The sequence below is a fragment of the Streptomyces sp. NPDC031554 genome (assembly GCF_055580685.1).
Map to the genome: position 1 here is coordinate 1 of NZ_JBVIKX010000012.1, position 113,989 is coordinate 113,989.

Sequence of the window (113,989 nt, forward strand, 5' to 3'; positions counted from 1 at the left end):
GCATCAGCGTCCTGTTCGCCATGCTCCGCGACGGAACCTTCTACCAGCCGAGAAGCCCCCGACTCGCTTGACGAAAGACATAGAGGCACCCCCCCAGTCACCCGTCCCCGGCCCCGCAACGAGGCCACCCCTCCTGACCGGCCAGACCGCACACCCGCACCACCCCGCCCAGAACCCTGCCCAGGACCCCACCCCGGGCCTGCCCCACCCGGTCCACCCCGGCTCGACCAAAACTATCGGCACCCCTCCGACACTGTGGGCGACAGCCGTATCCCACGAAGGAGCAGGCCCGCATGGCGGACAACACCACAGCCCACACCACCACACCCCCCCACGTGGTCATCATCGGCGGCGGCATCTCCGGCCTGGCAGCCGCCTTCTTCCTGCGCAACGCCCCCGTACGCATCACCGTCCTCGAGGCCTCCTCCCGCCTCGGCGGACAACTCTCCACCGCAGAACTCGCCGGCATCCCCATCGACGACGGCGCCGAATCCACCTACGCCCGCCGCCCCAAAACCGCCCGCCTCCTCCAAGAAGCCGGCCTCACCGACCACATCGTGGCCGCCGCCACCAAATCCATGGCCATCTACACCCGCGGCCAGATCCGCCCCCAACCCCACCGCCAATTCATGGGCATCCCCTGCGACCTCGACGAACTCGCCAAAACCGGCATCGTCTCCGACACCGCCATCACCCGCGCCCGCCAAGACCTCACCCTCCCCCCCACCCCCCACGACACCGACACCACCGTCGCCGACTACATCAGCACCCGCCTCGGCCGCGAAATCGTCGACCGCCTCGTCGACCCCTTCCTCTCCGACGCCTACTTCGGCACCGCCGACAACCTCTCCTTCGACGCCACCCTCACCCCCCTCGCCACAGCCGCCCGCCGCCACACCTCCCTCACCACAGCCGCCAACACCCTCCTCCCCCCACCCCCACCCACCAACCAACAACCCACCACCGGCATCTCCACCCTCACCACCGGCCTCGGCTCCCTCCCCCACACCCTCGCCAACCACATCCTCACCACCTCACCCCACGCCACCATCCACACCAACACCCCCGCCCACACCCTCACCCGCCACACCCACGGCTGGCGCATCACCACCGGCACCCCCACCCACCCCCAACACCTCGACGCCGACGCCGTCATCCTCGCCGTCCCCGCCGACCAGACCCGCCGCCTCATCACCACCCTCCCCCACACCACCACCGCCCGCACCGCCCTCGCCGACATCCCCCACAACGACTCCCTCATCATCACCCTCGCCTACCCCCCCGGCACCCTCACCCCCCAACACACCCACGGCCACAGCGGCTACCGCATCCCCACCACCGACGGCCACACCCTCCAAGTCGTCACCTTCACCACCCACAAATGGCCCCACCTCAAAGGCGGCCCCGACATCATCCGCTGCCAAGCCACCCCCACCCCCACCCACCCCAACCTCCTCACCCACACCGACCAAGAACTCACCACCCTCACCACCCACGAACTCACCCAAGCCACCCACCTCACCACACCCCCCATCGCCACCCACATCACCCGCTGGCCCACCACCATCCCCCAATACACCCCCGGCCACCACCACCGCACCCAACACATCCACACCACCCTCCACCAACACCCCCGCATCACCACCTGCGGAGCCACCTACCACGGCATCGGCATCGGCCAATGCATCACCAGCGCCCTCAAAGCCACCCAACACATCCTCAACCAACTCCCCCCCACCCACACCCCTCAATAAACACCCAAACCGTACACCCACAACCACTCGACCACCGGCTGGTAGTAAGTGAAGCCGCCTGAGCCGCAGTTACCACTGCTGCCGACGATGATGCCGAGAGCCGTACCGCCCGAGAAAGCCGGACCGCCGACATCTCCGGGCTCGGAGCAGACGTTTGACCGGAACAGCCCGTACACGGTTCCCCCGCCGTGGTTGACGGTGACGTTCACGGACTGGACGGTCCCGCAGCGGTGTCCGGTGGTCCGTCCGACGTGGCAGACCGGCTGTCCGACGACGGGAGTCGCCGCGGCGGTGATGTCGCGGATACCGGCGCCGGCGCCCAGCGAGACCTCGCCCGGGTAGGCGACCGCCGTATTGGTGTACCGGACGCTCGCGTAGTCGTCGCCCGGAAAACTCACCCCTGCCGTGACGCCGACGACGACGGTCAGGGCCGCGTCGGCGTACCAGGTGCGGGCGGCCTGGGCGCACCGGCCCGAAACGAGTGCGTACGGCGTGGAGCCGGAACGGGCGTGGAAACCCACGGTGCAGCGGGTGCCGGTGCTGTAGAGGGTGTCGCCCCCGCGCACCACGACGGCCGCCTGTCGCCCTGTCCGCTCGTCGGCACGGGCGGCCGGTCCGACGGCGGCGGACCAGCCGAAGAGCAGCGCCAGCACGACGACGGACCGGGCGACGGTTCGAAGGGGTCTCTGGGAACGCATGGGACTCACGGCGGCCTCCTGCGGTGTGGGACCTGCCATCATGTGTCTCCCGGGCCCGGATGGTCAGGCCGAAAGCCGCCAACCACAGGGCACGCGGCCGGGGTTGCCGGCCGTCCTCGCCGACGGTGGGAAATCGTTCCGGCGGATCCGGCGAAACCTGACGTCGCTCCGGGTCCGCGCTCCGCCGTTCCGCATCCTTCTGCGCGTCCGTCCGACTCCCGGATCCCGGGGCGGTCGACGTGGGTACTGCTACTCATGCACCGCGTGCTGCCGACGTCCACCGTCGCATGCGTGTCCAAGACCCCTCTTCGCAGAGCCCGAGCCTCCAGGAGACCCGTCCTGTACGCGGTCGCAGGACTTGCGCTGGCCGCACTGTCGGTTGCCGCCACGGAGGCGGTGAGCTTCTTGTGGAACGGCTCGCCGTACCCCTCGGCCGACCCCGACGCGGTCGCACAACGGCTGATGGTCAGACCGAGGAACCACCGGTGCTCCGGCAACTGGCAGGTCGTCAAGTGACGTCCGTACACGGCTCGTCCGCGGGTGCGCGGAACGTCAAGGGGCCCCACCGGAATGCCGGCGGGGCCCCTTGTGCGGAGACGGTGGCGGAAGCCGAGCGCCGTGTGGCGGCGTCAGAAGCCGAGCGCCTTGATCAGCAGGATCTCCAGAGTGACGGTGCCCCCGAAGGCGGCCGCCCCGCGGAGCACGGCGTTGGCCCAGTGGGCGCCCGCCTGCCAGGAGAGGACGGCGGCGGTCACTCCGGCGAGAAGAGCCACGAGTCCGATGAACGCGAAGCCGAGCACGGTGGTGGGCGCGAGAGCCGCAGCGGAGAGGTGGACGCCGGAGGCGAAGAGGCTGAGCATGAGGCCGAGTCCTTCGGTTGTGGAGGGGTGTTCGGGCGGGTCGTGAGCGGGCGAAGTGCCGCAAGCGACCCGACGGCAGAACTCTGACACCACGAACCGGACAAAGTCCGTCCCGGATTTGTACGCGATCGATCGGCCGAGGCGCGCTCCCGCTCAATACGACTCCGTACATAAGCAAGGGGGAATTTGTACGGGGAAGTCCGGAGACTGGTCGCGTGATGCGTTGGAGAGGCATGTCTCATGACGTTCCGGAACTGCTGGGTTCCTGGGTACCGAGCCCCGAGATCGCTCGTTTGCGTCCCCATGTACACCTTCTGGTGCGTGGCGCGGTACTGAGCTGGTCGGTTCTGCATCCTGACGGTCCTCTGCGGAGCCGTCGCGGAAGGCGGCTCGCCGCAGCGCTCTCCGTGACGGCGTCGGCCCAGGGAATGCTGCTCGCGCGCTCTCCCCTGCCCGGCAACCTGACGGACGTGTGCCATCTGGTGATGGACACCGTCGAGGCGGCCGCGGCCGTGGCGGTGTACGGGGACCGGCCGGAGGATCCCGGTATCGCCGCGGCACTGCTGCCGGCGGTGGGTTCAGCGGTGGAGCGGATGTACGTCCGGGGTCCGACGGTCGGTGCGTTGTCGCTCCTGCTGCCGATCACGGCGGCCTGCCTCACCCGGCGCGCCAAGGGCGGCACGGTCTCCGTGGCCGATGTGCTCACCTATCCGGCGGCGGCGATGGCGCTGGGGGCCGCTCTGCGCGGACGCGAGCAGTGGGCGAAGTTCGGGCTGATCCGCAAGGAGAGGGTACGTCGTCGGGCGGCATGCGCGGGCAGCCGGTTCTTCGGGCGCATGCAGCATGCCGCGGACGGCGGCCGGGAGGCGCTCGACCTGCTGGTGAACGAGCTGCGGGAACTCACCGCCGTCGTCCACCCCGACAAGGTGAGGCAGGAGCTCCTGGCCGCCGAGGACCGGCGTCAGGACCTCAGCTCACGGGGCCCGACGGCGAGTTCGCTGGCGGAACGGGGGCCGCTGCCGGCGCAGTTGTCGGTCGTCCTCCGGCAGTACGAGATGCAGCGCGGTGAGGAGCCCGACATCCGGCGCAGGGTCTTCCTCGTCGGTGACTCCCCCGCGCACGAGCCCGGGACGCGGCTGGGCGGGCTGCTCCTCGACGAGCACCAGGTGCAGGACCTGGTCGCGGTGCTGGACCGGCACGACGTGACGGGTGACACCACGGTCCGTGTGGAGAACGTGCAGCGCCAGGGCTCCGGCCACGCGGTCGGGTTGCTGATCGCCACCGGTGGCGCGGAGGCCGACGGCGGGAGGCGTTTCACCGTCACCCTGGCACCGCGTCGCAGGCCGTGGCGGCTGGACCTGGTGACCGCGGGCCTGCTGGCGGAGGTGGGCTGGAGCGCGAGCATCGCTTCCCCCGCCCACGCGCACGTCCCCTTTCGCGCCATGGCGCCGGGGCTGTCGGCACTGGCCGCGGGTGCCGCGATCGCCGGCGTCCGGCAGCGCTACCGGCCGCTGCGGCACAGCTCCGACCTGTGTCTCCTCGTCTGGCCCGGGTCCGTGTGGCTTGCGGTGGCGGGCGGCAGGACCATGCGGCGCGAGACGTACGTGCCCGGCGGTACCTCGTTCTTCCCCGGACTCCACGTGCTGTGCGGCAACATGTACCTCCTCGGTTCCCAGTACCGGGAGATGAGCCGGGCGGGCCGGGCCTGTGTCATAGCCGGAACGGCGGTGCAGATGGGCGCCACGTGGTGCGCCGGGTCGCGCCGGCCCGGCGACCGGAGCGGCTTCGCCGCCGAGCTGGTGTGGTCGACGCTGGCCGCGGTGGGGGGCGCGCTGCTCGGCAGTGCGTTGCGGAAGCTGAGCTCACGTGTCGTCTCGGAGCAGCAGAAGATCACGGAAACCGCGGTGAACGACGCCTGGCGCGGCGGGTGGGACGACGCGCACGCTCACGCGGAGTTCCTGCACTCCTTCGCCCACGGCCTTCTCCGGCAGGCGGAGGAGGCACCGGTACCCGACGTGCACGACGACCTCGAGATCCACCGGCTGAGGCTCGCGGAACTGCGCAGCATGCACGAGCAGGCCGCGGCGGTGCTGCGCGGTGCGCGTTCGCGGCGCCGTACGCCGGCAGGCCGCGATCGAGCGTCCGACCCGGTCGGCCCCGCTCCCTCCACACCGGAGCTCACCGCTCGGAAAGGGACACCGTGAAGTACCTGATCGTCGACGACCTGCCCATGAACCAGTTCAGCCTCCGGAGATGGTTACTGGACAGCGAGGCGGCGGACGCCGAGTTCTCCTCGCCCGTCGAGCGCTGTGACGCCATGGGCTTCGAGGAGGCCCTCGCGCTGGGGCCGCGCTGGCGGGAGTACGACCGGGCGATCGTGGACGCGTTCGACATCCGCGGTGACGAGCGCCGGGCCGAGGACGCGGCCAAGCACGGTGTGCCGGGAAACCTGCACGACCGGTTCCGTGGCCGCGACGTCGTCCTGGAGGCCAAGAAGCACCATCCGGGGATCTCCGTGATCGTGACGAGCACGTACGCCGCGTCGACGCCCTACCTGGCACGCCAGTTCGCGGGAGCGGGGGCCGACTACCTGTTCCGCCGCGACCAGATCTTCGACCAGGAGCTCTTCGTGGCGGCGGTGCGGGCTCCCGAGAGGTACCGGTCGGCCCGTCAGCGGTCCCGCCGCGAGGACAGGAATCTCAACCAGGTGGCCGCCCTCCTGGCCGCCGCGTCCGAGCCGGAACGCAACGCCGTACTGGGCAGACCCCAGCAGCCGGGCGCCAAGCCCGCCCGCCGGAAGGTCGACTCGATCGTCAGGTCGGTGATCGACGCCTTCTCTCTTCCTCCGCAGGGTGGCAGCCGCAGGCCGTACATGCCGAGGATCCGGCCGCTCCTGAGGGAGTACTTCGGACAGCACCTGCCCAATGACGACCGTCCTCTCGGCCATCGCGACCGGGAGTGATCACGGATTTCGAGGATCACACCGTTTTCCTCCACGCCGTCACCTCTCCTTCATCCCGTTGATACTCTCCGTCACCCATACGGTGGTGAGAGGCGGGCATGGACGGACGGATCACCCTCGCCGGTGTGCGCATGTGGGGATGGCTGGCCCTCGACGCCCTGCGCCGCGAACAGGACTACCTCAACGCCCACAACGCCTTCCCCACCCCGGACCGGGACACGGGGGACAACCTCGCCCTGTTCTGGGAGGGCTTCGCCTCCTCGTTGGCGGCGCTCCCCGGCCACATGTCCGCGCGAGCGGCCGTCAGACAGGCGGTCGTGGGCAATACCGGCGTGGTGGGCAACAGCGCGTACATCATGCGGGCGTGGCTCCTGGGCTTCGCCGGCTCCCTCACCGATCCACACGGCCCCACGACTCCCACCACTCCCATGACTCGCACGGCTCCCGCCCTCTCCCACGCCCTACGGGCCGGGGCGGAGGCAGCGGTGCAGGCGGTGAGCCGGCCCGCGGCCGGGACGATGCTCACCGTCTTCTCCACGACGGCCGAACTGTCCCGCGCGCCGGGCGGGTTCACTCCCGCCGCGCTGGGCGGGCCGATGCGGCACCTGCTCGCCGGCTCACCGGCTCCGGGTCCGGACGGCACACCGGTGGACGCCGGGGCCTACGGTGCGCAACTGGTCCTGCACGCCCTCGCGGCCGCCCTGGCGCCGGCGCCGGCATGTCCGCACGTGGCTCGTCCCCACCACGAGGCTCCCTCGTCCCCGACGGGCGTGCCGCGTCAGCCGCCCGAGTACGAACTGCAGCTCACCCTGCGGACCCCCGACTCGACGCTCCCCGCCTTGCGCAGCGCACTGGACGACCATCCGGCCCTGTCCAGCGTCGTGGTCGTGTCCGAGCCGGGAAGTCCCCAGGTGCACAGCGTCCACCTGCACTCCCCGACGCCTGAACTGCCCCCGGACGCCCTGCCGTCCCGGGTGGAGGTCCTCCGCAGCTCCAGCTCGCCCGTCGCTCCCTCCTGGATCCCCGGTCAGCGCCGGGAACGCGAACCCCACTGCGCGGCTCTGGTGGTCACCGGGTCCCCGGAGGCGCCGTACCTTCCGGCGGAGACGGACCGCTGCACAGGCGGTGAGCTGCCCGATGCGATCCGGTCCGCGGCGGCCTCGAGCACCTGCCTCCTCGTCATCGACTGCACGGAGGGGAACCCGCAGGCATCGGCCACGACGGTCACGGCCGCGCGCAGACGGCACCCCTCGCTGCCGTTGCCGCTCCTGCGCGGCCCGGCCGACAGCCGTACGGCAGAAGCACTGCGGGCGCTGCGGCCCGCCGCCGGCCTGCTGGAGAACGTCCGCGCGGTGGCCGAACGGCTCCGGTGCGACCGCTGACCGGCCGAGGCGGCCTGCTTGCGGGCGATCGCCGCGTCGACCGAGGACAGCGGTGTCGACCGCCTGGCGGTACGTGAGCCGGGGATCGCCGGCGTCGCCCGCTTCGGCCTGGGGCCGGCCGGAGGACATGGGGGCCCGAGGGCGTGACCGGAGCAGGAGAACCCTTCACCGTGAGGATCGTGGACGCCGGCCTTCCGCGGTGCCGGATCGCCCTCTCCCCCTGCGGGCCCTCGCATCCGAAGCGTCCTGACACCGCGGAGTCCTGACACCGCCGTCACGCCTCCGGCGAGAGGCCGCCCCCTCTCCTTCGACGACGCACTGCTACCGGGCGCCCGTTACGGACCCAGGGCCATGGCCGGCGGCCGGCGGCGCTTCGTGTGACGGGCGGCACGCGGGCCGAGGCCGGCGGGCAGGCGCGGGACGGGCCGGCGGGGCACCATCACGAGGGGGCGTCCCTTGCCACCCCAGAACTCCTTCGTTAATATGTGCTTACTAAATGCAAATGGAATTCCGATTAGCAAATAGAAGGTGTCGCGCGCATCGCTCGGAGCATTTCTCGGAGCACCTGGGGGATTAATTGGGGGACCTGCCCGAAGCCGACCGCGGTCGCGCCGTCTGCATCACCGGAATGGGCTGGACCACCGCCCTCGGAGACGGTCTCGACCAGGTCTGGCAACAGCTGACGAGCGGCCGTACCGGTGTCCGGGAGTTCCCGGGCGACGGCGGCGCGCCCGTAGTCGCCGCGGCCCTGCCGGCCGACGGCACCGCGGACCGGCCCCCGTCCGAGCGCCAGGTCTCCCTCGCGGTGGCCACCGCCTCCGCCGCCCTGCGCGACGCCGGCTGCGCCGCCGACGACGTCGGCACCCTCGTCCTCGGCAGCAGCCTCGGCCCGCACCTCGACGACGCCGCCGGTGTCCCGCCGCACACCCTCACCGCCGCCGTCGCCGACCGGCTCGGCATCGCCCGCTCGGCGTCGGTGAGCACCGCCTGCTCGTCCGGGGCCGACGCCCTGGTCGCCGGTGCCGCCCTGCTCACCCGGGGCGAGGCCGAGCGCTGTCTGTGCGGCGGGATCGACCTGCTCACCGAGGGCAAGCTGCTGGGCCACCGGGCGCTCGGCACCCTGTCCCCCTCCGGCACCGTCCGCCCCTTCGACACCGACCGCGACGGCACCCTCTTCGGCGAGGGCGCCGGTTTCCTGCTGCTGGAGACCCGGGCCGCGGCGGCCGCACGCGGCGCCCGCGTCCTGGGCGAACTGCGCGGCTGGGGCGCCTCCAACGACGGCACCGGCCCCACCGCCCCCGACGAGAGCGGTGCCGGCGCGGTCCTCGCGGTGCGCCGCGCCCTGGCCAGGGCCGGGGCCGAGCCCGGCGACATCGCGGTGATCAACGCCCACGGCACCGGCACCCGGGCCAACGACAAGGCCGAGGCGTCCTGCTACCGCACGGTGTTCGGCACCGGCTCCCACACGCTCGTCTTCGCCACCAAGCCCGCCCTCGGCCACACGCTGGGCGCCACCGGCGCGCTGGAGGCCATCGCCCTGGTCCTCGCCCTGCGGCACCGCACCGCGCCTCCGGTACCGGGCACCCGCTCGGTCATGCCGGAGCTGTCCCTGCCCCTGGCCACCGGCCGCGCCCGGGAGTTCACCGGTTCCCTCGGCGTCAGCCTCACGCTCGGCTTCGGCGGCTTCAACACCTGCCTGCTCGTGGCGGGCGCGGACGGAGCGGTCGCGTGAACGGGGACCTGTGGTGCCCCGCGGGAGCCACGGTCGCCGGAGCGGCCCGCGTCGAGACCGACGACCCGGCCACCGCGCGCCGCAGACTGTCCGGCCTGTACGCCGATCCCGTGGCCTGGCTGATGGCCGAGGTCGTGGCGGCCGCGCTGGAGGACTGCGCTGCCGCCGCCCCGGACCGTACCGAGGACGTCGGGGTGGTCGCCGTGGCCGAGGGCGCCACGGCCCGCACCCTGCGGGCTCTGGCGGCGGCCGTGCCGAGCGGCCGGATGTCCCCCATGCGGTTCGCGGGCGCCGGGCCTGGCTCCCCGGTCGGCGTCCTGTGCGCGGTGTTCGGCTTCCACGGGCCGGTGTCGATGCTGCCCATGCCCCCGGCGCCGGCCGCGCCGCTCACCAGAGCCCTGTGCGGCGACTGGCTGCTCGGCGCCCCACCCAGCGCCGCGCACGTCCTGGTCGTCACGCACACCACGACCGACGAAGGCAAGCACCAGGCGGAGTGCCTGGTCGTCAGTGGGCCGGCGCCCACGCGGAGGCCCCGGAGAACATGACCGCGCAGAACCCGACCGACCGGCACCCCGCCCCCACTCCCCCGCTTCCCGACCCCCCGCCCGGCACGCCGGGCGGCCGGCTCGGCACGTTCACGAGCCCCCTAGACACGTTCACGAGCCCCCTCGGCCCGTCAGCGAGCCCGCCCGTGCCGGCCGCGAGCCCGCTCGACCCGGCCGCCGTCGGCGACTTCCTCGCCCGGACCGAGGAGGCCTCCGGCTCCGCCGACACCGGCCCCGGCCCGCTGCCCGCCCTCGTGGAGCGGTTCGCGGCGCTGCCCGCCCCGCCGGGAGCGGTCGTCGTCATCGCCCTGCCCAACGGCGTCCGCGCGCTGCGCTTCTTCTTCGCCGTCTCCCTGGCCGGGCACACCCCCGTCCTGCTCTCCCCGTCCACCCCGGTCGGCCGGGTCCGTGAAGTGGCCCGGGAGCTGGGCGCCTGCGCGCTGGTGCGGGCCGCGATCCGCGCCGAGGGCGTCACCGGCGTCACCCGTACCGGCGGCGCCGACCTGGGCCTGTTCACCGACTGGCCGTACCGCGGCCACGGACCCGGCCAGGTCGTGCTGATGAGTTCCGGCACCTCGGGCATGGCCACCGGCTGCCTGCACTCCATGGACGCGCTGCTGCGCAACGCCCGCCGCCACGGCGGGTCCGTCGGCCAGCAGGCCGCCGACACCGTGCTGGTGAGCCTGCCCGTCTACTACTCCTTCGCCCTGGTGGCCCAGGTCCTCGGCGGTCTCGTGCACGGCTCGCGCCTGGTGATGGCCGGCCCGCCGTTCTCGGTCGCGGGCTATCTCGACACCGTCGCCGGCCGGGGCGTCACCCTCTCCTCCCTGACCCCGAGCCTGGTGAAGTCCGTGGTCACCGCCGGCGGCGAACTCCCCGGCGCGCTGCGCACCCTGACCGTCGGCGGACAGGCACTCGACCCGTCGTACGTCTCGCGGGTGCTGAAGCTCAACCCCGGACTGGCGCTCTTCGTCACCTACGGGCTGACCGAGGCCGGGCCGCGGGTGTCGACCCTGGCCGCGCACCGCGAGCCGCCGCACCGGCACGGTTCGGTGGGCCTGCCGCTGGAGGGCGTCGAGGTGCTCACCCGGCCCACCGGCACCGGAGAGCGGGAACTGCTCGTGCGTTCCGACACCGTCTACCGGTGCCGGGTCGGCGAGGCCGCGCCGTCCAAGCGGGGCGACCTGATCGAGCCCGGACTGCTGGCCACCGGCGACATCGGGCACGTGGACGACGACGGGTACGTCCACGTCACCGGCCGCTCCTCGGACTTCGCGACGGTGCGCGGCGAGAAGGTCTCCACGGCGACCGTGCGCCGGGCGGCCGAGTCGCTGCCCGGCGTGGTGCGCGCCGCGACCCGGATCACCGGCGTGGACGACGACTCCACCGCGCTCACGCTCGACGTCTACGTCGACTCCGCGGTGCCGCCCTCGGAGGCGGAGCTGCGGCGCCACCTGCGTTCCCTGCTCACCCGCAACGAGCTGCCGCTGACCGTGCGGATCCGGCCGCTGGCCGCGGGCGAGCACCACAAGTGAGCGCGCCGGGGCCCCTGACCCTGTACTGCGTGCCGCACGCGGGCGGTTCCGCGCGCAGCTTCGTGCGCTGGCGGCGCGAGCTGCCGCCGGCGGTGGTGGTGCGCCCCCTGGAGATCGCGGGCAAGGGCCTGCGCTCCCGGGAGCCCCGTGCGGCCACCCTGCGCGAGGCCGCCGCCGACCTGGCCGCACGCGTCGACCCGGGTGGCCGCTACGCGCTGTTCGGGCACAGCATGGGCGGCCTCCTCGCCCACGAGACGGCGCTGGCCCTGGCCCGGCTGGGCCGGCCGGCCCCCGCGTTCGTGGTGGTCGCCGCGGTCCGGCCCCCGCACCTCCTCGAGGACTCCGCCTACGGCCCGCTGCTCGGCCTCGGCGACGACGCCCTGCTGGACGCGCTCGCCGCCCACGGCCGGATCCCCCGGGAGGTGCGCACCTCACCGATGCGGCACCAGTTCGTGCCGGTGATCCGCGGTGACCTGGCACTCCTCGCGGGCCACCGCCCCGGCCCCCGACCGCGGCCGCTGACCTGCGACCTCCTCACCTGGTACGGCACCGACGACCCCGACACGCCGCCCGGGACGGCGGCCGGGTGGCGCCCGTACACCCGTGCCGCCCACCGGACGGAGGCCTTCGCCGGCGGCCACTTCTTCCCCCACGAACGGTTCCCGGAGGTGGCGCGGCGGCTGGTGGAACTGGCGGAGGCCGAGGGGACGCCGGGGCGGGACGGGAGACGGGAAGAGGCGCGGGAGCCGACGCCGGGGCGGCGCCCCGGTCCCGCGTCCGGGCCCCGGCAGGCGTCCGGGCGCTGACCGGGGGTGGCGGGCCCGTCGGTCGGTGGGACGCGGCGACGCCGGACCGCCCCGCCGACCGCCGGGCGGGCCGCCGGACCGGGGCGCGCGGACCGGGACCGCGGCAGCCGCCCCGCGGAGGAACCCTTCCGGACCGGTGGCCGACAGCCGGGGAAGCGAGGAGCCGAGGGCCGGGCAGCCGGCCGGGGCAACGGCGGGAGCGGGGCGCCGGCACCGGGCCGGGCGCCCCGCTCCACCGGTTCGCGGGCAGGTCAGTGCTGGACCGGGCAGCCCCCGCCGCTCCCGCTGCCGCGGACCGGTGCGTCGGTGTCGTGGCGGGTGCCCAGCAGCCAGTACGCCTCTTCCGCGGCGCGCCACAGCTCCGGGAACAGCGCCAGCTGCGAGCGGGCCTCCAGTGTGGCCAGGGACCGGCCGCCCAGGCTCTGCGGGAGCTCCGCCGGGCCGGCGGCCTCCCCGTCCGGCGCGGTCCCGGCCTGCGCGGCGGTCTCCTTGCGCAGGCCCGGCTGACCGCCCAGCTGCGACCACACCATGATCAGGTGGTGCTGCTTCCAGCCGAGGACACCGGCGTCGAAGCGGAGCATCGCCTCCCGGACGAGGGCCAGGGACTGGGAGGCGGCCGTGCGCGGGCCGTCGTAGCCGTCGTCCTGCTGGGCGATCACGTCCTGGAGGGACAGGCCGGCGCGTGCGACGGCCTGCTCGTACGCCTTCCACACCGGGCGGGCCACGCGCCGCAGGTTGCGGTAGCCGGGCGAGTCGAGGCCGGTGGCGTCCTCGGGCAGCGCGTTGCGCATCATGAGCAGGCTGTGCTGGGGCAGGTGGTCGGTGAGCAGCCGCACCGCCTGCACGGTCACCTCGCTGAGGCCGGTGGCCCGGTCGAACAGGCGCACCGCCGGCGCGAACCGGTCGTGGTCGAGGTGGCCGATCGCCCGGCGCAGCTCGTAGTGGACCTGCACCCAGGCGTACTCGGTGATCAGGTGCGTGACCTGGAAGAACCGCTGGTCGGGGTGGTCGGTCTCGCTCTCCGGGACCAGCGCGCCGAGGGCGTCGGTGAGGTGGAGGACGTTCTCGTAGTTGCTGCCCCGGTCGAAGTCGTACGACAGCAGGGCGTTGGGTTCGTCCGGATTCAGCGAGCGCTTCACCTGGTCTCCTCCGCGGTCTCCTGCTTGGTGAACTCGACCAGCCAGTGGCCGGGCAGCTCGAACCTCTTCGAGTCGGTGAGGGCCAGGCCGACGCCCGCGCCGAGGTCGCGCAGGTCGGCCATGCTGCGTTCGCGGCCGCCGAGCAGGACCAGCATCAGCAGGTCGGCGTAGCTCGCCATGACGGGGTCCTTGCCGCTGTCGAGGAGCCGTTCCACCACCACGACCCGGCCGCCGGGGGCGAGGGCCTCGGCGCAGCGGCCGAGGATGCGGCCCGCGTCGTGGTCGCTCCAGTTGTGGAGGGTGTTGGCGATCAGGTAGACGTCCCCGCCGGCGGGCATCGGGTCGAAGAAGCTGCCCGTGACGAGGTCGCAGCGGTCGCCGACCGGGGCGGTCGTCTCCTTGGCCTCCTCCACCACGCTGTCCAGTTCCAGCAGGGTGCCGCGCAGGGCGGGGTGCTCGGTGAGCAGCTTCAGCAGCAGGGAGCCGTTGCCGCCGCCGACGTCCACGACACGGCCGACCGACCCCCAGTCGTAGATGCGGGCCAGTTCCGGGACGAGCCGGGCGGCGATCCGGGCGATGCCCGCGTTGAAGGACTTCTCGATGTCGGGGTGGGCCGCCAGGTCGTCCCAGAACGGCCGCCCGTGGGCCTGCTCGTAGACCGGCCGCCCGGTGCGCACGGCGTCCGGCAGCCGGCTCATGGCCGGTTCGAAGCGGGCCTCCATCGGGCGGCTGGGGTCGTCGAGGTCCAGCCAGCGCCGCAGGTTGCCCGGGTGCGAGGAGAGCAGGACCCGGCCCACCTCGGTCAGCCCGTACGCCTTGGCGGTGCCGTCGGGCGTGGTGGTCTCGGTGAACAGGCCGAGCAGGCTCACGTAGTGCAGGACGCGACCGAGGGACTGCTCGTCGGTGCCGGTCTCGGCGGCCAGGGCGGCCGCGGTCCGGTGCCCCTCCTCGACCAGGTCGGGCAGCCGGAGCGTGGCGGTCACCCGGACGGCGATGGGGGTGAACCCGGAGCCCAGGGCGAGGATCGTGTTCAACGGGTCTTGACGGAACACGCGGACAGCTCCTTCTCATTCGCGTTCAGGGTCGTCCTCCGGACTTTTCCGGTGGCGCTTCAGGGGTTCTTCTCTATCTCGTCGAGCGCGTCGAGGAAACGCACGAGGTGTTCCCGTGCACCGAGCGACGTACGCAGGTATCCGGGGAATCCGAACAGTCCCGCATTGCGAACGAGAATGCCGAAATCCGCGGCGAGCCGGTCCTGGGCGAGGGCGCAGTCAGCGGCCGCGACGGCGACGAAGTTGGTCACGGACGGCAGGTGTCCGCGGCCCCTGCGGTCCAGTTCGCCGATGAACCAGCGGCGCCGGTCGTCGGTGGAGCGGCGCACCTCCCCGAGGAAGTCCGGGTCGCCCAGGGCGGCGAGCGCGGCGGCCTGCGCGAGCCGGTTGACACTGAACGGCAGGGCGCGCAGCGTCCGCCGGACGGCGCCGATCAGGTCGGGCGGGCCGACGGCGTAGCCGACGCGCAGCGCGGCCAGTCCGTACGCCTTGGAGAAGGTGCGCAGGGTGACGACCGGAGCGTCCCCGTCCAGCAGGCCGCGGGTCTGCGGGGTGCCGGGCCCGGCGAACTCCATGTACGCCTCGTCGCACACCAGCGGCACCCCGGCGCGGGCCGCGGCGGCGGTGAGGGCGGTCAGCTCCTCGCCGGTGAGGGCCGCGCCGCTGGGGTTGTGCGGATTGCACAGGTAGCCGATCCCGTGGCCGGGCAGCCGCGCGGCGAACGCCTCGGCGTCGACGGCGGTGCCCGTCAGCGGTACGGCGGTGCAGCCGCGGCCGGTCAGCTCCAGGCAGGTCCGGTAACCGGGGAAGGTGCCGTCGGTGACGAGTCCGGGCCGGTCGCGGTCGCCGAGGGCGAGAGCGGTGGCCAGGACCAGTTCGTCGCTGCCGTTGGCCACGGCGATGTGGTCGGGGGTGACGTCCCAGTGTCCGGCGAGGGCGCGCACCAGGTCCTGGCGTTCGGGATCGGGGTAGACGCTCGCGCGCCGCAGCTCGTCCTCGGCCGCGCGCAGGGCCGCCGGGCTGGCTCCGAACGGGCTCTCACCGAGGTGCAGCCGGATCAGGTGGTCGGCACCGGGGACACCGGTGTTGAAGGTCCGGTCCGGGGCGGCGGCCGGCGTCACAGGCGGTCCCCGAGCAGGACGCCGAAACAGTAACTGCCGACCTCGGCCTCCAGGGTCAGGAAGCAGTGCTCGCTGCCGGCCGGGATCCGCATGACGCACGGGGAGACCAGCTCGTGGCGGACGCCGTCGAGGCGCACCTCGATGCGGGCGCCGCCCTTGTTCGGGGAGACCAGCAGGTACAGCTCGTCCACCGGGTGGGTGTGCGGCTCGGCGACGGGTTTGCCGACCAGGGCGCTGAGTTCGCCGCCGGCCAGCTGCACGGGCAGGCCGCCGAACATGTCGGCGGTGAGGTAGAAGGGCGCGGGCCGGTGGTGGCCGGCCACGGCGAGGGGGATGGGCAGTCCCTCGACGATCTCGGCGTCGCCCGGGCGTCGTTCGCCGTTCTCCGGGTGTCGTTCGCCGCTCATCGGGCCTCCAGCACGAACAGGTAGGTGTGCGGGGCGCCGAAGGGGATCGTGCGGCGCAGGTGCAGGCCGCCCTCGCGGAAGAGGTTCTCGTACTCCTCGCGCGTGTAGATCGGCACGCCCATCAGGGCGTGGGCGAGTTCGAAACCGCTGGAGAAGACCGGCAGGGCGCCCCCCGCGCCGCGCGGGCGGACGGTGGTGTCGGCGAGGAGGAAGGTGTGCGCGTGCGGGAACGCCTTGCGCAGCGCCGGGATCACGTCCATCCGGGTGCCGGGGTCGACCAGCAGGTCGTGCAGGAACATGAAGCTCATGGCGACGTCGACCTGGTCGGCGCCCTCGATGCGGCGGCCGTGGAAGAGGACGTCGAGGACGTCGGCGCAGATCGGCCGGACGCGGTCGGTCAGTCCGTGCCGTGCGACGGTGCCGGCTGCCAGTTCGGTGGCGGAGGCGCTGATGTCCAGGCCCAGGCCCCGGGTGCCGGGGCGCGACTTGACGAGCCGGGACACCCGCTCGCTGATGCCGCTGCCGAGATCGGCGAGGACGGAGAAGTCCAGTGCGGCGATCTGCTCGTCCAGCAGATGGCGCATCATCGCCAGGTCCGCCTGGGCCGAACCGAGCGCCACCATGCCCTCGTCCCGCCGGACGTCGTGGCCGAAGACGCGTTCTCCGCGGGTGATGGCGGCCGCTTTCGCGAACACGTCGTGATATCCGCCGACCCCCCAGGTGAAGAAACCGATTTTACGGCGGAGTTCGTCCCAGGCCCGGGTGGGCGTCACCCGGTCGCCTGCCACCACGAGGTGGCCGAAGGACTCCGAGGCGGTGAGGAGTTGACGGAAAACGGTTTCCTCGAGTCCGTTCAGGCGGCAGTACTCCGGTATGTCGAGTGCACCGGACTCGTCGAACCAGGCGAACAGCCCGAGTTGCTCCAGGGCGTGCACGACATGGGTGGAGATGAATCCGTTGAACGCCGTGTCGGCGTCGATCGGGGTCTTCGCGTCGCCGTTCCATTCGGCGGGCGGTAATACCGCGTCACCCCATGTCTGAAAGGTGTCGCGGGAAGCGGGAGCAGTCACGGGAAATGCCTTTCTCGTCTCGGTCGATTCCTCCGTGCAGCCGTGACCGGCATACGGTCGGGCCGATCGGTCAGGAGATCGGGGAAGCGGCGGCGATGCGTTCCACCGCGGCCGCCAGTTCGCGGACCGTGGGGTGGTCGAAGAACAGCCGGTTGGGCAGCCGCACACGGAGCTGCCGACGCAGCAGGATCAGAACCTGCGTGGCCTTCAGCGAATGCCCGCCCGCTTCGACGAAAGGCGTGTCGTCGTCGAAGTCGTCATGCCCGAGCACTTCGGTCCACGCCGCTCTCACCTGGTCTTGCATCCGCCGGAGGGGTTCGGTCGCGGCGGCCGTGCCGGCGGCCGCGCGCTGTCTTCCGAGCGACCCTTCGGCTTCCCTCCCGTATTCCTTTCCGGACTGCTCGCCCGATTCCCTTTCCGGACGTGTTCTCACACCGTCTTCGCTCAAGAGGAATTCCCCCGGATCAGTGCGGCTCATGGTGCGCGGCCCGGCTGCGGCGCAGCCGGGCGTGGGCCGCGCCCAAGGGCGCAGCTGTGTGAAGCTTCAATTTTTTGATCCCCCGTAGGAACGGACGCACAAACCGGTGGATCGACCGGTTCGGTCCCTGGGGCGAATGATCACCGTGACGGCCAGATTGCCGATATCGGAGCGTAGGCAGCGGCCGTCGAGCCGGTCAAGGGGTGATTGTCGGCCACTCCTCCGGTGCGGTCGCGGCCGGCGTCCCGGGACACCCCGTCACCTTCCGGGGTATGACACATGCATCGGCCAACCGCATGGCCGAAAAGGACGTTGACGGCCGAAAGTTTGCACCCCTACCGTCGATGAGTCGTTTGTGAACGCAGTATTTCAGCAGCTGCTTTCGAGGGAGAAGCGATTCGGCGTGACAGGGGGCATGATGTACGCCGCGACGAGGGCTCCGGACCGGTTGCCCGACCTGTTTTGAACTCCTTCGGATTTCCATGGTCCACGGACTCCGACGAACTCCGGGACGGCCTTCCACCTGACCCGTGGCGGCGCCTTCTCTCACCAGTGGCCTTCACCGGCCTTTTCCTTTACTTCTCGCGGTGCTCCGCGCCGCCGCCCGCTGTGCCGGGCGGCGGCGCGGAGCACCCGCGTCCGTCACGAGATGCGGCAAGGAAGCGTGTTGAGGCATGCAATTCTGGGCGCCGGCGGAGTGGGACTCGCCGTCGGGGCGGCGCTGTCCCGCGCCGGCCACGAGATCGTCCTGGTCATGCGGGAGGCGTCGCTGGCCCGCTACCCGGGCCTGATCGCCGTCCGCAGCCGGCTGCGCGGCGACCACCGGGCCGCGGCCCGTGCCGTGGGCCGGCTGGAGGAACCCGTCGACGTGCTGTGGGTGACCGTGAAGGCGCCCGCGATGGGGGCGGCACTGGAACGCGTCGCCCCCGGGGCGGCACCGGGCTCGGTGGTCCCGCTGCTCAACGGGCTCGACCATCCGGCCGTGCTGCGCGCCCGGTTCGGGGACCGTCAGCTGGTCGGCGCGATCCGCGTCGAGGCGGAACGGACCGCGCCGGGGGAGGTCACCTGGAACTCCCTGTTCGCGGAGGTCTCGCTCGCCCCGGACGTCCCGGCCCGCTCTCCCGGGGCCGGACCGGTCACCGGGCCCGCCGCGGCGGCGGACCCGGCCGAAGACCGGCTCACCGCCCTCGCCGAGGTCCTCACCGACGCGGGCATCGGCTGCGTGCGGCGGCGGGACGCGGCCGGCGTGCTGTGGCACAAGCTGGTCCTGCTGCTGCCGCTGGCCCTGGCCACCACCGTGGCCGACGGCCCCCTCGGCGCCGTACGCCGGGACCCCGGGACGGCGGCGCTGTTGCGCGAGGCCGCCCGGGAGGCCTGCGCCGTGGCGGCGGCCGAGTCGGTCGCCGTCGACGTGCGGCAGCTGCTGCACACCCTGGACACCCTGCCCGGCCGGACCGACACCTCCCTGCACCGGGACGTCGGCGCCGGCGTACGGCCGTCCGAACTCGCCGCGCTCACCGAGCCCGTGCTGCGCCGGGCCCGGGACCACCGGGTGCCCGTACCGGCGATCGCCGAGCTCGCGCGCGGGGCCGCGGACCGGGAGCGGAGGGCGGCGGTCACCGCGCCGCACCCATCCACCGACAGCAAGGAAGAGACGCCATGACCCTGGAAGCCACCCTCAAGGAGATCCTCGTCGAGGACCTGTTCCTCGACGTGCCCGCCGACCGCATCGGGGACGACGACGGCCTCCAGGACGTCCTGGGCCTGGACTCCCTGGGCTTCGTGGAGCTGCGCGCCCAGTGCGAGGCACGGTTCGGCGTGAGGATCACGGACGCCGAGTTCACCCCGCTGCACTTCCGTTCGGTGCGCACGGTGGCCGACCTGGTGCGCACCCTGCGGGCCGCCGCGGGCGAGCACCTGGTGAGCCCGAAGTGACGGACGCACGACGGCGGCCGCGGGAGAGCGTCCGGCCCGCCTCCTCCGAGCAGCTGGACGTCTGGCTCGCCTGCCGGCGCGAGCCGGAGTCCGACCGCTACAACGTCACCGTCGACCTGGAGTTCACCCCTGCCGTCGACGAACCGGCGCTGCGGGCCGCGCTCGGCGACGTGCTGCGCGCCCACCCGGCGCTGCGCAGCGCCTTCACCACGGAGGGCGGCGAGCTGTGCCGCACCGTGGAACCCGACCCGCCGGTGGCGTTCCTCACCGAACGGCTCCCCGGCCGCTACGACCGCGAGGCGGCGCTCGCCCGGGCGGTGGTCGCCGGCCGGGCGCCCTTCGACCTGGCCACCGCCCCCCTGCTGCGCGCCGCACTGCTGTCCGGGGAGGGTGGCGCGCTGCTCGCCGTCACCCTGCACCACATCGTCACGGACGGCTGGTCCAGCCGGATCCTCGCCGAGGACCTGGTGGCCGCCTACCGCTCCCGGACGGCGGGCGGCCCGGACCCCGCCCCGCGCCCGTCCGCGGTCCCCGACGCCGACCCCGCCGAACGCGCCGCCGCGGACGCCGACGCCGAGGCGTACTGGACCTCGGTCCTGCGCGACGCCCCCGCTCCCCTGGCGCCCCCGCACGACCTGGTCCCCGAGGACGGCTTCCCCGGGCCCTCCGGGCGGGTGGAGGTGGCGCTGCCCGCGGAGGTGACCGCGGGCGTCCAGGCCCTGGCCACCGCCGAACGCGCCTCCCCCGCCGTGGTGTCGCTGGCCGCGTGGTCGGTGCTGCTGCACGCCTGGGCCGGCGAGTCCGAGGGCACCTTCGGCATGGTCTTCGCGGGCCGCCGCGACGCGGACGCCGACCGGGTGGACCTGTTCAGCCGCGCCCTGCCGGTCCGCGACCGCCTCGCGCCCGGGGACCGCTTCCTGGACGTCACGCGCCGGCTGCGCGAGCAGATGCTCGACGCGATGGAGCACGCGCACCTGCCGACGCGGCGGCTGCGCGAGATCCGCGGCGCACACGCGGGCGGTCCGGGCCCGGAACGCACGGTGTTCATGTACACCCCGGCGTACGAGGACGAGTGGCGCGCCGGCGACACGACCGTGCGCCGCTTCGACCATCCGGACGAGACGACGAAGTACGAGTTCTCCCTCAACGTGCTGGAGAGCGCGGCCGGCACCCGGCTGTGCGTCTACTACGACACCGCCCGCCACCGCCCCGACACCGCCGCCCTGTTCGCCGAGGAGCTGCGCGAACTGCTGGCCCGTGCCGTCGCGGAGCCGCACACCACCTGCGGCGACCTGCTCGCCGCCTGCGACCCCGGCGCGTCCGGGGAGAGCTGCGTGACCGGGGAGACCGGGGAGACCGGGGAGACCTGCGTGACCGGGGATGCCGTCCGCGGCGCGCCCGCCACCACTCCGGTGCCCCTGGTCCCCGACCTGGTCCTGCGGCAGGCGGCCGCCCGTCCCGACGCCGTCGCCGTACGCCACGGGGAGCACGCCCTCACCTACGGCGAACTGGCCGAGCGGGCGGGCGAGCTGGCCGGCTGGCTGCACGGTCGGGGCGTCGGTCCCGGCGACACCGTCGCCCTGCTGCTCTCCCCCGGTGCGGAGACCCCGGTGTTCTGGCTGGCCTGCGCGCTGGCGGGCGCCGCCTACCTGCCGCTCGACCCCGCCTACCCGCAGGCCCAGCTCCAGCTGATCGTGGACGACGCCCGCCCGGCGGTCCTCGTCACCGACCCCGACTGCGGGCACGCCGTCACGCTGCCGGAGGGAGCGGCCGTACAGGTCGGGGAGGCCCGGGAGCAGGCGCGCGGGCTGACGCCCCCCGCACCGGAGGGGACGTGGCGGGCGGGTCCCGCGCCGGAGGCCGCGACCCTGTGCGTGCTCTACACCTCCGGCACCACCGGCCGGCCCAAGGGCGTCGTCCTGCCGCACCGCGGCCTGGCCCGGCTCTTCGAGCGGCCCGACTTCATCCCGCTCGACGCCACCGACGTCGTCGCCCAGCTCTGCCCGCTCAACTTCGACGGCGCCAGCTACGAGATCTGGGGCGCCCTCGCCCACGGCGCGCAGCTCGTCGTCCTCGACAAGCACCTGGTCCTCAGCCCGCGCGAGATGCGCGCGGTCGTGCGCGAACGCGGGGTGACCACCCTGCTCGTCACCACCCCGCTGCTCAACCGGATCATCGAGGACGCCCCCGACACGCTCCAGTCGCTGCGGTACGTCTACTTCGGCGGCGAGCTGATCTCCGTACCGCACATGCGCCGCGCGCTGCGCTGGAGCCGGCCGGGGGTCCTGCTGCACAGCTACGGCCCCACCGAGAACTCCTTCACCTCCACCTGGTTCCCGGTCACCTCCCTCGCGGCGGACGCCCGGACCGTGCCCATCGGCCGGCCCGTGCCCGGCACCGAGGTCCGGGTGGTGCAGGAGGGCTCGCTGCGCCCGGTGCCGCGCGGCGTTCCCGGTGAACTCCTGCTCGGCGGCCAGGGGCTGGCCGACGGTTACCTCAACGCGCCGGAGCTGACCGCCGAGCGGTTCGTCACCGACGGCACGACCCGCCTCTACCGCACCGGGGACCGGGTGCGCCGGCGGGCCGACGGCCTGCTGGAGTTCATCGGCCGCAACGACAACCAGGTGAAGATCCGCAGCCAGCGCGTCGAGCTCGGCGAGGTGGAGGCGGTGCTGGACGCCCACCCGGCCGTCGGGTCGGTCTTCGTCACGACCCGCGTCAACCGGCGCGGCGAGAAGGAGATCGTCGCCTACGCGGTCGCCGCGCCCGGCACCGACGCCGACGACCTCGGCCGCCACGCCCGGCTGCGGCTGCCCGCCTTCGCCGTGCCCTCCCACCTCGTGCTGGTGGACGCGCTGCCGCTCACCCCGACCGGCAAGATCGACCGGCGGCGTCTGCCGGACGTCGCGGACGCGGCGGACCGGGGAGCGCCCTCCGATGCCGCGGCCCCCGCGGGTCCGGCCGCCCCCGTCCCCCCGGCCGCCCCCGCGGGTCCGGCCACCGCGTCCCCGGCCGTCCCCTCCGGTCCGGGCCCGGCACCGGCTCCCGGCCCCGTACCGGCCGGCACTCCCGCGCTCCCCGAGGTGACGGCCGGGGTGCGGGCGGCCTGGCGGGCCGTGCTGGGGCACGACGGGTTCGGCCCCGACCGGAACTTCTTCGACGCCGGCGGGCACTCGCTGCTGCTGGTGGGGCTGCAGGAACAGCTGCGGCTGGCGACCGGCGCCGACGTGCCCGTGATCGACCTCCTGCGGCACGTCACGGTCCAGGACCAGGCGCGCCTGATCGCCACCGCGCACGGGCGGCCGAGCGGCCCGGCGGAGCCGGGGACCGCACCGGCGCGGACCGCACCGGACGCCACATCGGTACCGGACTCCGTGTCCGCACCGGACGCGTCCGCCGTGACCGGATCCGCCCCGGCAACCGGCTCCGGCTCCCGCTCCGAGTCCGGCTCCGGCCGGAACGCCGCCGGTCGCGCGCCTTCGGAACCCGGCGCACCGGCGCCGGCCGGGCCGTGCCTCATCGTCCTGTCCGCCGCCACGGCCGACGCGCTCGCCGTCGCGCGCGAACGGCTGGCCGACCGTCTGGAGTCCGCCCCGGACCTGTCGCTGGCGGACGTGGCCCACACCCTGGACACCGGCCGTGAGCGCTTCGCACACCGGTTCGCCGCCGTCGCGCACGACCCGGCGCAGGCGGTCCGGGCCCTGCGCACCGGCCCCACCCCGCCGCCCGCCGCCCCGGGCGGACCGCCGGCCGTGGTCCTCGCCTGCGCCGACGCGGAGGACACCGGAGACGACCGGTACGACGGGCGGCACGACGGCACGGCGGACGGTGCCGGACGGCTGCGCCTGCGGCTGGAGCTCGCCGCCCGGATCACCGCGCGGGGCGTCGCCCCGGCCGCGGTGTACGGCACCGGGACCGGCCGGATCGCGGCGGCCGTGCTGAGCGGCGCGCTCACCCCGGACGAGGGCGCCCGGCTCGCGGCCGCCGGCCCCGGCGACCGGGTCGCGCCCGCGCTGCGCGGCACCCGCCTGCTGTGGACGACCGCGCTCGGCCCCGTCCCGCCCGGCGAAGGCACCCCGCAGGAGCAGCACCTGACCGCCGAGGCCGAACCGGCCAAGCTGCTCCAGCTCGTCCGCGACCGGCTCGGCGAGGTGGCCGTCGTGGACGTCCCGCCCGCCGAGCCGTCGGAAGAGGCCCTGCTCGGCGTCCTCGCCGCCCTGTGGTGCCGGGGCGTCGACGTCCGCCCGGTCCCGCCGGGGACGGCGGTCCGCCGGCTCCGGCTGCCCGGTCACCCCCTGTCGTGGGCGCACCCCGCGCCCGGCGCACGTCCGTGAAGGAAGGTCCGCATGCCGCTCGTACGTGGCGAAGCCGCCGTACTCGTCGAACCCGGACGTCTGGAGGTGGAGGAGGTCGCCTTCCGGGACCTGGCCGAGGACGAGGTGCTCGTCCGCAACACCCTCGCCGCCATCTGCGGCAGCGACGTGCACCGGGTGCGCGCCGAGTCCCCGTTCTTCCGGGACATGCGTGACCACCCCTACCCGTGCCCGGCGGGTTACCCCGGGCACGAGGGCGTGGGCGAGGTGGTGGAGAGCCGCTCGGCGCGCTTCGCCCCCGGCGACCTGGTGCTCACCGTGCCCAACCACGCGTACATGGCGTCCTTCGCGCGCTACCAGACCATCGCCGACCGGTTCTTGCTGCCGCTGCGGGACACCGGGTCCCCGGCCTCGCACCTGATGGCGCAGCAGCTGGGCACGGTCGTCTTCGCGCTGAAGCGGTTCTGGCCGGAGCCCGTCCCGCCGGGCCGCACGGCCGCCGTCGTCGGCGTCGGCTCGGCGGGCCTGCTGTTCCTGCAGACGCTGCGGCACCGCGGTTTCGAGCGGGTCGTCGCGGTGGACCTGGAGCCGGGCCGGCTGGCGGTGGCCCGTTCGCTCGGCGCGGACGCCACCGTGCTGGTGCCCGGCGACAGCGCCGAGGAGGCCGTCATGGAGGTGACCGGCGGGCAGGGCGCCGACCTGGTCGTGGAGGCCGCCGGCACCGACGGGGCGCGCGAGCACGCGATGCGGATGGTCGGGCAGCACGGCCGGCTGGGCTTCTTCGGCATGCCCGAGGCGTACGACATGAGCATCCCCTACGCCCATCTCTTCGTGCGCAACGCGCAGTTGGTCCACGCGGTGGGCGGGGCGCAGCTGGAGCCGGGGCTCGCCTCCTTCCGGACCGCGCTGGAGCTGATCGGGGAGGGCTCGATCCGGGTGGACGACCACCTCACCCACACGATCGGGATCAAGGACATCGCCGGGGCCTTCGAGCTGGCGCACACCCGGCGCGACGACGTCGTGAAGGTCGCGATCAGCTTTGACTGAGACGTGCTCGCCCGGGACGGACCGGGCCGGGAAAGGACACGGACGATGACGGAGCCGAGCCGTGCGGAGCGGACCACGGGGGCCGGGGACGCCGGGCCCGTGGCGGTGATCGGGGTCGGCGGCCGGTTCGCCGACGCACCCGACACCGGGGCGTTCTGGGCGAACCTGGTGGCAGGCCGGGACTGCTTCCGGCGGGAGCCGGTACCGGTCGTCGAGGACCTGGGCGAGGGCCGGCTGCGCGTGCACTCGTGGGGCGTCGCCCCGCACCGCGACCGGTACGACAGCGCGCTGGTCGGTGTCGAGGGGCTGGACCCGCAGCACGGCATCCTCCAGGAGTCGCTGTGGCAGGCGGCGGAGGACGCCGGGCTGCGGCTGTCGGCGATCGCCGACCGGACGGCCGTGTACGCGGGGTGCGCGCGCACCAAGCACGTGCCGCGCGCCGCGTTCGACGACGTGGTGCACGTCGACCCGACGTTCGCGGGCCCCTACTTCTCCTACCTCCAGGACCTGTGGGGCGAGTCGGTGATGCTCGACTCGGCGTGCGCGACGTCGGCGGTGGCGGTCCATCTGGCCTGCCAGAGCCTGCGGCTGCACGCCTGCGACTACGCGCTGGCGGGTGCGGTGGCCGTCCAGGGGGACGCCGACGGCACCTACGTGCGCACCCCGCGCAGCATCTACTCCACCGAGGGCGTCGTGCGTCCCTTCGACCGCCGGCACAACGGGGTCGTCCCGGGCGACGGCTCGGGCGCGGTGCTGCTGCGGCGGCTGGCGGACGCGCTGCGCGACGGCGACCCCGTGTACGCCGTCATCCGGGGCAGCGCGGTCACCAACGACGGCCGCGCCAAGGCGGGTTTCGTCATCCCGGGCGTGGACGGCAAGGTGCGCGCGGTGCGCCGGGCCCTGGCCGCGGCGGGCCTGACCGGCGGGGACGTCGACTACGTCGAGACGCACGGCGTGGGCATCCCGCTCAACGACCGGATCGAGGCCACCGCGCTGATCGAGGCCCTGGGCACGGAGGGACCGCCGGTCGCGGTCGGTTCGGTGAAGGCCTCCGTCGGCCACTGCGACACCGCCGCCGGCATGGCGGCCCTGATCAAGACCTGTCTGGCGATCGACCGCGGGTTCCTGCCCGCGACGCCGAACACCGAGGACCCGGTGGAGGAGTTCACCGGCCGCGGCGCCCGCTTCGGCATCCTCCCCGAGGGCCGCCCCTGGCCCGCGCACGGGCGTCCGCGCACGGCCGGCCTGATGTCGGCCGGCGTGGGCGGCACCAACGCCTTCCTCGTCCTGGAGGAAGCACCCCTTTCCTGAGATCCCGTCGGCATCCCGTCGGCATCCCGTCGGCATCCCGTCGTCCGTACCACCCACCGAGGAGCACCCATGTCCGTCAGCGCCGACCTCTACGTCGAGGTCAAGAACTTCTACGCCCGTCAGATGCGTGTCCTGGACGACCTGGACATCGAGGAGTTCACCGCCACCTTCACCGAGGACGGCTCGGTCGCCCACCCGCACCGCGGGGAGAAGGTGGAGGGCCGCGAGGCGATGCGCGCCAAGATGAAGAGCATGCTCCCGATGTACGAGGGGCTCGTCACCCGGCACTGGTTCGACCACTTCCTGATCGAGCCCGCCGAGGGCGACGGCCTGCGCGTCACCTACTACTCACTGGTCACCCAGACCGACACCGAGGACACGGTGCGCTTCTTCTCCTCCTCCAGCGTCGAGGACCACATGGTGCGCGAGCAGGGCGCACTGCGCATCCGCGAGCGGGTCATCCACCGCGACAACCCCAAGTACGGCCGCGTCATCTGACCGCCCGTCCGCCGACCGCGACCGCTGAAGGAGGCAGGGCGGATGACAGAGCCCTGGGAGCTGCCCCCGGCCGAATGGAACGACACGGCCCGTCCGTTCGAGGACGGGGTGAGCATGATCGACCTGATCGAACGGCGCGTGCGGGAGTCCCCCGACGCCCCGGCCGTCCGCCTCGGCGCGGGGGAGGTCAGGACGTACGGGCGGCTGTGGCACGACGCGGGGCTGCTCGCCCGCTTCCTGGCCGGGCAGGGCGTGGGCCGGGGCGGGTTCGTCGGCGTCCTGCACGACAACTCCTACGACAGTGTGCTGTCGGTCGTCGGGGTGCTGCGCTCCGGTGCCGCCTACGTGCCGCTGGACTCGCGCTGGCCGGCCCCGCGGATCGCCGCTCCCGTACGGCAGTTGGGCATCCGCTTCCTGGTGACCGGCCGTGCGCTGGCGCGGCTCGCGGAGGAGGCGGGCCAGCTGGCCGGCACCGGTGCGCGGCTGGTCTGCACCGACCTGCGCGGCGCGGCCGCGGACCCGCTGGACACGGAGGCGGTGGAGATGCTGTGGGACGCCGTCGCCGAGGACGACGACCTGGCGCGGGCCTCCGGCTTCCACCGCAACCCGGCCGACGGCATCACCGCCGGGCAGGTCGACACCTACGTCACGCACGTGCGCGACCTCGTGCTGTCGGCGGCGGCGCCGCGTCCGCGGGTGGTCGAGGTGGGCTGCGGTGCCGGGCTGCTCGCGCGCGCCCTGCGCGGCCGGACCGCCTCCTACACCGGCGTCGACGTGTCCCGGGTGGCCCTGGAACGAGCGGCCCGGGAGGCCGGGGAGGACGCGCGCTTCGTGCACGCGCCCGCCGACGAGCTGGGGCGTGTGGTGGCGCCGGCCGGTGCCGACGTGGTGCTGCTGGCGAGCGTCGCGCAGTTCTTCCCCGGTTTCGAGTACCTGCGGTCGGTGCTGCGCGACGCCCTGGGCGCGCTGGCCCCGGGCGGGGCGGTGGTCCTCGCCGACCTCGCCGAACCGGACGGGGAGCGGGACGGCGCCCATCTGCGGCTGCCCGCCGTCTGGTTCGAGCGGCTCGGCGAGCAACTCGGCCTGCCGGTGAGGGCGGAGGTGCGCCGCCGCACCGGTGACGACTGGCCGGCCGTCCTGCGGAAGCGCTACGACGTCGTCCTGCGCCTGGCGCCCACCGGTGCCGGGACGCCGTACACCCCGGTCGTCAGCACCTGGAGCGAGGTGGAGGACGCCCGCGACCTGCCGCTGCCGGCCGGGCCCGGCGCCGACGACACCGCGTACGTCATCTTCACGTCCGGCTCCACCGGGGTGCCCAAGGGTGTCTCGGTGCGCCACCGCAGCGCGGTGAACGTCATCCAGTGGGTGAACGAGACCTATGCCGTCGGCCCGGACGACTGCCTGCTGTGGGTCACCGCCCTCACCTTCGACCTGTCGGTGTACGACCTGCTCGGGATCCTCGCCGCGGGTGCCAGCGTGCGCGTGGTCCCGCCCGTCGAACTCGCCGACGGGGAGCGGCTGCTGGAGATCATGCTCGGTGAGCACATCACCTTCTGGGACTCGGCGCCGGCCGCGCTCGGCATGGTGATGTCGTTCGGCGACGGCGTTCCGCCCGGCGAGCGGGTGCCGGATCTGCGGCTGGTCTTCCTCAGCGGCGACTGGGTGCCGCTCACCCTGCCGGACCGGGTGCGGACCCTCTTTCCCGGGGCGCACGTCGTGGCGCTGGGCGGGGCGACGGAGGCGACGATCTGGTCCAACCACTTCGACGTCGGCGCGGTCGACCCGCGGTGGTCCAGCATCCCGTACGGCAGACCGATCCGGAACGCCCGCTACTACGTCCTGGACGAGGACCGCAAGCCCTGTCCGATCGGGGTGGAGGGCGACCTGCACATCGCGGGCGTGGTGGTGGCCGACGGGTACGTGGGCGACCCGGAGCTGTCGGCGAGCCGCTTCACCCCCGACACGGTGAGCGGCCTGCCGGGCGAGCGGATGTACGCCACCGGCGACCGGGCGCGCTGGATGCCGGAGGGCTACATGGAGTTCCGCGGCCGGCGGGACGACCAGGTCAAGGTGCGCGGCTACCGCATCGAACTGGGCGAGGTGCTGGCCGCGCTGCGGCAGGTGCCGGGCGTGGTGGACTGCGCGGTGACGACGCTGCGGGGCGAGGACGGGCCCCGGATCGTGGCGGCGGTGGCGACGGGTTCCGGGGCGGGGACGGAGGAGCCGGCGGCGGACGGGGCCGCGGTGGTACCGGCCCCGACGGCCGGTGCGGTCCGCCGCCACCTCTCCGGCATCCTGCCCGGTTACATGCTCCCGGAGCACGTCCTGGTCCTGCCGGCGTTGCCGGTCGGCCCCACGGGCAAGGTGGACCGGGACGGCCTGGCCCGCCTGGCGGCCCGCCCCCGCGGCCGGCGGCGCGCCTGACCGCGGGAGGGGGCGGGGACCTGGGCGGGTCGCCGCCCCGGTGTCCCTGCCCCCTCCCGCGGGGCACTCACTCCTGGCCGCGTACGCCGAGCTTCCACACCATGGCGGCGACGGCGTCGGTGTTGACGTCCAGCGCGCGCCGGTCGATGTTGGCCGGGGTGTCGCAGGCCAGGTGGTAGCACGGGTCCATGGTCTGGCCGGCGGTGCCGCCCCACTTGGCCGCCTGTTCGGGCGTCTTGACCTCGGCGGAGCCGGTGAAGACGCCGCCGACCGGGACGCCGGCGGCGAGGAACGGCTCGTGGTCGCTGCGGCCGTCGAGCGCGGTGGCGGGCTCGGTGGGGATGTCCTTGGCGCGGAAGTACCGGTCGAAGTGGCGGGCGATCGCGGGGCTCTGGTCGTAGACGAAGTAGCCCGGGTTCGGCGAGCCGATCATGTCGAAGTTGAGGTAGGCGGTGATCCTGGACAGTTCGGCGGCCGGCAGCGTGTTCACGTAGTGCGTGGACCCGATGTAGGTCTCCTCCTCCGTACCCCAGAAGGCGAACCGGAGATGCCGGGACGGGACGGCCTGCCGCGCGGACACCGTGAGGGCGGTCTCCAGGACGGCCCCGACGCTGGAGCCGTTGTCGTTGATCCCGGGGCTGGTGTCGACCGAGTCGAGATGCGCCCCGACCATGAGGACCTTTCCGGAACTCCCGCCGCGCGGCCAGTCCGCAATCAGGTTCCAGCTCTTCTTCCCGCCGAACTCGAATTCCTGACGCGTGGTGGTGAATCCGGCGGCTTTCAGCTTTCCCTGCACATAGGCGAGCGAGGCGAGATAACCGGTGGTGCCGTGGGCGCGGTTGCCGTTGTTCGCGTCGGAGATCTTCTGGAGCGCGTCGAGGTGGCTCATCACCGAGGCGACCGGGATGTCGGGCGCGTAGCCCGCCTGAGCAGGCTCTTCGGCGTGCACTCCGGTCGCCCCCAGTAACAGGGCGGACAGCGCGGACGCGGTGACGGCGGCGGAACGGGACGACGTGAAAGACACTGCGCATTCCCCTCTACGGGTGACTTCTTGCGTATCCGATCAAGGAATTCCCGTGATCTTCCCGGATACTTCCACGGCATCCGGGAGCACGCCAGCGGCTTTCACAAACGGAACTGGAAGGGCGCTCCTTTTGCGCCAGGGCGGCAACGATCCTCTTCCCGGGGATTTCCGCCGGACAGCCCCCGCGGGGCGCTCCGGAAGGACGCCGTCGCACCGGAACGCCCGGCGATCACTGGCGGGATCTCGCAGCCCCGGCACGGCGGCGTCCGGCGGGAGCGGCGGGCGGTACGGGGTGGCATGCCGACACCGCCCGCCGCCCGACGGAATCGGGCGGCGGGCGGTGTCGGGGGCGGCGGGAGCGGCGCGCGGACGGCGGCAGGGCGCCGGCGCACGCCTCACCCTGCGGTGGAGGCCGTCTCGGTGCGGTGGTCGTAGTACGCCCACAGGACCACCGCGACCGCGGCGGTGAGGACCACGGCCGCGACGCGCAGGCCGCCGGAGGTCAGGTACGCGACGAGACCGGTGAGCGCACCCCCGCCGAGCATGATCAGGCGGCTCACGACGCGGTGGCGCGGCCGCTGCGGCTCCTCGCGGTCCTTGAGGTCGTGCAGGGCGTCGCGGCCCGGATGCCGCGAGCCGCGCCGGACCCGCGCGCGGTAATCCAGTCCGTAGCTGATCAGCGCGTACAGCGCGAGCGCGGCGAGCGCCCAGAGCCAGTCACCGGGATCGCCGACGGATCCACGTGCCAGATACATGACACCACCTTTCCCTTCGGCATCCGGATGCCCGGCCCTCCCGTTCGTGAACCCGGAGGCTCTCCGCCCGGACCGCCGGCGCGCCTTCCCCTCCCCCGGGGCGAGGCTCCTTCGGCTTCCGTGACCACCGGGTCGTCGCGGCAAGGGAGTCGGGGCTCCGCCCCGGTGCGGCCGCGTCTGCGGCCGCCTCACCGCGGGCAGCAGGAGGCGGGCGGCGTCCCGGTCGGACGTGGACGCCGGTGCGACCGGCACGGGCGGAAAGGGGTATCCGGTGCGACGTGTGGGGACTGCGCCTGACCCGGTGCGACCGGCACGGGCGGAAGGGGTCCGCGGGTGTCGCGGTCGCACCGGCGCGGCCCGGACGCGGTGCCGGAGCCGGTGCGACCGCCTCACCCGAGGCGACGGTCGTCACCTGGCACAGGACTCAGAAATCGTCCGCGCCGTTGCGGAGTTCGGGGGTCCAGTAGCCGGTGAGGGCCTTCGCCGGGTCGACGGCGATGCCGCCGCTGCCGGGCGCGGTGACGGCGATGACCGTGGAGTCGCCCTCCAGCATGACGGAGAACGCCGACACGGGTTCGTTGTCCTCGTCGACCCCGCCGTCGGACAGCTTCACCAGGGCGTAGGCCGGGGCCCCCGCAGTGAGCACGACCGGCGTGGCCGGCTTGCTCCCGGCGACGGAGGGGACGTCCTGCTTGTGGCTCTCCAGGAACTGGATGCGGGGGAAGCCCGTCAGCCGGCAGGAGTGGCGGGTGGTGTTCCGCGCCGTCAGGACGATGTGGGTGTAGGGCGGACCGTCCTGCGTGGCGGCGGTGACGCGGACGTCCCCCGCGGTGCAGACCGGAGTGGAGGCGGTCACCTGCTCGCCGGTGGAACCGGTCGACCCGGCCGAACCGGTCGTGCCCGTGGAGGCGCCGGTGGAGTCCGCGGAGCCCTTCGATCCGGCCGAGCCCGCGGAGTCGGTCGCCCCCGCCGCGTCGGAGGTGCCGGCGTCCTTGCCGGCGGTCGCCGTGGACGAGGCCACCGTGGCCGAAGTGGTGGGCGCGGACGTCGAATCGGAGTCCGTGCCGTTCTGGCAGGCGGTGAGGGACAGGGCGAGAGCCGTGCCCGCGACGGCGAGCAGCGTGGAGCGGTGGCGCTGGGTGTTCATGGAGAGTTCCCCCGTGAGGTGGTTCGAGGCCGTGGCGCGGTGCCGTCGGCCGGTGTCGTCCTGTTTGTCCTTCGCGGTGGTCGGTGGCCCTTGCCGGGCCTGGACGGCCCCGTTCCCCGGCGGGTCCGTGCGCCGGGGCGCCCAGGACCGCGCAGGCCGGCAGGGGCGTTCCGCGTCGGCCTTCAGTCGATCACTTCCGGTCTCCACGGCCCAGGCGGTTCTCCCGGCAGAAGTACCGACGGCGATACTTCTGCCGGGGGCTCGCGTCCGGACGAGCCGGACGGCAGGAGACATCGACGGTGCACGACGGCACGCCTTCCACGGGTTCCACGGGTTCCACGGGGGATTTCGGGCAGCAGGTGCGGGCTCTGCGGATCCGCGTCGGGCTGAGCCAGGAGGCGCTGTCCCATGCGGCCGGGGTGAGCGTCAGGGCCCTGGCCGACATGGAACGCGGGCGGACCCGGGGGCCGCAGCGTCGTACGGTGCAGGCGCTGGCGCAAGCGCTGGGACTGGACGGCGACGAGGCGGCGGATCTGGAGAGGTCGGCCGCCCTCGGCAGACCGCGCCCCGGGCCGGCCACCGGCCCGGTCGGCTCCGGCACCCTGGCACTGCCGCGTGACATCCGGGACTTCACCGCCCGCGGCCCGGCCCTCGCCCGGCTGCTGGACCTGGTGCGGGAGGCCGGCGCGGACCGGCCGGTGGTCACCGTGGTCGCCGGGCAGCCGGGTCTGGGCAAGACCGCGTTCGCGGTGCACGCCGCGCACCGCCTCGCCCCGCACTTCCCCGACGGGCAGTTCGCCCTGGACCTGCACGGCATGGACCCCGAGCCGGCCACCCCCCGGGACGCGCTGGCCCGGCTGCTCGGCGCGATGGGGGTCGCCGACGCGGCGATACCGGCCGGCGCCGACGACCGTGCCGGTCTGTGGCGCTCCCTGTCCGGCGGGCGGCGCATGCTCCTGCTGCTGGACAACGCCGTCGACGAATCCCAGGTCGCCCCCCTGCTGCCGGGCACCGGACCGTCCCTGACCATCGTCACCAGCCGCCACGCCCTGGCGGGTCTGGAGTCCGTGCACCGCACCGATCTGTCCCTGCTGCGACGCGAGGAGGCGGTGGAACTGCTGACCCGCATCATCGGCCCGGACCGGGTGCGGGCGGAGGCACAGGCCGCGCGCGACCTCGCCGACCTGTGCGGGCAGCTGCCGCTGGCCGTCCGGATCGCCGGCCAGCGGCTCCTCGGCCGGCCGCACGAACGCCTCGGCAAGCTCGTCGCCCGTCTCGCCGCCGAGGGCAGGCGGCTGGACGGCCTCCAGGCCGGAAGTCTGCGGGTGCGGGCCGCCTTCGCGCTCTCGTACCGGCAACTCCCGTCGGATTCACAGAAGTTGCTGCGCCGTGCCGCGCTGGCCGCCGGAGCGGACTTCAGCCCCCGGACCGCGGCGCTCCTGGCCGGTCTGCCCTACGACGAGGCGGTCGCCCGCGCCGAGGAACTGACCGACGCCGGACTGCTCCAGAGCGATGCCGCCGCCGAACGGTACCGCTTCCACGACCTGCTCAGGCTGTACGCGGTCGAGCAGGTCGAGGCCGAGGACGGCCCCGAGGTCCGCGACGCCGCCCTCGACCGGACCGCGTCCTGGATGCTGCGCCGGGCCACCGTCGCCGCGCTCCACTTCGACGTCGACCACGAACGGACCACCCCGCCGGACGACCCGGACCTGGACCCGGCGCCCACGGGCCGGGAAGAGGCCCGGGCCTGGCTGGAGGCAGAGCGGGCCCAGTGGCTCGCCGCACTGCGCCGGGCCCACGAGAACGGCCGGTACCGGCAGGTGCTGGACACGGCGGAGGCGATGCACTGGTTCTCCGACCTCAACCAGCACTGGGAGCAGTGGGTGGAGGTGTTCCGGCGCTCGGCCGACTCCGCCCGTCTGCTGGGCAGCAGGCAGGAGGAGGCGGTACACCTCAACTACCTCGCCTGGGCCCACAACCTCTGTGTCCACGACCCGCACGCCGCCCTGACGAGCGCCGACGCCGCGCTCGCGGCGGCCCGCGAGTGCGGGGACGGGCTTTAGGAAGGCTGGGCACTCGGCTACGGCGCGGGCGCGCTCCACCGGCTGGGCCGCATGGAGGAGGCCCAGGAGCGCCTGCGGGAGGGGGCGCGCTGCCTGGGCTCGCAGGAGTCACCGCAGAGCCGGCTGGCCGAGTTGTCGATCCTCAACACCCTGGGCACCTTGCTGCGCCAGACGGGCCGGGCGGCCGAGGCGCTGGACGTCCACCGCCGCAGCGAGCGGATCTGCCGCGCCGGGGTCCCCGGCCGGACGGACCAGGTGCTCACGGCGTACCACGCGGTCGCCCGCCAGCAGATCGGCAACGACCTGGCGGCCCTGGAGCGCTGGCCCGAGGCCGAAGCGCCACTGCGGCAGGCCCTCGCGGCCTTCGACACCGTGCAGATGGCGGCCTGGGCGGAGCAGGCCCGGCTCGACCTGGGCCGGGTGCTCGTCGCCCTGGGGCGCCCGGAGGCGCGCGAGACGCTGCTCACCGCCCGCGACGCCCTCGCCGAGCTGAGGAGTCCCCTGCAGGTCGAGGCCGCCGCCGCCCTCGCCGCGCTCGACGAAGCCGCCGCCGGCACCGGCTGACGCGGGGAGCGGACGAGCGGGGTCAGGGGCCGATGCGGTCGGTCGTCCGGGTGAGCGAGTCGTAGTGCCGTGCGGCCTCCCACCGGCCCGCCAGGACACCGGACGGCGCGGCGGTCCCCCGGAACGGATCGTCCTGCGGATCACGCCAGGCGGAATCGCGGCCGCGGCCGAGTGTGATGTGGGGGATCCAGCGGTCCGGGTCGTGCAGGGGGTTCGGCCGGTCGCTCCGCGGCGCGTCACGCAGCGTCCGCCAGACCCTCTCGTGCAGGCGCAGCAGGACGTCGTCGGGCCGCACCCCCAGGCGAGCACCCGGGTGCGGCCGGTGAACCGTACGAGCCCGTCCAGGTGCAGGGGGAAGGGCAGGACCGCGAGTTCGCGCCGCAGTCGGCCCCGCACCTCTGGCGTGAGGGCGTCGACGGTGGCCAAGGTCAGGTGCGGACGGTTCGTCGGATGCCGGTGCGTGGCCTGACTGGGCAGACCCAGATCGAGCAGACGGCGCCACACGCCTTCGACGGCCTCTTCCGTCACCGGATCGGGCAGCAGCTCCACCGTGTACACCCCGTCAGGGTACGGCCGGCACGATCGGCCGCGCCGGACCGGCCACGGCGCGGCCGTCGACCGGATGCGGGCCCGGCAGGCTCGACGACCACATGTTCTTCCACCGCACCGCGCCCTCACCGCCCGTCGCTCAGCAGCGCGCAGACGAAGTTCTCCTGGACGGCGCGCAGCCGCTGGAGCCGTGCGGGATCACTGGTCGCGTTGATCTGGCTCGTGAGCGAGAACGTCAGCGAGCGCCGGCCGTCAGCAGTGGCGGCCACCAGTTGCGTGTAGCCCGGGAAGTTGCCGGTGTGGCCCAGGACGACGCCGCACCGTGTCGCGTAGCGGAAGACGGCCAGTCCCGCGGTGTTGCGTCCCGGACCGGCGGGTTCGGAGGCACCCGCGATCCACCGGCGCTGCTCGCGCACGACGTCCTTGCCGTAGAGCGCGCCCGAGGCGTAGCCGCGGATGAAACGGGTCATGTCGAGCGGAGTGGAGACGATGCCACCGGACGCCCATGCGCCGGAGGCGCTGACGAGCTCACTGACGTCCTCCGGGGACGCGGGGTCGCTCACGTCGTACCCGTGCAGGTAGGGCTCGGGCAGGCGGTAGCCCTGCGGGAGGCTGGTGTCGCGCAGCTCCAGCGGCCCGTGGACCGAACGTCGCAGGAGTTGTTCGTACGGCGTGCCGGTGACCGCCTCCGCCATCAGGGCGACGGCGATGTTGTCGGAGTTGGAGTACGCGTACCGGCTGCCGGGGCTGAACCGCAGGGGTTCGTCAGCTACATGGTCGAGCAGCCGACGGGAGTCGAAGTGGTGGCGCGGGTCGGCCGCGAGCACCGCGTTGAACTCGGGGTCCAGCGAGTAGTCCGGCAGGCCGCTGGTGTGGTGCAGCAGTTGCCGAAGCGTCACTTCTCCCCAGGCGTCCGGGAGGTGCGGGAGGCGCTCGCGCAGGGTGTCGTCCAGACCCAGTGCGCCGCGGTCGACGAGGGACAGCGCCACGGCTCCGCTGAAGGCCTTGGCCGTGCTCGCGATCCGCATGTGGTCCGTCGCCCGCGGCGGGCGGCCGGTCGCCAGGTCGGCGACGCCGGCCCGCAGCACGCGGGTTTGCCGGCCGTCGCGCAGCACGGCGACGATCGCGGGCGGACCACCCGGCTCGCTCACGAACCGGTCGATCTGACGCTGCAGCGTGCGGTCGTCCGCCGGGCCGGCGGCGGTGCCCGTGGCGGCCGGTACCAGCACCGCCGCGGAGGCGGCCGCGACGACGAACACGGACCCCGGACGTGGTCGCAGGACGGCGCGGAGAAGCCGGGCGGGACGAGGCCGCGCGGGACGCAGAGGCATCGGTGCTCCTGAAGGTGGCGACGGCGGTGCGGGTCAAGCCTCACCGACCGCGGACGCCGACGCCGCCTCCTGTTGCTGCAAACAGCCCAGCCGGCCGCGGGTGAGGACTCGGTCTCCGTGCCGCTCCGGGCGGCGGCCGAGCCGGTGCGCGCGGCGCGTACCGCTGTGCCCGGAGCCGGTCGCACCACGACGCCTGCGGGCAGGCGACGGGTCCTCCGCGGACGACGGACGGCTGCCCGGACCTCCGGCCGAGCGCGCCGTCGGGGCCGGACCCTCGGCGCGATCGGGGGCCGGGACGGAACCCTGCCCCCGGAGAGCACCCTCGGCCGGAGGTCCGGTGTCCCGTACCGGCCAGGACGGTACGGCACGGTACGGGACACCGGACGGAGCGGCTCCGCCGTCAGCGGGCGCTCGTGGTGGCGATGTCGGCGATGTGGTCGTACCGCTCCAGCAGCACGAACAGCCTGGTCTTCTGCGTCGTCCCCCCGCTGCCGGAGGTCAGGGTGACCACGACCTCGTGGCCGTTGCCCACGGTGCCGTTGTCCGTCACCGTCCACCGCGCCGGGACGTTCTGGGCACGCAGGACGCCGTCCGCCCCGTTCTCCTCCTCCCAGGCCGCCAGCCGCCCGGCGAGGTCGGGTGTCAGGTAGTGCGCGCGGAGCGCCGTGGCCAGCGCGGCGTCCGGGTCCGTGTAGTCGCCCTTGGCGTCGACGTACGCGCCGTAGAAGTCGGCGACCCGGGTGACCGCTTGTCCCGGCGTGCCGCTGACCGACCGCGGTGCGGCGGTGGACGCCTTCGCGGCGACGGTGACGGACGCCTGCGCCGGCACCTGCGTCGAGACACCGAGTCCGACGGCCAGGACGAGGCCGGCGGCGAGGGCCGCGCGGCGGCCCGGACGACGGTGTGCGGGGGACTTGCTGTTCATGTGCGTCTTCCTTCTCTGGTCCGTACGGGGTCGTTCCCGGCCGGCTCCGGCTTCCGTGCCGAAGGTGCCTGCCGGCCGTTCGAGGGGATTCAGCAGGTCGAACTGCTGGAGATCCTTGTTCCGGTGACGCTGTAGGCGTTCGTGAACACGGTCTGGTGGTTCGGCGGCAGGCAGATCGCGTTGCCGTCCTGGAGCCGCAGGTACGCCACGTCGTCGTTCCGGGTGTTCACGACGTGGTAGTGCGGGCGGGACCTGACCGTCTGGTAGGAACTGGTGACGTCGCGGTACTTCGCGACCGGCGTGCCCGCGTCGTAGGCGTGCTCGTCCACGTAGAAGCAGACTTAGGGGTACGGGCAGCCGTGGGTGGGGGCCTCCGCCCGGGCTGCCGGTGCGCCGGTCACGGACACGACCGCGACGGCCGCGGCCGCGCCCGCGAGACAGGCCGCCTTTCGGATGACGGACATCGTGGAACCTCCAAGGATCGAACGGATCGTCCGACACGGCGGCCGCGGATCCTGATCCGTCGCGGATGCCGCCGGTCGGCAAGGGCGGGGCCGGTGCCGCGAGGAGTACGGCGACCGGCGTCATGAGGATGAGTGACGTCATGTCAGGAGCGGTGGCCCGAAGGCGACCGCCCGTCCATGCGTGTCGGACGTCGCCCGACGCCGGCTGGTCCTCACAGCCGTGGCCGGTGCGACACCAAGAGCATCCGCGGCCACCGGAGCACGGCGCAACGGCTGCCCCCTCTTCGGCGACGGTGGAACCGTCCCAGCCCGTCCGACGTGCAGGGACATAGGTGCCTGGGATGCGGGATCGCGGGCGGGGACGGAGGAACGGAACCGATGCGGGACGACGTCGAGGAGTTCGCGGCGCTGCTGCGCCGGCTGAAGGACCGCACGGACCGGAGCTACGGCTCCCTGGCCCGGCGTCTCCACATGAACACCTCCACGCTGCACCGGTACTGCACGGGCGAGGCGGTACCGCAGGATTTCGCCCCCGTGGAGCGGCTCGCGGCCTTCTGCGGGGCGACACCGCGGGAACGGCTCGAACTGCACCGGCTGTGGTTGTCGGCGGTGGCGGCCCGGCAGCGGGGGCGTACGGCCGACTTGACGGAGGCGGCGGTTCCGGCGCCGGACGGGGGCGGGGACGGGGAACCGTCCGCGGACGCGGACACGGGCGGGAGCGGGAGCCCGGACGGGGGCGGGGACGAGGGCGAGGCATTCGCCGAACAGCGCCGCGCCGCGGAACAGCCCGGCAACCGTCCCGGCCCGGACGCGCCCGTCCCCTTTCCCGCTCCCCGCCCCTGGTACCGCCGCCGGCGGGTCCTGGTGTCGACCGCCGTCGCCTGCGCGCTGCTCGCCACCGTGCTGAGCACGTCCGCCCTGCCGTCCGCCCTGCCGGACGGCCGTTCCCCCGAGGCGGACGCCTCCCGCCCCGTGGGCCCGCGGACGACCGCCCCCGGCGCGGCCCGCCCCCACCGGCCGGCGAAGCCCTCGGCCACCGCCTCCCCCTCCCGGAGCTCCGCGTCGGACGGCTCCCGGCAGAAGACCCCCGCCCCGTCCGCCACCGGCAGCGGTCCCGCCGCGTCCGCGCATCCGGCCGCCGGTCCGCCCCTGGCCTGGAGCACGGACTCCCTGGTCTGGGACAAGGGCTGCGACCACGACTACGTCGTCGACAAGCCGCCCGCGCAGGTGCCTCCGCCGCCGGTGGAACAGGACGCCGGGGTGTGGGCGGCGACGCAGGGCGCGGTGCACGGGCGGCATACGCTGGTGCGGATCTCGGTGCAGGGGCGGTCCTCCACGGCCGTGGTCCTCGAAGCGCTCCACGTCCGCATCGCCGGCCGCGGCGACCCGGCCGCCGGCAGCGCGTACGCCATGGGCCAGGGCTGCGGCAGCGACCTCACGCCACGCCGCTTCACCGTGGATCTCGACGCCGACCGCCCCGTCGCCCGTCCGAAGGACGGCGCCGACACCGGACGGACCGTCCCCGCCGTGCGCTTCCCCTACCGCGTCTCCGCGCAGGACCCGGAGGTGCTGCTGGTCGACGCGACGACACAGGACCACGACGCCCGCTGGTACCTCGAGCTCGACTGGTCCTCCCAGGGCCGTACCGGCACGATCCGCGTCGACGACCACGGCCGCCCGTTCCGCACCACCGGCATCGGGGGAATGCCGCACTACTGGTACGGCACGGACGAGACGGGCGGGCGCGCCTGGGTCCCCCTGCGACAGCCGGACGAGTAGTCCCGACGTGTCCTGTGACAGGGCACGTCGCCGGGCCGGACGGGTCAGGTCAGGTCAGGTCAGGGCTTCGCGCACGGCACCGCGCGCGCCCCGCTGAACCTTCAACCATCAGGTCCGCCGGGCTCTTTTGCACATGTTTCCCCTGTCTGGAAGCATCGGTAGCAGCGGAATCGTGTGGAGAAGCCGCGCGAGCACCCCGCGGTGCGTCCCCCCTTGACGGCAGTGCCGGCGCCGTCCCGGACGCCGTTCTGCCTGTCCCCTCAGAGACCCCGCGTCTCGAACATCACCGCCACCATCCGAACGGCCAGGAGGCACATCATGGCCACGGCGGAACTCGTCTCCGAACGAGAGTCGGACTACCTGTCGCAACTGACGATGGCTGCGGCACGCTATGAGAACCGGAACGAACAGCGCGAACGCAACCAGGACGTTCTCGAAACGCGCGGCGTGCTCTACGCCGACGCCCCCGAGCGGGTCGAGAAGCGGCTGGCGCGGCTCGGCGCCGACTGGGCGATGGCCCGGGCGATCGAGCAGACGCCGACCGAGCCCGCGAGCAGCGCGGGAAGCACCCTGCGACTGCCCCCGGAGGCCTTCACCGGTGAACTGCTCGGGCTCGAGCGTCTGATCGGGCGCAACAACCTCGCCCCCGTGGCGTTCCTGGAGGAGGGCTTCCAGGTGTCCCGCTCGGTCGGCCGGGTCACCATCACCGGACCGGGCGGCGGACACGGCACCGGCTTCATGGTGTCCCCCTCCCTGCTGCTCACCAACAACCACGTGCTGCGCGACGTGGCGGACGCGGACCGCAGCAGGGTCGCGTTCTCCCTGCAGGACGGCGTCGACGGCAACCCGCTGACGCCGTCGATCTTCGCGCTGGAGCCGCAGCGCTTCTTCGTCACCGACCGCGCGCTGGACTACAGCCTGGTCGCGGTGGCCCCGCGCGGCAGCCGGGGCGAGGAGCTGTCGTCGTTCGGCCGGCTGGTGCTCAGCGAGGCGCAGGGCAAGGCCGTGATCGGCGAGTTCGTCAACATCATCCAGCACCCGCGGGGCGAGCCGAAGCAGATCGCGCTGCGGGAGAACCAGATCGTCGACGTCCTGGAGCGGTTCCTGCACTACGAGTCCGACACCCGTGAGGGCTCGTCGGGATCCCCCGTCCTCAACGACCAGTGGGAGGTCGTCGCCCTGCACCACTCGGCCGTCCCGAAGACCGATGATCAGGGCAGGCCCCTGAGCGTCGACGGCTCGGTGTGGCGCCCCGACATGGGCGACCAGCAACTGGCGTGGCGGGCCAACGAGGGCGTGCGGATCAGCCGGGTGCTGAGCGCGCTGCACGAGGTCGCCCTGACCGGTGAGGCCGCCCGGCTGCGGGACGAGGTGTTCACCGCCGGGCTCACACCGCCCCCCGTGGAGAGCTCCCCTGCGGCACCCCCGCCCATGGCGGACGGCGGGTCCTCCCCGGCGGTCACCGACGGGGCACGGGTTCAGGCGCACACGGGGGCGCGGGAACAGGCGCGGGGTCTGCCGTCGCCGGTCGTCGACGGGGCCGCGCAGCTCACCGTCCCGCTGCGGATCACCGTCGACTTCGGCACCGCGTCGGCCTCGTCGGCGTCCTCCGCCGCGCCGGTCGCGTCGATCTCGCCGACGGACCTCCTCGCCTCCCTGCCCACGCTCGCACCGGCTCCGGCTCCGGCTCCGACGGCGGTGCCGCAGCCCTCGGCCGGGCGGGCCGACGTCATGTCGGCGGTCGGGAAGGACATCGACGCCGCGCTGCTCAACCACCGGCTCGCGCTGGAGCGGCCGTACTACGACCGGACCGCCGACGCGGCGGCACGCGAGGCGTACTACGCGAGCGTGGACACCGGCGACGGTGACGCGCTGCGCCGTGCGCTCACCGCGCTGCTGGAGGAGACCCACACCCCGCGGCCGCACTACAAGCCGATGCGGCTGGTCTACCCCTGGGTCGACCTGCACAAGGACGGCCGGCTGCGCAGCATCTACTCGGGCAAGGTCTTCTCCGCCGAGGAGCTGATACGGGCGGACGCGGCCGTCGCCGAGGCGCGGCTGGTCAGGGTGCGGGAACTGCTGCTCCAGGAGAGCACGGCGGGTCCGGCCGAGTTCGAGGCGGAGTTCGACGCCCTGGAGGCGTCGATGCCGTTCAACTGCGAGCACGTGGTGCCGCAGTCGTGGTTCGACAAGCAGGAGCCGATGCGGGGCGATCTGCACCACCTGTTCGCGTGCGAGGTCGGCTGCAACAGTTTCCGCGGCAACTTCCCGTACTTCGACTTCCCCGACTTCGACGAGGTGGTCCGGGAGGACTGCGGGATGCGTGAGAGCGTGGGATTCGAGCCGGAGAACGGCAAGGGGGCGGTCTCCCGGGCCACCCTGTACTTCCTGCTCCGGTATCCGGGACAGGTGGGCGACGCCGCGCGCGAGTTCCCCGAGGACCGTCTGCCCGTGCTGTTGAAGTGGCACGAGAGGGAGCCGGTCACCGAGTACGAACTGCACCGCAACGCGGCCGTCGCGGAGCTCCAGGGCAACCGGAACCCGCTGATAGACCATCCGGAGTGGGCCCGTGAGATCGACTTCTCCGGGGTCTGGTCCTGAGGGATCCCGCGTCATGACGGACGGAGCCGGGGCCTCGCCGGCGGTCCGAGGCCGGGGGAACCCGCGCGGTGGGGTCTTCTCCGGCGCGGGCCTGCCCGCCGCGGGCGGGCCCTGCCGCCCTCCCCGCCTGCCGGGGCGGCGCCGCGCTTCGGCACGGACCCGTCCGGAGCAGGGAATCCGGAGAGTACGGCTGCACCCGCCCGGCGACGCCGCCGGTCGGCGGCCGGCCGCCCATGAGGCCACGCGCGCGGGGCGGCAGGCGCGGGGCGGGCGGGTGCCGGGCGGGCGGGTGCCGGGCGAGCCCCGCCGCGTCGCGGGGCGGCTCCTCGCCCCGTTCCGCCGCCCCGCGGGTCCGCACGCCGGGTGGTCCGGCGTGCGGACCCGCGGGGCGGGCCGGCGTACCGAACTCCACGCCTCCTTCGTCTTGTCGACTTGCGGCCTCATCCGCCGAGGACGCCTCGAGCGGGCCGGATCGCGATCATGTCAGGTGTCGGGAAAAGGATTTGAGCGAGGCGACGTGCCCTGCTACTTTCGTGGCGGACCGTGAAATCGTCGTAGGGAGGTGAGCCCCGTGAACACTGTCACCCATGGGTGCTCCCTCGATCCGTCACGGTCCGACGGCTGACGTACCGGTGTCGCCAGGAGCGCCTGAGATCGAGGCACTCCTGGAAGGAGACTCCGATGAACACGAAGCCTTTCACCTCCGGCCCGGGCGAGAACGCGGTGATGATCACGCGCGTCGCGGACAAGCAGTGGCACGCGTTGGACGACGACCTGGTGGTCGGCCGCGGGCATGCGGAACACCGGCCCGACGGACGCATGTTCGTCAGCATCGACGCCTGGCACGACGCCGCCTTCGACCGGCTCGCCGAGGCGATGCTGACACAACTGCCGGAGCCGCTGTACACGGTGGTCGACGAAGCCGACACCGAGCTGACGGCCGGCTGGCGACGGGCCGGTTTCACGGTCCGGCGCCGCGAGTGGGAGTACGTCGTACCGACCGACCCGCGGGTCACCGGCCTCGAAGCGGTCCTGCCACCCCCGGGCGTGACGATCGTGCCCGCCGGCCAGACGGACGAGACTCTGCTGCGGGCGGTGGACCGCGCGATCCGTGACGAGGTCGAGGCGACCGTCGGGTGGCAGTCGATGCCGGCGGAGGTGGTTCCCCGCCCCGACGGCGACACCATCATCGACCCTTCGAAGTACGCGGTGGCCGCGGCGCAGGACCGCTACCTGGGCCTGATCCGGGTGGTGAGGATGAAACGGCCGCGCATCGGGCTGGTCGCGGTCCGGGCCGGCGAGCAGCGCCGCGGCATCGCGCGGGCACTGCTGGCCCACGCGCTGGGGACGCTGCACCACTCCGGGGCCACCGCGGCCTGGGCCGAGGTCAACGAGGCCAACCGGGCGGCCTCGGCGCTGTTCGAGGGTCTCGGCGCCCGGTCGGCGAGCAGCAACCTGGAACTGGTGCGATGACGAGGAACAAGAACGTCATCGAGGTCGAGGGCAGGGTCGTCGAGTGCCTGCGCAGCGCCATGTTCACCGTGGAGCTCGAGAACGGCCACCAGGTGCTCGCGCACATCAGCGGGAAGATCCGCAAGAACTACATCAAGATCATGCTGGAGGACCGGGTACTGGTGGAGCTCCCGCCGTACGACCTGACGCGCGGCCGGATCGTGTTCCGTTACCGGAACTAGGGTCTTTCGTTTGGATCGGGCCGGATCAGGGAGCGGGGTCCGGTGCCGTGCCTCGCAAGGCGGAGGAGGGAGTCAGGGCGGAGCCCTGGCGACCGACGACAACGCGGCGGGGTGCGGCACCGGGGCCCGCGAGCCCGGCCTGATCCAAACGAGAGGCCCTGGGGCGCGGGTCCAGTCGTGACCGACCTGACCGTTCTGCGGGATTCCCTCTCGTGGCGGAACCGGAACCGGAACCGGTAGACCCTCTCGCCCGACGCGAGCGCGACTGACCCGCGGAGGCCGGGAGTCGACCGGGCCGTACCTGTCGATCGGCAGGTACGGCCCGTTTCCCGGCGCGCGCTTCTCCGCCGGGCCCGGGCCGAACGCCGGCGCGCTTCCCGGCGAACCCGTGGTGCCCACCACCCGGAACGCCGACAACGGCTCGAAGGGACGCGGGCCGCTTCGGTCAGGCCCGCGAGCGGCTGACCGAATCGGTGACACTGCGCCGGGAGACCGGTTTCAGGCCGGGGGAAGCGGCCGGCCTGGTGGCGCCGGCCTACCTGGCGGCCGAAACCGGCGACCCGTCGACGGCGCTCCGCCCTCTCGACGAGGCCCGGTCGGTCGCCGAAAGCTGCGGCGCCGAGGCCGTGTCGGGGTGGATCGACCAAGCCCGCGCATTCATCCGTTCCCCGTGCTCCGGTGGTACATCGTGAGCTGACGCCGCGTCAGCCTGCAAGGGCGGGTCGGGTTCGGTGGTGGTGCCGGTGGGTCCGGTCGGCATCGTCGGGCAGGCTGGGGGCGGGGACGGCCCTCGGGCGCGTAGGCGTAGAAGTACGCGATCCGGCTCGGGTCGGTGAGGGAGCGGCGGATGAGCAGTCGTCGGCGCGGGTCACCGATGGCGCACCACGCCCAGCCGTGGTGGCGCCGGCCCTTCGCACCCGCTCCGCCCGAGCGGCGGTTCCCCCCGTCCGGCCGCACTGCGCCGCGGTGCGGATCCCGAGCCGTGGTCACCGTGCGCGGGGCCCGTCACCTGCGGTACCGCCGCGCCACTGCCGCGAAGGCGGCCTTGGGCTCCCATTCCATGTCGGGGTAAGTCCGCCCCCGGCGTCCTTCGAGGAGTTTGACGATGCCCAGGCCGGCTCGGTCCAGGTCGTCCCTGGGGTCGCCGTCCGGGCGGTGCGGGTAGCCGGACAAGGCGAACAGGAACACGAACGCGCTGTCCACGCCCTCGGTCTCGAAGATCTCCAGCAGTTCGCTCAGATATGCGGCCTGGCCGGCCTCGTCGCGCTCGTACACGCCGTCCAGCCGTACGGGGGCCTTGGTCTGCGGGTCGTACTCGACCACTTCCAGCACCCGCCCCCCGCGGTCCCCCGCCCCGCGGTAGGCCGCGGTGCCGAACCCGGTGACGGCGAGCGGCTTCGGGCCCTGGGCCAGGGTGCGCACCGCGTCCCGGAACCGGTCGGCGACCTCGGCGGAGCGGATCAGCTCGTACGTCACGATGTCGAAGGGAGTCCAGTCGACCTGCTCGAACTGGATGGACGCGTAGGTGAGCTTGCCCTGGAAGCGCTCGCGGACCGCGGCTGCGGCGTCGCGGAGGAACGTGTTGATGCGCACGCCGAGTTCGCGCATCGCTTCGGCCCGCCGCTCGGGCCGGCTCATCAGCCGCTCGACCCGTTCCTCGGGGCTCCGTCCGGGCAGGAACCCGCGGTTCATCACGCTCAGCTCGACCCCTGCGACGAACACGACCGGGACCCCCCGCTGCCGGAGCCGTTCCGCTCGCGCGGCACAGTCGCGGAAGAGCGTGAGGATCTGCTCCGGATCCAGCTCCAGCGGATAGGGCGAGACCCAGACCTCCAGGCCGAGTTCGGCGGCAACACCGGCGGCCAGCTCCAGCCGGTCCGGGTCACCGCCGATGATCTGGACCGCGTTGCAGTGCAGGTCATCGCGGATGAGGGTGAGCTCGCGCCGGACCACCGCGGGGTCGAAGTACTCGCGGGACATCTGACCGTGCACGACGAAGCCGGTGTCGTAGGTCATTCCTCTTGCTCGCACGGTGACGTCCTCCCTGTCGGTCCCGGTCGGGTCGAGACTGACAGGAAAAATGCGTGCACGCAAGTTTGCGCAAGCGCAACTTTGCGCGTGCGCAGCCCTATGTGGAACGCTGACGTCGTGACGACACCACCACGAGGGCTGCGGGAGCGGAAGAAGCAGGCCACGCGCGAGGCGCTACGCGCGGCGGCCCTGCGCCTGGCCGTCGAGCACGGACCCGACCAGGTGCGGGTCGAGGACATCGCCGAGGCGGCCGGGGTCTCGCCGCGCACCTACAACAACTACTTCGCCAGCCGAGAGCAGGCGATCGCCTCCGCCGTCACCGCGGACCGGGAGGCGCGGATCGCGGCGGCGGTCGCGGCCCGGCCCACAGGGGCGCGCCTGGCTGACGCCGTCACCCAAGCAGTGGTCGAGCAGTACACGAACGCCGGTGAGCACGAACGCGAGGCGCTGCTGCTGATCACCAGCCGGACCTCGCTGCGCGACGCGTTCCTCGACACCACCGCCGACATCGAGCCGCCTCTCACGGCGGTGCTCGCCGAACGCCTGGAGGACACCGGAGCGCACACTGCTCACGTCCTCGCGGCAAGCGTCGCCGCGGCGGTTCGCATCGCGCTGGAAGGCTGGCTCCGGCCGACCGGGAACGCAGAGGCCGCCGGGAACTCCGACGCCGGAGGACTGGTCGTGCCCTCCGGCTCATTGCCCGACCGGCTCCGCGCGGTGCTGGCCCCGCTCGCACCCGCCTTCGACGCCGCCGAGCGACGCACCCGGTCGTGAGGACAACCCGGCTGATCCGGAACATGCCGACGGCACTCGGCCGTCACCGTCCGGGTCAGCCGGCTCGACCCCGGAGGTCAGGCCCGGAGGTCAGGGCTGGGTCGTGGCGACCTTCAGGCCGAACCCGATCAGGACGGTGCCGGTGACACGGTCCGTGGCCCGGCGCACGGAGGGTCTCCGGAAGAACGTGCGGGCCTTGGCCAGCAGCATCACGTAGCCGCCGAGCCATACGGCGGTCAGCGCCACGTGGACGAGCACCAGCAGTGCCATACCGGCGTGGGGGGAGAGCCCGGACGGGGCCAGCGTCGGAAGCAGGCCCGTGTAGAAGACGGCGATCTTGGGGTTCAGGACATTGCCGACCAGGCCGGTGCGCCAGGGATTGCCGGCGGGTGCCGCAGGAACCGCGTCCGCTTCCGCCGTCCGTGCGCGTCGGCTGTGGACCAGCGCCTGGACGCCGAGGAAGAACAGGTAGGCGGCTCCGGCCAGCTTGACCACGGTGTACGCGGCGGCGGAGGCGGCCAGGAGCGCGGCGAGGCCCGCCACCGCGAGGACACCCCAGACCAGCAGCCCCGCGGTGATCCCGCCGACCGTTCGCAGCCCGTCCTGCCGGCCGGAGGCGACGGCCCGCTTCGTCACGACGGCCATGTCCGGCCCGGGCACCACGGTCAGTACGGCCAGCACGCCGACCGCGGCGAAGAATTCCAGGAACATGTCCTCAGCCTCGCATCCCGTGGTGCGGGCCGGCCCGGCAGGTCGGGTCCTCCCACCGGGGACGTCGAAGCCGTGGCGCGGAACCGGGGGACGGCATCGTGCCGTGCCGCCGGTCGTCGGTCGCCGCCGAGTCTCCGCGTGGCGGCCCCGGTACCGCGGCACGATCGCCGGCTCCCGTGCGGGCGGCCCGGCTCCGCGTGCGTGCACACGGGTCTTCGTGCACGCACGCGGCTCTTCCCGTGCGTACCCGGGTGCGTACCCGGGACTTCGTGCGTGCGCGCAGGAATCCGCCGGCGGGCGGTGTCACAGCCGTACGAGGCGGCGCAGGGCAAGTCGCGCGAGGGGCGCATAGGCCAGGAGTGCCGGCCTCGGCCCCTCCATCGTGAGGCCGGTCGTGCTGCCGTACCCGTGCGCCTGCACGTCGTGGTGCAGGCGGAGCCGGATCGGTCCCAGGCGGACGCGCCAGGTCCAGGTGCGGCGATCGTGGTCGACGTCCTCGACGGTGAAGGCGACGCGGACGCCGACCGTCGACTCCACCGTGCCGCACATGCCGGGGAACAGCCGGCGATCGGGGGTGCGCACGGCCCTGATCTGCGGGGACCACGACGCCCACCGGTCGACGCAGGCGTAGCGCTGCCAGACCGTTTCGGGACCGGCCGGGCCCGTGGCGCGGACGGTCAGGCGTCCCACGGCGGGTCCGTGCGCCGCTGTGCCGGGCGGGTGCGGCGTGCGGCGCTCACCGGATCCGGTCCTGCAGGTATTCGGTGAGGGCGGTGCCCGGCCGGAACGCGGCGGTCCCGTCCGCGCCTTGGAAACTGCCGAAGCTGCCCAGGGTGACGGCCTCCTGGGCCTTGAGCGCCTCGGCGATGGTTCCGGGGTGCTCGACCGTGCCGAAGAGCGCGTCGAGGACCGTGCCGACGTCGTCCGCGGTGAGCTGCGGGCTGTCCGCGCCGCCGGAGGCACGAGCGGTCTTCTCGGCGAGCTGTGTCTTGTCCATGTACGCATTCCCGTCGCGTCCTGGTGCCGGTGCTGCAGTCCTCCCACCATCACAGCAGGCCGCAGGCCCCGCATCTTCGGACGAGCGCCCGGGTACCGGCCGACGGTCAGGCGCGCAACGGTCGACGCGAAAGGGCACCGTCGTCCCGGTGGCCCTGTCCGGCAGCGGAGTTGGGCGTTCGCCCCGGTGTGGCCCTGACGCCGTGGATCGTGCGGTGGCCTGCCGGTGCGGACCGCGTCAGGTCGGTGTGCGCGTCCCGTCTCACCGCGTGCCGGCACCGACGCACGACGGTGCGCGAGCGTGAGCGTCTGCGGACCGTCGGCGCGCCTGCGGACCGTCGGCGCGGGTGGGGCCCGCCGGCCCGGGGCAGGGCCCCGCCCCGCCCGCTTCGGGACGAAGAGGCCCGAGGGGCGGACGCGTCGGGCTCCCGTCTCCCCCGTGCCGAGGACGGCGGGCCGGGACGACGGATTCGCTGGTGGAGCCGTTCGTCCAACTCGTACTGTGGGTCCGCCCAGTGAGGGAAGCGATCTCGACGCAGGCGGGGTAACTCATGCGCATGGCAAGCAAGTTGTTCGTACCGGCCGCCGCAGCGGCAGCGCTGCTCACGGTCTCGGGATGTTCGGAGGACGAGCCGGTCGCCCAGGCGTCCCCGGCATCCCCGTCCGAACTCGCCCGCTACACGGCCGCTCCCGACCCGGCCACTCGGGCGCAGAGCCCGACGACGACCGCGCCCGCGAAGTGCGTGAAGACCGCCGGCATGAATACCGAGCAGCTGACCGACTACCTGAAAGAACTGCGCAGCGGCAGCGGCGCGTACCAGTCCAAGGGCCTGACCCTGGACTCCTCCGGCCTGAAATTCGCCCCGGACGCGATGCAGCGGCCCTGCGAGGCGGTCACGGTGAAGCTCGCCCACTACTGGGTCGACGTCGAGAAGACGAGGGAGGCGACCACCGTCGCCGCGGCCGGCTACGAGTACCGGTACACGCTGTTCGGCACCGCCTCCCACAAGGCCGGCCCGCGGGACGGCAGGGTGCCCGACACCGCGCCGCCGGGGGGCAACGGCTGCCAGGGCACGGTTTCGGTGGCCTACCTCGGCGAGGACATTCCGGTGGGATCCCTTCCGTACGACTTGGAGTTGACCGGTACGACGGCTCCCGTCCCGGTCGAGGTGGCCGGGGACGGGGTGCTGTCCGCGATCTACGTCTCGCCCGTCGACGTGGAGTCCTGCTGACCGCCGCTCCGAAGGCCTCCGGACCGCGTGCGCCGCGCGCGGCGGGCCTCCCGGCGTCCACGGCACGACGTGGATCACCTGGTCCGGACCGGCCGCCGCCGACTGGCGGGAAACGGACCGTCCGGGCACACGGAGCGGAGAGCCGGCGGCCGGGGACGGACCCGTCCGGAGGCCGGTCCGGAGGGTGAGGCGGACGCCCGGCGCACTCCACGGAGGAGACCGTGCCCGGCTGGTCGCCCGGTTCCGCCGCCCTCGGTCGCCCTCGCTTCCGCGGCGAAGCACCACTTGAGCGAGGGGAACCGGCCCGCCCTGACGCGACGTCACGCCCGAGCGCCTTCGGCACCGGTCCCGCCCCCTCGTCCGCTTCCCGGGGGTGCCGGGCCGGTCCTCGACGGCACGGCCCCGCCTCGATGAGCCGAAACCAGTAACAGCCATACCCGTCAAGGCCGTTGACTTGTGACGAGGGGCGCCCCCACCATGACCGGGCGGTCACATGACCGTCCGGTCACATGAAGGGGTGTCCATGCCCACTCCCACCTGGACCCGGCTGTCGCCCGCCCGCCGCGAGCGGGTCCTGGTCGCGGCGATGGACGAGTTCGGCACCCACGGCTACTCCACGGGCAGTCTGAACGTCATCGCCCGCGAAGCCGGGGTCGCCAAGGGCTCCCTGTTCCAGTACTTCTCGGGCAAATTGGACCTCTTCTCCTACGTGGCCGAGCAGACCTCGCTGCGCGTCTACGCGTACATGCGGCCCTGGCTCGACGGCTACGACGGGACCGGTGACTTCACCACGCACCTCGTCGACGCGCTGGAGGCCTGGCTCGAGTACTTCGCCGGGAAGCCGCTGGAGCGCGGAGTGGCCGCCGCCACCAACATGGAGATGGACCCGGCGGTCCGGGACGCGGTCAGGCAACCCGTGAACGCCATGTACCTGGCCGGTCTCCGTCCCCTCCTGGAACGGGCCGTCGAGGCCGGAGACCTGCGCGGGGACGCCGACCTGGACGCGCTGCTGTCGATCCTCCTGGTGCTGCTGCCGCACCTGGCGCTCATCGCCCACGTCCCGACACCGGACAGCCCCGTGCGGCTCACCGGAGTCGGCCCTCGGGTCCGGCGCGGGAATCTCGAACGCCTGATCGTCCCGCTGCTCGCCGATTTCAGAACGCGGGACGACCGATGACGGAACCCGACGGTGAGGTCGCCGTCCCCGGTTCGGGGCCCGGTCACCGGCACGGCGGCCGGCGCGTTCGTCGCGGCCGCCGCCGGCACGGGCGGTCGCGCCCCGTGCTCCGGGGGGTGAGCGTCGTGACGACCGGTGGCTGCGGGGCACGGGGCCCACCACGGTCTCCCCTCCCCCGACGGCCGAGCGATCCCGAGTGCTCCTGAGCGCGTCCGGCTCCTCGCCTCGCGCCGCGCTCCGCCGGTGCCTACGGACCGGTCCGGATCAGGTCGGGTCCGGGTCCGGCGCGATCCGGCTCGGCGAGTCCTTCCCCGTACACCGCTCGGGCCCACGGGTGTGCCCGCGGCGGAGCGGGCTCGGGCCGTAAAGCCCACCGAGTCCACCGAGTCCACCGAGTCCACCGAGTCCAGAACACCCTGACAGCACGGAGACGTACCACCGGAAATCACTGCTTCCTCCCCACAGAAAAGGTGATCTCGTGTTCCGTACACTCCTGCGCTCCTCCACCGCGCTGCTGCTGTGCGCGGCAGCCGCCTTCACCCTCGCGCCGGCCGCCCACGCCTCGCAGGCGGCGGCCCCGGTCCGGGCGGTGGATCCCTCCACCACGGGGTCGTTCCCCGTCGCCTACACCGATCTCACGGTCTCCGCCTCGGGCCGTTCGTTCAGCGCGCGCGTCTGGTACCCGGGCACGACCGCCGGTGCCAACGCGCCGGTCGCCGCCGGCGCCCACCCCGGCCTCGCCTTCGGACACGGCTTCTTCCAGGCCATCACCCAGTACGAGAGCCTGCTCAAGCACTACGCCTCCTGGGGCGTCATCACCGTCGCGCCCAAGTCCCAGGGGGGCCTCTTCCCCAGCCACTCGGCGTTCGCCGACGATCTGAACGCGGCGCTCACCTGGCTCACCACCCAGAACGGCACCACCGGCTCACGGTTCGCGGGCGCGGTCAGCACCGGCCGGCTCGCCGTCTCGGGTCACTCCATGGGCGGTGGCTCGGCACTGCTCGCCGCGAGCCGGAACCCGGCCGTCAAGTCCGTCTCCACCCTCGCGGCGGCGGAGACCAACCCCTCGGCCGTCAGTGCCTCCGGCGCGCTGAGCATCCCCGTCCAGTACGTCGGCGGCAGCGCCGACAGCATCGCCGGTGTCGCCGGCAACCAGCAGAAGATGTACGACGCCAAGCGGTCCGCCACCCAACTGCGCGTCATCACCGGTGGGTTCCACTGCGGATTCGAGGACAGCTCCGGCATCGGCTGCGACAGCGGGACCATCACCCGCGCCGCCCAGCTGAAACTGACCTACGGTGTCACGACCGCCTGGCTGCTCCACACGCTCGGCGTCGACTCCACCCTGTACGACCAGGTGTGGGGCTCCGCGGCCCAGAACCTGGCCGGTGTCGTCTACTCCGCCAAGCCCTGAACGCTCCGGAGCGCGACGCCGGCGGCCCGGCGACCGCGACGGCCCTGTCGGCCGAGCGCGGGAGAACCGTGACCGCGCGTACCGCGCCGGTGCTCTGAGTACGCCGCCGGGCGGGCGGCCGGGGAAAGTCCCGTGGCCGTCCGCCCGGTCACCGGGCCGGTCACCGGGCCGGTGACGGTGGCCGGCCCGGTGTCGGTCACCCGGCCGGTGCCGGTGGCCGGCGCGTGGTTCCGCGGTCGGCCGTCGCCGCGAGGACGGCGGTCACGGAACCCGGCTCCGGGACCAGACCACGACGCTGTCGGACTCGAACACGGTGAAGACGGCCTCGTTGCGCGACGGCCGGGCGCGGTCGAGGTCGGTGACCACCGCGCCTCCCGCCTGACCGGCGGCGGTGGCGAGGACATGGGTGTCGAAGGTGTGGTCGTCCTTCTGCTCCAGCCAGAACAGCCGGTCGTCGCCGTCGCCGGAGACCAGCAGGTCGATGTCACGGTCCCCGTCCAGGTCACCGCTGCCGAACACGCCGGGCGCGGCCTGGCCCGCGCGGCCGCGCGAGACGATGCCCGTCGACAGGGGGGTCGTGCCCCACGGGGAGCGCGGATCGGCCGGCACCGAGAACGAGACCACCTGGGAGGTCGGGTCGGTGGAGCCGGGCGGGAAGACGGTGTTGGTGTGGTTGGAGCCGACCCAGACGGTGCCGCCGTCGCCGTACAGGTTCCGTACGGGCCGCAGCTGGATCGCTCTGCCCTGTGTGGTGTCGATGACGTGCGGCGTGAAGCCGCCGAACGGGTGGTCCGCGCCGGGGGCCGTGGTGCGCTCCAGCCACATGAAGGCGGCACCCGGCTCGAAGTACTGCGCGGAGGCCACGTCCTGGTCGCCGTCGGAGTCGACGTCCGCCACGACGGGGAGAGCGCCGCCGCCGGCCGCGAGGTCGACCGGCTCCCCGCTGAAGCGCTCGGGCCCGTCGACGCCCCGGAACACCTGGATCCAGGCGTGGGCCGCGGGCCGGCCCTCGATCCTCGTGACGGGCTGCGCGGACTCGCCGACGGTCACCAGGTCCTTGCGGCCGTCCCCGTCGAGGTCGACGAGGACGGCGCGGTGGTAGAAGAGGGGGGAGCTGCCCGGCGTCACGATGTCATGGCGCTTCCAGACGCCGTCGGCACGGTGTTCCCACCAGGTGAGGGATCCGCACGGTGTGGCGCAGCGGATGAACCCGCCCGGGACCACGATGTCGCGGTCGCCGTCGCGGTCGACGTCGGCCACGGCCGGTTCGTTGGGGAAGGGGATCGCGGCGTCGGTGCCGAACACCAGCCGCTTCGACCAGGTGCCGAGGTCGCTCCCCTTCTGCCGGTAGACCGCGAGGACGCCGGCCGCCGGTGGGATCGGCGGGCCTCCCGGGACGGCCTCGAAGCGGCCGAACCCGGTGGCCACGATCTCCTGGCGGCCGTCTCCCCCGACGTCGCCCGCCACGGCGAAGGCCGCGCCGGGAAGAGCGGCGTCGACCACGTGCGGGGAGAACGACGCCGTCGCGGAAGGAGCCGGTGACGCGTCGGCGGGGACGGTCGCGTGGAGAGAGGCGAGGGCGACGGTCAGCGCCGTTCCCGAGCGTGTCAGCCCGTACAAGGAGCCTCCTCGGATAGTCATGTACATGACATTCTAGAAGTCGGTGCTCCGCCCGGAAAGGCGCCCGGTCGCCGTTCACGGCCGATTCCCGCCCCCACTCCGCCCGCTCCCGCCAGAATGTGACACGGCACGGCCACCGGCCCGCCGGACGCCACGCACCGCCCACTCCGACACGCGCCGGGCCCGCCGGCGCACGGACAGGAGCAGACCATGAAGTTCCGCACCCTCGTCGAACCGCCCGAGCCCATGCGAGGTCTGGAGGTCCCCGCGGAGATCATCGACGAACTCGACGCCGGGAAGCGACCACCCGTCACCATCACCATCAACGACCACTCCTGGAACAGCCGCATCGCGATCATGCGGGGCCGTTACCTCATCGGCCTCAGCAAAGCCAACCGCGAAGCCGCCGGCGTCGAGACAGGCGAGGAGATCGAGGTCGACCTCGCCGTCGACACCCAGCCCCGGACCATCACCGAACCGGACGACCTGGTCCAGGCCCTCGACGCCGATCCCGTCGCCCGCACCGCCTACGACCAGCTCTCCCCCAGCCGCAAACGCGCCTACATCCACACCATCGAAAGCGCCAAGAAGCCCGAGACCCGCCACAGCCGCATCCAGAAGACCCTCGCCACACTCCGCAACCAACCGCTCACCTAGGGCCTCTCGTTCGGATCAGGCCGGGCTCGCAGGCCCCGGCACCGCACCCCGCCGCGTTGTCGTCGGTCGCCAGGGCTCCGCCCTGACTCCCTCCTCCGCCTCGCGAGGCACGGCACCGGACCCCGCTCCCCGATCCGGCCCGATCCAAACGAAAGACCCCAGGGTCTGCCGCCCGGACCGCGCCGCGGTCACTGGGGCCCGGCCGGTGCGGCCGGGCCCCAGCGCCGACGTCGTCACGCACCGGACGTCGGTACGCCGTACCGACGTCCGGTGCCGTGCTTCAGCCCTTGTCCGTCTCCAGCAGTCCCCGGGCCACGGCCAGGGCGTACGCGGACAGGGTGTAGGCGTCGGAGATCCGGCGGTCGGCGAGCATGGAGCGGAACTCGTCCTGCGACACGGCCCGGTAGCCGTCGATCCCCTCGGCCCTGGCCCCCGTCGCGGGGCCGTCCGCCAACCGCGTCGCGTCGATGTGCGCGAGGTACAGGTGGTCGGTTCCCGCACGCAGGCCGGTGTCGGGGGACACCGCGCCGAGATACGTCAGATCACCGATGTGGACGCCCAGTTCCTCCTGGAGTTCCCGGGCGGCCGTACCGGCCCCGCTCTCCCCCGGATCGGCGAATCCGCGGGGGATCTCCCAGTGCCAGTCGCGGTCCGCGTGGCGGAAGTGGCGCAGCAGGACGATGCGTCCGTCGGCGAGGAGGGGGAGCACCGCGGCTCCCCCGGACGCGGACGCGGGCACGACGCGGATGTAGGTGCCCAGCCTGCCGTCCGTGAACCGCACGGCGTCACGCACCAGACAGAGGTAGGCGTCGCGGTGGACGACGCCGACGTCCCCGGCGCTCTCGGGCAGCCCGGCCTCGACCGCAGCCCGTGAGGCCTCGTCGGAGACCCGCTCCTGCTCGGCGCGGTCGAGGAGGATCGTGAAGGCCGCGCCGGACGGATTCAGGAACAGCTCCGGGCGACGCTCGCGCAGCACCTCGTAATCGGCCAGCGCCGCCTGTCTCCTGACGGCCCGTTCGTGAGCGCTCATGTTCTCTCCTGTGTCTGCGCGCCATGTCCGGACCGCCGAGGCGGCGCCCGACGCGAGCCGGTCATAGGTACAGAGCCAGAGGAAGACGATCGACCCGTGCCTCCACCGACGTGAACGTCTCCATGCTCTCCCGGTAATGGTCGTGCAACACCTGCACCACGTCGAAGACCCCGGTGGACGACGACCCCAGGGCCTCCCGGCTTCCGCGCAGCAGCGCCCCCACCGTCGAGACCATCGCCGAGTTGTCCACGGACCACAGGGGCACGCCGATGGCGCCGGCACCGCTGATGATGAGAGAACGCATGAACCCCAGGACGTCGCCGCCGTCGGAGCGCATGCCCTGGCCGGCCAGGCAGGCGCCCAGCACGGTGAGCTTGTTCCTCGGCAGGCTGACGCGCAGGGCCAGGTCGAACTGGGACAGCATGTCCGTGTCTCCCAGGTGGATCAACGGGCCCGACGCCTCGGGCTCGTCGAGGTACAGGCCGTGACCGGCGTACACGAAGAACTCCGGCTTCACCGCGACGAGTTGCTCGAGCCCGTCCCAGTCCGCCGCGAATTCGCCCGCGACCTCGTCCACGAGGGCGGCGGGGACCTTGCCGGCCACGTGGACGTGGTCGGCGCGCCAGTCGGCTTCCACGATCTCCTCGCCCGTCGCCTCGTCGTCGGTCGACAGCAGTGCCGCGAGGTCGTCGTCGTCCTCCATGAGCTGCTTCTTCAGCAGGTGCCGGCCGCGGGTGACGAAGGCCGCGATGCTCACCGAGTGCGACAGCGGGACCCGGGCGGCGAGCGGCCGGTCGTCGCCCGGCTCGGTGGCGACGTGCAGGGGGATCGCGAAGATGTGGTCGGTCGGGATCAGGGTGAGGTGGGTCAGCGGGCCGCCCCGGCCGGCGCTCTCCCAGACCGGGCCGACGAGAAGGTCCCACACGCGACGGCAGGTCTCCGCCCTCGGCAGCGGGAGATCCTCGTCGTGGATGTCCCTGGAGACCTGCTGCGCGAGATCGGTCACTTCCGCGTAGGGCACGGACGGCAGCAGCGTCAGCACCCCGTTCCGGCAGACCATGATGCCGAGGGAGTCGGGCGCGGGCGTCTCCTCGCCGTCCAGGGGCGCGTCCGACGTGCCGAAACGGAAGTACCGCACGACGCAGGAGCCCTGGTGGTTGAGGGTGTACTGCACCAGCTGGTGGGCGATGTCCTCGTCGTGCGTCGCCGACGTCAGCGGGTGGTGGAGGAAGTGGTCCTCGTACTGCTGCGCCCGCTCGACGAGCATCTCCCTCATCTCCCTCAGCGTCTCCGGATCGAGGGTGTGCGCCCGCAGGGCCGGCAGGCGCCTCCCCCGCCCGGCCTCCTCGGTCCCCGCCGCTTCCTCGGACCTCTCGGCCTCCTCGGTCCCGTGCGCGTCGGCACGGGTGGGCAGCGGGTGGGCGGGGCGGTCCAGGACCGGCGGGCGGGACGAGGCGAGCAGGTCCAGGAGTTCGCGGCCCGAGGACTTCTCCACCAGGGAGACGATCTCCTCCAGGTGTTCCTGCCGGTGGTCGGCCCGGGACATCTCCTTGCCGATGACGCGCAGGTACGCGGGCCTGATGTGCTCGGCGTAGGCGCGCTTGTACACGGGCAGGGCGATCGCTTCGCGCACCGACTCCGCCATCTTGATCCGGCGTTCCGGGACGTCGCCCGGACGGTCGGCCGCGGGAAGGGCGGCGGCCGTCTCCCGGTAGGCGCGCACGGTGTACGCGTAGAAGTCGACGTCGAGCCCGGCGCGGCGGCCCGTACCGGCCGCGTCGTCCTCCAACTCGTCCAGGAGCCGTCCCAGTTCGGCCAGGCCGTCGCGGCCGCCGCCGAGCTTGGCGAGGTTCTGGCGGGCGATCCGCCGGCCGCGCTCCCATCCCGGGCGTTCCTTCTCCCCCTCCCCGCGCCCGATGTCCCGCAGCGTCTCGAAGCGCTTGCGGGGGCGGTCGCCGCAGAAGGCCTGGTTCAGGAGCGACTGTGACACCCGGTAGGTGTCGCCCAGGCCCTCGGAGATGGCCTGGGAGCGTGCGGTGACGCGCAGCGACTGCTGGATCTCCCCGGCCTGCCGCAGTGCGGTGGCGAGGTTGTGCAGGGCGTTGGAGTAGCCGCGCAGGAACTCCCGGTGTCTCAGGGGGGTCGTCCCGTCGGGAACGGCCTCGGTGTCGACACCGTGTTCCTCCGCCTGCTCCAGGATCCTGTCGTGCATCTCCCGCATCGGCGGGACGAACGCGTCCGCCTTCGTGCCGCCGTCCCTCTCCCGGGCGGCCTGGCCGCGTTCCTCGAACTCCGCGCGGGTGTGGTTGCTGAGCAGGTCGGGCAGGGCCCACCACAGCCGGGCCCGTTCGGCCACCTGCACCGCCGTTCCGAAGACACGGCGGGAGGCGGTGTAGCTGCCCAGTCGATAGCGGATCCGGCCGACCCCGTCGTACCAGCGGGCGAGGGCGTAGTGGGGGAAGACGTCGGCGGGGTCGAGGGTGCCGTCGGTGTGCCACATCATCAGCCGTTCCGCGTCCCGCTGTGATTCCTCGATCAGCTGCAGTGCCGAGAGCAGTTCGTAGCCGACGTCGGCCTGGACGATCTCGCACCAGTGGGCTCCGACCCGGCGGGCGATGCCGCGCGCACCCGCCGCCGGGTCCTTGGTGTGCGCCCGGGCCAGCCGCAGCATGCCGGTGGCGTCCGCCTGGCGCATCGGGGCGTCGAAGTCGACGTCGAACCTCATGATCAGATCCTCGACGTCCAGCGCCTCGACGAAGGTCCTGATCGTGGAGCTGGGGTCGTGCGGGCGGTCTCCGTCGACCTGGGACATACGGGTACTCCTCGGTGGTTCCGTCGGGTCGGTGTTTTCGTCGGGTTCGGGAATCCGGGCCGCGGCGGCCGGTCGGCCGGTGCCTCGGCCGGACAGGGGAGGGATCCAGGGCACGTCCGGCCCTTCGCGTCGGATCGGCGCGCGGCGTCCGGTGCCGGGGGCACCTCCCACGCCGTTCGGGCAGTGGGGGAGCGTCGCACGGCGGAGGATCGCCCGTGCACCGGATGCACTCGGGTGGTCCGACGACGCGGCGGTGGGAGTCCCTCCCACGCGAGCGGAGCCGAGCGTGAGGGAGCCGTGCCGGGCGTCGCGCGCCCGACGGAAGGGGCGGACACTCCCTAGTTCCGCCGGGTCAGGACGTACGTGCCGAGCAACGTGGTCAGGCCGGTCACCAGGGCGGCGGGGAGCGTCCACGCGGCGGTGGGCGGCTGCCCTCCCCCGCGGATCCCCCAGCCGGTGGCGGCCAGCCACCCCAGGGCGGCGCCGAACAGTCCCGCGGCGCCCGAGTCGAGCCACCGGTACCGCCGCGTCGTGGGCGAGGCGCCCGCCACGCGCAGCGCGGCCAGGGGCAGGGCGAGGGCGAGCGCGGACATGGCGGCGATGACCGGGGACTGGAGCGCCTTGCGCATCGGCACCTCGTACTGCATCGCCTGCACCGCCGTCAGCGCGGTGAGGACGGAACCCAGGACGGAGGTCTGGATGAGCGTCAGCCACCCGCGGTGGCGGGAGAGTTCACGCTCCACGAGTACCGAGACCGCGGTACGCACGCCTTCCGCCCGCTCACGCACGGCCTCCAGGTGGAGGCGGTCCTCCTCCACCTGCCTGATGAGCCATTCGGCGTCGGCGCGGTCCGTCACGGTCCAGGAGACCCCTTCGCCGCGCCGCCGCGTCTCGGGGGTGTGCAGGCGCATGTTGGCGACGGCGATGGAGAGACTGCGGCCCAGTTGGCGTTGCCGGGTGATCGTCCACAGCAGTCCCTGGGGTCCGAACTGCGCCTCGTCCACGAGAGCCGACGCCTTGAGGACGCGTTCCAGGGGGACGGGATGCCGCGTCGTGTTCTCCAGCTCCCGCAGGAGGCGCGTCGTGTGCTCGTCGCTCTCGGCGAGCTGCGCGTTCGACGCCCCCGAAGCCGTGTACCTCAGGTGCTGATAGCGGATCTTGGAGAGCTGGAGCAGATAGCGGGCGAGGGGTCTCAGTCCGTGCCGGCCCTCGACGGCCCAGGCCCATTCGTCGAGGGCGGCCTCCTGGCGGGCCGGGGCGAGGACGTAGAGGTCACTCACGGCGTCGGGTCCGCCGGTGGTGTCGGACCGCCACACGGCGAATCCGTGTTCCGTGCGGTCGAAGCCGGTCCACCAGGATCCACCCCCCGGCCGGGGCGCGTGCCGGTGCACGAGGTCGCACAGGTCGCGGTCCCCGAGAACGGGCCCGGGGTCGTAGAGGGCCTCGAAGACCCGGAACTCACCGAGCATCCCCGACGACGGCGACGGCCCGTGCGCGGCCGCCACCGCCGCGTTCCACTCGGCGTCGAGGTCGCTCCACTGCGTGAGGTCCCGCGTCGTGTCGTTGGGCGCGAGCAGCGCGACGACACCGACGACGTCGTGGTCGGCGAAGGCGAAGGCGGAGTAGAGGGGGTCGCCCGCCGGCCGCTCCGCGGCCGCCAGCAGGGTGAACTCCGAGGTGACCGAGCGGGCCGGGCCGAAATCGATGTGACCCGCGGGGACCACGGTCCCCGAAATCGACTCGGTCATGCCCAGTGAACGGCAGGCCCGCCACAGGGATGCCAGATACTCCCGTGAATTGTTCTCGATTTCCGAATCGGCCGGCGCGAATGCCATCACGAGTAAAGCCGGCTTGGTGATTCCGCTCACGCCACGTGGCCCACTTCCCGGGATTCCGAAGGAGGGGTGAAAACAGCACAGTGGTTTTCCCGAAGGATTTCCCTACCCGATCGCGCCGTGTCCGGACGGCCGGAAACGGTCCGTCATCCGGACGTCCCGCGGCCCTCGCGGCCGTCCCGGGACCGGTCCGCCGGACCGCGCACGTCGACGGTCAACCGTTCGATCAGGTGGTTGCGCTGTTCCTGCTGCTGCGGCGGGATCGGGGTTCGTTCGCCGCCCAGGCGGGCACCCGCCCGGCGGACCGCGCCCCGTTGTTCCAGCGGTTCGAGCCGGGCGAGGACACGGACGACCTCGGCGTCGTCCCCTCCGGCAAGCACGGCCTGGAGGCTTTTCAGGACGTCCCCCATCGCTTCCCACTCCTGCGGGGTGAGCCGTAAGCGCTCGATCCCCTTGACCCGCTCGACGATCTGCTGTGGCGTCATGAAGTCCTCCCCCGCCATGCCCAGCCGCACGTCCGTTCGCGTGCGTTCCCCGTATCGGCGCAGCGGTTCGGATCATAGCGCCCACGGCTCTATATCACGTCGGGGATTTTCAAAATATCTTGGCCGGACGCGCTTCCGTGGCCGTCAATTGTGGCGCGTGGTGGCGGTGTGCCCTGTACAGGAAGGGGGCGCGCGCCGGGGGCGCTCGAGAAGTGCTCGCAACCGTGGCCATGGCCGCGGCCGCCGTGGCCGGACGAAGGGGCGCCGACGGTACGCGGGGAACCTCACGGGTTCGGCATGCCCGCCGGCGAGCCCGGCCGGCCCCGGTGCCGCGGAACGATCACCGGCTTCCCGGCCGGGCACACGGCTTCGGCCCCCGGCGCACAGAGGCCGGGGACCGAAAGCAGAAAGCCGGAAGCGAGGATCAGCGCCCCGTCGTGCCGTCGTCACGGTAGGTGCGGCGTGCCGCGTCGGCGGCCTTGTCGGTGTGGGCGTCGTACTTGTTCCCCGTCCGCTCGTCGACCATTCGCTCGGCGCTCGTCACTCCCTTGTCGGCCTGGTCCGGGTGGCCCTTGGCCATCTCCTTGGCCTTCTTCGCCATGTCGCCCAGCTTGCCCATGGGATACCTCCCGCGATAGCGCGTGCGTCCTGTCCGCCTGCGGGTACCCCCCGAGATCGGGGCAAACCCTCCCGGACGCACGACGGGGTCCGCCGTGCGGCTGCCGCCGCCGCACGGGATTCACAGCCGGACGGTGGTGCCGGGCTCGAGACGCTCGATCCGGACCCCGGTCAGGCCCTCCTCCCCCAGGAGGGTGGCGGTGGAGCGCTGACCGAGGTCGCTGAGCATGAGTTCGTGGATCTGGACGACGCGCTCGGGGTCGACCGCGCGGACGTGTTCGGCGGCCTCACCGAGCTTGGTCCAGGGGCCGCTGGTCGGCAGCAGGAGGGTGCGCACGGGAACGCCGGGCGCGAAGTAGGCGTCGCCGGGGTGGTAGAGGGCGCCGTCGTCGAGGAGGTAGCCGACGTTGTCGGGGCAGGGGATGTCGGCGTGGACCGGCGCGTGCCGGTCGCCGTGGACGGTGGCGGTGAAGGAACCGACGGTGACGGTGTCGCCCGCGGCGACGGCGTGGACGCGGCCGCTCCGGCCGCCGAGAGCGGTCACGACGGCGGTGGTGCCGTAGACGTGCAGGTCGGGCCGGGCTTCGAGGGCAGCGGCGACGAGCGCGGAGTCGAAGTGGTCGAAGTGGTCGTGCGTGATCAGGACGGCGTGCGCCCGGGCGACGGCCTCTGCCGCGTCCGGGGTGAACGTGCCGGGATCGATGACCAGCCGGGTGCCGTCCTTCTCGAGCGTGACGCAGGCATGAGCGTGCTTGGTGAGCTTCACCGCGGGTCCTCTCGGCAGAAATTCATGTACCTCAACTGTACACATTGACTGTAGAAATTGTCGGCAGGGCCGGGTCCCGCACCCTCGGTCGAGCCCTCGGCCACCCTCACCGAGCCGTACACCCAAGGTGTACAGCCGGGTTGGCGAGGGTGAGTAGGCTGGCGCCATGGACGACGATCAGCTGGCCGAAGAACTCCGCCTGGCCATCGGACAGCTCGTACGCACGGTGCGCACCGCCGACGAGATGCCCCCCGGCGAGGCCGCCGTCCTCGGCTATCTGGACCGCAGGGGCCCGCTGACCACCGCCGATGTCGCACAACAGCGGGGAGTCAGCCACCAGTCGGCCGCCAAGGCGGTCAAGGAACTCCTCGGCCGGGGTCTCGTGCGCGCCGAGGCCCACCCCAGCGACGGGCGCAAGCTCCTGCTCCACATCACACCGGCGGGAAGCGACCGCCTCGCCGAGGAACGCCGAAGGCGCGCGGACCGGCTCGGCACGGCGATCACCGAAGCACTCGGCCCCGACGAGCGGGAGACGCTCGCGGCCGCGGTACCGCTGCTGGCGCGCCTGGACGCGCACTTGAGGACCAGGTAGAGACAGCGCGGCCCGGGTACGACCGGGGAGGGCGCGGGCCCGGTCCCGGCCGGAGGACCGGAACCCCGGCCCGTCGCACGCGGCCCGCAGCCGCGTGCGAGGGGACCGGAGTCCGGCAGGCGGTGCCTACTTCAGCGCCACGGCGTCGCCGGCCGACACGATCCGGGCGGTCGTGGTCGTGCCGGGGAAGTACCAGCGCCAGCTGCCCGCGGACGTGACGGTCACCTTGGTGCTGAGCTGTCCGGAGCTGCCCGTCCGCACGGTCCTGACCGTGCTGTAGTGGGCGGCGCCCGCCTTGCGGTACTGGAGCTTCACGTCCTGTCCGGCGAACCCCTGGTACTTGCGGGTCTCCCAGTTCGCCCGCGACAGCTTGCCGGTGATCGTGAGCTTCGCGCCCTTGGCCACCGGCTCGGGAGCCGCGTCGGTCGTCAGCCTCGAGTCCCGCTTCACCCGGTACGCGGCGATGGAGTCGGAGATCCAGTAGTCCCCGTCGTTCGCCTTGACGGTGGCGTTCACCGTCCAGAGCCCGGCGATCCTGTTGGAGTCGATGTCGTCACCGGCCGCGATCCACGCCGGGTCCACCGACATGGTCGCCGTGCACACCGACGTCGTCGAGGACTTCTTCCGGCACGTCGTGCCCGTCCAGTCGAAGAAGCCGTAGAGGTTGGAACGGTTGAAGGTGCTGACCCGGGTGAGCCCCTTCACGCCCGAATTGTCCTTGACGGTGACGGCGATCGGGAACGTCACCCTGTTCACCGTGCCGACCGTGACGTCGGCCCCGCCGTTGACGACGGCCGACACCACCCGGACGTCGCCCCGCCCCTCGGCGTGGGCCCCGGTCGCGGTGAGCAGCATCAGGGCGACCGCCCCTCCCGCCGCCCAGCCGCCTCTTCGTGCACGTCCTGTTCTGTCTTTCATGGCCCTCCCCTGGTGAGTCGACCGTGAGACCGGTCGACGCTCACGCAGGTTATACAAGAGGCAGGTGAACACACCGCGCTGCGCCTCCGGTTCGCGGGCGGTCCCGCGGGAACCCCGGCGGCCCGGGCCGACCTCGGCTCCCGGGCGCGGCGGACGCGCCGTCCCGGAGGGCGGCGGGGTCCGCCGGTCAGGCCGTGAGGGGGATGACGGCGAGGGGATCGGTGGTCGGCTGCCGGGAGCCGCCGGCGGGTTCGACCGTGATGCCGACGGCCACCGCCCCGGCCGGCGGGCCCCGCAGGACACGGGAGGCCTGCTCCTCGGTGCCCGGCAGGAGGCCGGCGGGACGCTGGGCGCCCGCCTCTGCGGCGTACCAGAGCTCGTAGACCTTGTCTCCCGTCAGCGCGGGAAGACCCCGGGCGGTGAAGACCGCCCGGGCCTCGGAGCGCGACACGACGACGGCCGCCGCGCCGCCGCCGGTCAGCTCCGCGGTGTGGAGGGTGGCGTCGCGGGCGGTCGCGACGTCGGTGAGTGCCCGGTTGACCGCGTGCGCGCGGGCGGCCCGGGCGCGGGCGTCGTCGGCTCGGGAGTGCTGCCATGCGGCGACGCCGCCGAGGAGGGCGGCCGCGACGGCGCTCACGGCCAGGGCGAGGCGCACGGCCCGGTGCCCGGCGCGGTGTCCCGCACGGTGCCCGGCGCCGCGTCCCGCACGGTGTCCGGCCTCCGGCGGACGACGCGGCCGGTCCTGAGCGGTCCGGCCGACGGCGTCGAGGGTGCGGGCGCGCACGCGCGGCGGCACGGAGGCGGACTCGGCGTCGGCGAGACGCGTGACGATCTCCAGGTAGGCGGCCACCTCCGCGCGGCAGTCCTCGCAGCCGGCGAGATGCCCCTCGAACGCGGCTTCCTCGGCCGGGGGCAGTGCGTGCAGGACGTAGGCGCCGACGGCGAGGTGCAGGTCTCCCCCGGAGGTCATGTGCCGGTCTCCAGGCAGGCGCGCAGCTGCCGCAGACCCGCGCGCATGCGTGACTTCACCGTGCCCTCGGGGGTGGACAGCGCGTCGGCGACCTCGAGGTAGGTCAGGCCCTGGTAGAAGGCGAGCACGAGGGGGACCCGCTGCGAGGGTGTCAGCGCGGCCAGGCACCGGTAGATGCGCCGCTGCTCGTCGCGTTCCTGCACGGTTTCCGCGACCTGGTCGAAGGTCCGTTCCATCAGCAGCCGCGCGGCGCGCCGCTCGCGTTCGGAGCCGGCGTGGGCGGCGCGCACCCGGTCCACCGCACGGCGGTGCGCGAGGGTGAGGACCCACGCCTTGGCCGTCCCGCGTCCGGGGTCGTAGCGGCCCGCGGTGCGCCAGACCTCGACCATGACCTCCTGGGTCACCTCCTCCGCCTGAGCGGCGTCCCGCAGGATCCGGCAGACCAGTCCCAGGACCGCGGCGGAGAAGGCGTCGTAGACACCGGCGAACGCGTCCTCGTCACCGCCGGCGACACGCGTGAGCAGGTCCTCGGCCCGCGCGCCCGGCTCGGTTCCGTGTAGCAAGCGCCGCTCCCCTCGTGCCCGGGTGCCCTCGGCTGCCGTGTCCCGCCGTCCCTCCGGTCCGACTCTGGCACCGGTCGGCACGAGGCGCAGTGCGGCGGTGGCACCGGAGTGAGGCCGGCCGGAGCCGCCCCGCCGGGGACGTCGCCGTTCCCCGCGGCTTCGAGATTTCCGTCCCGTCCCCTCATCCGTCGTGCCGACGGCTTCGAATACCTCATGTCCGGCACGGCGAGGCGAAAGGCAGCGCTCCTCCCGGCACCCGGCCGCGCCATCCGCGCGACCGGCCGGTCCGGGCAGGACGGCTCCTCACCGTGTTCGTTCCCGACCGGTCGAAGGAGATACGCCGATGACCGCATCCATGCGAGTCCGTCGTCTGGTGGCCGGGGCCGCCGCCACGGGACTGCTGGCCGGAGGCGCCGCGCTCGGCACGTCCGGCACCGCCGGCGCGGCTCCCGCGCCCACGCCCGCCACCGCCGCCACCACCACGGGTGACCACCACGACAGGTGCGAGTGGAAGCAGGGCCACTGGGAGAAGACGTGGGTCAAGGGTCACTGGGAGAAGAAGCGGGTTCACCACAAGACCTGGCAGAAGGGTCACTACGACAAGCACGGCATCTGGCACGAGGGCCACTGGAAGCACCACTACTCCTACCAGTGGATCTACGTGCCCGGCCACTGGGACCACCACTGGGTCAAGGGGCACTGGGACTGCAAGCACCGCTGAGGTGGACGCCTCAGGTCTCGGGTGAGGGTCGTGGCGCGGCCCGGCCCTCACCCTCACCCGCGTCCGGCCGGCCCTCACCCCTGTCCGCTCGTCCGTCGCCGCGTTCCCCGGGGCTTCCTCAGGCTCCGGGGACCGGGGCCCCGGTCCCGGCCTTGACCTTGACACGGTGGCAAGGTCTTCACTGCTCGCCGGGAGGTGGTTCCGATGACCACGGCGGGACAGGGCACGGACATGGTGGGAGCGCTGCGGGACCTGGAGGACGGCCGTTCGTCCGTCCGGTTGCGGGCGGCTCTGGCGGTCGGTACGGCGCCGGATCCGCGCTTCGTCGGCAAGTTGACGGAGCGCTGTGCGATCGAGCCCGAGTTCTTCGTCCGCGACATGCTGACCTGGGCACTCACCCGCCACCCGGTGTCTCTGACGCTTCCCGCGCTGCTCCGCGAAGTCGGCTCGGAGCACGCGCAGGCCCGGAGCCAGGCGCTGCACACGCTCTCCAAGATCGGGGACCGGAGGGCGTGGCCGGCGATCACCGTCGCGCTCCTGTCGGACGGCGACGACGAGGTGGCGCGGAGCGCCTGGCGTGCGGCGGTCGTGCTCGTGCCGGACGGTGAGGAGTCCTGGTTGGCCGCGGCGTTGGCGACGCAGCTCGGGCGCGGTGACCGGGAGACGCAACGGAGCCTGAGCCGGGCGCTGGTGGAGCTGGGGGACGTCGTTGCGCCGGCTCTGCGCGGTGCGTCGACGGCTCCCGACCCGCGGGTGCGCACGCACGCGCTCGCCACCGAACGGCTGCTGCGCGACCCGGACGCCGGATTCGCGTACGCGGTCGAGGAGGCGAAGCGTGTCGTGGCCCTCGGCGGGTCGGTCCCCAAGGCACGATAGGAGGTGTTGATCGGTGAGGTGGCGCGGCGGTCCGGGGTCAGTGCCCGCATGCTCAGGCATTACGAGTCGCTCGGTCTGATCCGGCCGTCGGGCCGTACGGGGTCGGGCTATCGGGAGTACTCCGGCGACGACATCCGGCGGGTCTTCCACATCGAGAGCCTGCGTTCGCTGGGGTTGCCGCTGCGGGAGATCGGGCGCGCGCTCGACGACCCCGGGTTCACGCCCTCGGCGCTCGTCGGCGACCTCATCCGCCGGACGCGCGAACGCATCGCGGCCGAGACCGAGTTGCTCACACGGCTCCGCCGGATCGATGCCGCGGAACCCGACGGCTGGGAGGACGTCCTCCAAGCTGTCTCCTTTCTCCAGGCGTTGGGGTCGCAGAGCGCCAACACGCGTCAGCGCGCCGCCCTTTCCTCGGTGGACGAGGTCCCGGTGCCGGTGGAGGCCCTGGTCGAGGCGGTTCTGAGCGAGAACGAGCCGAACGTCGCCGGAGCCCTCCGCTGGGCGCTGGCGCGAGCGGGCGACGGTGCCGGCGTCACGTCCCTGCTGGCGGACGGCCTCGGTTCACCGGTGGCCGCGGTGCGGGAACGCGCCGTCCGGTGTCTCGCCGCGCTGGCCGACGGTGAGGCCGCCGTACGGCTGCGGGACGCCCTCACGCACCCCGACGCCGTGGTCCGCGGCCACGCGGCCCTGGCCCTCGGGGGGCGTGGCGTGGCCGACGCGGTCCCGACGCTCGTCGACATGATCGTGCGGGGACGGAACGACACCGACGCCGCCGATGCGCTGGGCGTGCTGGCGGCGGGTGACACCGGCGGGCCGGAGCGGATCGCCGCCGTACTCGTCGACCGCCTCGCCCACGCCTCCCGCGACGCGCGGGTACGGCTGACCCAGGCGCTGGCGGACATCCCGGGGGTCACCGCGTCACGTGCGCTCGTGGAGCTGGCGCGGGACGGGGACGACGCCGTCGCGCTGACCGCGGCCTACCTTCTGCGCCTGCGCGACACCCGCTGACGGAGCCCTCCGCGGGCCGCCGGTGGTACGGAGGGGCCCGGCGGGGAGGAACCGGAAGGCCTCCCCCACCGGGTCCCGCCGACGGCACGAGGGGGAGGACCCCTTCCCGCCCGGGGCAGGTGTGCTCGCACGACGGGTCACCGTCTTCCGCACCGGGGCGGCCGGGGGTTAGTGTGCGGGGACGGCGAACACCCCACGAGGAGCTTCGAGATGATCGGTCTTCCGAGCGCGCGTTGACGTCGTGAGGCCGTGACCGGCCCGTCATCGCGTGCTGCCTTCGACAGCGCGGCACAGCGAACCTCTCCCTGCTTCCCGCCCGAACCGCCGGTGTCCCCTCGTACGTCCCCTCGTACGTCCCTTCGTGGATCCGGTGGTGTGTCCGGTGGCGGGTCTCGTCCTCGGTGACACAAGGATTCCCTGTGCCGTTCGCCCCTTCCTCCGTATCCGATCCCGGTCGGTCCGTTCCGTCGGGCCTGTGGCGGGACGCCGACTTCCGCAGGCTCTGGACGGGCCAGACGGCCTCCCAACTCGGCGAGCAGGCGAGCCTGGTGGTTCTGCCGCTCTTCGCCGTCCTGACACTCCACGCCGGTGCCGGCGAGCTGGGCCTGCTCCGTGCGGTGGGGCAGGCGCCGGTCCTGTTGCTCTCGCTCTTCGCGGGGGCGTGGGTGGAGGGGTGGCGGACCCGCACGACGATGGTGCTCACGGACGCCGGCCGGGCTCTGGCCCTGGGCGCCACCGCCGTGGCCGGCGTCCTCGGTCTGCTCGGCATGCCCGCGCTGCTCGCGGTCACCTTCGCGCTCGGCGCCCTGTCCGTGTTCTTCGACGTGGCCTACCAGTCCTCCCTGGTACGTCTCGTGAGACGCGATCAGCTGGTCCGGGGCAACAGCGCGCTCGAGGGCAGCCGGTCCGCCGCCCAGATCGGCGGTCCCGCGCTGGGCGGTGCGTTGGTCTCCCTGCTGTCGGCGCCGGCCGCCGTGGCCTCCGGCGCCCTGTTCTTCGCCCTGTCGTTCCTGTCGGTGCGACGCGTCCGTCGGACCGAGCAGGTCCCGGAACGCCCGGAACCCTCAAAACGCCCGCCTCGGGTCCGGCGGCGGATCGGTGAGGGCCTGCGTTTCGTCGCCGGCGACGCCACGCTGCGCACCGTGTGCCTGGCCTCGGCCGCCTTCCAGTTCTCCTTCTCGGCGACGACGACCATCCACCTGCTCTTCCTGCCCAGGGAACTGCACCTGTCGGGGACCGTCGTGGGGCTCGCGCTCGCCGCGGCGGGACCGGGCGCGCTCCTGGGCTCGCTGCTGGCCGCCCGCCTGCCGGGCCGGTTCGGTCACGGTGCGGTGCTCGTGACCGCGGCGGCACTGGGCGACGGCGCGTTCCTGTGCGTGCCCCTGCTGCACGGCTCCTCCGCGGCGACGGTCGCCGTACTCCTCGCGGTCGGTTTCGTGTTCGGGGCCGGGGGTCAGTTGGTGAACGTCACGGTGATGGCGGTGCGGCAGGCCGTCACCCCGGACGGGATGCAGGGCCGCGCGGCCGCGACGATCACGTTCGCCGGCATGGGGTTCGCTCCGCTCGGCTCCCTGCTCGGCGGGTTCCTCGCGCAGGAGTGGGGGTTGCGCACGAGCCTCCTGGTGACGGCGGCGGGCATGCTGCTGTCTCCCGTGCTGATGGCCCTGTCGCCGCTCGCACGCCTGGGACGGGTGCTTCCGGCTCCGCGGGACGGGCAGCCGGCCCGCGGGCACGTCGGGTGACATCAGGACGCGCCGACGCGGGTCGTGGCCCGGTGCCCGACGGTGCCCGGTGCTCGCGCGGGACGGAACTTTTCCAGGTCCCGGGGGCGGCTCCGTCGGTTTTCGGGACGCGGCCGCCTCCGGCTCGCTCGGTCCGCCGCGGCGCCGCACGGTTCCGGATCGTTCGACCGATGACGGCGACCACGAGCCGGTCGGGCACGGCGTCGAGGCGGTGCTCCGGCCGGCGGTCGGGCCGGCACGGCCGCGGCAGGCCGGACAGTCGCTCACGGCGCATCGGGGGGTGCGGTTCGCCGCCGGGGTCAGCGGCCGGACGAACGTCTTCGCCTCGGTGCCGTGCCGCACGGCGGAGGAGCCCTTCGTCCACCTGGCCGGCCGCGTGGGCGCGATCCCCGGCGTACGGGCGGTGGAGGCCGTGCCCGCCCTCCGGCAGGTCAAGGCCCTCGCCTGCCCCCGTGACCGGCCGGCGCACCACGTCCGGCGGTAACCGCCTCCGGGTGCGCCGGTACCGGCGGGCGGCTCACCGGTCGCCGGGCGGCACGGTGTCGAAGGGGTCGGCGAAGTCGTCCTTCCGGGCGACGCACAGGGCCCAGATGACGAACCCCGACATCGTGATCATGACGATCGACCACACCGGGTAGTACGGCAGGGAGAGGAAGTTGGCGATGACGACGAGCCCGGCGACGGCGACGCCGACGACCCGCGCCCAGGTCGCCGCCTGGAACAGGCCGACGCCGACGGCGACGGCGACCACCCCCAGGACGAGGTGGATCCAGCCCCAGCCGGTGAGGTCGAACTCGAAGACGTAGTTGCGTGTGGTGAGGAAGACGTCGTCCTCGGCGATCGCCATGATGCCGCGGAAGACGTCGAGGATGCCCACGAGCGCGAGCATGACGGCGGCGAAGACCATCAGCCCCGCGGCCCATTGGTACTTGGCCGTGTGCGCGCGGGGAGTGTGGGTGCGGGAAGTGTGGGTGGCGGTCATCTCCGTCTCGCTCTCCCTGCCGCGCTCAGTGCCGGGCCGCGGTGTCGCGGCCGTAGGAGGCCGACGCGCCGCGGTCGCTCAGGACGAGTTCCTTGGCCCGCCGGAACTCCTCGTCGGAGATGTCGCCGCGGGCGCGGATCTCCGACAGCCGGTCGAGTTCGTCGGCCCGGCCGGTGCCCCCCGCGGTCTCACGGATGTAGCTGTCGAAGGCCTCCTGCTGCTTGCGGGCGTGCGTGATCTCCCGGCGGCCCATGGTCTTGCCACGGGCGATGACGTAGACGAAGACGCCGAGGAAGGGCAGGAGGATGACGAACACGAGCCAGCCGGTCTTGCCCCATCCGCCCAGGCTGTCGTCACGGAAGATGTCGCCGATGATCCGGAAGAGTAGGACGAACCACATGATCCACAGGAAGAACCACAGCATGGTCCAGAACATGCTCAGCAGCGGATAGTCGTAGGCGAGGTAGGTCTGTGTGCCCATTTTCGGTGCTCCGTTCCGGGCGAGTGCCCGACTGCCGGTTCCTGCTGTCCTCAGCGTGCGCACGCCGGCCGCGAGGGGCCTCACCCGGGACGGGTGAACCCGTCCCGGGCGGCGCGTTCACCGGTCGCGGTCCGGCGGGCGGGGGACGAAGGCGGTGCGGTACCGGGCGGAACCGGTGATCCACTGACCGAGGGCCAGGCCCGCGACGGCCACCAGGAAGACGGCGATCAGCCAGGACAGGAAGGTGAAGACCGGGCCGAGGGGGCCGAAGTCGCGCAGGCTGCGCCGCATCACCGCGGGCATCAGCAGTCCGGCGATCCGGCTCAGCAGCACGGTGCCGGCGGCGGCGAGCACCGCGCCGGGCAGCAGGTCCCGCCAACCGGTCCGCCCGCCCAGCAGCAGATGCTGCGACCACCACCACATGAGCGTGGCGGACGTCATCGACAGCACCGCGCCGGACACCGCCCCGGTCCCGAAGCCGTCGCGCAGGGGTGCCTGGACGAGGAGGACGGCGAGCCAGACGACGAGCCACAGCAGCCAGCGCCAGGCCGCGGTCCTCATCGGTGCCCTGGGCAGGTGCCAGCACCGTTCGCACACCGCCTGCAGCGCGCGGCTGAAGGCCGTGGCGGAGACGAGCGTCAGCACGACACCCGCGGCTCCGACGGAGTCACGCGTCACGCCGTCGGGGACCTGGAAGGTGCGCCGCACCTCTTCGAGGGTGTCGCCGGGTGCGCCCAGGACGGCCGAGAGGGAGTCGACGAGCAGGTCCTGCACGCCGTCCGGGGCGAAGGCCGCCACGGTCATCAGCAGCGGCAGCGCCGCGAGGAAGGCCTGCGCGGCCAGCCTGACGGCGCCCTCCACGATGTTGAGCGCCGACAGCACGGGCAGCAGCCGGGCCGCGGGCCCGGCGCGCAGGGCCGCCGTGACCCGCTCCACCGTGTGTCCCCGGCGCGGCGCCGCGCCGGCCTTCCTGGACATCACTCACGGGCCTGCCCGGTGGCGGGCGCGAGCAGCGCCGCGACGGCCACGGCCACCGGGCCCGGGGCCGCGGTCCCGGCCGGGGGACGGCTCCCCGGCACCAGGAGGCGGTTCCCCGGCGCCGGCACCGGAACCGGAACCGACGCCGGGGGTCCGGCGACAACGACGCCGTCGAAATCCTGAAGTGGAGGTGTTCTCGTGCCGCCCATGGCTCTCCTCGGTCGTCGGCGCACGGGTGAGGGGCCTCGTGCCGCCGTCGTGGGGCCGGGACCGGCCGGGCACGGGGCTCAGGCCCTGCGCAGTGCGGCGCGCCAGGCGAAGGCGACGCCCAGCTCGACCGGACCGAGCAGGAGCAGCCACAGCCCGAGGAGCCGGGTGAGGGCGACCACCGACTCGGTGGGCAGGGCCAGCACCACGATGCCGGCGACGACGCCGAGCGCCCCGGCGCCGAACAGGAAGGCGCGGTGGGGCAGGCCTCTGGCCGCCAGAGCCGTGAAGACGGTCAGCATGCCGGTGACGAGCCAGATGATGCCGACGATCAGCGAGAGCGCGGTGATCGTCTGCAGGGGGTTCCGCAGACACAGCACCCCGGCCAGCACGTACAGCACCGCGACGAGCAGCCCCGACAGCCGTTCACCGGGCTCGCGCCGGGCGAAGACGGCGACGAACCGGAACACACCGGTCACCAGCAGGTACAGCCCGATGATCACCGCCAGCACGTGCAGGGTGGCGTCCGGCCAGGCCAGCGCCAGCACGCCCGGCACGAGGGTCGCCACCGCCGACCCCAGCAGCCAGGTCCACGAACCGCCGAGCCGCGCCAGCAGATCGGCGGGGTCCTCCGTGCGGCCCGGGACCGTCCCTCCGACAGGAGATCCCGTTCCGGTCGGCGGCGCCGCACCCTGCGATTCGGTCATGGTTCCTCCTCGTGACACCGGCGTGTCGCCGGCCGGACCGCCGACGGGACGGTGTGGTGCCACACCGGCCAGCGTCCCGCGCGCCGGCGGGGCGCCGGATCACCCGCGGCGGGTGACCGCGGCCGGGTCACGGGGCGAGGGACCGCGGGCCGCCGGCCGTCCGGGGGCCGCCGGGCGGTGGCCGGACGGCGGGCGGTGACCGCCCGGCGGCCGTCTGCACGGGAGGGGCCGCCCGGTATCCGCCCGGCGGCCCCGGCGGGTCACTCCGGCAGCCGCCGCAGCTCCACCACGTGCAGTCCCAGCGACTGGAAGCGGGCCAGCAGGCCGTACAGGTGCGCCTCGTCCACGAGAGGCCCGTACAGCACTGTCTGACCGGAGATCACCACGTGCTCCAGCTCGGGGAAAGCGCTGGTCAGCGTCTCCGACATGTGCCCGTCGACACGGATCTCATACTGCATGGGGTGCTCTCCCGCAGGCGACGTCCGCCAGGCCAAATGCATCCACCGCTCCGATGCTCCGCCCCCGTGCGCCCCTCGGCCTCACCCTGCGCAGGTGACACGCCGCGCCGCGGGCCGGCGTCGGTGTGTCGGTGCGTCAGTGCGTCAGTGCGTCAGTGCGTCAGTGCGTCAGTGCGTCAGGAACAGTTTGAAGGAGACGATCAGCAGACCGAGGGCCAGGTTGACCGCGGCGGTGCCCGCCACCTGGCGCCACGCGGCCCCGGCCCGGCGGGCGGCGGCCATCGACCAGCCCACCTGACCGGCGACGGCGACGGCGAGCGCCAGCCACAGGGTGCCCGGCATGTCGAGGTCCAGCAGCGGACTGACCGCCACCGCGGCGGCGGGTGGTACCGCGGCCTTGACGATCGGCCACTCGTCGCGGCACACGTGCAGCACGACCCGGCGGTCCAGGGCCCGCTGCGCCAGACGCGCGCCGAACAGCTGGGCGTGCACGTGCGCGATCCAGAAGACCACGCCCGTGAGCAGCAACAGCAGCACCAGTTCCAGGCGCGGCGAGGAGCCCAGGTCGCCGGCGCCGATGACGACCGAGGCCGCGAGCATCGATCCGTACACGCCGCCGGTGTAGTCGGCGTGGGCCCGGCGTTCGGCCGTCCGGGTGACGGTTCGGTCGGTCCGGGACATCAGGTCCTCCTCCGCGGGCCCGGGTGCCGTCCCGGCCGCGTCGTCGGCGTCGTCGTCGGCCCGGGTCCTTCCTCGGCGCCGCCGGCGGGCAGGTGCCGGGTGGCCGGGAAGCCGGCCAGGGTGATCCCTCCGACCGCCAGGACGGCCGCCCTCAGGCCGTCGAGCTGGGCCGAGGCGTAGGAGTCGGTGACGGCGTCCACCTCGGGAGGCGGCAGCCCGGCCCGTTCGGCCGCCGAGCGCACCTGGTCGGTGGGGACGAAGCTGACGCCGGCCTCCAGGGCGACGCCGGTCTGCCGGCGGGCCTCGTCCGACAGCCTGGGATCGTTCTCGACCTGCGTGGTGAAGGCCTGCACCAGGGAGCCGATCAGGATGGATCCGATGAGGGCCGTACCCAGCGCGGAGCCCAGGTTCTGGGCGGTGAACTGCAGTCCTCCGACCTCGCTGCGCTCCTCCTCGCCGGCGCTGGACTGCACGACGTTGCCGAGCTGCGAGGCGAGCAGGCCGACGCCGAGGCCGAGGAGCGCCATGGCCCAGAAGAACTGGGCGTCGTCGATGACCGGGTCGATGGTGGCCAGCAGCCACACGACGGCGCCCAGCAGCGTCAGCAGGGCCCCCCGCACGACCCGGCGGGGTCCCGCCCTCCGCCCGAGCCGGGCCGCCCCCAGGGAGGCCACGAGCATGGTGACGGAGACCGGCAGCAGCCGCAGTCCCGTCTGGAAGGCGTCAAAGCCCTGGACGACCTGCAGGTACAGCGGAATGGTGAAGAACAGTCCCAGCAGGATGAGGTTCTGGCTCAGCAGTGTCAGCAGCCCCGACCTCAGCGTCGGCCGGTTCAGGAGGGACAGGTGCACCAGGGGGTCGTCACCGCGGCCCTCCCGGTGTCTCTCCCAGCCGCGGAAGAGGACGAGGAGGGCCGCCCCGGCGGCCACGACGAACAGGGTGGGGGCGAAGCCCAGGACCGTGAAGGGGGCGTTCCGCGGCTGCACCCACCCCCAGGAACTGCTCTGCAGCACCCCCAGCACGCCCAGGGCGAGCCCGGCCGCCGACAGCACGGCGCCCACGGTGTCCAGTCCGGGGCGCCGGCCGCCGGGGGCGCTCTCGGGGATCGCCCGCCGGAAGCAGAGCACGGCCACGACGACCACGACCTCGCCGGCGAAGACCAGCCGCCAGGTGAGGTAGGTCGTCGTCCAGCCGCCCAGCAGCGGGCCCACCGCGATGCCGGCGCCGGCGAGACCGCCGACGACGCCGTAGGCGACGGCGCGGTCCCGCTCGCGGTAGGACTCGGCGACGAGGGCCGCCATGGACGGCAGCACCATGGCGGCGCCGAGCCCTTCGACGACCGACCAGCCCACCGCCAGGACCCCCAGGGTGGGCGCGACGGCGGTCAGGGCCGATCCGGCGCCGTAGACGGCCATGCCGAGCAGGAAGATCCGCCGACGCCCGAAGATGTCCCCCAGGCGACCACCGATGATCATGAAGGCGGCCATGACCAGGGCGTACAGCGTGATGACGGCCTGGATGGCGGTGACCTCGGTGTCGAAGTCCTCGACCAACTGGCTGATGGACACGTTCATCACGGAGGTGTCCAGCACCATCAGGAACTGCGCCGTCCCCAGGACGATCAGAGCACGCCAATGTCTCACGGGGTCCACCTCACCGAGTCGGCCCGGTGCCGGTACCGGCACCCGGACGGCGGGCAAGCACGCCGCCGCCGCCATCGCACCCCCGAACGCCCGGCGGCGCCTCGCCCGTGGCGGGTGAGGGCGGCCCGGCCGCCACACGGTTCACCGCCGGGCCGGTTCACCGCCCGGCCCGGCCGCCGCCCGGCCGCCGCCCGGCCGCCACCGCCCGGTCCCGGGCCCCGAGGCACCGCCGGGCGGCCGCCTCACCGGGGCGCGGTCACAGCAGCCGCAGCTCGCGCGCCCGCCGCACGGCGTCGCCGCGCCGGCTCACCGACAGCTTCCGGTAGGCGCCCTTGAGGTGGGTCTTCACCGTGTTCACCGACACGTACAGGTCGGCGGCGATGTCCTCGGTCGACATCATCTGGGCGGCCCGCCGCAGCACGTCCCGTTCACGTCCGCTCAGCTGCTCCACGAGCACCGGTGCCGCCTCCGGCGCGGAGGGCCCCGGAGCGTCGTGCGGTGCGGTCCCCGGCACGAGCCAGCCCGCGGCCAGCGCCCGCACCGGTGCGGTGGCCAGGAGGGGCCCGATCCAGGGGCCGGCTTCCAGGAACGGCCGCCGCAGCTTCTCGCGCCGGGCCTCCAGGAGTGTCCGGGCGACCAGCCGACGGGCGGTGACGACGTCGCCCGCCACGTGCGCGGCCTGTGCCCGCACCAGTGCGGCGCGGACCGTCACCGCCGGGCCGGCGGACCCGCGGCGTGTGACGGCGTCGAGCAGGTGCAGGGCCGCCTGCCGGTCGCCCGCGGCCAGGCGGGCCCGCGCGGCGCCCACGGCGCACGCCGGCTGCTCGTCGGCCACCGGCTCCAGCACCTCGACGGCCGCGTCCGGGCGGCCCTCGGCCAGGTGGACGGCCGACGCGATCAAGGCGGCGTGGCTCCTCGCCCAGGGTGAGGCCACCTCGGTGGACAGGGCCGGTTCGGTGGCCGCCAGGGCGGCGCGCGGCCGGCCCCGGGCCAGGAACAGGCGGGCCGCGGCGATGGACCGGCCCGCGGCGGCCACCGGGTCCCGCGCCGTCGCGTCGGAGAGCTGGTCGAGCAGGGCCTGGGCCTGGTCCAGGTCGTCGCGGTCGACGGCCACCGCGGCCTGGACCAGCCGCCCGAGTTCCGGGCCGGACGGCCGGGGCAGACCGAACCGCTCCGACTCGGTCGTCGCCGCGACGACCTTGCGTTCCGCCCGGCCGGGCCACCCGTCGAGGTAGTCGATGAGCGCGAGGTGCTCCAGGGACTCCTTGCGCGGGAGCGCCGTGGAGGCGCCGCCGGGGCTGCGGGCCGCCGCGGTGAGGGCGGCCCGTGCCGGTGCGAAACTCCCGGTCCACAGTCGTGTCGAGCCCAGGTGGGTCAGCAGCAGCGCGAAGAGTTCCGGGTGCCGGTCCAACAGGTGGGAGGGGATCTCCCGGAGCAGTTCCCGGGCCGCTTCCGCGGCCTGCTCGGCCCGGTCGGGGCAGCCCGCCAGCCGGGCCGCCAGCACCTCCAGCAGGGCGTGGCTCAGCCGGGCCGCCGCCGGCTCGCACGCGTCGGCGGCCAGTTGTTCCCCGGCGTGCCGGAGGTGGGCCAGACCGCGGTCGAGGTCGTACCGGGACAGGTCACGTGCCGCGCGGACGAGGTCCGTCGCGGGGCTGGTCGCCTCGGGTTCCACGTCGGCGAACAGTTCGGTCAGGTCGTCGGCGCGCAGGCCGGTGAAGAGCTGCCCGATCGCCAGATCGTCGACGAGGGCGCGGGAGGTGAACTCCCAGTCCCCCGCCGCGGCGCCGTGGGCGAGCATCTCCGCGAGGGAACCCGAGCGCCGCAGCCACTGCGCGGCCCGTCGGTGCAGTTCGGGCTCCAGGCCGGGGGAACGCTCCCGCAGATGGGCCCGGAGGATCTCCCGGAACAGCGGGTGCAGGCGGTACCACTCGTGTCCGAGGTGCTCGACGAACGCGTTCTCGCGGTGCAGTGCGGCGAGGAGGGGCTCGGCGTCGCTCCGCCCGGTCAGTGCGTTCACCAGGTCGGCGCAGAAGCGGTCCAGGACGCTGACGCGCAGCAGGAGGTCCTGCGTCTGGGAGGTCTGCCGCTTGAGCACCTCGGCCAGCAGGAAGTCGGCGATCGTGCTGCGCCCCGCCTCGAACTCCTTCAGGTAGAGCTCCGGGTCGGGGTCCTGCTGGGCGGCCAGGGCGCACAGCCGAAGGCCGGCCGCCCATCCCCCGGTACGGTCCACCAGTGCCCCCGCCGCCTCGACGGACAGGTCCAGTCCGTGCAGCTCCAGCAGCGCGACCGCCTCCTCGGGCGTGAAGGCCAGTTCGGCGTCGCGGATCTCGGTCATCTCCCCGGCCGCCCGGTAGCGGTGCAGCGGGAGCAGCGGTTCGGTGCGGGTGACCAGGACCAGACGCAGCCCCGGCCCCGCGTGCTGCAGGACGAAGTCCAGCTGCCGCGAGATCTCCGGTGCGCTCACGCGGTCGTAGTCGTCGAGCACCACGACCACGGGGCCGTCGCGGCCGCTGAGCTCCGCGGCGAGCCGGGTCAGCAGGGTGTGGTTCACCCGGCCCGCGTCGGCGGGAGAGCCGATCCCGGCGGGCAGCGGCACACCGGCGGTGCGCAGTGCCTGGAGCAGGTGTGCCCAGAACACCCCCGGTCCCTGGACCGCCCAGTCCAGGGTGAGCCAGGCGACCGGCTGCGGGAGGTGCGCGGCCCACTCCGCCACCAGCAGGGTCTTGCCGGCGCCGGCGGATCCGTTGACCATCGTCAGCGGTGTCGGCGGCGCCTGGTCCAGGTGCCTGACCAGGCGCTCGCGGCGCAGGAACGTGCCGGGTCTGGCCGGCGGGACGAAGCGCGTCCGCAGAAACGGGTCTCCCAGCGGATCGACGCACTCGACAGCAGCTCCACGCGGGGTCCCATCGCTCACCACCACGACGCTCACCACCCGTCTCAGCAGGTCACGGGCTCGTGCTCCCGTCACCGGCATCCCCATTCTCCCCCGCTCCCGCGCGGCGTGCAGGGTCCGAGGGCCCGGGACCGTACGAAGCCGCCCGGCCGCGCGGCTCTCGCGGGGGCGGGCGGGCACCGGGCGGGGCGGACGCGTGGTGGGGTGGGGGCGGACGGGCCTCGCGGGGGTGGAGGAGCGCCGCGGAGGCGGACGCGCGGGGCGGACGCGCGGGGCGGACGCGCGGCGGCGCCGGCTCCCGCGCGAGGCGGGGCCGGCGCCGTCCCGGCCGACGGCCGGGGGGGGTGCTCCGTTCCGGTCAGGGCGGATCAGGCCGCGTCAGGAGCCCGGCCCGATCCGGGTGAGGAGTCCTGGCCGGGGGCCTTGACGAGGAGTCCCTCGCAAGGGCCCGGCCAACGGACCCTAGGGACTGACGCAGGCGATGGAGCCGACCGGGAAGTTGTTGCCGGTCGATGTCGCGGTGAACCCGAAGGTGACGCTGCCGTCCGGCGGGACGGTCCGGTTGTAGTCGAGGTTCCCGACCGTGACCGTGCCGTCGGACCCGTTGCTCAGCGCGCCGTTCCAGACACTGCTGATCTTGGTGCCCGTGCCGGGCTTCCACCGTACGGCCCAGCCGTCGCGCGCCGTCGTGCCGTGGTTCATGACCTCGACCGAGCCCTGGAAGCCGCCGCTCCAGGAGTTGGTCACGTTGTACACGGCCATGCACCCGGTGTGCGGGTCGGACGACGTCGGGGTCGGGGTGGGAGTCGGGGTGGGCGTGGGGGTCGGGGTCGGCGTGGCCGTCGGGGTGGAGGTCGGGGTCGGCGTCGGCGTGCTGCCCGAGCCCCGGATGCCGGTCACCTCGCCGTTGCCGCCGTCGAAGACGATGTCCGAGCAGGAGAAGAAGTTCTCCTGGCTGTCGGAGCGCACCCACTGGATGAACATCACCGCGTCACCGGAACGGCCCGAGGGCAGGTTCAGGTTCCAGTAGTAGTGGCCGCCGTCGGTGCCCGGCGAGCCCGTCTGCGGTGGGTCGGTGACCGTCTGGATCAGGTCCAGGTCGTCCCAGCCCAGTTCGGTGGCGGGTGAGTAGCCCGGCTTGGACAGGTACACCCGGAAGGATCCCGGGTGCGCGGCCCAGTTGCTGTGCTTGACCTGGATCGTCCGCCCGGAGGTGAGGTGCGTCCGGGGCCAGTCGGAACGGGCGGCGTTGTAGCCGGTGAAGTTGTACGGCGACCGGTCGCCGGCGCTGCACAGCTTCCCGTCCGGTACGTAACCGGGGCCGCGGCCACCGGCGTTGGAGTCGAGCACGGCGAACCAGTTGTACAGGGCGGTCGCGCCGCTCTCGTTGAGCGCGGCCCGGCAGGCCGGGTTGGTCGGGTCCAGGGAACCGGTGCTGGTCTTGGCGTCCAGGTAGCAGAGGTAGGTCCTCGATCCGGGCGTCATCGTGACGCCGTGCGCCTCCGCGTCGCCCTGGCCCAGCAGGGTCAGGCCGAGTGCGCCGAGCAGCGTCGCCAGCACCGCGGCCGCCAGCGGAACGAGTCGGTTGGTGCGTCGAGCCATCGTGTCTCCTGTGCGTGTGTGTGGGGGGGTCGTCCTCCGGTCGCTCTTGTCTCCTTCGCGGTGCGCCGTCCGGTGATGGAGCCCCCGCCCGCCCGGGGAGGAAGCCGCCGGACGGGCGGGGGGATCTGGGGGGGGACGTGCGTGGAGCGGGGCTGCGGCGCCTGACTCGGCCGGAGGTTCGTCATGCCCTCCGGGAAGGCGCGTCAGGAGCCGGGGCACCGTGTCGTGGGCGTGTCCGTGGGGCCGTCGGCGGTGAAGCCGGACGAGGTGCCGGCGCCGGGCGGCAGCGCGCCGTCGTGGGCGGCGGCGCACGGCGCGGCGACGATCGCGGGCCGGCGCGGGAGGGGGCGGGGCTCTGGCTCATGGCGTGGGCCTTTCCGGGTGCGGCCGCAGGAGCGGCGGAGCGGCGTCGGCCCTCCGGGCCCGCCCTCGGACCGGCACGGGAAGGTGGGGGCGGGGCCCGCGGGCGGGCACGGCTGCGCGCCGGATCACGACGGCCGACGGCGCGTGGCGAGTGGCGGGTGGCGACAGGCGGGGCCGGTTCACGAGCCGGCCGGACCGGTTCACGAGCAGGCGGTGCCGTTGAGGCTGAATCCGCCCGGCCGGGCGAACGAGCCGCTGTAGGTGCCCTGGAAGCCGAAGGTCTGCCCGGCGCCGGGCGCGATCCGCGTGTTGTGCGCGAGGGCGCTCGCCGTCACCGCCCCCGTGGACGGGGTGACGGTGGCGTTCCAGGCGTTGGTGATCCGCTGCCCGGAGGGCAGGGTGAACGCCAGCTTCCAGGGATCGACCGGAGTCGAGCCCGTGTTGGTGACGGTGACGTCGGCGGTGAAGCCACCGGCCCAGACGTTCGTCGCGTACGTCACCTTGCAGGCCGCCGCCGGGTCACCGGGGTTTCCGGGGTCGCCGGGGGTACCGAGGTTCACGGCGGAGGAGAAGGAGTTCACCGCGAGCCCGGCACCGTTCTGCCACGGCTCGAACCCGGCCTGAATGCTCGTCAGGTACCAGTCGTTCTGGGCCATTCCGCGGCGGACGGTCTCCCGCACGAAGTCCATGACGTCGAAGCTCCAGCCGGAGATCGCCGACGGGGCGACGAAGGAGATCACGTCGTTGGTCCCGTTGCCGCCCGTCCACACCTGCCAGGAGCGTCCGCCCACGGTGGCGGTGCCCACCTGGGCGCCGATCGGCTGCACCGGTCCGACCTTGTTGAGCCAGATCATGATCTCGGTCCGGTTCACCCCGTCGGTCCTGGGCGTGGGGTCCAGCCAGATGTCGTACGACGCGTTGTAGACGGCGTCGCCGACAAAGCCGTACGAGATGCTGCTGGGGGCGCCGGCGATGCCGCTGAGCCGCGCGGGGAGGTTGGTCCCGGGCGAACAGTTGGTGTAGTGGCAGCCGTTGAAGACCGACGGGTACGACTTCGGGGCGCCGTTGGTGGGGACGGAACCGTCGGCCTGGGTCAGCCGGAAGCCGGTGTCGGTGGCGGTGACGCACTGGGGGGCGCTGGTACCCCAGCGGTTGTTCTGGACGACGTAGCGGCCCTGAATGGTGGTCGAGCCGAACTGTTCGCAGACCAGGGTGTCCGCCTGAGCCGCCGGCGCGACGGCCAGGAGGGCCGCGACGGTGGCGAGGGCGGTGAGCAGCGCGCCGAGGAGGGCGCGCGCGGTGTCGAAACGGTGCGGTGACGGTCGCATGTGGGGGCCTCTCTGGGAGGGACAACCGGATGGAGCGCACAGGACATCGGGAGCGCTCCCGGCCCGTCCTGGCTGGGAGCGCTCCCACCCACTGGTTCGGATGGGACATTAGGAGCCGCCCGCGCGCCTGACAACCCTCGGGGAGCCGAATGTGTCGAACGGATTTCGAAGCCACAGGTCAGCGGCGGGCGTTGATGCGGCGATGGTCAACCAGCTTCATATGCACGGCAGTTGGGAGCGCTCCCGAAAGTTTCGCTGCCGGGGCCTGAGCGCTCCGGCCCGTGGGCTCGAACCTGTGGGGCAGGCCCGCGGGTGGACCTGCGGTCGGCATGCCCGGCCCGCGGGCCGGCGGTCGGCAGGCCCGCGGGTGGACCTGCGATCGGCAGGCCCGCCCCGCGGGCCCGCGGTCGGCAGGCCCGCGGGCCGGGGCGGTGGACCTGGATCCGACCGGGGCATCGACACGTGTCGCCGTCCGCGGGACGCTTGGGCCACGCCGTCCGCGGGACGCTTCGAGGAGCCGGTGGCGACCGGCGTCACGCCGAGGCGCGTGTCACCAGCCGCGTCCGCAGGATCACATGGCGCCAGGCCACCTCCGGCTGCTCGATCTCCTCGAGCAGCAGCCGCACCATCGTCCGCCCGATCTCCTCCAGCGGCTGACGGATGGTCGTCAACGGCGGGTCCGTCTGTTCGGCCAGCTCGAAGTCGTCGAAACCGATCACCGCCACGTCCTGCGGCACCCGGCGTCCCGCCGCCCGCAGGGCGTCCAGCGCCCCGGACGCCATGGCGTCCGAAGCGGCGAAGACGGCGTCGACCTCCGGGTGCCGCTCGATCAGCCGGGACATCGCCCGCCGCCCGCTCGCCTCGGTGAAGTCGCCCTCGGCCACCAGGGCCGCCCCGTCGAGCCCGGCCTCGGCCAGTGCCTCCTGGTAGCCGCGCAGCCGGCACCGGGCGACGTACATGTCGGGCGGGCCGGTGATGGCCGCGACGGCCCTCCGGCCGCCGGCCACCAGATGGCGGACCGCCGTACGCGCCCCGCCGACGTTGTCCGCGTCGACGTACGTCATCCGCTCGTCGCCCGAGCGCCGGCCCAGCAGCACCGTGGGCAGCCCGGCGTCGGCGAGCATGTCCGGCAGCCGGTCCTCGGCCGGCACGGACATCAGCAGCACCCCGTCGACCCGGCCGCCGCGCGCGTACTCCACGAAACGCTTCCGGTCGGCGTCCGTGCGGACCAGGGTGAGCAGCAGCTGCACCGCCGTGCCGGACAGGGCGTCCCCGACCGCCTGTACGACCTCGGAGAAGAACGGCTCCCCGAACAACCGCCAGTCCGTGTTCGTCATCACCAGCGCGACGGCGTCCGCACGCCGTCCGGCCAGTGAACGCGCCGCCAGGTTGGGCACGTAGCCCAGTTCGTCGATGGCGCGCCGCACGGCACGGCGCGTGGAATCCTTGACGCCCGCCGCGTTGTTGATGACGCGGGAGACCGTGCCCCGGCCCACTCCGGCCAGGGCGGCCACCTCTTCCAGCGTCGGCGTGCCCGAGCTCCGTCTGACCACAGTCCCACCCCCAAGGGCACCCGATCCTACGGCCCGACCCGCGCCTCGGCCGAATGACCCGACGGTGCGTCAGGAGCCTTGTTCTGCCGAGTGGTTCCTCCTGCCCGGTGCGACACGGAACTCCCCCTCCCGCGGGCGCCGGCCCCGTCCCCGACCGGCTCCCGCGGCGGTGGGAGCGGCGTTCCGGGCCGCCCACCGGGTGCGGTGGGGGCGTCCGGGAGCCGTCGGGGATCCCGGACGGTGGTGCGGTCGGTGCGCGCGGCGGAGGCGGTGCCCCGAGCGCTGCCGGACGACCGTCTCTCCGGAGCCGGCCGGCCCGCGAGTCCCCGAGCGGTCCCGGAGCCGCCCCCGTCCTCTGCCGCCGCCGGTCTCCCGGTCCCGGGCGGTGCGCGGCCCGGTGCGTCCGATGCGGTCGGACACGGCCCGATACGGTCAGGTACGGTCCGATGCGGTCGGACACGGCCCGACAGGGCCGGCGACCCCGCGGAACCGGGCCGGTGCCGGGAATCCGGAGTTCCGCGCGCTCGTCCCTCCCGCGACCGCCACCGATCCGGCGCCCGGGGTTACGCTCCGTCCCATGAGCCATGACGGGGGTCGGTCCGCTCGTATCCACCGGAGCACGGTGCGAGCGGCCGCGGGGGCGCGGGACGTGCAGGCTTTCTTCGACCGGGTGACGGAGGCGATGCTTCCGGGATCCCCCTGCGAGGTGTGGGCGGGTGTCACGCTCGATCCGCTGACGCTGATCAGCACCGGGGGGAACTACCGGCGGGGCGTGCCGATCGAGCTGCTGCCGCGGATGCTGGACATCGAGTACCGCGAGGGGGACGTGAACCACATCCCGGACCTCGCCCGCCGGCGCGCGCCGGTCGGTCTGCTCAGCCGGGAGGTGACGGGCGACCCGCGGAACAGTCCGCGCTACCGCGACATCTGCCAGCCGCTGGGGCAGCGGGACGAGTTACGGGTGGTGCTGCGCGACCGGCACGGGACCTGGGGTGCCCTCGTGCTGGGGCGCAGCGCCGACCTCCCCCCGTTCGACGAGGCGGAACTCGAAGCGGCCGCCTCGCTCGCCGAACCGCTGGCACAGGTGCTGCGGCGTCTGCTCGTCGAGGAGAGCGCGCGGTCGGCCTCCCACCCCGCCGCCCCGGGACTGGTCATGCTGGACGCTGACTACGCGCCGGTGTTCACCTCCCCCACCGCCGACCACTGGCTCGGCGAACTGGAGTCGGGCGACGGCAGTCACGGACTGCCCGTCGCCGTCTACGCGGTGGCCGCCTCCGTCCGGGCCGCCGCCCGCGCGGGCGAGACGTCGCGGTCCGTGACCTCGTGGGCCCGGGCCCGCAGCCGGGAGGCCGTCCAACTGCACGCCTGGTCGCTGGACGAGAACCTGGGCGCCTGCGTCGCCGTGGCCATGGAGCCCGCCGATCCGCACGGCCGGGCCGCCTTCCTCGTCCGCGCCTACGGTCTCTCCCCCCGCGAGTGCGCGGTGACCGAACTCGTCTTCCACGGCTACTCCACCCAGGAGATCAGCCGGCGGCTGCGGTTGTCGCCGCACACCGTGCAGGACCACCTGAAGTCCGTGTTCGACAAGACCGGGGTCCGCAGCCGCCGCGACCTGGTGGCGGCGATCTTCTCCCGGCACTACGCGCCCACCGCGTCCCCCCTCCCGACGTGACGGCCGGCTGCCGCGGTCGACGGCGCGCGCCTGGCGGCCGACACGGCGTCGGGCGGTGAGCCGCGTGCACGACGCGGGACCGGGCGACCGCGGTCGCCCGCGTCCGCGCCGCCCTCGTCCACCGGGGGGGGGCGGAGTCCCGGCGGCGGGCGGGCCGCTCCTGCCGGCCCTCGCCCGGCCCCCGCGGCTCCGGCTCGGCGAGCCGCCCCAGGACGGGCCGGTGCCGCACCACGCTGACGCGCCCGGCCCGGCACGGGGCGGGCGCACGAGCTGCGGGAGATCGTCGACGGCCGGCCGGGCACGAAACGGCCGGCCGCGTACGGCACAGGCACAGGCACAGGCAGCGTGGGCCTGTTATTCGGGATCCTCGCGGGGTGTTTCCGTCACGGCGCCCACCGCGGGCTCCCCTTTGCGCCAGGTGACCGTCACCTTGAGGGTGGCCTTGCCCCCGGCCTCCGTCACGACGCTCACCAGCTGGCCGCTCTTGACCGCGATCTCGATGCCGAATTCGAGCGTCACTTCGTCCGGGGCCGCGCTCCGCAGTCCGGACCTGACGCTGCGGGTGACGGTCTCGAGGGTCTGAGGGAGGTCGCCCAACTGCCGTGACAGGCGGTCGCCGAAGCCGGTGTCCCGAGGCCCCTCGTCCTCGTCGTCGACGCGCACCCATATCGAGGCTCCGTCCGGCATGACCGCCCGAACCGCTTCCGACATGTGCCATCCCCCTGTTCGACTCGCCAACTCCCGGAGAAAGATACCCAGTTGCAGGACGTCCGGCGGGCGGTCACCTACAATCATCCCACGGTCACGGAGGGGAGTGGTCATGGCCGACCAGGATGCCCGGTCGTCGTCGGAGAAGGTCTACCTCTCCGACGTCGAGATCCATCGGCAGTCCCCCATCGCGAGCGCCCAGGATCTCCGGGCGCGCGTGCTGTTCCACGTCCTGCTGTCCGACACCCTGCTCGTCGGCGATTCGCAGTCGCTCAACACCCCCCTCTTCCGTGCGCTGGTGTCCCCCGACGAAGCCGACGGTCAAGCCGTGAGGTCGGATCTCGCGCCGCTCCTGGACAGCGGCCGTATCCGGGTCGCGTGCCGGGACGGGCAGACGCTGGCAGCCGTCCGGGACGCCCAGGGGCTACGGCAGGTCGAGCACGTGCCCAGCGCCTCCTATGCGGAACTGATGGACCGCATGACGCACGCGCGGGCGGTCCCCTACAGCCTTGACGCCGTGTCGGCCGCCTTCACCTCCGGAGTGATCCGGCTGCTGGAGGAGCAGGCGCGGAACGCCGCAGGAGAGACGCGCAGAACGGTCGAGGCCGCGCTGGAGTTCGTGAGGGGGCAGGAGCCGCTGTACTTCAAAGCCCTCAGGGACTGGGAGGAGTCCTTCCGGACCGGCTCGTCGGGAAGCACGGAAGTCGTGCTCGCCCTGGCCGCCGTGGACCGGGCCGCGGGCGAGTCGTACCGCCAGGCACTCCCCCATGTACTGGGAGCCGGGACCGCCGCCCCGCGCAGTGTCGAACCGCCCGCCGCCGCCACCCGCACGGTCCTGGAACGCGTCACACTGCCCGCCGGCGTTCTCGACAGTTTCCTGCTGGGCCGGCTGCCGGTCGAGGCGTTCCTGGAGGCCGTCGAGCAGCCGTCCCGCGGTGTCCTCGTCCACCAACTGGGCCTGCTGCGCCGAGGCGGCCAACCGGACCTGTCCCAACTGGTGGAGGCCATGGACGAGTTCAGCGCGTGGATGCAGGAGGCCTTCGTCCGCGCCTTCCGCGACACCGACGAACGCGCGCGGGCGGTACTGGGCGGCAACCGCAACCTGATGCGCTTCGGCATCTCCCAGGACTCGCTGACCGGCGCGCTCGGCGCCGGACTCGACGTGCCGGCGGCCGACGGGGACGAGGACTACCTCGACCTGCGGGTCGTCGACCGGAGCGTGCCGGTCGCGGACGGCGCGGTCGGCATCGGGGAGCTCGACGCACGGCAGATGCGGCAGCGCGTGATCACCGGCGCGTACGCCGGCTGAGCCGGACTCCGCTCATTCCGGTGCCCCGGAGCCGGTGCCGGAGCCGTCCGCGAGGGCGAGCGCCAGGGCCGCCAGCGTCACGCCGCAGACGACGCTGCCGCCCTGCAGCCACTTCATCACCTCCGTACGCGAGGCCCAGACCGGCTCGGCCACCGACTCCATGGCCTCCGGCGCGGCAGCCGAGGGAGCGTCCGCCGAACCGGCGGGGCGGACCTCGGCGGCGAAGACGTGCACGTCCGACTCGATCAGGCCCGTCTCGGCGTGGATGACGCCCAGGGGGCGCAGCGCGGACGGGGCGCAGTCGAAGCCGGTCTCCTCCCGCAGCTCCCGTACGGCCGCCACGGCCGGCTCCTCGTCCGCTTCGCAACCGCCTCGGGGAAACTCCAGGGAGACCTCGCCGATCGGGTATCGGTACGTGGGGACGAAGGCGAAGCCGTCCCGCCCCATGGGGACGATCACCACTCCGCTGTGGGACCACTGCCAGCGCAGATAGCGGCCCTGCCCGCCCGACGGCGAGAGCACCTCATCGTTGAACAACGTGCCGAAGCGGTTGCGGAAGACCTCCACCGCCCGCTGCCGCCGGATAGGTGGGGGTACGGCGTGGGCAGACGCTTCGTCGTCCATCAGCGCCGGCCTCCTCTCAGCTCGTGCGACCGTCCAGAACGGTCCTCATCTGCACCCATGATGAATGTTCGTGCGCGAATTCGTCGAGTTCGTCACTGAGTTGGATCAGCACCTGGAGTACCAGCGCCTGCTGCTCGCGCAGGCGCGGCGAGGTGCGCGACGGCAGTGCCGCGCGCTCCGTCGCCGCCCGGCTCAGCACCCGGTAGGCCTCGCCGAGACGTCCGGCCCGGATCAACCCGAAGCCGTGGCGCTGCAGGGTCTCGGGCAGCCGGACGAGATAGCGGCTGGGCCGGAGCCTGAGCAGCTCCTCCAGTCGCTCGACCGCTTCCATGCTGGAGGTGAGTGCTTCCTCGGTCCGGCCGGTGCGATGGCGGCACTCGGCCAGAGTCTCCAGGCAGGTGAGGTACACCTCGTCGTCACGAGCTCCTTCCGGCACCTGTTCGCACCGCATGACGCCCTCGGCGGCATCACGGGCCGCGCCGTTGACCTGTGCGTCTTCGAGCCGCAGCAAGGCCAGCACACTCAGCGCGCCTGCCATGTCCATGAGGGTGCGATGCCGCGTACCGGGATCGTCGTCGACGAGCCGCCGGTACAGGGACACGGCCTCGACACTGAGCCCCAGCGCCGGTTCCGTCTCCCCGGAACGGTGCAGGAGCAGGCTCAGGTTGTGCAGTGCCGCGGCGTAGTCGGACCGGTACCGCGCGGACCTGCGGACGAGATCGCGGCTGAGCAGGATCGCCTCGTCGGCCGCCCGCACGGCGTCCTCCCGCTGCCCGCTCTCCTCCAGCCGCAGGCTGCAACTGCGCAGACGCCTCAGACGGATGAGCCGAGCGGTGTCGTCGCTCTCCGCGTCGGATGTGCTGAGCAGCCGCTGGAGCACGAGCGCAGACAAGGCGGAAAGGCTGGACGGATAGCCGGGAAGACGGGGTTCGACGAGGCGGAGCAGGTCGGTCTCGCAGGTCTCGAGCACCGGTCGGATCAGGTTCACCAAGGGCTCGGCGTGCGGCACCCGGGCGCCGACGGTCACCAGGGCCGGTACCAGGACGCGGGGATCGTCCCGCACGACCTGCGCGAGCGCCTGGTCGAGGACCGTGTGGGCGGGATGCTCCACGACCCGGCCCACGGTCGTGCAGCCACGGGCCCGGGCCAGGACGTCGAGCGTCTCCAGTACGGCCCTGGTCCGAGTCTGTTCGTCCCGAAGCGCGGACACGTCCAGAACGGCGCCGAGGTAGGCGACGGCGTCGCCTGAACTCTCGGGCTCCGCCAGCACGCGCCGCACCAGGATCTCGCCCAGTCTGTCGGGCTCGAGGGGCGCGACGTGGTCGGCTTCCGTCGCGGAGTACAGCGCGCGTAAGCAGGAATGCACCGCGGGGGCGTTGACGGGCTGCTGCCCGGGGAAGGCGGTCCTGCGCACGGACGTCAGCAGCGCGGTCAGCTCGCCCCGGTCTCGCCGCTGGGCCAGGGTCGGCACCAGCAACAGGCCCTCCGCCATCATCCGGCCGGTGCGTCCCGCCAGGACACCGCCCGCTCCGAGACGGTCCTCCAGCAGCGCGTACCATCCCGCGATCTCGTGCCGGCAGATCCGTGCGAGCGGATCGTCGCTCTCCTTCCACTCCTCGCCCTGGCGCAGGGTGAGGACGGCGTCGAGGGCGGCCGCGAGCGTTCCCAGGATCGAGCCCTGCCGGCCGGCCCGGTGCGCGAGGGACGGCGGCATGAGCACCCACGGACATTCCAGCAGGCGGGCGAACTCCTCGAACGCCCTGGTGACCAGGGTGCCGGGATCCTCGGTGTTCAGCGTGTGGGGAAGCCTGTGCGAGCTCGCGCCCCGCAGCGCCCAGTCCTCGATGTAGTGCGTCTCGAACTCTTCCCTCAGCGCCTGCCACAACGGCTCCTCGGACCGGGCCAGCAGCAGCACGCGCAGGGTGATGCCATCAGGCCGGTGCCGGTGGACATGCGTCATGAGAGCGCTGATGTCGCCGAGCCGTGCCTGGGCGTAGTCGAACACCACCAGGCAGGGGAAACCCGCGCCGAGTGCGGCGGTGAGGCCTTCCAGCCACCGGGGCAGGCGCAGGGGGTTGCCGAGCAACTCCTTGTCCGCGAATCCGGCGATCCAGCCCGCGTGCCGCAGGTGCCGGCACAGTTCGGCGGACAGGCGGGTCTTGCCCGAACCGCCGGGTGCGTACAACAGGCGCAGCAACCGGTCGTCGGGTTCGTAGCACCAGTCCCGGAGCTCGCCGAGCTCCGGGCGGTCCACGAACGGCATGGCTCCGCGTGCCAGCATCTGCGCCGGCGTGTTCCCCGAACCCGGCCCTCCGGGGTCGGGACCGAAGAGGTCGGCCTGCCGTCCCCCGCGATTGCGGGCGAGATCGAACCAGACCGTCCCGGGCCGGTGCGCGGCACGGTTGCGTTCCAGCAGCCCCGGCAGGTGTTCCTCCACGGCGTCGACGGGGATCAGCCATCCCCCCGACATCCCCTTCTCGTGGCGTGACGCCTTGAGCACCCCGCAGACACGCCCCGTCGTCGTGTCGAGCACCGGACCGCCGCTGAATCCCTGGACCACCTGGTCCCACTGGAGCCGCACGAAGCGGCCGCTTCGACCGGCCACCGTGAGGTGCAGGGTGTCGGGCTGGACGCCCGGCTCCAGCGTGTGCCCGCTGAAGCCGTGGACGGACACGGACGCCGCCTGCGTCGGTCCCGCACCGGCGAGCCACACCCCGTGCACCTCGTGTGCCGGTTCGCTCAGGCGCACTTCGGCGAGATCCGGAAAGCCGTAGGTGCTTCCCGCGCCCTTCGTCTCGGGCACCAGACCGGTGACCTCGATCGCGACGGCACGCCCCTCGACCGTCGCCGTCATGCCGCCCTTCTCGCGCCCGGCCACCACGTGCGCACAGGTGAGGACGGTGTCGGGCGTCACCAGGAACCCGGTCCCGCAGAAGGCGTCCCCGGCCCGGATGCCCACGACGTTCCGCTCGGTCAGGACGCGCAGTCGCTCCAGCGCCTCAGCGTCCGGGCGCGTGTGTGCCGTCATCGATCTCCCCCGAGCGATCCCGTACGACGAACTCGCCGTCAGATGACTTCCCGACCGTATTCTGCCGTCCCGTCGGCTGCGGCATCACGTCGTTTCCGTGCTTCGGCGTGCTGCGCCGGTGACTCGGCCGGTCCTGGAGGAGATCGTCGCGGAGGGTGCGGCAGATGCACCCGCCGGTCAGCTCGACCAGCCGCTTCTCAGCACGCGAGGGCGCCGCCCCGCCGCCGCTCACGGTGAGCTCGACGAACGCCTCGGCAACGGGACACGGCGGATCTCACACGCTCGCTCAGCGGACTCGGGACCTGGGCGCCGCCCCGCGCCACCTCCTGACGAGCAGGTCCGTGCCCCGGTCTTCGGTGGCACTGCTGTCCGCTTCCCCGTGCGGTCCTCGCCCCTCTTCGGCCGGCGTCGGTGTCGGGTTCTTCAGCGTTAGGGCCTATCGTTTGGATCACACCGCAGACGTCGGGGTCGGCACGCGCATCTGCGGCGTTGTCGTCGGTTGCCGACGCTCCGCGTCGACGCCCTCCTCCGCCTTGCAGCTGCACGCACCGCCCCCCACTCACCCCGGCTGCAAGACACCGGCGATTTCCTGCGGCCTGATCCAAACGACAGACCCTAGCTCAGAAAAGGGACAGGCCGTCCCCGTCGATGTCGGCGATGACGGGCCGGAACCGGGTGGGGAGGCCGTCCAGACGGTCGGGTCCGGCCTCCGCCGCTACGGAGGGGGCGGTCTCGGCCAGCCAGGTGCGGAACCGCTCAGCGGCTTCGCGGTAGGGGATCTGCGCCAGGACACGGTGCTCGCCGGAGGGGCACCTGTCGACGGCGACGGTGAGCAGGCAGGAACCGGGCGCGTTGTGGCTGCCGGTCCAGGACGCGCGCAGCGCGCCGCAGGGTGTGCGTCCGCGGGAGCTGGTGGGGTCGCGGTGGGTGGGGCGCAGTGATCGGCAGGCCGTGTGGGCGGTCCACGCGGCGAGGTGGGGCAGCGGCAAGGTGGTGCGGGCGCGGCAGCCGGGGCAGCGGTGCCAGTGGCGGAGCCAGTCGGCGGTGCGGGTGTCGAAGAGGCGCGTGTAGCGGCCGGCCACGCGGATGTCGTTGCTGTAGAGGTGGTCGGGGCGTTCTTGTGTGTTGCAGGAATGGCATACGGGGGCGCGGACGTAGCCGTGTTCGTGGCAGTGGTCGAGTACGGCGGCGGGGGCGGTGCGGCAGACGGTGCACGTCCACCCCGCCACCTTGCGGGAGATGCCGGGCTTCCTGCTGAGTACCGAGTACAACCGGCCTTTCAGTTCCCCGTCGTACGGGCGCGGTGGGGTGGCCGGGCCATCGGTGCCGGCCGTCGGCCGGCTGTCGGCGGCGGGCTGTTCACGGGAGGAGTGCGACTCGGTGACGGTTGCGGTCTCCTGACGGGGCCGTACGGTTCGGAGCCACTGCGCTTCGGCGTGTTCGGCGGCGTCCAGCAGTTTGACCACGGCGCGTGGCAGCCACCAGGTCCGCACCGTGCCATCGCGGGTCCGCTCCACGAGCATCCGGCGCCAGTCGATCCCCGCCGGCTGGTACGCCCGGCCGGCCTCACCTCGTGCCGTCCGTCCGAGGCCGTCTGGTTCCTGCAGTTCGCAGGTGATGCGTTGACGCCATCGCAGAGGCGTTCCCTCGCCGTACTGCGGCATGCCGCGGAACGGGCCGACGCGGACCAGGTCCTGACCGTCCATCCTCACCGCGTTCAGCTCCGCCGCCGCCCGGCGCACCTCGATTTCCCGGACGCCCCACCGGCCGTCGCTCGCCCTCGTCGTCACCACCACACAACTGCCGAGCAGGACGTAGCCCTCCTGGGCGTGGGCAGGAGCACAGGTGAACGGCGTGGAAGCGGCCGGCACCGCGCTGCCCGCCGTCAGATCGGCCCACAAGGCGTCCGCGGCGGCCAACGAGACCAGGTCGCCCGTACGGCCTGTGATGACACGCTCAGTCATGCCGACAGGCTAACGACCCGCACCGACATGCTGACAGACGGTGGTCGGCCCAGCGTCGGAGCGCGATGGCCACACCATCAGCCGGGCGACTCCACCGACGAGGCGGAAGCCGAGGCGTTCGCTCCGAACGGGCAGAAGTTCCAGCGGGGGCGCCATCGCGCGGTCTGTGCCCTGGCCGGACGGAATCCGTCGTCCTTCGAAGCCTCCGCATCGACGGAGGGGATGCCGACAAGGTCACCGGTGAGACGGCCGAGCACGGAACACCCCTGCGAGCGCAAGGGCGTTGCGTGGGCGCGTGAGGAGCGGGTGCGTCCGGGACGTTCGCACGGGTTCCCGCACCCTTTCCGGCACGCCCTGCTCGGCGTCGCCCGGACGTACGACCTCGCCTTCGCCGGATGAGCGAGCGGGCCGTACAGCGGACGACCACGCCCGAGGCAACCCTGAGATCGTTTACGGGACATCGCTCAGGAAGCGAGGCCGAACGCCGCCCCGCTTCAGAACGCGTGCCGGTACGGGCAGGGGGATCCCCTCCGTTCCTGGAGCGAAGGCGGGCCCGGCCACTCGGTCGGCGACGGCTGTTCCCGAGTGCTCCCGGCCGCCGCAGATACGTCGAAGCGGCACCACACGGGGATCGCCTGTGCCACCGATCGGGTTTCGCGCACCTCTAGGGCATGAGGTGGGTCACGGAGCGCGCCCGCTCCCACACGCCGGGAATCTGCTCGGTCGGGCGTTGCTGTTCGCCGTGCAGGGCGTTGAGCACCACCAGACAGCCGGTCAGGGCCGGTACGGCCCACTGCGCGCAGGCCAGCTGCCGCCGCGCCTTGTGCAGGTCGACAGGATGCCTCTCCGCCTTCTCGACGTCTTCGGGGGCGGTGGAGGAGGCCAGTTCGATCTTCTTGCCCAGGACACGGGCGTAGGCGGTGGCGGCCAGGGCCGCCGCGGTCACGGCTGTCTTGGCGGTGGTGGAGGCCGCAACGCCCTGCTGGGTGGCGACGCGATGGGCGTTCGCGGCGAGCAGTCCGCCGCCGCCGAACAGGTGGGCACCGATCGCGGCGGCGTTGACCGGCACCCACTTCGCCCATCCGGACGAAGAGATCCGGTCCCTGTCCGTCTCCGTTGCGCCTTCGTCCTTGGCCGCGCCGTTGAGGCCGATCGCGCCCATCAGCGAACCGCCGAACCAGGCCGCCAGACCGAGATCGTGCAGGCTGCGGATGGCGGTGTTGCGTTCGGACATGACGGTGCTCCTTCGGGAGGGAGGGCGGAACAGGCCGACAAGAACGTCGAGCACGTCCCACCCTCACCGGATCCGAGCCGCTCTGCCACCACGGCTGGGCCGGACGAGTCTCCCGCGCTCCCGGTGCGCCGGAAGCGGGCGCGTGGAGAGCATCGGCGTCCAGGCAGCCCCGGACGGTCTCGCCCGTGCCGCGGGAGTGGACGCCCTGGATGACGGCCGGTTCTCCGGCCAGGAGCACACCGCCGCCGGTGACCTCTTCGCCGACGGTACGAGGGCGGGACGAGCCGCGGGAGGCGTCGGAAGGCTCCGACCGTACGGGCTCGCCTTCACCGTTGGAGGCGGTCCACCGCCTGCTTGGCCTCCAGCAGGCCGGCACCGGTGGCCTCGCGGTACTTCTTGATCGCCGGGATGTGCTGTCCGGCATGCACCAGGGCTGCCACCTCCGCCAGGACGGGGTCGTCGTCCTGGATCCCCTGGTGTTGCATGATGAGGCCGAGTCTGTGCTCCATGCGGGCCATCCGCCGCTCCAGCCGACGAGCCCGGCTTTCCATCGCCGTGATGGCCGTCAGTCCGACGAGGACGACCAGGAGACCTATAAGGGTGTGCATGACACCGTCCTTTCCTCACGTATCGGGACATGCCGCAGGTCGTGGCGGCGTACGGATGAGGAGCACTTTATGCACAGCGTGTCCCGGGCCGTGGGTCAGAAGGTGCCAGGTCGATGATTTCGGCGGTGCGGGTGAAGCCGACGGGAGCCGCTGCGGGAAGCCTCCGGTCGAGTTCGCGCCGACGGCGCCCATGGGTGGGTTTCAGTCGGAGGAGTGCCCAAGAGGCCATTGGTGGCGCACGGGCCTCCTCCTCCGGATCTGAGGATCGTTCCATCGAATGCGCGCTTCGTCTGGCAGGTGCCGCCGATCACCTTGAGCCTGGGCTTCATGCCCTGTGCCCGCAGGGAGGCGTACGTCGTGCGCCTCCAGCCGTCGGCTGGGCAGTGGACACGGTCCGCTGTGCGTACCCGCCACCCTTCACGCGAGGAGAGACGTCATGCCCAGAGCTGCCACGCCCAAGGTGACGCAACCTCTGACGGACGACAGCATCAAGGTGCGTCAACTCAGCCACTACCAGTTCAGTTGGGTTGCGGGCGAACCCGCTGCCCGAGGCACGCTCACCCTGCAACTCGTACTCGACGAAGGCGCTTGGGAAGAGGTGCTGACCGTCGACGCCGATGACGCCGACGTGCTCCAGGATCTTCTGCGCAGCACACCGACCGTGCACTACGACGTCAGTCGCCGGACCCTGATGTTCGGTGTCACCGCTGTCGGCGTCTGAACAGCGACACCCCCTCACGGCAATGTCCCCGGGCGCCGGCCGGATGCGACCGAGATGTACAGCGAGCCGGTCGTACGGGACGTCGCGGGTCGCCCGGGGCCTGTCCTCGACGCCTGGGGGATCGCCGGCGACCACACTCCGCTCCGCCTCTCGGCCCGGGCATCGACACAGCGGTCGGCGGGAGCCGGCCGTGAGGAAGACCCCGACCGCTTCCGCTCGGTGGGCTTCGGGGCGTCGCTGACGCCAGTGCTTTCGTGGCCGGTCCGTCGGCGCGGGACCATCGTGCCCTTCGGTTCCCGGCGAACCGCGGGCGTCGGCTCCGTCGCTACACTGCCCCGGTGATAGAGCGTCGACGCGTCCCGGAGCTGTGGCACCGGCTCGATGTCACCGCCCGGGACCTCCCGCTGGGGATGTTGCTCCTCGTGGCGTCGGTCGTACCGGCGTTCCACGGCAACGGCACGGAAGTCGGCGGTATGCCGACCCGTCCCGCCGACGCGCTGACCGGTGTGGTGGCGGTCCTGCAGTGCCTTCCGCTGGCCGTGCGCCGGCGGTGGCCGCTCATCTGCCTCACCCTGGTGTCGTGCGGCTTCGCCCTCGACCAACTGCGCGGCTACCACCTCTTCGCCGGCACCGCGCTGCCCATCGCGCTGCTGAGTGCCGGCTCGTATCTCGAGCGGTACCGGCGCGCCACCTTGGTCTGCTCCTCCGTGGCGTTCGCGGCTTTGGCGGTCGCGCTCCACCAGTGCGGTCCCGGAGAACCGGTGGCCGAGTTCGTGACGTTCTACCTGGCGCTGGCCCTTGTGTGGGGCATCGGGGCGTGGATGCGCTCCACCCGGGCCGCGGAGGCCGAACGCCGCAGCCGCGTCGCCGAGGACGCCCGTGCCGCCGAGCGCACCCGGATCGCCCGCGAGCTCCACGACGTCGTGACCCATCACGTGACGGCGATGGTCGTGCAGTCCGAGGCGGCCCGGTACCTGACCGCCTCGCCCGACCGCCTCGATCAGACCCTGATCGCCGTCAGTGACACCGGCCGGCAGGCCATCACCGACCTGCGGCACCTGCTCGACCTGCTCGACCCCGACCACGGCACCAGCCACGGCGGCCAGGACAGGACGCCGCCCGTCGGCCGAGTACTCACACTCGTCGAGCAGACGCGGTCGGCCGGGCAGCCGGTGGAGCTCACCGAGGAGGGCACACCGCCGGCCTCGACCGGCAGCGCCGACCTCGTGGCCTACCGGGTCGTGCAGGAGGCCCTGACGAACGCGCTCAAGTACGCCCATGGCAGCCGGACCTCGGTCCTGGTGCGCCATGGCCGAAGGGAGATCACCGTGGAGGTCGGCACGGACGGTTCCGGTTCGCGGGTCGATTCCCCCAGCGGCGGCGGACGGGGCCTGGAGGGCCTGCGCGAACGGGTCGACGTCCTGGGCGGCGACTTCAGCGCGGACCACCAGACCGGCGGCGGCTTCCTCGTCCGGGCGCGGATACCTGCGAAGGGCCCGGCATGACCGCGCCCCTCCGGGTCCTGGTCTGCGACGACCAGGCACTGGTCCGCACCGGGTTGTCGACCATCATCGACGCGCAGCCCGACCTGGAAGTGACGGGCGAGTGCGGAGACGGGCGGACCGCCGTGGAACTGGCCGGCCGACTGCACCCGGACGTCGTGGTGATGGACGTGCGCATGCCGATCCTCGACGGCATCGAGGCCACCCGGCTGCTGGCCGGTGCCGGGGTCGAGCACCCCGTGAAGGTGCTCGTGGTGACCACGTTCAACCTGGACGAGTACGTCTATGAGGCGCTGCGGGCCGGAGCGAGCGGGTTCCTGCTCAAAGACGCGCCGCCGGACCGGCTGTTGCACGGAATCCGGACCGTGGCGATGGGCGCGGCGCTGCTGGACCCCGAAGTGACGCGTCGGCTCGTGGGCCGTTACGCCGCCCGTATCCGGCCCGCCGAGGGCGGCGCGCAGGACACCCCGTTGACACCCCGTGAGTTCGAGGTCCTCCGCCTCATCGCGGACGGACTGTCCAACAGCGAGATCGCCGCGGTGCTCGTCATCAGCCACGAGACGGTCAAGACCTTCGTGTCCCGCATCCTCACCAAGCTCGGCCTGCGCGACCGCGTCCAGGCGGTCGTCTACGCCTACCGGCACGGCCTGGTGACCTAAGGGCCGTCCCGCGAAGATCTTGAAGTCGCCCGGGGCATGGCGGGCCGCCGTGCGGCCCGCTTGTCCGTCCGGCGAGAGCGAGGTGGTGCATCCGGGTGATGCCGAGCATGGCGTGGTGGACGCCGTCGCCTTCGAGGCGGCAGTCGCGGAGGATCTTCCAGGTCTTCACGCGGGCGAAGACGTGCTCGGGAGAACGACTTCCACACGCTCGCCGAATTCGCCCGGTCCCCGGAGACCTCACGAACCACCGGCTGAGCACGTCGCCGGCTCTTCAAGTCGCTCCGTGTCGGCGTACCAGGAGAAGTGCTCAGACGTGTACGTCAGACGTGTACGGACGAACGTGCTCAGTCGTGGGACCTGGAGGGCGACCCTGCGGCCGTGGGGGTGTCCGCGAGCGTCCACGACTGGACGGCGGCCCGGACCTGGGGCACGCGGGCGTAGGCTCTCGGGGATGCGGATAGGCGAGTTGTCCAGGCGCACGGGCGTGAGTCCGCGCTCACTGCGGTACTACGAAGAACAGGGCCTGCTGACCAGCTCACGCTCCGGCGCGGGGCAGCGTCACTATTCCGATGCTGCGGTCCAGCGCGTGTCACTCATCCGGCAGCTGTTCGACGCGGGTATGTCCAGCAGGGTGATCGCGACCGTGCTGCCGTGTGTCGACGTCCCGGGTGACCTGGGCGTCGCCGAGGAGACGTTCACGGCGATGATGCGCGAGCGCGACCGGATCGACGCCGACATCGCGCACCTGATCGAGACCCGGGATGCGCTCGATGTGCTGATCCGGGCCAACAGCCGACACCGGGCGGAGCTGTCCACGGCCCCGGAACCGGTGGCGCAGTCGGCCTGATGCCGTGATCTGCGTCTCAGCCGGTTGCCCCTCACATCGATGTCAGAGGTGAGGATGGCGACTGCGCCCGGAATCACCGGGTCGGTCGTACGAGAGGCGGCGGAAGATGGGGCAGGCGTGGGGTTTCCACAGGTATGGCGGGCCCGAGGTGCAGGAGTTCTTCGATCGCCCTGATCCCGTCCCCGGTCGCGGCGAGGTGCTGATCCGGGTCGACGTGGCCGGCGTGAATCCCCTCGACCACCTTCTGCGCTCGGGTCCGGTCGACGGGCTCGACGGCGGGCGTCCGTTTCCCCGCGTGCTGGGCATGGAGGCGGCCGGAACCGTTCTCGCCCGGGGCGAGGACGTCGACGGGCTCGAGGTGGGGGATGCGGTCTTCGGCTTCGCACTCACCGGTGGCGGCACCTACGCCGAGACGACGGTGCTGTCCGCGCCGAACACCGCGCGCATCCCGGAGGGTCTGTCCGCGACCGTGGCGGCGACGCTGCCGGTGGCCGGGACGACCGCGGTGGACGTGCTCGACCAGCTCGGCCTCCCGGCCGGTGCCACGGTCCTGGTCAACGGAGTCGGGGGCGGGGTCGGCCTCGCCGTCGCCCGGCTGGCCGTCGGGCGTGAGCTGCGGGTGATCGGCACCGGGAGCACCGCCAAACGCGAGCACGCCGAGGCCATCGGGGTGCGGTTCGTCGACTACACCGCCGAGGACGTCGCCGCCGCGGCACGCGAACTGGTTCCGGACGGCTTCGACGGGATCGTCGACCTGGCCGGAGGCACCTCGCTGCGGACGGTCGCTCCCCTGGCCCAGGATCCCCGCAACGTCATCGCCGTGGGCGACATGTCCGTGCCCGATCTCGGTGGGCGTTTCGTCGAGCGGCGCGTCGACCGCGAGAACCTGGAGCGGTCGGCCCGGCTGGCCCTCGACGGACTCCTCGCACCCGTGATCACCGCGGTCCATCCGCTCTCCGACGCCCCGGCCGCCCTCGCCACCGTCGAGAACGGTCACGCCTCGGGCAAGGTCGTCATCAAGGCGGCATGAGAAGTGCCCAGCCGTCCGACGGCTGTCGACCGCCCATCGCGGACCGACGGGAACCCGTGGTCGGCGCACCATCGACTGAGCACGTTCACCTGTTCAGGGTTGAGCACGTCCAGGCGTACGCCGACACTCCGCACTCGGAGCCAAGACCTTCGCGGGACAGCCCTTGGGCACTGTTTCCCGGGTCTCCGGACAGGGGCGGGGTGTCGAGGTCGGGCTCGTCGTACGGGCCGTGGGGATCCGACGAACGCGGAGTGGGAACGGCTGGAGTCGTTCCTGCCTCGTGGTGGCACGCGCGGGGGCCGGTGGAGTGATCACCACAGGGTGGTCAACGGGGTTCGTACCGGGTGCGGACGGGGGTGCAGCGGCCGGATCTCATCGACCGCCCGGCCGATCGTGGACGAACCCGCCTGGTAGATCACGTCGATTGCGGTGGGGGTGAGCCCGTCCGCAGGTGCACCAGGGTCACCGGCAGCCGGTCGACGAAGACCGGCTCGTCCCTCGGCCCGGCCCCCGCTTCCCGGCGGCGTGAGCCCCCGCGCCGCTCGTCACGCCCGGACTCGCACCGCGCTTCCCAGCACGACGCATGCTCGACCGTGAGGGCACCCGGATGCTCCGCCGACAGGCCGCGGAAGGGTGGTGGGACATGACCGCGCGGGGTCTGACCAAGGTTCACGTCTGGACGACATGGTGGTCCGTCCGCGCGTCACCACCTGTGTGAGGACGCGGTCAGGCCGGCTGCCACAGCTCGACCCGGTTGCCCTCGGGATCGGTCACCCAGCCGAACCGGCCGACACCCTCCATGTCCTGGACGTCCTCGGACACCTCCGCTCCCTTGGCACGCAGCTGCGCGAGCATCGCGTCCAGGTCGTCGACCCGGAAGTTGAGCATGGTCTGCTGGGTGCGGGACCCGAAGTAGTCGGTCCCGGCCTCGAACGTCGCGAACACCGTCGGCCCGGCCGCCTGACGCCACAGGCCGTGCACGTCACCGTCCAGGCCCAGGCAGTCGCGGTACCACGCGTTCAGGGCCTTCGGGTCGGCAGCGCGGATGAAGTAGCCACCAATTCCAAGTACACGTTCCATGCCGTCATCCTGCCAGGACGACGATCGGACGGGCTCGGCATCACACCATCATCCGCTTCGGCCCAGATCGATCGCGGGGCGACTCGTGAGAGCCGACGCACACAGCCTCCACCGATCCCGGAGCGCTTCCGTGCTCCCCACGGGACGCCATCCGGCCGCGTCCCGCCGCTTCCCCCCGAAGTGCGGACGAACGGCGGGACGTGGTCGACCAGCCGTCTCAGCCCCCGCAGCCACCGAACCCGAGGGCGGTCACCGCGTTGTCGTAGGCGAACAGAAGTTCCTGCTTCGCGCCCGGCGGGATGCTGAACCAGTAGCCGTAGTAGTCGACATCGGTCCAGATGCAGGCGAACTGGTCGCTGCGGTTCCACACCGAGCCGGCCCGGTCGTTCCACGCCCAGCCGATGTTGGGGATGTCCACCGGATCGAGTTGCAGGACGTCCCCGGTATTGTCGTGGCCGTCGAAGAGGCAGACTTTACCTTCAGAACAGCGGGTCACGGACCCGTCTTTGGGGTCGTCGGCCGATGCGGTTCCCGGAGCCGCCAGTATGGTGGCGGAGGCGAGGACCGCTCCTGCTACCGCGGTTCCGACTGCCAGTTTCATGAGTGCTCTTTCCCTTGTTCCCCGTGGGAGCGCGGTCCTGGTCGCCGCGTCCAGCTGCTGCTTCTCGAGGGATTTCGGTCATAAAACGGTTGCCGCGCAGATGTGGTTCACGGAGATGACGTCGGTCGCGGTCTCCGCAAGAGGTGGGCGTGGCGTTCTCGCGGCTTGCCGGTCGCCTCCGTTTGACGTTCGAAACCGTCGCGGGCAGATGACGCCGCAAGCGAATCGGGGCAGGCCGAGGTGGGGGCCGTCACGTGTTTCGCGGCGGTTCCGTAGCCGTTGGAACTGGTGGAGCCAGACGAAGGCGCGCTCGACGACCCGGCGATCCTTGCCCAGGCCGGAGCCGTGAACGGCGTCGTGAACGGCGTCGCCGAGGCGTCTCCCACCGAACCCGGCCTCAACTCACCGGGCATTCCACGGGACCTCCGCAGATAAGCACGTTGTACACGCGGGCGTGCAGACCCCAGTCGATGGTGTAGTCCTGCCATTTACGCAAGGTGCGCTGGGTGTAGTACTCGTTCTCCTCGATAATGTAACTGAACGTAACGATATTGTCGCCCGAGTGGAAACGTCTGACGTCGTTGAAGGACACCCTCAAGCTGCCGGCGTTGGCGAAGCACATCCGATTGCCGGTGCTCGTCTCCGCCCATGCGAGGTCGGTCCGCGGGGGAAGAGTGGGGTCTCCACAAGAAGTCTCGTTGGCCGCGGAGGCGGGAGTCGCCGGCATCGCGAACGTCAAGCCCGCGGCTGCCACCGCTGCGACGAGAACCTTCTTGGCCACCTGCGTCATGGTTGTTCCCCTCCACGGGACAGGACTGGAAATGATCATGCGAAATCGTCGGACCTCTTCGCCGTCGGCCCGGCGCGAGCGCTGCGGCCAGGTGGAAGGCTACGGAGAGTGCGGGTCGCAGTCGTCACCACACAGAGCCAACTCGGGCGTAGCTCCCACGGGGGACAGGCTCTCCACCCCTCGGCGTAGCCGCGGTGAAGCGACCGCGGCCGGCAGCCGCTCGCGGTCATGCAGCAGATCCGCCGGGTAGGCCTCCAGGCCGGACGGGCAGGAGACGTCGGTGCGGAAGTGGCAGCAGCCGACACAGTGGAGTCGCGCGGGGCGGTCCTGGCCGTCGGCGGCAACGTCGGACGGTTCGCCGCAGATACCGTGGGGGACAGTGACTTCGCCGGCGACGCGCCGGAGGTGTTCGGTGTCCGGCAGGGCCTTGGTCCGCCTCCGGACGCGGTTGCCGTGAGGGTCGGACCGCATCCGGGTGTCCCGCTCGACAGCCTCACGACGGCGTTCCCGCCCCGCCCGGTGGTCCCGCCGCGTGGTGGCCGACCGCCTGTGCTCCACGAGTTGCCACAGCACGTCGACCGGCGGGGCCGACTGGACCATTGACGTCACCCCCACCCCCTCCTACGGTATGGGAGCGCTCCCACAGGTGCTGAGTCCGAACGTCGCTCATACCTCCCCTCACTGCCGTCGAACATCCGCACCTTTGTCAGCGCTCGCACCCCGGCCCCCAGACCTGCGCGCCCCCACCGAGGCACTGGAGACAGCCATGACCCCTCGACGCGACGATGCGACGACCCCGTTCCCGAACCGGAGGGCTGTGCTCGCCGCGATCGGCGCGGTGCCGATCCTCGCGGTGGCGATGCCCTCCCCCAGTGCGACCGCCGCGGCCGCGGCCGCCGTGGTCGTCGACCGGTCCGTGCGGCGGCAGACGATCCGGGGCTTCGGCGGGATGAACCATCCGGCCTGGGCGGGGGATCTGACGGCCGCCCAGCGGGACACGGCGTTCGGCAACGGCACGGGCCAGCTGGGGTTCTCCATCCTGCGGATCCACGTCGACGAGAACAGGGCGAACTGGAACGCCGAGGTGGCCACCGCCCAGCGGGCGATCGCGCACGGGGCGATCGTCTTCGCCTCGCCGTGGAATCCGCCCGCAGGCATGGTCGAGACGTTCACCCACGGCAGCCAGACCAACGCCAGACGCCTCCGGCGCGACAGCTACGCCGCCTACGCGCAGCACCTGGACGACTTCACCCGGTTCATGCGGGCCAACGGCGTCGATCTGTACGCCGTCTCGATCCAGAACGAACCGGACTACGCCCAGGACTGGACGTGGTGGACCGCCGGCGAGATCGTCACCTTCCTGCGCGACAACGCCGGGTCCATCAGCACCAGGGTCATCGCCCCGGAGTCCTTCCAGTACGTCAAGAGCATGTCCGATCCCCTTCTCAACGATGCCGGCGCCCTGGCCAACCTGGACATCCTCGGAGCGCACCTGTACGGCACGTCGTTCTCGAACTTCCCCTACCCGCTGTTCCGGCAGAAGGGGCAGGGCAAAGAGCTGTGGATGACGGAGGTCTACTACCCCAACAGCACGGATTCCGCCGACCTGTGGCCGGCGGCGCTCGGTGTCGGGGAGCACATGCACCGTGCGATGGTGGACGCGGAGTTCCAGGCGTACGTGTGGTGGTACATCCGGCGCAGCTACGGCCCGATGCGTGAGGACGGTCGGATCAGCAAGCGCGGCGCGGTCATGGCCCACTTCTCGAAGTTCGTCCGTCCTGGTCACGTGCGGATCGACGCGGCCCCGAACCCGCAGACGAACGTCTACGTCTCGGCCTACACGGATGATTCCACGGTGGTCATCGTGGTCGTCAACAAGAACTCGGCCGCGGTGAGCCAGCAGTTCACGGTGGCGAACACCGCGTCGGCCACCGTCTCTTCCTGGGTGACGGACGCGAGCAGGACCCTCGCGCCCCTGAGCGGGCCGGGTATGTCGAACGGCTCGTTCACCGCCGCGGTTCCGGCGCAGAGCGTGACGACGTTCGTCGTCGCCGTGGGCTCGTCCGACGGGACGGACACACAGGCGCCCGGCGCGCCCGGTCTGCCGACGGCCTCCGGGGTCACCAGCACCTCGGTCACGCTGAGCTGGACGGCCTCCACCGACAACGTGGGAGTGAGCGGGTACGACGTGGTGCGGGTCAATGGCGGCACCGAGACGCCGGCCGGATCGTCCACGACCGCCCGGGCCACCGTCACCGGGCTGGCCGCCGGCACCGCCTACACCTTCGCGGTCTACGCCCGTGACGCGGCCGGCAACCGCTCGGCCCGCAGCAGCACCGTGACCGTCACCACCACCGCGGGTTCGACGGGCGGTTGCGGGGTCGGCTACCGGATCGTCGGGAGCTGGAGCGGCGGCTTCCAGGGCGAACTCGTCATCCACAACACCGGCGGTGCCGCTCTCGACGACTGGACGCTCTCCTTCTCCTTCACCGCGGGCCAGACCATCACGCAGATGTGGGGAGGCACGCCCACACAGAAGGGGGGCGCCGTGAACGTGGTTCCCGTCGACTACAACCGCGTCATCCCCGTCGGCGGTTCGGTCACGATCGGCTTCATCGCCGGCCAGGGCGGCACCAACCCCGCACCGACCGCCTTCGTCCTCGACGGCGGCACCTGCGCGAACGAGTGAGGAGCGGTGAACCGCGGCCGACGCGCTGTGGGGATGCCCTCCCGGCACCCGCACCGCGCGATCTGCACGGCCGGGGGGCACGAGAGACCGGCGCCATCGGGCGACGGACGCGCTGCCCGGCAGCCTGTCCTACGCGGCGGTCCGGACGCCCCTCGCCGAGCACGGCGGCTTCGCGCGGGTCGCCGACCGGGGCATCGGACGGCCGGTGGCCCACTCGCCGCATGCCACGATGGACTGGTTCCGGCAGTGGCTCGACGACATCGCCCCACCGGACCGCCCGGTCTTCCTGGCCGGCTCCAGCGGAGGCGCCGCCTTCGCGGGAGACCTCGTGCCGGACGCCCCCGGCGGTTCGCCGGCGCGGCGATCCTGTACGGCACCGCCTCACCGCTCACGGCATGCCGGACTTGCGTGACCCGGGCGTTCTTGGCCGTCCCACGGCCTTGTCACCCATGATCAGTCTCAGATCCGTGGCATTCCTCGCGAGGACGCGGGCGAGGTCGGGATCGGGCGGTTTGCCCGTGCCGGCCGAGTGCACCACGCTGAGCCCCGAGCACGAGGACTGCCGGCGAGCCCGGATCGCGCACCGATGAGTTTCCCGCGCCGCACCGGTCCATACGCCGGACACCCACGGACGGAAGGCTGGACCATGCGGAAACTGATCTACGGCATGAACCTGACCCTGGACGGCTACATCGCCGCGGCCGGCGACGACATCGGCTGGAGCGGACCGCCGAGCCATGAGCTGTTCCAGTGGTGGCTCGAGCACGAGCGGGCGAGTGGCCTGTCGCTGTACGGGCGCAAGCTGTGGGAGGCGATGAGCTCCTACTGGCCGACCGGCGACCAGCGGCCCGACGCCACCCCGGCGGAGATCGAGTTCGCGCGGAACTGGCGGGACACGCCGAAGGTGGTGTTCTCCTCGACGATCGACGAGGTCGACTGGAACACCCGCCTGGTCACCGGCGACGCGATCGCCGAGATCAGCCGGCTCAAGGCCGGAGAGGGCGGCCCGATGACCATCGGCGGAGCGACGCTCGCCGCGGCGGCCATGCGCGCCGGGCTGATCGACGAGTACGTGATCGTCACCCATCCGGTCCTGGTGGGCGGCGGCACGCCGTTCTTCACCGCGCTGGACGGCTGGGTGGACCTGAACCTGGTGGAGACGCGGACGTTTCCCGGCGGCGTGGTCCTGACCAGGTACGGGACGAGGCGCTGAGCAGCAGGGGCGCGCACGCCGCGACCCGTCGGGGGAACATGAAGAAGCGGGGACGGCACGCCGCGGCTGATCGGCTTCACGGGAGCGGCCACTGCCGGCCGCACGGGAAGGAAGAGGAGACCGGCATGGCGATCCAGCGGATGGACAACGTCGGCATCGTCGTCGAGGACATGGACGCCGCCGTCGCGTTCTTCGTGGAACTCGGTATGGAGCTGGAGGGCAGGGCCGAGATCGAGGGCTCCTTCGCCGACCGGTGCACCGGACTCGACGGCGTCCGCTGTGACATCGCGATGCTCCGGACCCCCGACGGTCACAGCCGGCTCGAGCTGGCGAAGTACCGCAGCCCCGCCGTGATCGGCGCCGGGCCGCGCGACCGGCCGCACAACATCCCGGGCACGCACCGTGTCATGTTCGCCGTCGACGACATCGAGGACACCGTCGTCCGCCTGCGCCCTCACGGCGCCGAGCTCGTCGGCGAGATCGCCCGGTTCGAGGACAGCCATCTGCTCTGCTACGTCCGCGGCCCGGCGGGCGTCATCGTCGGGCTGGCCGAGCAACTGCGCTGAGAAGGAGCAACCGAACCGTGCGGCCGCACGAGAACCGCGAGGTTTTGGACCGCCCGGCCGGCCAGGATCTCGTCGGCCCGTGGCACGACCCGCCTGGCCCGCGGCGCCGGTCACCGCGGCCCGGCGCCGCGAAAGTGCTGCCGATGAGTTTCCGGTGGCCGTGCGGTCCACCCCTCGACGAAGGGAGCGCACCATGCGCAAGATCATCGTTTGCACGTTCCTGACACTGGACGGTGTCATGCAGGCGCCGGGTGGTCCGGACGAGGACACCGAGAGCGGCTTCGAGCACGGCGGCTGGCAGAAACCGGTGGCCGACGACGAGGTCGGCGCGGCCATCGCCGGCTGGTACGAGCACTCCGACGCGATGCTGCTCGGCCGCAAGACGTACGAGATCTTCGCGTCGTACTGGCCGACCGCCGATCCCGACAACCCGTTCACCGAGCGGATGAACAGCATGCACAAGTACGTGGCGTCCCGGACCCTGACCTCCGTCGCGTGGCAGAACTCCACGCTGCTGGAGGGCGACACCGTCGATGCCGTACGCGAGCTGAAGGCGTCCGACGGTGGCGACGTCAACGTCGTCGGCAGCGGCGATCTCGCCCAGACCCTCATGCGGCACGGACTCGTCGACGAGTACCGGCTGACCGTCCATCCGGTGATCATCGGCACCGGCAAACGGCTGTTCGCCGACGGGGCGGTCCCCACCGCGCTGGAGCCGGTCAGCGTCTCGACGACGAAGGGCGGCACCGTCGTCGGCGTCTACAGGCCGAGCGGCGAGCCCGCCTACGACAGTTACCCGTAGGACTCCGTCAGGTCCGGCGCGGCTCCGCCGTCGCGCCGGCACGCTGTGGCCAGCGGCACCTGATCCTCCAGCGGCCGGCTCCACGGCCTGCCGCTGCGGACCGTGTCCGCTCCCCCGTGCCGCGGCTGCGCCACCGGCGTGCCGGAACGGCGCGGGCTCCACCCGGTGAACAGGGTCGCCCAGGACTGCCGCGACACCGTGATCACGGCGGACGTCGCGAGATCGCCTCGCTCCTCGCCGGGTGGTGCGCCCACGGCACTTCTCGGCGTCCTGCCGAACCTCGAGCGGCACTCCCCGCCGGCCCCCTGGGAACCTGGGTCAGTCGAAGAGGGCGATGACTCCGTTCACCCAGATCGCGAGGAACGCGAGGACACCCACCAGGCAGCCGCCGCCCGCCAGCACACCACCGACCGTCCACGGCTCGAAGGACGTCTCTCCGTGTTTCTCCTCCGGGCCGTCCCGGTAGGAGGCGGGGTCGTCCCAGTCGACGGGACGCCCCCGCTTCTCGGCGCAGGCGATCCGCACCGCGGCCAGCTGTCCCTCCGCGAAGGCGGTGGCGGCCCTCGTCTCGGGGCCTCGCCAGGCCAGGGCCTTCATCCGCCGTCCGGGAGACCCGTACCGCGCCTCGAACGCGGCGGTCTCACCGGCGTCACGGTCCTCGTCGAGGTACGTCCAGCGTCCCGCCTCGGCGGCATCGCCGTAGAGCCGGTACACCTCGGCCAGACGCCGACGGAGCGTCAGGTCGTACGGGAAGGACGAGACGAGACCGCGCAAACGCTGGCGCGCGACGGGAATCCGGCCGGCGGCCAGGTCCGCGTCGACTCGGGCAAGGGTCTCTCTCAGGGACATGGACACATGATCGGCTACCGCTCCGATCCACGTCGACCCGGTTGTCCGCTCCTGCCCCCTCGCCCTCGCCCTCGACGAGGCCCCACCGGGACGGGGAGCGCCGGCGGTTCATGCCGCTGAGGACGAGTGACGGAACGGGCGTTCCGGAAGGAGGGTCGCGCCTGACGTGGCGCCCTCACGCCGTGAGCACGGCACCATGTGCCGCTGCGGCTGGCGAAGACCCCGCGCGGACGGCGTCGCGCGGCCGGTGAGTGGGCGGCGACGGGACGTCCGAGGAGCCTGCGTCCCCTCGGGCGCCGGTGGCCGAAGGGCCTGCGGCCTCGCGCGGCGAAGCGGGCCGTACCGTCGAGTGGCACGGCCCGCTTCCGGCACGGAACGGGAAGTCCTCGGACCGTCAGCGCACCTTGTTCAGCTTGTCGAGGGCCTTGGCGAGACCGTTGGCCCACAGCTGGTTGACGCGCGCCCGCTCGGTCGCGTTGGGGTAGCGGTTGGTGCAGGACGTGCCGGGGCCGCCGCCCGACATCAGTTCGCTGCACGGGCCGCTGTAGTGGTCCGGCAGGCCCAGCACGTGACCGGTCTCGTGCGCGGTGACGCGGATGGAGTCGTACTGCCGGTTCTGCGCGTAGTCGAGGAAGATGTAGCCGCGGCCGTGGCCGTTGGTGGAGGCGTACGAGCCACGGGAGTCGTTGCCTTCGTAGTACGTGAAGTCGGCGGTCCCGGAGGTGGCCTGAAGCTTGACGTTGCTGACGGAGCTGTTCCAGATCGAGGTGGAGCTCGATATCTGGGAGCGGAAGCTCGGCGCCTGGGAGGCGTTGTAGTAGACGGTCACCGACTGCAGGCCGGGGTTGGCCGCCTGCTTCTTGGCGACCGAGTCGAGCACGGCCTCGAAGAACGCCTTGTTGTTCGCGGCCTCTTCGGCCGAGCCGGTGTAGCCGGCGCGGAGGGAGGTGGTGGCGTCGGCGGTCTGGGCACTCGCGGGGATGGCGCTGCCCACGGCCGCGAGCGTCACGCCCAGGCCGATCGCCGCCAGTCTCCTGGAGGCCTTCGCGGACGTGCGGGACATACGGGTGGATGCCATGTGGGGGGCTCCTACTCGTTCATGTGGGGTGGTGAACGATCGGTCGACCCGAGTGTGGGACAGCCTGCGCCGGAGCGGATGATGGCAACTGGCGATAGCCCGGGACTATCGGGTCGACTCGTGCCGTTACGTTGGCTTTTGAACATCTGGCGCCCCAACTGGCCCAGCCCTTACGCTCCGCGCATGGAGCTCGAGGTGAGGCACTTACGCGTGCTGTGCGCCATCGCCGACGCCGGCAGTCTGCACAAGGCGGCTCGTGAACTGGGCATGGCACAGCCCTCGTTGAGCACTCAACTGCGCCGCATCGAGCAGTTGCTGGGCGGTCCGCTCTTCGCCCGCGACTGCACGGGCAGCCGCCCCACCGCGCTGGGGCAGGTCGTGGTGAGCCGCGCCCGGCCGCTGCTCGCCGAGCTCTCCGCGCTCGTGACCGAGAGCCGGACCGCGGCCGCCCGCGCGGCGGACGGGCCCCGGCTGCGCATCGGGGCCACGGCCAGCCGGGCGATCCCGGGCTGGCTCAGCCGGCTGCGCGCCCGCATGCCCGCGGTCGAGCCCACCCTGCGGATGGACGTGTCCGCGAACGCCCTGCTGCGGCAGGTGACCGACGGCAGGCTGGACCTGGCGTTCGTGCACGAGGTCGAGGGCAGCCCGCTGCGCGTCCCGAACGGGCTGTGTCTGCGGGTCCTGGTGGAGCGCGAACCCCAGTTCGTCACCATGGCCGCCGACCATCCCGCGGCGGCCGGGCGCGAGGTGCGTCTCGCGGACCTCGCCCACGACCGCTGGATGGTGGACGCCACGGTCGACGGCGAATGGGACGGGGTGTGCCGGGCGCTGCGCGCGGAAGGGATCGAGCCCGACCTGCTGCACGGTGACTACCTCACCGCCTACTTCCTGGCCGCCATCGGCGAGGTCGTCACGGTCAGCCAGCCGACCGCCCTCCCGCCCCGCTCCGACCTCGTCGTGCGGCCCCTGCGTGGTGACCCGATAGGAGTACGGCTGCTGCTCGTGGCCCGGACGGCGGACGAACTCGACGTCGCCTTCGACGAGTTGGGGAAGGCCTACGCGGAGGTGGCCCGTCAGGCGCCGGCCTACCAGGACTGGCTGGCGCGCGGCGCCGTCGGACGGTCCGCACCGGCGCTGGGCGCGGTGGGCGCCTGACCGGCGGGGACACCGCCCGTCGTCGGCGTGCGCCCGGGACCGGGGCACGGGTTCCCGGTCCGCGGGTCCGACGGTCCCGTCGACCGACGCGACGTCTTCGAGGACGGGAGGACTCCGCGAGTACGTCGTCCGCGCTGCGGCCGACCGCGCCCGTGGACCGGGGACGCCGGCTTCGGGGCAGGCGGCGACGAAGGCCCGGCCGGAGGCGGAGATCGCGTTCGGCCGCCTCTCCAGGCGGTTCCCGAGCATCCGGCCGAACGTCGCGGCCGGACGGTCCCGCCGCACGGCCGGCAGGTGCTCCGGAGCGTGCGACCCCTCCCCGCACGGCTCGGCGACAGCAACAGCGACAGCGACAGCGACAGCGACAGCGACAGCGACGGTGCGTCTCCCCTCCGCACAGGGCGGACGGCACGGGGCGTTCGTCCGCCGGGAAGGCGGTCCCGGCGGCGCGCCGACCGGCCTGCCGGGCCGGGCCGGGCGGATCAGGCTCCGCGAGCGCCGGCGCGGAAGCGGAGCCGCAGGTGACCGCGGGGCCCGGCCGCGGAAGCGCCGCCCGGCCCCGCGCGGGTCAGCGGACGGTGGTGGCGGGGCCGACGGGGGTGTCCCCGCGCAGCGTGATGCGGTGCATGACGCGGTGCCCGTCGCCGTAGTCGCGGTTGGCGTAGTGGGCGGTGCTGCGGTTGTCCCACAGGGCGACGTCGCCCGGCTGCCAGCGGTGCCGCACGACGTGCTCGGGCTTGGTGAGGTGGGCGTACAGGATGTCGAGGACGCCCCGGCTCTCGTGCTCCGAGACGCCCGCGATGTGCGAGGTGAAGCCGGGGTTCACGAACAGGCCCTTGCGTCCGCTCTCGGGGTGCACCCGCACCACCGGGTGCTCGACGGGCTTCAGCTCGGTGAACACCTCGCCCTCCCACAGGTTGCCGCGTCCCTGCCGGCGCCGGGCCAGGTAGTAGCCGAACTCCCGGGTGCCGTCGTGGACGGCGGTCAGCGTGTCGACGTACGCCCGCAGGCCCGGCGACAGCGACTCGTAGGCGAGCTGGCTGTCGGCCCAGTTGGTGTCGCCGCCGCTCGGCGGCAGCACCACGGCCCTCAGCACGGAGATCGCCGGGGGCCTGGGCACGAACGTCACGTCCGTGTGCCACACGTCGGCGAACCCGTTGTCCTGGCTGTCCAGGGAGTACACCTCGGGAGCCACGTCACCGGAGTCGTGGACGGGATGCCCGGCGGTGACCTCGCCCAGGCGCCTGCCGAAGTCGATCTGTGCGGCGTCGTCGAGGCCGTGCTGGCCGCGCACGAACAGCACCTTGTACCTGACGAGTGCCGCGCGCAGGGCGAGGACCTGGTCGTCGTCGAGGCGGGCGAGGTCGATCCCGTGGACCTCGGCGCCGAAGCGGGGACCGAGTTCGACGACCGGAAGTGTCGCCGGGGCGGGCCGTTCGCTGAGGATGCTCACCTGTGTGTCCTTTCGTGTGGGTGCGGGGATCAGGCCGCCGCGGCGGCCTTGACGGCGTGGGAGATCTGTGCGCGCAGCTCGGCGAACTCCCGTGAGCCGCGCAGTTCCTCCGCGTCGACGTCGCCGCGGGGCAGGGGGATCGGCAGGTCCAGGGCGACGGTTCCCGGGCTCCTGGTCAGCACGACGATGCGGGAGCCGAGGAAGACCGCCTCGTCCGCCGAGTGCGTGACGAACACCGCGGTCCGTCCGGTCCGGTCGGTCACCCGGCGGACGTCCTCCTGGAGGCGCTCGCGGGTCAGCGCGTCCAGCGCCGCGAACGGCTCGTCGAGGAGGAGGAGCGGGTTCTCGGCCGCGAGCGCCCGGGCGAGGGCGACGCGCTGCTGCTGGCCTCCGGAGATCTCCCAGACGCGCCGCTTCCCGGTGCCCTCGAGGCCGACCCGGGAGAGCAGCTCCGCGCGGCGCTCGGGCCACCGGGCGCGGTCCACCTCCGCGTACCGCAGCGCCAGGTCGATGTTGCCGCGCACGGTCCGCCACGGGAACAGCCGCGGCGTCTGGAACACCACACCGGCCGTCCTGCCGGGCCGCGGCTCGGCCCCGGAGACGCGCACCGAGCCGTCGGTGGGGCGTTCGAACCCGGCGATCAGCCGCAACAGGGTGCTCTTGCCGCAGCCGGAGGCGCCGACCAGGACCAGGAACTCCCCGGCCGGCACGGTCAGGTCGACCGGGCCGACGGCGGTGAACTCCTCGCGGCCCCGGCCGTACCGGTGGGTGACGCGGTCGAGGCGGACGGACCCGGCGCGTGCGAGGTCCGCCTCCTCCCGGGCGCCGGTGAGCTCACTTGACGGCATCGGACAGCCCTTCGAGGTAGAAGGCCTTGCGGACGACGTCCTCGGGCGGTGCGGCGTCGATCTGCTTCTGGTCGGCCAGGAACCGGCCGGTGTCGGTGACGTAGGTGAGCAGCTTGCCCGGGCCGCCGTCGGTGCCGAGCCAGTCGGCGGAGGCCACCTGCTCCGGCGTGAGGAACACGCCCTGCTTCAGCTGTGCTCCGGCGTCCGCGGCGCTGATGCCGAGTTCGGCCGCGACGGCCTCGACCGAGCCGTCGGGGTCGGACGCGAGCAGACGCAGCGCTTCGGCCTCCGCCTTGCGCCAGGCCGCGATGGCCTTCGGGTCCTCGGCGATCAGGGCGTCCGAGACGACGGCGAGGTCGAGGGTGGGTCTGCCCGCCCCGCCGATCTCCTTGCTGCTGGTGAGCTGGGTACCGGTCGTGCGCAGTTCGTCCAGGGTCGGCAGCCAGACGTAGGCGGCGTCGATGTCGCCGCGCTGCCAGGCGGCGAGGATCGCCTGCGGCTGCAGGTCGACGAGCTTGACGTCGGACGCCTCGAGCCCGGCCGTCTCCAGCGCGGCCAGCAGGCTGTAGTGCGAGGTGGAGGCGAAGGGCGTGCCGATCGTTCTGCCCTTGAGCCCGGCGACGTCGGAGATCCCGGTGTCCTTGCGCACCACCAGGGCCTCGTTCTCCCCGGCGACGTCGAGGATCCAGGCGACCTTGTACGGGATCGGCGAACTGCCGGACACCCCGCGCGCGAACGGGCTGGAGCCGAGCGCGGCGATGTCGAGGGACTTGCCGATGAACGCCTGGTTCACAGTGGCGCCGGAGTCGAACTTGATCCAGGTGATCTCGTGGTCGGGCAACGCCTTCTCCAGCAGCTTCTTGTTCTTCACGATCAAGTCGCCGCTGGGGAAGGCGAAGTAGCCGATGCGCAGCCGCTTGGAGCCGCCGGACGCGGAGGCCTCGCCGTCCGAGGAGCAGCCGGTGACGGCCGCGGAGACGGCGGCCAGGGCGCCGGCGAGGAGGAGACGGCGGGACGGACCTTGCGGGACACGGGACATGACGGAGCCGTTTCTGTGCAGGGGGAGGTGTGAGGGTCCTACGCGCGACCGCGCCAGGGAACGACGGCGCGTTCCAGCCGCAGCAGCAGGCCGTCGATGATCAGGCCGGAGAGGCCGATGGCGATGATGCCGACGAGCACGACGGGGGTGTTGTTGTAGTTGGCGGCGTCCTTGACCATGCCGCCGATGCCGGGCAGGCCGTTGACCAACTCGGCGGCGACGAGGGAGGAGTAGGCCACGCCGACGGCGAGCCGGACACCGGTGAGCGTCTCCGGCAGGGCGGACGGCACGACGACGTCCCTGACGACGTTCCACCGCGAGGCGCCGAGTGCCCGGGCCGCCTCGGTCAGGCGCTCGGGCACGGCGGCGACAGCGGTGGTGGTGGAGACCGCGACGGGCGGGAACGCCGCCACCGCCAGCAAGGTGACCTTCGGCTCCTCGTTGATGCCCAGCCAGATGATGAGCAGCGAGAAGTACGCCAGCGGCGGCAGCGTCCGCAGGAAGGTGATCCAGGGCTCGAACAGTGAA

100 protein-coding genes and 1 pseudogene (1 of these 101 cut by a window edge) are annotated in these 113,989 nt (G+C 72.9%); 44 read left to right on the forward strand and 57 right to left on the reverse strand.

The window, feature by feature from the left end:
* Positions 1-293 precede the first annotated feature (293 nt).
* Positions 294-1,754 (forward strand): protoporphyrinogen oxidase, encoded by a 1,461-nt coding sequence (gene hemG / locus ACZ5FU_RS27185; protein WP_451530501.1) that lies wholly within the window; start codon positions 294-296, stop codon positions 1,752-1,754.
* On the opposite strand, the gene ACZ5FU_RS27190 is transcribed toward hemG, so the two are convergent.
* Positions 1,748-2,452 (reverse strand): S1 family peptidase, encoded by a 705-nt coding sequence (locus ACZ5FU_RS27190; RefSeq protein ID WP_451781016.1) that lies wholly within the window; start codon positions 2,450-2,452, stop codon positions 1,748-1,750. The two genes, hemG and ACZ5FU_RS27190, sit on opposite strands and share 7 nt — an antisense overlap.
* 629 nt (positions 2,453-3,081) lie before the next feature.
* A complete protein-coding gene (locus ACZ5FU_RS27195) occupies positions 3,082-3,312 on the reverse strand; it encodes a hypothetical protein (RefSeq protein WP_451530499.1) in 231 nt (76 codons plus the stop codon).
* Positions 3,313-3,740: 428 nt separating this feature from the next.
* Between ACZ5FU_RS27195 and ACZ5FU_RS27200 the strand changes: the two genes are divergently transcribed.
* From ACZ5FU_RS27200 to ACZ5FU_RS27230, 7 genes are all read left to right on the forward strand, one after another.
* A complete protein-coding gene (locus tag ACZ5FU_RS27200; RefSeq protein ID WP_469047211.1) occupies positions 3,741-5,516 on the forward strand; it encodes a hypothetical protein in 1,776 nt (591 codons plus the stop codon).
* A complete protein-coding gene (locus ACZ5FU_RS27205) occupies positions 5,513-6,274 on the forward strand; it encodes a hypothetical protein (protein WP_451530497.1) in 762 nt (253 codons plus the stop codon). The genes ACZ5FU_RS27200 and ACZ5FU_RS27205 overlap by 4 nt, the downstream gene beginning before the upstream one ends.
* Positions 6,275-6,372: 98 nt before the next feature.
* Positions 6,373-7,656 (forward strand): DAK2 domain-containing protein, encoded by a 1,284-nt coding sequence (locus ACZ5FU_RS27210; protein WP_469047213.1) that lies wholly within the window; start codon positions 6,373-6,375, stop codon positions 7,654-7,656.
* 577 nt (positions 7,657-8,233) lie between these two features.
* Positions 8,234-9,388, forward strand: coding sequence for a beta-ketoacyl-[acyl-carrier-protein] synthase family protein (locus tag ACZ5FU_RS27215; protein ID WP_469047215.1), 1,155 nt, complete (start codon positions 8,234-8,236; stop codon positions 9,386-9,388).
* Positions 9,385-9,933, forward strand: coding sequence for a hypothetical protein (locus ACZ5FU_RS27220; RefSeq protein ID WP_451530494.1), 549 nt, complete (start codon positions 9,385-9,387; stop codon positions 9,931-9,933). The genes ACZ5FU_RS27215 and ACZ5FU_RS27220 overlap by 4 nt, the downstream gene beginning before the upstream one ends.
* Positions 9,934-10,079: 146 nt before the next feature.
* Positions 10,080-11,468 (forward strand): class I adenylate-forming enzyme family protein, encoded by a 1,389-nt coding sequence (locus ACZ5FU_RS27225; protein ID WP_451781010.1) that lies wholly within the window; start codon positions 10,080-10,082, stop codon positions 11,466-11,468.
* Positions 11,465-12,274 carry a thioesterase II family protein gene (locus tag ACZ5FU_RS27230; RefSeq protein ID WP_451530492.1) on the forward strand — a complete coding sequence of 270 codons (810 nt, stop codon included), beginning with the start codon at positions 11,465-11,467 and terminating at the stop codon, positions 12,272-12,274. Before ACZ5FU_RS27225 ends, ACZ5FU_RS27230 begins: the two co-directional genes overlap by 4 nt.
* 251 nt (positions 12,275-12,525) lie before the next feature.
* On the opposite strand, the gene ACZ5FU_RS27235 is transcribed toward ACZ5FU_RS27230, so the two are convergent.
* The 6 genes from ACZ5FU_RS27235 to ACZ5FU_RS27260 all read right to left on the reverse strand — a co-directional run bounded on the left by ACZ5FU_RS27235 (position 12,526) and on the right by ACZ5FU_RS27260 (position 17,511).
* On the reverse strand, positions 12,526-13,413 hold the full coding sequence (locus ACZ5FU_RS27235; RefSeq protein ID WP_451530491.1) for a hypothetical protein: 888 nt from the start codon (positions 13,411-13,413) through the stop codon (positions 12,526-12,528).
* Entirely contained in the window at positions 13,410-14,465 is a 1,056-nt protein-coding gene (locus tag ACZ5FU_RS27240) for a methyltransferase (protein ID WP_451530490.1), read from the reverse strand. The genes ACZ5FU_RS27235 and ACZ5FU_RS27240 overlap by 4 nt, the downstream gene beginning before the upstream one ends.
* 59 nt (positions 14,466-14,524) lie before the next feature.
* A complete protein-coding gene (locus ACZ5FU_RS27245) occupies positions 14,525-15,586 on the reverse strand; it encodes a pyridoxal phosphate-dependent aminotransferase (protein ID WP_469047217.1) in 1,062 nt (353 codons plus the stop codon).
* Positions 15,583-15,993, reverse strand: a complete 411-nt coding sequence (locus tag ACZ5FU_RS27250) for a cupin domain-containing protein (RefSeq protein WP_451530488.1) — start codon at positions 15,991-15,993, stop codon at positions 15,583-15,585. Before ACZ5FU_RS27250 ends, ACZ5FU_RS27245 begins: the two co-directional genes overlap by 4 nt.
* A complete protein-coding gene (locus ACZ5FU_RS27255) occupies positions 15,990-17,063 on the reverse strand; it encodes an SAM-dependent methyltransferase (RefSeq protein ID WP_451781005.1) in 1,074 nt (357 codons plus the stop codon). The genes ACZ5FU_RS27250 and ACZ5FU_RS27255 overlap by 4 nt, the downstream gene beginning before the upstream one ends.
* 70 nt (positions 17,064-17,133) lie before the next feature.
* On the reverse strand, positions 17,134-17,511 hold the full coding sequence (locus ACZ5FU_RS27260) for an acyl carrier protein (RefSeq protein WP_451530486.1): 378 nt from the start codon (positions 17,509-17,511) through the stop codon (positions 17,134-17,136).
* 697 nt (positions 17,512-18,208) lie between these two features.
* Here ACZ5FU_RS27260 and ACZ5FU_RS27265 point away from each other — a divergent pair.
* The 7 genes from ACZ5FU_RS27265 (at position 18,209) to ACZ5FU_RS27295 (ending at position 29,069) form a co-directional block, all read left to right on the forward strand.
* Positions 18,209-19,204 carry a ketopantoate reductase family protein gene (locus tag ACZ5FU_RS27265; RefSeq protein WP_451530485.1) on the forward strand — a complete coding sequence of 332 codons (996 nt, stop codon included), beginning with the start codon at positions 18,209-18,211 and terminating at the stop codon, positions 19,202-19,204.
* A complete protein-coding gene (locus ACZ5FU_RS27270) occupies positions 19,201-19,476 on the forward strand; it encodes an acyl carrier protein (RefSeq protein ID WP_469047219.1) in 276 nt (91 codons plus the stop codon). The genes ACZ5FU_RS27265 and ACZ5FU_RS27270 overlap by 4 nt, the downstream gene beginning before the upstream one ends.
* On the forward strand, positions 19,473-23,810 hold the full coding sequence (locus tag ACZ5FU_RS27275; RefSeq protein ID WP_469047221.1) for a non-ribosomal peptide synthetase: 4,338 nt from the start codon (positions 19,473-19,475) through the stop codon (positions 23,808-23,810). Before ACZ5FU_RS27270 ends, ACZ5FU_RS27275 begins: the two co-directional genes overlap by 4 nt.
* A gap of 12 nt (positions 23,811-23,822) precedes the next feature.
* Positions 23,823-24,836, forward strand: a complete 1,014-nt coding sequence (locus tag ACZ5FU_RS27280) for a zinc-dependent alcohol dehydrogenase (protein WP_451530482.1) — start codon at positions 23,823-23,825, stop codon at positions 24,834-24,836.
* 45 nt (positions 24,837-24,881) lie between these two features.
* The gene (locus ACZ5FU_RS27285; RefSeq protein ID WP_469047223.1) at positions 24,882-26,147 is read left to right on the forward strand and encodes a beta-ketoacyl [acyl carrier protein] synthase domain-containing protein; all 1,266 of its coding nucleotides are present in this window, start codon (positions 24,882-24,884) and stop codon (positions 26,145-26,147) included.
* A gap of 69 nt (positions 26,148-26,216) precedes the next feature.
* Positions 26,217-26,645, forward strand: a complete 429-nt coding sequence (locus ACZ5FU_RS27290; protein ID WP_451530480.1) for a nuclear transport factor 2 family protein — start codon at positions 26,217-26,219, stop codon at positions 26,643-26,645.
* 42 nt (positions 26,646-26,687) lie between these two features.
* Entirely contained in the window at positions 26,688-29,069 is a 2,382-nt protein-coding gene (locus tag ACZ5FU_RS27295; protein WP_469047225.1) for an AMP-binding protein, read from the forward strand.
* 67 nt (positions 29,070-29,136) lie between these two features.
* On the opposite strand, the gene ACZ5FU_RS27300 is transcribed toward ACZ5FU_RS27295, so the two are convergent.
* The 3 genes from ACZ5FU_RS27300 to ACZ5FU_RS27310 all read right to left on the reverse strand — a co-directional run bounded on the left by ACZ5FU_RS27300 (position 29,137) and on the right by ACZ5FU_RS27310 (position 31,995).
* Entirely contained in the window at positions 29,137-30,093 is a 957-nt protein-coding gene (locus ACZ5FU_RS27300) for a M28 family metallopeptidase (RefSeq protein WP_469047227.1), read from the reverse strand.
* A 395-nt stretch (positions 30,094-30,488) separates the two neighbouring features.
* Positions 30,489-30,848, reverse strand: coding sequence for a hypothetical protein (locus ACZ5FU_RS27305; protein WP_451530477.1), 360 nt, complete (start codon positions 30,846-30,848; stop codon positions 30,489-30,491).
* Between the two features lie 424 nt (positions 30,849-31,272).
* Positions 31,273-31,995: a DUF4232 domain-containing protein gene (locus ACZ5FU_RS27310; RefSeq protein WP_451530476.1), complete on the reverse strand. Its 723-nt coding sequence runs from the start codon at positions 31,993-31,995 to the stop codon at positions 31,273-31,275.
* Positions 31,996-32,294: 299 nt separating this feature from the next.
* On the opposite strand from ACZ5FU_RS27310, the gene ACZ5FU_RS27315 reads away from it, so the two are divergent.
* Positions 32,295-34,058, forward strand: coding sequence for a helix-turn-helix domain-containing protein (locus ACZ5FU_RS27315; RefSeq protein ID WP_469047229.1), 1,764 nt, complete (start codon positions 32,295-32,297; stop codon positions 34,056-34,058).
* 51 nt (positions 34,059-34,109) lie between these two features.
* Positions 34,110-34,622: a tetratricopeptide repeat protein gene (locus ACZ5FU_RS27320; protein WP_469047231.1), complete on the forward strand. Its 513-nt coding sequence runs from the start codon at positions 34,110-34,112 to the stop codon at positions 34,620-34,622.
* 22 nt (positions 34,623-34,644) lie between these two features.
* On the opposite strand, the gene ACZ5FU_RS27325 is transcribed toward ACZ5FU_RS27320, so the two are convergent.
* From ACZ5FU_RS27325 to ACZ5FU_RS27340, 4 genes are all read right to left on the reverse strand, one after another.
* Positions 34,645-34,917 (reverse strand): hypothetical protein, encoded by a 273-nt coding sequence (locus ACZ5FU_RS27325; protein ID WP_469047233.1) that lies wholly within the window; start codon positions 34,915-34,917, stop codon positions 34,645-34,647.
* Positions 34,918-35,296: 379 nt separating this feature from the next.
* Positions 35,297-36,502, reverse strand: coding sequence for a serine hydrolase domain-containing protein (locus tag ACZ5FU_RS27330; RefSeq protein WP_451780992.1), 1,206 nt, complete (start codon positions 36,500-36,502; stop codon positions 35,297-35,299).
* 400 nt (positions 36,503-36,902) lie between these two features.
* On the reverse strand, positions 36,903-37,427 hold the full coding sequence (locus ACZ5FU_RS27335) for a hypothetical protein (protein ID WP_451530472.1): 525 nt from the start codon (positions 37,425-37,427) through the stop codon (positions 36,903-36,905).
* 89 nt (positions 37,428-37,516) lie between these two features.
* Entirely contained in the window at positions 37,517-37,756 is a 240-nt protein-coding gene (locus ACZ5FU_RS27340) for a hypothetical protein (RefSeq protein ID WP_451530471.1), read from the reverse strand.
* 513 nt (positions 37,757-38,269) lie between these two features.
* On the opposite strand from ACZ5FU_RS27340, the gene ACZ5FU_RS27345 reads away from it, so the two are divergent.
* The 4 genes from ACZ5FU_RS27345 to infA all read left to right on the forward strand — a co-directional run bounded on the left by ACZ5FU_RS27345 (position 38,270) and on the right by infA (position 43,965).
* Complete coding sequence (locus tag ACZ5FU_RS27345) at positions 38,270-39,670, forward strand: helix-turn-helix domain-containing protein (RefSeq protein WP_451780988.1); 1,401 nt, start codon at positions 38,270-38,272, stop codon at positions 39,668-39,670.
* A 318-nt stretch (positions 39,671-39,988) separates the two neighbouring features.
* Positions 39,989-42,271, forward strand: coding sequence for an endonuclease (locus ACZ5FU_RS27350; protein ID WP_451780986.1), 2,283 nt, complete (start codon positions 39,989-39,991; stop codon positions 42,269-42,271).
* A gap of 681 nt (positions 42,272-42,952) precedes the next feature.
* On the forward strand, positions 42,953-43,744 hold the full coding sequence (locus ACZ5FU_RS27355) for a GNAT family N-acetyltransferase (RefSeq protein ID WP_451531413.1): 792 nt from the start codon (positions 42,953-42,955) through the stop codon (positions 43,742-43,744).
* Complete coding sequence (gene infA / locus ACZ5FU_RS27360; RefSeq protein WP_031047878.1) at positions 43,741-43,965, forward strand: translation initiation factor IF-1; 225 nt, start codon at positions 43,741-43,743, stop codon at positions 43,963-43,965. Before ACZ5FU_RS27355 ends, infA begins: the two co-directional genes overlap by 4 nt.
* A gap of 1,005 nt (positions 43,966-44,970) precedes the next feature.
* Here the strand turns inward: infA and ACZ5FU_RS27365 are convergent.
* Positions 44,971-45,981, reverse strand: coding sequence for a hypothetical protein (locus ACZ5FU_RS27365; RefSeq protein WP_469047323.1), 1,011 nt, complete (start codon positions 45,979-45,981; stop codon positions 44,971-44,973).
* Positions 45,982-46,113: 132 nt separating this feature from the next.
* Between ACZ5FU_RS27365 and ACZ5FU_RS27370 the strand changes: the two genes are divergently transcribed.
* Positions 46,114-46,770: a TetR/AcrR family transcriptional regulator gene (locus ACZ5FU_RS27370; RefSeq protein ID WP_469047236.1), complete on the forward strand. Its 657-nt coding sequence runs from the start codon at positions 46,114-46,116 to the stop codon at positions 46,768-46,770.
* Positions 46,771-46,860: 90 nt separating this feature from the next.
* Here the strand turns inward: ACZ5FU_RS27370 and ACZ5FU_RS27375 are convergent, their stop codons facing one another.
* The 3 genes from ACZ5FU_RS27375 to ACZ5FU_RS27385 all read right to left on the reverse strand — a co-directional run bounded on the left by ACZ5FU_RS27375 (position 46,861) and on the right by ACZ5FU_RS27385 (position 48,478).
* Positions 46,861-47,481: a LysE family translocator gene (locus tag ACZ5FU_RS27375; protein ID WP_468645711.1), complete on the reverse strand. Its 621-nt coding sequence runs from the start codon at positions 47,479-47,481 to the stop codon at positions 46,861-46,863.
* Between the two features lie 303 nt (positions 47,482-47,784).
* Positions 47,785-48,171 (reverse strand): SRPBCC family protein, encoded by a 387-nt coding sequence (locus ACZ5FU_RS27380; RefSeq protein WP_451528456.1) that lies wholly within the window; start codon positions 48,169-48,171, stop codon positions 47,785-47,787.
* 46 nt (positions 48,172-48,217) lie between these two features.
* On the reverse strand, positions 48,218-48,478 hold the full coding sequence (locus tag ACZ5FU_RS27385) for an HU family DNA-binding protein (protein ID WP_468645713.1): 261 nt from the start codon (positions 48,476-48,478) through the stop codon (positions 48,218-48,220).
* A gap of 556 nt (positions 48,479-49,034) precedes the next feature.
* Between ACZ5FU_RS27385 and ACZ5FU_RS27390 the strand changes: the two genes are divergently transcribed.
* The 3 genes from ACZ5FU_RS27390 to ACZ5FU_RS27400 all read left to right on the forward strand — a co-directional run bounded on the left by ACZ5FU_RS27390 (position 49,035) and on the right by ACZ5FU_RS27400 (position 52,300).
* Positions 49,035-49,709 (forward strand): hypothetical protein, encoded by a 675-nt coding sequence (locus ACZ5FU_RS27390; RefSeq protein WP_468645715.1) that lies wholly within the window; start codon positions 49,035-49,037, stop codon positions 49,707-49,709.
* Between the two features lie 523 nt (positions 49,710-50,232).
* Complete coding sequence (locus ACZ5FU_RS27395) at positions 50,233-50,886, forward strand: TetR/AcrR family transcriptional regulator (protein WP_468645717.1); 654 nt, start codon at positions 50,233-50,235, stop codon at positions 50,884-50,886.
* A gap of 478 nt (positions 50,887-51,364) precedes the next feature.
* On the forward strand, positions 51,365-52,300 hold the full coding sequence (locus tag ACZ5FU_RS27400) for an alpha/beta hydrolase family protein (protein ID WP_468645719.1): 936 nt from the start codon (positions 51,365-51,367) through the stop codon (positions 52,298-52,300).
* Positions 52,301-52,561: 261 nt separating this feature from the next.
* On the opposite strand, the gene ACZ5FU_RS27405 is transcribed toward ACZ5FU_RS27400, so the two are convergent.
* Positions 52,562-53,920 carry an FG-GAP repeat domain-containing protein gene (locus ACZ5FU_RS27405; protein WP_451528451.1) on the reverse strand — a complete coding sequence of 453 codons (1,359 nt, stop codon included), beginning with the start codon at positions 53,918-53,920 and terminating at the stop codon, positions 52,562-52,564.
* A 210-nt stretch (positions 53,921-54,130) separates the two neighbouring features.
* Between ACZ5FU_RS27405 and ACZ5FU_RS27410 the strand changes: the two genes are divergently transcribed.
* The gene (locus ACZ5FU_RS27410; RefSeq protein ID WP_451528450.1) at positions 54,131-54,577 is read left to right on the forward strand and encodes a YdeI/OmpD-associated family protein; all 447 of its coding nucleotides are present in this window, start codon (positions 54,131-54,133) and stop codon (positions 54,575-54,577) included.
* A gap of 280 nt (positions 54,578-54,857) precedes the next feature.
* Here ACZ5FU_RS27410 and ACZ5FU_RS27415 read toward each other — a convergent pair whose 3' ends face one another.
* The 6 genes from ACZ5FU_RS27415 to ACZ5FU_RS27440 all read right to left on the reverse strand — a co-directional run bounded on the left by ACZ5FU_RS27415 (position 54,858) and on the right by ACZ5FU_RS27440 (position 62,123).
* Complete coding sequence (locus ACZ5FU_RS27415) at positions 54,858-55,607, reverse strand: NUDIX hydrolase (RefSeq protein ID WP_468645721.1); 750 nt, start codon at positions 55,605-55,607, stop codon at positions 54,858-54,860.
* Positions 55,608-55,668: 61 nt separating this feature from the next.
* Positions 55,669-58,419, reverse strand: coding sequence for a CHAT domain-containing protein (locus ACZ5FU_RS27420; protein ID WP_468645723.1), 2,751 nt, complete (start codon positions 58,417-58,419; stop codon positions 55,669-55,671).
* 338 nt (positions 58,420-58,757) lie between these two features.
* Entirely contained in the window at positions 58,758-60,287 is a 1,530-nt protein-coding gene (locus ACZ5FU_RS27425; RefSeq protein WP_469047237.1) for a CATRA conflict system CASPASE/TPR repeat-associated protein, read from the reverse strand.
* A 113-nt stretch (positions 60,288-60,400) separates the two neighbouring features.
* Complete coding sequence (locus ACZ5FU_RS27430) at positions 60,401-60,739, reverse strand: CATRA system-associated protein (RefSeq protein ID WP_451528446.1); 339 nt, start codon at positions 60,737-60,739, stop codon at positions 60,401-60,403.
* Positions 60,740-61,163: 424 nt separating this feature from the next.
* On the reverse strand, positions 61,164-61,358 hold the full coding sequence (locus ACZ5FU_RS27435) for an antitoxin (RefSeq protein WP_451528445.1): 195 nt from the start codon (positions 61,356-61,358) through the stop codon (positions 61,164-61,166).
* A 120-nt stretch (positions 61,359-61,478) separates the two neighbouring features.
* A complete protein-coding gene (locus ACZ5FU_RS27440; RefSeq protein ID WP_451528444.1) occupies positions 61,479-62,123 on the reverse strand; it encodes an MBL fold metallo-hydrolase in 645 nt (214 codons plus the stop codon).
* 166 nt (positions 62,124-62,289) lie between these two features.
* Here ACZ5FU_RS27440 and ACZ5FU_RS27445 point away from each other — a divergent pair, with 166 nt between their 5' ends.
* On the forward strand, positions 62,290-62,715 hold the full coding sequence (locus ACZ5FU_RS27445; protein WP_468645730.1) for a MarR family winged helix-turn-helix transcriptional regulator: 426 nt from the start codon (positions 62,290-62,292) through the stop codon (positions 62,713-62,715).
* 126 nt (positions 62,716-62,841) lie between these two features.
* Here the strand turns inward: ACZ5FU_RS27445 and ACZ5FU_RS27450 are convergent, their stop codons facing one another.
* The 3 genes from ACZ5FU_RS27450 to sigK form a co-directional block, all read right to left on the reverse strand.
* A complete protein-coding gene (locus ACZ5FU_RS27450) occupies positions 62,842-63,570 on the reverse strand; it encodes a hypothetical protein (protein ID WP_451528442.1) in 729 nt (242 codons plus the stop codon).
* A 250-nt stretch (positions 63,571-63,820) separates the two neighbouring features.
* A complete protein-coding gene (locus ACZ5FU_RS27455) occupies positions 63,821-64,603 on the reverse strand; it encodes an anti-sigma factor (RefSeq protein ID WP_451528441.1) in 783 nt (260 codons plus the stop codon).
* Entirely contained in the window at positions 64,600-65,166 is a 567-nt protein-coding gene (gene sigK / locus ACZ5FU_RS27460; RefSeq protein ID WP_451780979.1) for an ECF RNA polymerase sigma factor SigK, read from the reverse strand. Before sigK ends, ACZ5FU_RS27455 begins: the two co-directional genes overlap by 4 nt.
* 343 nt (positions 65,167-65,509) lie before the next feature.
* On the opposite strand from sigK, the gene ACZ5FU_RS27465 reads away from it, so the two are divergent.
* The 5 genes from ACZ5FU_RS27465 to ACZ5FU_RS27485 all read left to right on the forward strand — a co-directional run bounded on the left by ACZ5FU_RS27465 (position 65,510) and on the right by ACZ5FU_RS27485 (position 70,000).
* Positions 65,510-65,887, forward strand: a complete 378-nt coding sequence (locus tag ACZ5FU_RS27465) for a hypothetical protein (RefSeq protein WP_451528439.1) — start codon at positions 65,510-65,512, stop codon at positions 65,885-65,887.
* 204 nt (positions 65,888-66,091) lie between these two features.
* Positions 66,092-66,763, forward strand: coding sequence for a HEAT repeat domain-containing protein (locus tag ACZ5FU_RS27470; RefSeq protein WP_451528438.1), 672 nt, complete (start codon positions 66,092-66,094; stop codon positions 66,761-66,763).
* Positions 66,764-66,766: 3 nt separating this feature from the next.
* The gene (locus tag ACZ5FU_RS27475; protein WP_451528437.1) at positions 66,767-67,774 is read left to right on the forward strand and encodes a MerR family transcriptional regulator; all 1,008 of its coding nucleotides are present in this window, start codon (positions 66,767-66,769) and stop codon (positions 67,772-67,774) included.
* A 419-nt stretch (positions 67,775-68,193) separates the two neighbouring features.
* Complete coding sequence (locus tag ACZ5FU_RS27480; RefSeq protein WP_469047240.1) at positions 68,194-69,516, forward strand: MFS transporter; 1,323 nt, start codon at positions 68,194-68,196, stop codon at positions 69,514-69,516.
* Positions 69,517-69,796: 280 nt separating this feature from the next.
* The gene (locus ACZ5FU_RS27485) at positions 69,797-70,000 is read left to right on the forward strand and encodes a hypothetical protein (protein WP_469047242.1); all 204 of its coding nucleotides are present in this window, start codon (positions 69,797-69,799) and stop codon (positions 69,998-70,000) included.
* Between the two features lie 33 nt (positions 70,001-70,033).
* Here ACZ5FU_RS27485 and ACZ5FU_RS27490 read toward each other — a convergent pair whose 3' ends face one another.
* The 11 genes from ACZ5FU_RS27490 to ACZ5FU_RS27540 all read right to left on the reverse strand — a co-directional run bounded on the left by ACZ5FU_RS27490 (position 70,034) and on the right by ACZ5FU_RS27540 (position 83,392).
* Positions 70,034-70,498: a DUF7144 family membrane protein gene (locus tag ACZ5FU_RS27490; RefSeq protein ID WP_451528434.1), complete on the reverse strand. Its 465-nt coding sequence runs from the start codon at positions 70,496-70,498 to the stop codon at positions 70,034-70,036.
* Between the two features lie 25 nt (positions 70,499-70,523).
* Positions 70,524-70,979: an SHOCT domain-containing protein gene (locus tag ACZ5FU_RS27495; RefSeq protein WP_468645741.1), complete on the reverse strand. Its 456-nt coding sequence runs from the start codon at positions 70,977-70,979 to the stop codon at positions 70,524-70,526.
* 117 nt (positions 70,980-71,096) lie between these two features.
* On the reverse strand, positions 71,097-71,957 hold the full coding sequence (locus tag ACZ5FU_RS27500; RefSeq protein ID WP_451780973.1) for a YhjD/YihY/BrkB family envelope integrity protein: 861 nt from the start codon (positions 71,955-71,957) through the stop codon (positions 71,097-71,099).
* Positions 71,958-72,244: 287 nt separating this feature from the next.
* A complete protein-coding gene (locus ACZ5FU_RS27505) occupies positions 72,245-72,871 on the reverse strand; it encodes an HdeD family acid-resistance protein (RefSeq protein ID WP_468839871.1) in 627 nt (208 codons plus the stop codon).
* 260 nt (positions 72,872-73,131) lie between these two features.
* Positions 73,132-73,329, reverse strand: a complete 198-nt coding sequence (locus tag ACZ5FU_RS27510) for a hypothetical protein (protein ID WP_366060289.1) — start codon at positions 73,327-73,329, stop codon at positions 73,132-73,134.
* Positions 73,330-73,497: 168 nt separating this feature from the next.
* Positions 73,498-74,010, reverse strand: coding sequence for a hypothetical protein (locus ACZ5FU_RS27515; protein WP_451528430.1), 513 nt, complete (start codon positions 74,008-74,010; stop codon positions 73,498-73,500).
* Positions 74,010-75,653, reverse strand: a complete 1,644-nt coding sequence (locus ACZ5FU_RS27520; protein WP_469047244.1) for an MFS transporter — start codon at positions 75,651-75,653, stop codon at positions 74,010-74,012. Before ACZ5FU_RS27520 ends, ACZ5FU_RS27515 begins: the two co-directional genes overlap by 1 nt.
* A gap of 256 nt (positions 75,654-75,909) precedes the next feature.
* A complete protein-coding gene (locus ACZ5FU_RS27525; protein ID WP_469047246.1) occupies positions 75,910-78,627 on the reverse strand; it encodes a winged helix-turn-helix domain-containing protein in 2,718 nt (905 codons plus the stop codon).
* Between the two features lie 381 nt (positions 78,628-79,008).
* A complete protein-coding gene (locus ACZ5FU_RS27530; protein ID WP_469047247.1) occupies positions 79,009-80,148 on the reverse strand; it encodes a lytic polysaccharide monooxygenase auxiliary activity family 9 protein in 1,140 nt (379 codons plus the stop codon).
* 563 nt (positions 80,149-80,711) lie between these two features.
* Positions 80,712-81,839 carry a glycoside hydrolase family 12 protein gene (locus tag ACZ5FU_RS27535; RefSeq protein ID WP_469047248.1) on the reverse strand — a complete coding sequence of 376 codons (1,128 nt, stop codon included), beginning with the start codon at positions 81,837-81,839 and terminating at the stop codon, positions 80,712-80,714.
* 533 nt (positions 81,840-82,372) lie between these two features.
* Positions 82,373-83,392 (reverse strand): LacI family DNA-binding transcriptional regulator, encoded by a 1,020-nt coding sequence (locus ACZ5FU_RS27540; protein WP_451528425.1) that lies wholly within the window; start codon positions 83,390-83,392, stop codon positions 82,373-82,375.
* A 577-nt stretch (positions 83,393-83,969) separates the two neighbouring features.
* Between ACZ5FU_RS27540 and ACZ5FU_RS27545 the strand changes: the two genes are divergently transcribed.
* Positions 83,970-85,064, forward strand: a complete 1,095-nt coding sequence (locus ACZ5FU_RS27545) for a helix-turn-helix transcriptional regulator (protein ID WP_468839134.1) — start codon at positions 83,970-83,972, stop codon at positions 85,062-85,064.
* A gap of 354 nt (positions 85,065-85,418) precedes the next feature.
* Here ACZ5FU_RS27545 and ACZ5FU_RS27550 read toward each other — a convergent pair whose 3' ends face one another.
* Entirely contained in the window at positions 85,419-85,775 is a 357-nt protein-coding gene (locus ACZ5FU_RS27550; protein WP_451528422.1) for a CU044_2847 family protein, read from the reverse strand.
* A 109-nt stretch (positions 85,776-85,884) separates the two neighbouring features.
* On the opposite strand from ACZ5FU_RS27550, the gene ACZ5FU_RS27555 reads away from it, so the two are divergent.
* Entirely contained in the window at positions 85,885-87,081 is a 1,197-nt protein-coding gene (locus ACZ5FU_RS27555; RefSeq protein WP_451780962.1) for a hypothetical protein, read from the forward strand.
* A 12-nt stretch (positions 87,082-87,093) separates the two neighbouring features.
* On the opposite strand, the gene ACZ5FU_RS27560 is transcribed toward ACZ5FU_RS27555, so the two are convergent.
* From ACZ5FU_RS27560 to ACZ5FU_RS27580, 5 genes are all read right to left on the reverse strand, one after another.
* Positions 87,094-87,705: an NUDIX hydrolase gene (locus ACZ5FU_RS27560; RefSeq protein WP_451528420.1), complete on the reverse strand. Its 612-nt coding sequence runs from the start codon at positions 87,703-87,705 to the stop codon at positions 87,094-87,096.
* Between the two features lie 16 nt (positions 87,706-87,721).
* A complete protein-coding gene (locus ACZ5FU_RS27565; RefSeq protein ID WP_469047250.1) occupies positions 87,722-90,733 on the reverse strand; it encodes a trypsin-like peptidase domain-containing protein in 3,012 nt (1,003 codons plus the stop codon).
* A gap of 620 nt (positions 90,734-91,353) precedes the next feature.
* Positions 91,354-92,697 carry an endonuclease domain-containing protein gene (locus ACZ5FU_RS27570; protein WP_469047252.1) on the reverse strand — a complete coding sequence of 448 codons (1,344 nt, stop codon included), beginning with the start codon at positions 92,695-92,697 and terminating at the stop codon, positions 91,354-91,356.
* Positions 92,698-93,361: 664 nt separating this feature from the next.
* Complete coding sequence (locus ACZ5FU_RS27575) at positions 93,362-93,931, reverse strand: hypothetical protein (protein WP_451528417.1); 570 nt, start codon at positions 93,929-93,931, stop codon at positions 93,362-93,364.
* Positions 93,932-94,257: 326 nt separating this feature from the next.
* On the reverse strand, positions 94,258-94,539 hold the full coding sequence (locus ACZ5FU_RS27580; protein WP_451528416.1) for a hypothetical protein: 282 nt from the start codon (positions 94,537-94,539) through the stop codon (positions 94,258-94,260).
* A gap of 436 nt (positions 94,540-94,975) precedes the next feature.
* On the opposite strand from ACZ5FU_RS27580, the gene ACZ5FU_RS27585 reads away from it, so the two are divergent.
* The 3 genes from ACZ5FU_RS27585 to ACZ5FU_RS27595 all read left to right on the forward strand — a co-directional run bounded on the left by ACZ5FU_RS27585 (position 94,976) and on the right by ACZ5FU_RS27595 (position 97,421).
* On the forward strand, positions 94,976-95,260 hold the full coding sequence (locus ACZ5FU_RS27585) for a hypothetical protein (RefSeq protein WP_451528415.1): 285 nt from the start codon (positions 94,976-94,978) through the stop codon (positions 95,258-95,260).
* Between the two features lie 338 nt (positions 95,261-95,598).
* Entirely contained in the window at positions 95,599-96,765 is a 1,167-nt protein-coding gene (locus tag ACZ5FU_RS27590) for a sensor histidine kinase (RefSeq protein ID WP_451528414.1), read from the forward strand.
* The gene (locus ACZ5FU_RS27595; protein WP_451528413.1) at positions 96,762-97,421 is read left to right on the forward strand and encodes a response regulator; all 660 of its coding nucleotides are present in this window, start codon (positions 96,762-96,764) and stop codon (positions 97,419-97,421) included. The genes ACZ5FU_RS27590 and ACZ5FU_RS27595 overlap by 4 nt, the downstream gene beginning before the upstream one ends.
* 67 nt (positions 97,422-97,488) lie before the next feature.
* On the opposite strand, the pseudogene ACZ5FU_RS27600 reads toward ACZ5FU_RS27595, so the two are convergent.
* Positions 97,489-97,608 (reverse strand): annotated as a pseudogene (locus ACZ5FU_RS27600) (IS5/IS1182 family transposase); the annotation flags it as partial.
* 264 nt (positions 97,609-97,872) lie between these two features.
* Between ACZ5FU_RS27600 and ACZ5FU_RS27605 the strand changes: the two are divergent.
* Positions 97,873-98,268, forward strand: coding sequence for a MerR family transcriptional regulator (locus tag ACZ5FU_RS27605; protein WP_451528412.1), 396 nt, complete (start codon positions 97,873-97,875; stop codon positions 98,266-98,268).
* A gap of 106 nt (positions 98,269-98,374) precedes the next feature.
* Positions 98,375-99,298: an NADP-dependent oxidoreductase gene (locus tag ACZ5FU_RS27610; protein WP_451528411.1), complete on the forward strand. Its 924-nt coding sequence runs from the start codon at positions 98,375-98,377 to the stop codon at positions 99,296-99,298.
* A gap of 726 nt (positions 99,299-100,024) precedes the next feature.
* Here the strand turns inward: ACZ5FU_RS27610 and ACZ5FU_RS27615 are convergent.
* The 3 genes from ACZ5FU_RS27615 to ACZ5FU_RS27625 form a co-directional block, all read right to left on the reverse strand.
* A complete protein-coding gene (locus tag ACZ5FU_RS27615; protein WP_451528410.1) occupies positions 100,025-100,378 on the reverse strand; it encodes a VOC family protein in 354 nt (117 codons plus the stop codon).
* A gap of 217 nt (positions 100,379-100,595) precedes the next feature.
* Complete coding sequence (locus ACZ5FU_RS27620) at positions 100,596-100,874, reverse strand: peptidase inhibitor family I36 protein (RefSeq protein ID WP_451528409.1); 279 nt, start codon at positions 100,872-100,874, stop codon at positions 100,596-100,598.
* A 502-nt stretch (positions 100,875-101,376) separates the two neighbouring features.
* The gene (locus ACZ5FU_RS27625; protein WP_451528408.1) at positions 101,377-101,769 is read right to left on the reverse strand and encodes a beta/gamma crystallin domain-containing protein; all 393 of its coding nucleotides are present in this window, start codon (positions 101,767-101,769) and stop codon (positions 101,377-101,379) included.
* Positions 101,770-102,535: 766 nt separating this feature from the next.
* On the opposite strand from ACZ5FU_RS27625, the gene xynC reads away from it, so the two are divergent.
* From xynC to ACZ5FU_RS27645, 4 genes are all read left to right on the forward strand, one after another.
* Positions 102,536-104,458, forward strand: coding sequence for a glucuronoarabinoxylan endo-1,4-beta-xylanase XynC (gene xynC / locus ACZ5FU_RS27630; protein ID WP_451528406.1), 1,923 nt, complete (start codon positions 102,536-102,538; stop codon positions 104,456-104,458).
* A 646-nt stretch (positions 104,459-105,104) separates the two neighbouring features.
* The gene (locus ACZ5FU_RS27635; RefSeq protein ID WP_451778529.1) at positions 105,105-105,671 is read left to right on the forward strand and encodes a dihydrofolate reductase family protein; all 567 of its coding nucleotides are present in this window, start codon (positions 105,105-105,107) and stop codon (positions 105,669-105,671) included.
* A gap of 125 nt (positions 105,672-105,796) precedes the next feature.
* Positions 105,797-106,237, forward strand: coding sequence for a VOC family protein (locus ACZ5FU_RS27640; RefSeq protein WP_451528404.1), 441 nt, complete (start codon positions 105,797-105,799; stop codon positions 106,235-106,237).
* 193 nt (positions 106,238-106,430) lie between these two features.
* On the forward strand, positions 106,431-107,039 hold the full coding sequence (locus ACZ5FU_RS27645) for a dihydrofolate reductase family protein (protein WP_451528403.1): 609 nt from the start codon (positions 106,431-106,433) through the stop codon (positions 107,037-107,039).
* Here ACZ5FU_RS27645 and ACZ5FU_RS27650 read toward each other — a convergent pair.
* From ACZ5FU_RS27650 to snpA, 3 genes are all read right to left on the reverse strand, one after another.
* Positions 107,030-107,293 carry a hypothetical protein gene (locus tag ACZ5FU_RS27650; RefSeq protein WP_451778531.1) on the reverse strand — a complete coding sequence of 88 codons (264 nt, stop codon included), beginning with the start codon at positions 107,291-107,293 and terminating at the stop codon, positions 107,030-107,032. The genes ACZ5FU_RS27645 and ACZ5FU_RS27650 overlap by 10 nt on opposite strands.
* A 64-nt stretch (positions 107,294-107,357) precedes the next feature.
* Positions 107,358-107,888, reverse strand: coding sequence for a DUF6584 family protein (locus ACZ5FU_RS27655; RefSeq protein WP_451528402.1), 531 nt, complete (start codon positions 107,886-107,888; stop codon positions 107,358-107,360).
* Positions 107,889-108,282: 394 nt separating this feature from the next.
* Complete coding sequence (snpA, locus tag ACZ5FU_RS27660; protein WP_451528401.1) at positions 108,283-108,966, reverse strand: snapalysin; 684 nt, start codon at positions 108,964-108,966, stop codon at positions 108,283-108,285.
* Between the two features lie 183 nt (positions 108,967-109,149).
* Between snpA and ACZ5FU_RS27665 the strand changes: the two genes are divergently transcribed.
* Positions 109,150-110,121 carry a LysR family transcriptional regulator gene (locus tag ACZ5FU_RS27665; RefSeq protein ID WP_451528400.1) on the forward strand — a complete coding sequence of 324 codons (972 nt, stop codon included), beginning with the start codon at positions 109,150-109,152 and terminating at the stop codon, positions 110,119-110,121.
* Positions 110,122-110,689: 568 nt separating this feature from the next.
* Here the strand turns inward: ACZ5FU_RS27665 and ACZ5FU_RS27670 are convergent.
* The 4 genes in view from ACZ5FU_RS27670 to ACZ5FU_RS27685 are tightly spaced (at most 38 nt apart) and all read right to left on the reverse strand, a layout consistent with a single transcriptional unit that may run on beyond the window.
* On the reverse strand, positions 110,690-111,574 hold the full coding sequence (locus ACZ5FU_RS27670) for a TauD/TfdA dioxygenase family protein (protein WP_451528399.1): 885 nt from the start codon (positions 111,572-111,574) through the stop codon (positions 110,690-110,692).
* A 29-nt stretch (positions 111,575-111,603) separates the two neighbouring features.
* Complete coding sequence (locus tag ACZ5FU_RS27675; RefSeq protein ID WP_469047254.1) at positions 111,604-112,422, reverse strand: ABC transporter ATP-binding protein; 819 nt, start codon at positions 112,420-112,422, stop codon at positions 111,604-111,606.
* Positions 112,409-113,461: a taurine ABC transporter substrate-binding protein gene (locus ACZ5FU_RS27680; protein ID WP_451778535.1), complete on the reverse strand. Its 1,053-nt coding sequence runs from the start codon at positions 113,459-113,461 to the stop codon at positions 112,409-112,411. The genes ACZ5FU_RS27675 and ACZ5FU_RS27680 overlap by 14 nt, the downstream gene beginning before the upstream one ends.
* Before the next feature lie 38 nt (positions 113,462-113,499).
* A protein-coding gene (locus ACZ5FU_RS27685; protein WP_469047256.1) for an ABC transporter permease crosses the window boundary here: on the reverse strand, positions 113,500-113,989 show its 3' portion. 386 nt of this gene lie beyond the right edge of the window; 490 of the gene's 876 nt are visible here — the last part of the coding sequence; the start codon falls outside the window, past its right edge; it ends in the stop codon at positions 113,500-113,502.

Excerpts from the sequence above, each read along its gene's own strand:
- hemG (WP_451530501.1), top strand. The coding sequence starts at position 294 with ATGGCGGACAACACCACAGCCCACACCACCACACCCCCCCACGTGGTC.
- ACZ5FU_RS27190 (WP_451781016.1), bottom strand. The coding sequence starts at position 2,452 with ATGCGTTCCCAGAGACCCCTTCGAACCGTCGCCCGGTCCGTCGTCGTG.
- ACZ5FU_RS27195 (WP_451530499.1), bottom strand. The coding sequence starts at position 3,312 with ATGCTCAGCCTCTTCGCCTCCGGCGTCCACCTCTCCGCTGCGGCTCTC.
- ACZ5FU_RS27200 (WP_469047211.1), top strand. The coding sequence starts at position 3,741 with ATGCTGCTCGCGCGCTCTCCCCTGCCCGGCAACCTGACGGACGTGTGC.
- ACZ5FU_RS27210 (WP_469047213.1), top strand. The coding sequence starts at position 6,373 with ATGGACGGACGGATCACCCTCGCCGGTGTGCGCATGTGGGGATGGCTG.
- ACZ5FU_RS27250 (WP_451530488.1), bottom strand. The coding sequence starts at position 15,993 with ATGAGCGGCGAACGACACCCGGAGAACGGCGAACGACGCCCGGGCGAC.
- ACZ5FU_RS27270 (WP_469047219.1), top strand. The coding sequence starts at position 19,201 with ATGACCCTGGAAGCCACCCTCAAGGAGATCCTCGTCGAGGACCTGTTC.
- ACZ5FU_RS27280 (WP_451530482.1), top strand. The coding sequence starts at position 23,823 with ATGCCGCTCGTACGTGGCGAAGCCGCCGTACTCGTCGAACCCGGACGT.
- ACZ5FU_RS27285 (WP_469047223.1), top strand. The coding sequence starts at position 24,882 with ATGACGGAGCCGAGCCGTGCGGAGCGGACCACGGGGGCCGGGGACGCC.
- ACZ5FU_RS27290 (WP_451530480.1), top strand. The coding sequence starts at position 26,217 with ATGTCCGTCAGCGCCGACCTCTACGTCGAGGTCAAGAACTTCTACGCC.
- ACZ5FU_RS27295 (WP_469047225.1), top strand. The coding sequence starts at position 26,688 with ATGACAGAGCCCTGGGAGCTGCCCCCGGCCGAATGGAACGACACGGCC.
- ACZ5FU_RS27305 (WP_451530477.1), bottom strand. The coding sequence starts at position 30,848 with ATGTATCTGGCACGTGGATCCGTCGGCGATCCCGGTGACTGGCTCTGG.
- ACZ5FU_RS27310 (WP_451530476.1), bottom strand. The coding sequence starts at position 31,995 with ATGAACACCCAGCGCCACCGCTCCACGCTGCTCGCCGTCGCGGGCACG.
- ACZ5FU_RS27320 (WP_469047231.1), top strand. The coding sequence starts at position 34,110 with ATGGAGGAGGCCCAGGAGCGCCTGCGGGAGGGGGCGCGCTGCCTGGGC.
- ACZ5FU_RS27330 (WP_451780992.1), bottom strand. The coding sequence starts at position 36,502 with ATGCCTCTGCGTCCCGCGCGGCCTCGTCCCGCCCGGCTTCTCCGCGCC.
- ACZ5FU_RS27335 (WP_451530472.1), bottom strand. The coding sequence starts at position 37,427 with ATGAACAGCAAGTCCCCCGCACACCGTCGTCCGGGCCGCCGCGCGGCC.
- ACZ5FU_RS27345 (WP_451780988.1), top strand. The coding sequence starts at position 38,270 with ATGCGGGACGACGTCGAGGAGTTCGCGGCGCTGCTGCGCCGGCTGAAG.
- ACZ5FU_RS27350 (WP_451780986.1), top strand. The coding sequence starts at position 39,989 with ATGGCCACGGCGGAACTCGTCTCCGAACGAGAGTCGGACTACCTGTCG.
- ACZ5FU_RS27355 (WP_451531413.1), top strand. The coding sequence starts at position 42,953 with ATGAACACGAAGCCTTTCACCTCCGGCCCGGGCGAGAACGCGGTGATG.
- infA (WP_031047878.1), top strand. The coding sequence starts at position 43,741 with ATGACGAGGAACAAGAACGTCATCGAGGTCGAGGGCAGGGTCGTCGAG.
- ACZ5FU_RS27365 (WP_469047323.1), bottom strand. The coding sequence starts at position 45,981 with ATGACCTACGACACCGGCTTCGTCGTGCACGGTCAGATGTCCCGCGAG.
- ACZ5FU_RS27375 (WP_468645711.1), bottom strand. The coding sequence starts at position 47,481 with ATGTTCCTGGAATTCTTCGCCGCGGTCGGCGTGCTGGCCGTACTGACC.
- ACZ5FU_RS27385 (WP_468645713.1), bottom strand. The coding sequence starts at position 48,478 with ATGGACAAGACACAGCTCGCCGAGAAGACCGCTCGTGCCTCCGGCGGC.
- ACZ5FU_RS27390 (WP_468645715.1), top strand. The coding sequence starts at position 49,035 with ATGGCAAGCAAGTTGTTCGTACCGGCCGCCGCAGCGGCAGCGCTGCTC.
- ACZ5FU_RS27395 (WP_468645717.1), top strand. The coding sequence starts at position 50,233 with ATGCCCACTCCCACCTGGACCCGGCTGTCGCCCGCCCGCCGCGAGCGG.
- ACZ5FU_RS27410 (WP_451528450.1), top strand. The coding sequence starts at position 54,131 with ATGAAGTTCCGCACCCTCGTCGAACCGCCCGAGCCCATGCGAGGTCTG.
- ACZ5FU_RS27415 (WP_468645721.1), bottom strand. The coding sequence starts at position 55,607 with ATGAGCGCTCACGAACGGGCCGTCAGGAGACAGGCGGCGCTGGCCGAT.
- ACZ5FU_RS27420 (WP_468645723.1), bottom strand. The coding sequence starts at position 58,419 with ATGTCCCAGGTCGACGGAGACCGCCCGCACGACCCCAGCTCCACGATC.
- ACZ5FU_RS27430 (WP_451528446.1), bottom strand. The coding sequence starts at position 60,739 with ATGACGCCACAGCAGATCGTCGAGCGGGTCAAGGGGATCGAGCGCTTA.
- ACZ5FU_RS27435 (WP_451528445.1), bottom strand. The coding sequence starts at position 61,358 with ATGGGCAAGCTGGGCGACATGGCGAAGAAGGCCAAGGAGATGGCCAAG.
- ACZ5FU_RS27445 (WP_468645730.1), top strand. The coding sequence starts at position 62,290 with ATGGACGACGATCAGCTGGCCGAAGAACTCCGCCTGGCCATCGGACAG.
- ACZ5FU_RS27450 (WP_451528442.1), bottom strand. The coding sequence starts at position 63,570 with ATGCTGCTCACCGCGACCGGGGCCCACGCCGAGGGGCGGGGCGACGTC.
- ACZ5FU_RS27455 (WP_451528441.1), bottom strand. The coding sequence starts at position 64,603 with ATGACCTCCGGGGGAGACCTGCACCTCGCCGTCGGCGCCTACGTCCTG.
- ACZ5FU_RS27465 (WP_451528439.1), top strand. The coding sequence starts at position 65,510 with ATGACCGCATCCATGCGAGTCCGTCGTCTGGTGGCCGGGGCCGCCGCC.
- ACZ5FU_RS27470 (WP_451528438.1), top strand. The coding sequence starts at position 66,092 with ATGACCACGGCGGGACAGGGCACGGACATGGTGGGAGCGCTGCGGGAC.
- ACZ5FU_RS27490 (WP_451528434.1), bottom strand. The coding sequence starts at position 70,498 with ATGACCGCCACCCACACTTCCCGCACCCACACTCCCCGCGCGCACACG.
- ACZ5FU_RS27495 (WP_468645741.1), bottom strand. The coding sequence starts at position 70,979 with ATGGGCACACAGACCTACCTCGCCTACGACTATCCGCTGCTGAGCATG.
- ACZ5FU_RS27500 (WP_451780973.1), bottom strand. The coding sequence starts at position 71,957 with ATGTCCAGGAAGGCCGGCGCGGCGCCGCGCCGGGGACACACGGTGGAG.
- ACZ5FU_RS27505 (WP_468839871.1), bottom strand. The coding sequence starts at position 72,871 with ATGACCGAATCGCAGGGTGCGGCGCCGCCGACCGGAACGGGATCTCCT.
- ACZ5FU_RS27510 (WP_366060289.1), bottom strand. The coding sequence starts at position 73,329 with ATGCAGTATGAGATCCGTGTCGACGGGCACATGTCGGAGACGCTGACC.
- ACZ5FU_RS27515 (WP_451528430.1), bottom strand. The coding sequence starts at position 74,010 with ATGTCCCGGACCGACCGAACCGTCACCCGGACGGCCGAACGCCGGGCC.
- ACZ5FU_RS27525 (WP_469047246.1), bottom strand. The coding sequence starts at position 78,627 with ATGCCGGTGACGGGAGCACGAGCCCGTGACCTGCTGAGACGGGTGGTG.
- ACZ5FU_RS27530 (WP_469047247.1), bottom strand. The coding sequence starts at position 80,148 with ATGGCTCGACGCACCAACCGACTCGTTCCGCTGGCGGCCGCGGTGCTG.
- ACZ5FU_RS27535 (WP_469047248.1), bottom strand. The coding sequence starts at position 81,839 with ATGCGACCGTCACCGCACCGTTTCGACACCGCGCGCGCCCTCCTCGGC.
- ACZ5FU_RS27545 (WP_468839134.1), top strand. The coding sequence starts at position 83,970 with ATGAGCCATGACGGGGGTCGGTCCGCTCGTATCCACCGGAGCACGGTG.
- ACZ5FU_RS27550 (WP_451528422.1), bottom strand. The coding sequence starts at position 85,775 with ATGTCGGAAGCGGTTCGGGCGGTCATGCCGGACGGAGCCTCGATATGG.
- ACZ5FU_RS27555 (WP_451780962.1), top strand. The coding sequence starts at position 85,885 with ATGGCCGACCAGGATGCCCGGTCGTCGTCGGAGAAGGTCTACCTCTCC.
- ACZ5FU_RS27560 (WP_451528420.1), bottom strand. The coding sequence starts at position 87,705 with ATGGACGACGAAGCGTCTGCCCACGCCGTACCCCCACCTATCCGGCGG.
- ACZ5FU_RS27565 (WP_469047250.1), bottom strand. The coding sequence starts at position 90,733 with ATGACGGCACACACGCGCCCGGACGCTGAGGCGCTGGAGCGACTGCGC.
- ACZ5FU_RS27570 (WP_469047252.1), bottom strand. The coding sequence starts at position 92,697 with ATGACTGAGCGTGTCATCACAGGCCGTACGGGCGACCTGGTCTCGTTG.
- ACZ5FU_RS27575 (WP_451528417.1), bottom strand. The coding sequence starts at position 93,931 with ATGTCCGAACGCAACACCGCCATCCGCAGCCTGCACGATCTCGGTCTG.
- ACZ5FU_RS27580 (WP_451528416.1), bottom strand. The coding sequence starts at position 94,539 with ATGCACACCCTTATAGGTCTCCTGGTCGTCCTCGTCGGACTGACGGCC.
- ACZ5FU_RS27585 (WP_451528415.1), top strand. The coding sequence starts at position 94,976 with ATGCCCAGAGCTGCCACGCCCAAGGTGACGCAACCTCTGACGGACGAC.
- ACZ5FU_RS27595 (WP_451528413.1), top strand. The coding sequence starts at position 96,762 with ATGACCGCGCCCCTCCGGGTCCTGGTCTGCGACGACCAGGCACTGGTC.
- ACZ5FU_RS27605 (WP_451528412.1), top strand. The coding sequence starts at position 97,873 with ATGCGGATAGGCGAGTTGTCCAGGCGCACGGGCGTGAGTCCGCGCTCA.
- ACZ5FU_RS27610 (WP_451528411.1), top strand. The coding sequence starts at position 98,375 with ATGGGGCAGGCGTGGGGTTTCCACAGGTATGGCGGGCCCGAGGTGCAG.
- ACZ5FU_RS27615 (WP_451528410.1), bottom strand. The coding sequence starts at position 100,378 with ATGGAACGTGTACTTGGAATTGGTGGCTACTTCATCCGCGCTGCCGAC.
- ACZ5FU_RS27625 (WP_451528408.1), bottom strand. The coding sequence starts at position 101,769 with ATGACGCAGGTGGCCAAGAAGGTTCTCGTCGCAGCGGTGGCAGCCGCG.
- xynC (WP_451528406.1), top strand. The coding sequence starts at position 102,536 with ATGACCCCTCGACGCGACGATGCGACGACCCCGTTCCCGAACCGGAGG.
- ACZ5FU_RS27635 (WP_451778529.1), top strand. The coding sequence starts at position 105,105 with ATGCGGAAACTGATCTACGGCATGAACCTGACCCTGGACGGCTACATC.
- ACZ5FU_RS27640 (WP_451528404.1), top strand. The coding sequence starts at position 105,797 with ATGGCGATCCAGCGGATGGACAACGTCGGCATCGTCGTCGAGGACATG.
- ACZ5FU_RS27645 (WP_451528403.1), top strand. The coding sequence starts at position 106,431 with ATGCGCAAGATCATCGTTTGCACGTTCCTGACACTGGACGGTGTCATG.
- ACZ5FU_RS27655 (WP_451528402.1), bottom strand. The coding sequence starts at position 107,888 with ATGTCCCTGAGAGAGACCCTTGCCCGAGTCGACGCGGACCTGGCCGCC.
- snpA (WP_451528401.1), bottom strand. The coding sequence starts at position 108,966 with ATGGCATCCACCCGTATGTCCCGCACGTCCGCGAAGGCCTCCAGGAGA.
- ACZ5FU_RS27665 (WP_451528400.1), top strand. The coding sequence starts at position 109,150 with ATGGAGCTCGAGGTGAGGCACTTACGCGTGCTGTGCGCCATCGCCGAC.
- ACZ5FU_RS27675 (WP_469047254.1), bottom strand. The coding sequence starts at position 112,422 with ATGCCGTCAAGTGAGCTCACCGGCGCCCGGGAGGAGGCGGACCTCGCA.
- ACZ5FU_RS27680 (WP_451778535.1), bottom strand. The coding sequence starts at position 113,461 with ATGTCCCGTGTCCCGCAAGGTCCGTCCCGCCGTCTCCTCCTCGCCGGC.